The organism is Chryseobacterium sp. C3 (genome assembly GCF_014218905.1).
In the GTDB taxonomy this organism is placed as follows: Bacteria; Bacteroidota; Bacteroidia; order Flavobacteriales; family Weeksellaceae; genus Chryseobacterium; species Chryseobacterium mucoviscidosis.
Genome location: NZ_JACLCU010000005.1, coordinates 57,672 through 173,014, shown reverse-complemented (window position 1 = coordinate 173,014; position 115,343 = coordinate 57,672). Strand labels below are relative to the sequence as shown.

At 35.6% G+C, this 115,343-nt stretch carries 112 protein-coding genes (2 of these 112 cut by a window edge); 35 read left to right on the top strand and 77 right to left on the bottom strand.

Annotation, left to right across the window (positions count from 1 at the left end):
• Together H6W53_RS12685 and H6W53_RS12680 are read left to right on the top strand one after the other, a co-directional pair.
• Window positions 1-34, top strand: the final stretch of a protein-coding gene (locus tag H6W53_RS12685; RefSeq protein WP_185207300.1) for a pseudouridine synthase. It extends 662 nt beyond the left edge of the window; the window shows 34 of its 696 coding nt (coding positions 663-696); its start codon lies beyond the left edge, outside the window; the stop codon is at window positions 32-34.
• 334 nt (window positions 35-368) lie between these two features.
• Window positions 369-1,406 (top strand): quinone-dependent dihydroorotate dehydrogenase, encoded by a 1,038-nt coding sequence (locus tag H6W53_RS12680; protein ID WP_185207298.1) that lies wholly within the window; start codon window positions 369-371, stop codon window positions 1,404-1,406.
• Window positions 1,407-1,493: 87 nt separating this feature from the next.
• Here H6W53_RS12680 and H6W53_RS12675 read toward each other — a convergent pair whose 3' ends face one another.
• The 3 genes from H6W53_RS12675 to H6W53_RS12665 form a co-directional block, all read right to left on the bottom strand.
• Entirely contained in the window at window positions 1,494-1,760 is a 267-nt protein-coding gene (locus H6W53_RS12675) for a hypothetical protein (RefSeq protein WP_123956575.1), read from the bottom strand.
• A gap of 151 nt (window positions 1,761-1,911) precedes the next feature.
• Window positions 1,912-2,196: a hypothetical protein gene (locus H6W53_RS12670; RefSeq protein WP_185207296.1), complete on the bottom strand. Its 285-nt coding sequence runs from the start codon at window positions 2,194-2,196 to the stop codon at window positions 1,912-1,914.
• Between the two features lie 28 nt (window positions 2,197-2,224).
• A complete protein-coding gene (locus H6W53_RS12665) occupies window positions 2,225-3,469 on the bottom strand; it encodes a DUF445 domain-containing protein (protein WP_116099443.1) in 1,245 nt (414 codons plus the stop codon).
• Between the two features lie 143 nt (window positions 3,470-3,612).
• On the opposite strand from H6W53_RS12665, the gene msrB reads away from it, so the two are divergent.
• The 3 genes from msrB to H6W53_RS12650 all read left to right on the top strand — a co-directional run bounded on the left by msrB (window position 3,613) and on the right by H6W53_RS12650 (window position 5,337).
• Window positions 3,613-4,056: a peptide-methionine (R)-S-oxide reductase MsrB gene (msrB, locus tag H6W53_RS12660; protein ID WP_185207294.1), complete on the top strand. Its 444-nt coding sequence runs from the start codon at window positions 3,613-3,615 to the stop codon at window positions 4,054-4,056.
• 18 nt (window positions 4,057-4,074) lie between these two features.
• Window positions 4,075-4,473 carry a hypothetical protein gene (locus H6W53_RS12655; RefSeq protein ID WP_185207291.1) on the top strand — a complete coding sequence of 133 codons (399 nt, stop codon included), beginning with the start codon at window positions 4,075-4,077 and terminating at the stop codon, window positions 4,471-4,473.
• A 105-nt stretch (window positions 4,474-4,578) separates the two neighbouring features.
• A complete protein-coding gene (locus tag H6W53_RS12650) occupies window positions 4,579-5,337 on the top strand; it encodes a murein L,D-transpeptidase catalytic domain family protein (protein ID WP_185207289.1) in 759 nt (252 codons plus the stop codon).
• Between the two features lie 175 nt (window positions 5,338-5,512).
• Here the strand turns inward: H6W53_RS12650 and fabF are convergent, their stop codons facing one another.
• The 14 genes from fabF to H6W53_RS12580 form a co-directional block, all read right to left on the bottom strand.
• Window positions 5,513-6,754, bottom strand: a complete 1,242-nt coding sequence (gene fabF / locus H6W53_RS12645) for a beta-ketoacyl-ACP synthase II (RefSeq protein ID WP_185207287.1) — start codon at window positions 6,752-6,754, stop codon at window positions 5,513-5,515.
• Entirely contained in the window at window positions 6,755-7,180 is a 426-nt protein-coding gene (locus tag H6W53_RS12640; protein WP_185207285.1) for a PaaI family thioesterase, read from the bottom strand.
• A 5-nt stretch (window positions 7,181-7,185) separates the two neighbouring features.
• Window positions 7,186-7,791, bottom strand: a complete 606-nt coding sequence (locus tag H6W53_RS12635; protein WP_185207282.1) for a TetR/AcrR family transcriptional regulator — start codon at window positions 7,789-7,791, stop codon at window positions 7,186-7,188.
• Window positions 7,792-8,340: 549 nt separating this feature from the next.
• Complete coding sequence (locus tag H6W53_RS12630; RefSeq protein ID WP_076391534.1) at window positions 8,341-8,760, bottom strand: OsmC family protein; 420 nt, start codon at window positions 8,758-8,760, stop codon at window positions 8,341-8,343.
• Between the two features lie 78 nt (window positions 8,761-8,838).
• A complete protein-coding gene (locus H6W53_RS12625) occupies window positions 8,839-9,705 on the bottom strand; it encodes a helix-turn-helix domain-containing protein (RefSeq protein WP_185207280.1) in 867 nt (288 codons plus the stop codon).
• 308 nt (window positions 9,706-10,013) lie between these two features.
• Window positions 10,014-12,701 carry a TonB-dependent receptor domain-containing protein gene (locus H6W53_RS12620; protein WP_185207278.1) on the bottom strand — a complete coding sequence of 896 codons (2,688 nt, stop codon included), beginning with the start codon at window positions 12,699-12,701 and terminating at the stop codon, window positions 10,014-10,016.
• Between the two features lie 110 nt (window positions 12,702-12,811).
• Window positions 12,812-13,144: a hypothetical protein gene (locus H6W53_RS12615; RefSeq protein WP_228457796.1), complete on the bottom strand. Its 333-nt coding sequence runs from the start codon at window positions 13,142-13,144 to the stop codon at window positions 12,812-12,814.
• 58 nt (window positions 13,145-13,202) lie between these two features.
• Entirely contained in the window at window positions 13,203-13,844 is a 642-nt protein-coding gene (locus tag H6W53_RS12610) for a hypothetical protein (RefSeq protein WP_185207273.1), read from the bottom strand.
• A 68-nt stretch (window positions 13,845-13,912) separates the two neighbouring features.
• Complete coding sequence (locus H6W53_RS12605; RefSeq protein WP_027380477.1) at window positions 13,913-14,599, bottom strand: response regulator transcription factor; 687 nt, start codon at window positions 14,597-14,599, stop codon at window positions 13,913-13,915.
• An 85-nt stretch (window positions 14,600-14,684) separates the two neighbouring features.
• Complete coding sequence (locus H6W53_RS12600) at window positions 14,685-16,232, bottom strand: sensor histidine kinase (protein WP_116099430.1); 1,548 nt, start codon at window positions 16,230-16,232, stop codon at window positions 14,685-14,687.
• 211 nt (window positions 16,233-16,443) lie between these two features.
• Window positions 16,444-16,785, bottom strand: a complete 342-nt coding sequence (locus tag H6W53_RS12595) for a hypothetical protein (protein WP_185207270.1) — start codon at window positions 16,783-16,785, stop codon at window positions 16,444-16,446.
• Window positions 16,786-16,842: 57 nt separating this feature from the next.
• On the bottom strand, window positions 16,843-18,888 hold the full coding sequence (locus H6W53_RS12590; RefSeq protein WP_185207268.1) for a S9 family peptidase: 2,046 nt from the start codon (window positions 18,886-18,888) through the stop codon (window positions 16,843-16,845).
• Window positions 18,889-18,976: 88 nt separating this feature from the next.
• Window positions 18,977-19,717: a uroporphyrinogen-III synthase gene (locus H6W53_RS12585; RefSeq protein WP_076391975.1), complete on the bottom strand. Its 741-nt coding sequence runs from the start codon at window positions 19,715-19,717 to the stop codon at window positions 18,977-18,979.
• Window positions 19,718-19,729: 12 nt separating this feature from the next.
• On the bottom strand, window positions 19,730-20,398 hold the full coding sequence (locus tag H6W53_RS12580; RefSeq protein ID WP_185207266.1) for a DUF4271 domain-containing protein: 669 nt from the start codon (window positions 20,396-20,398) through the stop codon (window positions 19,730-19,732).
• 75 nt (window positions 20,399-20,473) lie between these two features.
• On the opposite strand from H6W53_RS12580, the gene H6W53_RS12575 reads away from it, so the two are divergent.
• The 4 genes from H6W53_RS12575 to H6W53_RS12560 are packed head-to-tail and all read left to right on the top strand — an operon-like array spanning window position 20,474 to window position 23,839.
• Window positions 20,474-21,190: a polyprenol monophosphomannose synthase gene (locus tag H6W53_RS12575; RefSeq protein WP_087708623.1), complete on the top strand. Its 717-nt coding sequence runs from the start codon at window positions 20,474-20,476 to the stop codon at window positions 21,188-21,190.
• Window positions 21,187-21,564, top strand: coding sequence for a DUF4296 domain-containing protein (locus H6W53_RS12570; RefSeq protein WP_087708625.1), 378 nt, complete (start codon window positions 21,187-21,189; stop codon window positions 21,562-21,564). Before H6W53_RS12575 ends, H6W53_RS12570 begins: the two co-directional genes overlap by 4 nt.
• A 6-nt stretch (window positions 21,565-21,570) precedes the next feature.
• The gene (tgt, locus tag H6W53_RS12565) at window positions 21,571-22,704 is read left to right on the top strand and encodes a tRNA guanosine(34) transglycosylase Tgt (protein ID WP_076391557.1); all 1,134 of its coding nucleotides are present in this window, start codon (window positions 21,571-21,573) and stop codon (window positions 22,702-22,704) included.
• A 22-nt stretch (window positions 22,705-22,726) separates the two neighbouring features.
• Window positions 22,727-23,839, top strand: a complete 1,113-nt coding sequence (locus tag H6W53_RS12560; protein ID WP_185207264.1) for an LptF/LptG family permease — start codon at window positions 22,727-22,729, stop codon at window positions 23,837-23,839.
• Here the strand turns inward: H6W53_RS12560 and H6W53_RS12555 are convergent.
• Entirely contained in the window at window positions 23,833-24,546 is a 714-nt protein-coding gene (locus H6W53_RS12555) for a biotin--[acetyl-CoA-carboxylase] ligase (protein WP_185207261.1), read from the bottom strand. The two genes, H6W53_RS12560 and H6W53_RS12555, sit on opposite strands and share 7 nt — an antisense overlap.
• 86 nt (window positions 24,547-24,632) lie before the next feature.
• On the opposite strand from H6W53_RS12555, the gene rsfS reads away from it, so the two are divergent.
• From rsfS to H6W53_RS12520, 7 genes are all read left to right on the top strand, one after another.
• Entirely contained in the window at window positions 24,633-24,995 is a 363-nt protein-coding gene (gene rsfS / locus H6W53_RS12550) for a ribosome silencing factor (RefSeq protein ID WP_087708630.1), read from the top strand.
• A gap of 23 nt (window positions 24,996-25,018) precedes the next feature.
• Complete coding sequence (gene ftsH, locus H6W53_RS12545; RefSeq protein WP_185207259.1) at window positions 25,019-27,031, top strand: ATP-dependent zinc metalloprotease FtsH; 2,013 nt, start codon at window positions 25,019-25,021, stop codon at window positions 27,029-27,031.
• A 136-nt stretch (window positions 27,032-27,167) separates the two neighbouring features.
• Entirely contained in the window at window positions 27,168-27,749 is a 582-nt protein-coding gene (locus tag H6W53_RS12540) for an LUD domain-containing protein (protein WP_076391567.1), read from the top strand.
• Window positions 27,750-27,774: 25 nt separating this feature from the next.
• Complete coding sequence (locus H6W53_RS12535; RefSeq protein ID WP_185207257.1) at window positions 27,775-28,647, top strand: phosphatidate cytidylyltransferase; 873 nt, start codon at window positions 27,775-27,777, stop codon at window positions 28,645-28,647.
• 4 nt (window positions 28,648-28,651) lie between these two features.
• Window positions 28,652-29,308 carry a phosphatidylserine decarboxylase family protein gene (locus tag H6W53_RS12530; protein WP_108409246.1) on the top strand — a complete coding sequence of 219 codons (657 nt, stop codon included), beginning with the start codon at window positions 28,652-28,654 and terminating at the stop codon, window positions 29,306-29,308.
• A gap of 349 nt (window positions 29,309-29,657) precedes the next feature.
• Complete coding sequence (locus H6W53_RS12525) at window positions 29,658-30,635, top strand: helix-turn-helix transcriptional regulator (protein ID WP_116099421.1); 978 nt, start codon at window positions 29,658-29,660, stop codon at window positions 30,633-30,635.
• Between the two features lie 184 nt (window positions 30,636-30,819).
• Complete coding sequence (locus H6W53_RS12520; RefSeq protein WP_123956579.1) at window positions 30,820-32,610, top strand: hypothetical protein; 1,791 nt, start codon at window positions 30,820-30,822, stop codon at window positions 32,608-32,610.
• Window positions 32,611-33,032: 422 nt separating this feature from the next.
• On the opposite strand, the gene H6W53_RS12515 is transcribed toward H6W53_RS12520, so the two are convergent.
• The 3 genes from H6W53_RS12515 to H6W53_RS12505 all read right to left on the bottom strand — a co-directional run bounded on the left by H6W53_RS12515 (window position 33,033) and on the right by H6W53_RS12505 (window position 36,528).
• Window positions 33,033-34,871 carry an ABC transporter ATP-binding protein gene (locus H6W53_RS12515; RefSeq protein WP_185207255.1) on the bottom strand — a complete coding sequence of 613 codons (1,839 nt, stop codon included), beginning with the start codon at window positions 34,869-34,871 and terminating at the stop codon, window positions 33,033-33,035.
• Between the two features lie 172 nt (window positions 34,872-35,043).
• A complete protein-coding gene (locus H6W53_RS12510) occupies window positions 35,044-35,964 on the bottom strand; it encodes a M28 family peptidase (RefSeq protein WP_185207253.1) in 921 nt (306 codons plus the stop codon).
• Window positions 35,965-36,138: 174 nt separating this feature from the next.
• Window positions 36,139-36,528 carry a DUF4293 family protein gene (locus H6W53_RS12505; protein ID WP_108410436.1) on the bottom strand — a complete coding sequence of 130 codons (390 nt, stop codon included), beginning with the start codon at window positions 36,526-36,528 and terminating at the stop codon, window positions 36,139-36,141.
• Window positions 36,529-36,674: 146 nt separating this feature from the next.
• Between H6W53_RS12505 and rho the strand changes: the two genes are divergently transcribed.
• The gene (gene rho, locus H6W53_RS12500; protein WP_185207251.1) at window positions 36,675-38,525 is read left to right on the top strand and encodes a transcription termination factor Rho; all 1,851 of its coding nucleotides are present in this window, start codon (window positions 36,675-36,677) and stop codon (window positions 38,523-38,525) included.
• A gap of 495 nt (window positions 38,526-39,020) precedes the next feature.
• A complete protein-coding gene (locus H6W53_RS12495) occupies window positions 39,021-39,617 on the top strand; it encodes a superoxide dismutase (RefSeq protein WP_194304471.1) in 597 nt (198 codons plus the stop codon).
• Window positions 39,618-39,665: 48 nt separating this feature from the next.
• On the opposite strand, the gene H6W53_RS12490 is transcribed toward H6W53_RS12495, so the two are convergent.
• Both H6W53_RS12490 and H6W53_RS12485 read right to left on the bottom strand, forming a co-directional pair.
• Complete coding sequence (locus H6W53_RS12490) at window positions 39,666-40,088, bottom strand: DUF6146 family protein (RefSeq protein ID WP_185207249.1); 423 nt, start codon at window positions 40,086-40,088, stop codon at window positions 39,666-39,668.
• 48 nt (window positions 40,089-40,136) lie between these two features.
• Window positions 40,137-41,327 carry an endonuclease gene (locus H6W53_RS12485; protein ID WP_116097241.1) on the bottom strand — a complete coding sequence of 397 codons (1,191 nt, stop codon included), beginning with the start codon at window positions 41,325-41,327 and terminating at the stop codon, window positions 40,137-40,139.
• A gap of 252 nt (window positions 41,328-41,579) precedes the next feature.
• On the opposite strand from H6W53_RS12485, the gene H6W53_RS12480 reads away from it, so the two are divergent.
• The 3 genes from H6W53_RS12480 (at window position 41,580) to H6W53_RS12470 (ending at window position 46,464) form a co-directional block, all read left to right on the top strand.
• A complete protein-coding gene (locus tag H6W53_RS12480; RefSeq protein WP_185207247.1) occupies window positions 41,580-44,453 on the top strand; it encodes a carboxypeptidase regulatory-like domain-containing protein in 2,874 nt (957 codons plus the stop codon).
• A 36-nt stretch (window positions 44,454-44,489) separates the two neighbouring features.
• Window positions 44,490-45,881, top strand: a complete 1,392-nt coding sequence (locus tag H6W53_RS12475) for a DUF5689 domain-containing protein (protein WP_185207245.1) — start codon at window positions 44,490-44,492, stop codon at window positions 45,879-45,881.
• A 73-nt stretch (window positions 45,882-45,954) separates the two neighbouring features.
• The gene (locus H6W53_RS12470) at window positions 45,955-46,464 is read left to right on the top strand and encodes a hypothetical protein (RefSeq protein ID WP_185207243.1); all 510 of its coding nucleotides are present in this window, start codon (window positions 45,955-45,957) and stop codon (window positions 46,462-46,464) included.
• A 66-nt stretch (window positions 46,465-46,530) separates the two neighbouring features.
• Here H6W53_RS12470 and H6W53_RS12465 read toward each other — a convergent pair whose 3' ends face one another.
• The 6 genes from H6W53_RS12465 to H6W53_RS12440 form a co-directional block, all read right to left on the bottom strand.
• Window positions 46,531-47,025, bottom strand: coding sequence for a DUF6702 family protein (locus H6W53_RS12465; protein WP_185207241.1), 495 nt, complete (start codon window positions 47,023-47,025; stop codon window positions 46,531-46,533).
• Between the two features lie 34 nt (window positions 47,026-47,059).
• Window positions 47,060-47,812: a TIGR00730 family Rossman fold protein gene (locus H6W53_RS12460; RefSeq protein ID WP_185207239.1), complete on the bottom strand. Its 753-nt coding sequence runs from the start codon at window positions 47,810-47,812 to the stop codon at window positions 47,060-47,062.
• 7 nt (window positions 47,813-47,819) lie between these two features.
• Entirely contained in the window at window positions 47,820-48,533 is a 714-nt protein-coding gene (locus H6W53_RS12455; protein WP_116097248.1) for an NDP-sugar synthase, read from the bottom strand.
• A gap of 116 nt (window positions 48,534-48,649) precedes the next feature.
• A complete protein-coding gene (locus H6W53_RS12450) occupies window positions 48,650-49,060 on the bottom strand; it encodes an RNase adapter RapZ (protein ID WP_185207237.1) in 411 nt (136 codons plus the stop codon).
• A 93-nt stretch (window positions 49,061-49,153) separates the two neighbouring features.
• Window positions 49,154-49,558 (bottom strand): GxxExxY protein, encoded by a 405-nt coding sequence (locus tag H6W53_RS12445; RefSeq protein WP_108409021.1) that lies wholly within the window; start codon window positions 49,556-49,558, stop codon window positions 49,154-49,156.
• A 36-nt stretch (window positions 49,559-49,594) separates the two neighbouring features.
• Window positions 49,595-50,611 carry an aminoglycoside phosphotransferase family protein gene (locus H6W53_RS12440; RefSeq protein WP_185207235.1) on the bottom strand — a complete coding sequence of 339 codons (1,017 nt, stop codon included), beginning with the start codon at window positions 50,609-50,611 and terminating at the stop codon, window positions 49,595-49,597.
• 48 nt (window positions 50,612-50,659) lie between these two features.
• On the opposite strand from H6W53_RS12440, the gene xrtF reads away from it, so the two are divergent.
• Both xrtF and H6W53_RS12430 read left to right on the top strand, forming a co-directional pair.
• On the top strand, window positions 50,660-51,190 hold the full coding sequence (xrtF, locus tag H6W53_RS12435) for an exosortase family protein XrtF (RefSeq protein ID WP_185207233.1): 531 nt from the start codon (window positions 50,660-50,662) through the stop codon (window positions 51,188-51,190).
• Window positions 51,177-51,605, top strand: a complete 429-nt coding sequence (locus H6W53_RS12430) for an exosortase F system-associated membrane protein (protein WP_185207231.1) — start codon at window positions 51,177-51,179, stop codon at window positions 51,603-51,605. Before xrtF ends, H6W53_RS12430 begins: the two co-directional genes overlap by 14 nt.
• A 19-nt stretch (window positions 51,606-51,624) precedes the next feature.
• Here the strand turns inward: H6W53_RS12430 and H6W53_RS12425 are convergent, their stop codons facing one another.
• The 18 genes from H6W53_RS12425 to H6W53_RS12340 all read right to left on the bottom strand — a co-directional run bounded on the left by H6W53_RS12425 (window position 51,625) and on the right by H6W53_RS12340 (window position 75,066).
• Window positions 51,625-52,629 carry a cation diffusion facilitator family transporter gene (locus H6W53_RS12425; protein ID WP_185207228.1) on the bottom strand — a complete coding sequence of 335 codons (1,005 nt, stop codon included), beginning with the start codon at window positions 52,627-52,629 and terminating at the stop codon, window positions 51,625-51,627.
• A gap of 54 nt (window positions 52,630-52,683) precedes the next feature.
• Window positions 52,684-53,676, bottom strand: a complete 993-nt coding sequence (locus H6W53_RS12420; RefSeq protein ID WP_185207226.1) for an aspartate-semialdehyde dehydrogenase — start codon at window positions 53,674-53,676, stop codon at window positions 52,684-52,686.
• 32 nt (window positions 53,677-53,708) lie between these two features.
• The gene (locus tag H6W53_RS12415) at window positions 53,709-54,140 is read right to left on the bottom strand and encodes a hypothetical protein (RefSeq protein WP_087708792.1); all 432 of its coding nucleotides are present in this window, start codon (window positions 54,138-54,140) and stop codon (window positions 53,709-53,711) included.
• Window positions 54,141-54,232: 92 nt separating this feature from the next.
• Window positions 54,233-56,962 carry a TonB-dependent receptor gene (locus H6W53_RS12410; RefSeq protein ID WP_185207224.1) on the bottom strand — a complete coding sequence of 910 codons (2,730 nt, stop codon included), beginning with the start codon at window positions 56,960-56,962 and terminating at the stop codon, window positions 54,233-54,235.
• Window positions 56,963-57,171: 209 nt separating this feature from the next.
• A complete protein-coding gene (nadC, locus tag H6W53_RS12405; RefSeq protein ID WP_185207222.1) occupies window positions 57,172-58,032 on the bottom strand; it encodes a carboxylating nicotinate-nucleotide diphosphorylase in 861 nt (286 codons plus the stop codon).
• The gene (locus H6W53_RS12400) at window positions 58,029-59,075 is read right to left on the bottom strand and encodes a YhcG family protein (RefSeq protein ID WP_185207220.1); all 1,047 of its coding nucleotides are present in this window, start codon (window positions 59,073-59,075) and stop codon (window positions 58,029-58,031) included. Before H6W53_RS12400 ends, nadC begins: the two co-directional genes overlap by 4 nt.
• A gap of 16 nt (window positions 59,076-59,091) precedes the next feature.
• Window positions 59,092-60,669 carry an L-aspartate oxidase gene (gene nadB, locus H6W53_RS12395; RefSeq protein ID WP_185207218.1) on the bottom strand — a complete coding sequence of 526 codons (1,578 nt, stop codon included), beginning with the start codon at window positions 60,667-60,669 and terminating at the stop codon, window positions 59,092-59,094.
• 30 nt (window positions 60,670-60,699) lie between these two features.
• Window positions 60,700-61,326 (bottom strand): NAD(P)H-dependent oxidoreductase, encoded by a 627-nt coding sequence (locus tag H6W53_RS12390; protein WP_116097280.1) that lies wholly within the window; start codon window positions 61,324-61,326, stop codon window positions 60,700-60,702.
• Between the two features lie 111 nt (window positions 61,327-61,437).
• Window positions 61,438-63,690, bottom strand: coding sequence for a T9SS type B sorting domain-containing protein (locus tag H6W53_RS12385; RefSeq protein ID WP_185207216.1), 2,253 nt, complete (start codon window positions 63,688-63,690; stop codon window positions 61,438-61,440).
• A 161-nt stretch (window positions 63,691-63,851) separates the two neighbouring features.
• A complete protein-coding gene (gene rnhA, locus H6W53_RS12380; protein ID WP_185207214.1) occupies window positions 63,852-64,328 on the bottom strand; it encodes a ribonuclease HI in 477 nt (158 codons plus the stop codon).
• Between the two features lie 20 nt (window positions 64,329-64,348).
• Entirely contained in the window at window positions 64,349-65,944 is a 1,596-nt protein-coding gene (gene dnaB / locus H6W53_RS12375) for a replicative DNA helicase (protein WP_185207212.1), read from the bottom strand.
• Window positions 65,945-66,107: 163 nt separating this feature from the next.
• A complete protein-coding gene (locus tag H6W53_RS12370) occupies window positions 66,108-68,453 on the bottom strand; it encodes a T9SS type B sorting domain-containing protein (RefSeq protein ID WP_228457795.1) in 2,346 nt (781 codons plus the stop codon).
• Between the two features lie 84 nt (window positions 68,454-68,537).
• Entirely contained in the window at window positions 68,538-70,628 is a 2,091-nt protein-coding gene (locus tag H6W53_RS12365; RefSeq protein ID WP_185207209.1) for a T9SS type B sorting domain-containing protein, read from the bottom strand.
• A gap of 30 nt (window positions 70,629-70,658) precedes the next feature.
• On the bottom strand, window positions 70,659-71,303 hold the full coding sequence (locus tag H6W53_RS12360; RefSeq protein ID WP_116097290.1) for a hypothetical protein: 645 nt from the start codon (window positions 71,301-71,303) through the stop codon (window positions 70,659-70,661).
• Between the two features lie 90 nt (window positions 71,304-71,393).
• Window positions 71,394-72,629 carry an MFS transporter gene (locus tag H6W53_RS12355; protein ID WP_185207207.1) on the bottom strand — a complete coding sequence of 412 codons (1,236 nt, stop codon included), beginning with the start codon at window positions 72,627-72,629 and terminating at the stop codon, window positions 71,394-71,396.
• Window positions 72,630-72,724: 95 nt separating this feature from the next.
• The gene (locus H6W53_RS12350) at window positions 72,725-73,087 is read right to left on the bottom strand and encodes a hypothetical protein (protein ID WP_087708697.1); all 363 of its coding nucleotides are present in this window, start codon (window positions 73,085-73,087) and stop codon (window positions 72,725-72,727) included.
• A 69-nt stretch (window positions 73,088-73,156) separates the two neighbouring features.
• On the bottom strand, window positions 73,157-74,671 hold the full coding sequence (locus tag H6W53_RS12345) for a GH3 auxin-responsive promoter family protein (RefSeq protein WP_185207205.1): 1,515 nt from the start codon (window positions 74,669-74,671) through the stop codon (window positions 73,157-73,159).
• A 131-nt stretch (window positions 74,672-74,802) separates the two neighbouring features.
• Window positions 74,803-75,066 carry a hypothetical protein gene (locus H6W53_RS12340; RefSeq protein WP_087708701.1) on the bottom strand — a complete coding sequence of 88 codons (264 nt, stop codon included), beginning with the start codon at window positions 75,064-75,066 and terminating at the stop codon, window positions 74,803-74,805.
• Window positions 75,067-75,188: 122 nt separating this feature from the next.
• Between H6W53_RS12340 and H6W53_RS12335 the strand changes: the two genes are divergently transcribed.
• Window positions 75,189-75,527, top strand: coding sequence for a hypothetical protein (locus H6W53_RS12335; RefSeq protein WP_185207203.1), 339 nt, complete (start codon window positions 75,189-75,191; stop codon window positions 75,525-75,527).
• Window positions 75,528-75,584: 57 nt separating this feature from the next.
• Here H6W53_RS12335 and H6W53_RS12330 read toward each other — a convergent pair whose 3' ends face one another.
• Window positions 75,585-75,974: a hypothetical protein gene (locus H6W53_RS12330; protein ID WP_185207201.1), complete on the bottom strand. Its 390-nt coding sequence runs from the start codon at window positions 75,972-75,974 to the stop codon at window positions 75,585-75,587.
• 231 nt (window positions 75,975-76,205) lie between these two features.
• On the opposite strand from H6W53_RS12330, the gene mfd reads away from it, so the two are divergent.
• The 7 genes from mfd to pth all read left to right on the top strand — a co-directional run bounded on the left by mfd (window position 76,206) and on the right by pth (window position 85,223).
• The gene (gene mfd, locus H6W53_RS12325) at window positions 76,206-79,577 is read left to right on the top strand and encodes a transcription-repair coupling factor (protein ID WP_185207199.1); all 3,372 of its coding nucleotides are present in this window, start codon (window positions 76,206-76,208) and stop codon (window positions 79,575-79,577) included.
• A 562-nt stretch (window positions 79,578-80,139) separates the two neighbouring features.
• On the top strand, window positions 80,140-80,964 hold the full coding sequence (locus H6W53_RS12320) for a hypothetical protein (RefSeq protein WP_087708709.1): 825 nt from the start codon (window positions 80,140-80,142) through the stop codon (window positions 80,962-80,964).
• An 8-nt stretch (window positions 80,965-80,972) separates the two neighbouring features.
• The gene (locus H6W53_RS12315) at window positions 80,973-81,785 is read left to right on the top strand and encodes a hypothetical protein (protein WP_185207197.1); all 813 of its coding nucleotides are present in this window, start codon (window positions 80,973-80,975) and stop codon (window positions 81,783-81,785) included.
• A 3-nt stretch (window positions 81,786-81,788) separates the two neighbouring features.
• Window positions 81,789-82,532 (top strand): hypothetical protein, encoded by a 744-nt coding sequence (locus tag H6W53_RS12310; RefSeq protein ID WP_185207195.1) that lies wholly within the window; start codon window positions 81,789-81,791, stop codon window positions 82,530-82,532.
• A 140-nt stretch (window positions 82,533-82,672) separates the two neighbouring features.
• Complete coding sequence (locus tag H6W53_RS12305; RefSeq protein WP_087708715.1) at window positions 82,673-83,524, top strand: hypothetical protein; 852 nt, start codon at window positions 82,673-82,675, stop codon at window positions 83,522-83,524.
• 103 nt (window positions 83,525-83,627) lie between these two features.
• The gene (locus H6W53_RS12300; RefSeq protein ID WP_185207193.1) at window positions 83,628-84,569 is read left to right on the top strand and encodes a hypothetical protein; all 942 of its coding nucleotides are present in this window, start codon (window positions 83,628-83,630) and stop codon (window positions 84,567-84,569) included.
• Window positions 84,570-84,659: 90 nt separating this feature from the next.
• The gene (pth, locus tag H6W53_RS12295) at window positions 84,660-85,223 is read left to right on the top strand and encodes an aminoacyl-tRNA hydrolase (RefSeq protein WP_087708796.1); all 564 of its coding nucleotides are present in this window, start codon (window positions 84,660-84,662) and stop codon (window positions 85,221-85,223) included.
• 47 nt (window positions 85,224-85,270) lie between these two features.
• Here pth and H6W53_RS12290 read toward each other — a convergent pair whose 3' ends face one another.
• From H6W53_RS12290 to H6W53_RS12245, 10 genes are all read right to left on the bottom strand, one after another.
• Window positions 85,271-85,693: a hypothetical protein gene (locus H6W53_RS12290; RefSeq protein WP_185207191.1), complete on the bottom strand. Its 423-nt coding sequence runs from the start codon at window positions 85,691-85,693 to the stop codon at window positions 85,271-85,273.
• Between the two features lie 166 nt (window positions 85,694-85,859).
• Window positions 85,860-86,498, bottom strand: coding sequence for a carbonic anhydrase family protein (locus H6W53_RS12285; RefSeq protein ID WP_076391687.1), 639 nt, complete (start codon window positions 86,496-86,498; stop codon window positions 85,860-85,862).
• Between the two features lie 53 nt (window positions 86,499-86,551).
• The gene (locus H6W53_RS12280; protein WP_185207189.1) at window positions 86,552-88,144 is read right to left on the bottom strand and encodes a SulP family inorganic anion transporter; all 1,593 of its coding nucleotides are present in this window, start codon (window positions 88,142-88,144) and stop codon (window positions 86,552-86,554) included.
• A gap of 140 nt (window positions 88,145-88,284) precedes the next feature.
• Entirely contained in the window at window positions 88,285-88,584 is a 300-nt protein-coding gene (locus H6W53_RS12275) for a hypothetical protein (protein ID WP_185207187.1), read from the bottom strand.
• A gap of 21 nt (window positions 88,585-88,605) precedes the next feature.
• Window positions 88,606-89,274, bottom strand: a complete 669-nt coding sequence (locus H6W53_RS12270) for a carbonic anhydrase (protein WP_185207185.1) — start codon at window positions 89,272-89,274, stop codon at window positions 88,606-88,608.
• A gap of 246 nt (window positions 89,275-89,520) precedes the next feature.
• Complete coding sequence (locus H6W53_RS12265; protein ID WP_185207183.1) at window positions 89,521-90,078, bottom strand: serine acetyltransferase; 558 nt, start codon at window positions 90,076-90,078, stop codon at window positions 89,521-89,523.
• Between the two features lie 42 nt (window positions 90,079-90,120).
• Window positions 90,121-91,272, bottom strand: a complete 1,152-nt coding sequence (locus H6W53_RS12260; protein WP_185207181.1) for a glycosyltransferase — start codon at window positions 91,270-91,272, stop codon at window positions 90,121-90,123.
• Window positions 91,273-91,836, bottom strand: a complete 564-nt coding sequence (locus tag H6W53_RS12255; protein WP_087708728.1) for an acyltransferase — start codon at window positions 91,834-91,836, stop codon at window positions 91,273-91,275.
• On the bottom strand, window positions 91,833-92,996 hold the full coding sequence (locus tag H6W53_RS12250) for a glycosyltransferase (protein WP_185207179.1): 1,164 nt from the start codon (window positions 92,994-92,996) through the stop codon (window positions 91,833-91,835). Before H6W53_RS12250 ends, H6W53_RS12255 begins: the two co-directional genes overlap by 4 nt.
• Entirely contained in the window at window positions 92,996-93,835 is an 840-nt protein-coding gene (locus tag H6W53_RS12245; protein ID WP_087708731.1) for a glycosyltransferase family 2 protein, read from the bottom strand. Before H6W53_RS12245 ends, H6W53_RS12250 begins: the two co-directional genes overlap by 1 nt.
• Before the next feature lie 87 nt (window positions 93,836-93,922).
• On the opposite strand from H6W53_RS12245, the gene H6W53_RS12240 reads away from it, so the two are divergent.
• The 4 genes from H6W53_RS12240 (at window position 93,923) to H6W53_RS12225 (ending at window position 98,254) form a co-directional block, all read left to right on the top strand.
• Window positions 93,923-94,693, top strand: coding sequence for a class I SAM-dependent methyltransferase (locus H6W53_RS12240; protein WP_185207177.1), 771 nt, complete (start codon window positions 93,923-93,925; stop codon window positions 94,691-94,693).
• Window positions 94,694-94,718: 25 nt separating this feature from the next.
• Entirely contained in the window at window positions 94,719-95,747 is a 1,029-nt protein-coding gene (locus H6W53_RS12235; protein ID WP_185207174.1) for an acyltransferase family protein, read from the top strand.
• A gap of 142 nt (window positions 95,748-95,889) precedes the next feature.
• Window positions 95,890-97,323: an MBOAT family O-acyltransferase gene (locus H6W53_RS12230; RefSeq protein WP_185207172.1), complete on the top strand. Its 1,434-nt coding sequence runs from the start codon at window positions 95,890-95,892 to the stop codon at window positions 97,321-97,323.
• Between the two features lies 1 nt (window position 97,324).
• The gene (locus H6W53_RS12225) at window positions 97,325-98,254 is read left to right on the top strand and encodes a hypothetical protein (RefSeq protein WP_228457794.1); all 930 of its coding nucleotides are present in this window, start codon (window positions 97,325-97,327) and stop codon (window positions 98,252-98,254) included.
• On the opposite strand, the gene H6W53_RS12220 is transcribed toward H6W53_RS12225, so the two are convergent.
• The 19 genes in view from H6W53_RS12220 to H6W53_RS12130 are tightly spaced (at most 30 nt apart) and all read right to left on the bottom strand, a layout consistent with a single transcriptional unit that may run on beyond the window.
• Window positions 98,246-99,187 carry a glycosyltransferase gene (locus tag H6W53_RS12220; RefSeq protein ID WP_185207168.1) on the bottom strand — a complete coding sequence of 314 codons (942 nt, stop codon included), beginning with the start codon at window positions 99,185-99,187 and terminating at the stop codon, window positions 98,246-98,248. The genes H6W53_RS12225 and H6W53_RS12220 overlap by 9 nt on opposite strands.
• Window positions 99,184-100,014 carry an FkbM family methyltransferase gene (locus H6W53_RS12215; RefSeq protein WP_185207166.1) on the bottom strand — a complete coding sequence of 277 codons (831 nt, stop codon included), beginning with the start codon at window positions 100,012-100,014 and terminating at the stop codon, window positions 99,184-99,186. Before H6W53_RS12215 ends, H6W53_RS12220 begins: the two co-directional genes overlap by 4 nt.
• A gap of 10 nt (window positions 100,015-100,024) precedes the next feature.
• On the bottom strand, window positions 100,025-101,098 hold the full coding sequence (locus H6W53_RS12210; protein ID WP_185207164.1) for a hypothetical protein: 1,074 nt from the start codon (window positions 101,096-101,098) through the stop codon (window positions 100,025-100,027).
• Window positions 101,088-102,041, bottom strand: coding sequence for a glycosyltransferase family 2 protein (locus tag H6W53_RS12205; protein WP_185207161.1), 954 nt, complete (start codon window positions 102,039-102,041; stop codon window positions 101,088-101,090). The genes H6W53_RS12210 and H6W53_RS12205 overlap by 11 nt, the downstream gene beginning before the upstream one ends.
• The gene (locus tag H6W53_RS12200; protein WP_185207159.1) at window positions 102,038-102,943 is read right to left on the bottom strand and encodes a GT-D fold domain-containing glycosyltransferase; all 906 of its coding nucleotides are present in this window, start codon (window positions 102,941-102,943) and stop codon (window positions 102,038-102,040) included. The genes H6W53_RS12205 and H6W53_RS12200 overlap by 4 nt, the downstream gene beginning before the upstream one ends.
• Window positions 102,944-102,945: 2 nt before the next feature.
• Entirely contained in the window at window positions 102,946-104,742 is a 1,797-nt protein-coding gene (asnB, locus tag H6W53_RS12195) for an asparagine synthase (glutamine-hydrolyzing) (protein WP_185207157.1), read from the bottom strand.
• 25 nt (window positions 104,743-104,767) lie between these two features.
• Entirely contained in the window at window positions 104,768-105,514 is a 747-nt protein-coding gene (locus H6W53_RS12190) for a class I SAM-dependent methyltransferase (protein WP_116547441.1), read from the bottom strand.
• A 30-nt stretch (window positions 105,515-105,544) separates the two neighbouring features.
• Window positions 105,545-106,462, bottom strand: coding sequence for a glycosyltransferase family 2 protein (locus H6W53_RS12185; RefSeq protein ID WP_185207155.1), 918 nt, complete (start codon window positions 106,460-106,462; stop codon window positions 105,545-105,547).
• Between the two features lie 12 nt (window positions 106,463-106,474).
• A complete protein-coding gene (locus H6W53_RS12180) occupies window positions 106,475-107,143 on the bottom strand; it encodes a hypothetical protein (RefSeq protein WP_185207153.1) in 669 nt (222 codons plus the stop codon).
• Between the two features lie 14 nt (window positions 107,144-107,157).
• Window positions 107,158-107,994, bottom strand: coding sequence for a 2OG-Fe(II) oxygenase (locus tag H6W53_RS12175; RefSeq protein ID WP_185207150.1), 837 nt, complete (start codon window positions 107,992-107,994; stop codon window positions 107,158-107,160).
• A gap of 19 nt (window positions 107,995-108,013) precedes the next feature.
• Window positions 108,014-108,949, bottom strand: coding sequence for a glycosyltransferase family 2 protein (locus tag H6W53_RS12170; RefSeq protein WP_185207148.1), 936 nt, complete (start codon window positions 108,947-108,949; stop codon window positions 108,014-108,016).
• A 9-nt stretch (window positions 108,950-108,958) separates the two neighbouring features.
• Window positions 108,959-109,891: a glycosyltransferase gene (locus H6W53_RS12165; protein ID WP_185207146.1), complete on the bottom strand. Its 933-nt coding sequence runs from the start codon at window positions 109,889-109,891 to the stop codon at window positions 108,959-108,961.
• The gene (locus tag H6W53_RS12160) at window positions 109,888-110,715 is read right to left on the bottom strand and encodes a glycosyltransferase family 2 protein (protein WP_185207144.1); all 828 of its coding nucleotides are present in this window, start codon (window positions 110,713-110,715) and stop codon (window positions 109,888-109,890) included. The genes H6W53_RS12165 and H6W53_RS12160 overlap by 4 nt, the downstream gene beginning before the upstream one ends.
• Before the next feature lie 4 nt (window positions 110,716-110,719).
• Window positions 110,720-111,619, bottom strand: a complete 900-nt coding sequence (locus H6W53_RS12155) for a glycosyltransferase family 2 protein (RefSeq protein WP_185207142.1) — start codon at window positions 111,617-111,619, stop codon at window positions 110,720-110,722.
• 26 nt (window positions 111,620-111,645) lie between these two features.
• Window positions 111,646-112,560: a glycosyltransferase family 2 protein gene (locus H6W53_RS12150; protein ID WP_185207139.1), complete on the bottom strand. Its 915-nt coding sequence runs from the start codon at window positions 112,558-112,560 to the stop codon at window positions 111,646-111,648.
• A gap of 18 nt (window positions 112,561-112,578) precedes the next feature.
• Window positions 112,579-113,553 carry a hypothetical protein gene (locus H6W53_RS12145; RefSeq protein WP_185207137.1) on the bottom strand — a complete coding sequence of 325 codons (975 nt, stop codon included), beginning with the start codon at window positions 113,551-113,553 and terminating at the stop codon, window positions 112,579-112,581.
• Window positions 113,550-114,656 (bottom strand): DegT/DnrJ/EryC1/StrS family aminotransferase, encoded by a 1,107-nt coding sequence (locus tag H6W53_RS12140; RefSeq protein WP_185207135.1) that lies wholly within the window; start codon window positions 114,654-114,656, stop codon window positions 113,550-113,552. The genes H6W53_RS12145 and H6W53_RS12140 overlap by 4 nt, the downstream gene beginning before the upstream one ends.
• Window positions 114,649-115,110 carry an acyltransferase gene (locus H6W53_RS12135; RefSeq protein ID WP_185207133.1) on the bottom strand — a complete coding sequence of 154 codons (462 nt, stop codon included), beginning with the start codon at window positions 115,108-115,110 and terminating at the stop codon, window positions 114,649-114,651. The genes H6W53_RS12140 and H6W53_RS12135 overlap by 8 nt, the downstream gene beginning before the upstream one ends.
• Window positions 115,107-115,343: the 3' portion of a sugar 3,4-ketoisomerase gene (locus H6W53_RS12130; RefSeq protein WP_185207131.1), read on the bottom strand. Its footprint extends 165 nt past the window's final position; only the last 237 of its 402 coding nucleotides appear in the window; the start codon falls outside the window, past its right edge; it ends in the stop codon at window positions 115,107-115,109. Before H6W53_RS12130 ends, H6W53_RS12135 begins: the two co-directional genes overlap by 4 nt.

Sequence of the window (115,343 nt, the reverse complement as noted above, 5' to 3'; positions counted from 1 at the left end):
TATTTTGAAACTGGATTTGAGCGCATATTCTTAACTTTTACAGCTATTATTCTGGCTCTTTCTTGTTGTTGTAAATCTATTAGACTAATTCAAACCTCATAGGTTTTTAAAAACCTATGAGGTTTATATTTTACCGAATAACTATCAAGCTCTTTAAATTGGCTTCTTCAAATCAACTCGTTGATTCCTCATTGCTCACTTTATACAAGAACATAGAAATTGAATCTTTACGTCAAAAATTATCCATTGAGTTGCCAATTACATATTTAAATTTTATAGATACCATTGATAATATCTTTTTCCATAAAATATCATACATTAACCGAACATTAATTTTAAAATGAGTACTTTTGTAAAACTTTTTTTCAATGTACAAATCGCTCATTCGCCCGATTCTTTTTAAATTTGATCCTGAAGAAGTACACCATTTTACTTTTTCGATGCTTAAAAATTTCGGATTTCTTACCAAATTATTTTTTCCAAAACCTATTGAAGACAAACGTCTGGAAAGAGAAGTTTTTGGCTTGAAATTTAAAAATCCTGTTGGTTTAGCGGCAGGTTTCGATAAAAATGCGGTTTTATTTAATGAACTGGGAGATTTAGGCTTTGGATTTGTAGAAATCGGAACCGTAACGCCGAAAGCTCAGGCGGGAAATCCTAAAAAAAGACTGTTCCGTTTAATTGAAGATGGCGGAATTATCAACCGAATGGGCTTCAATAACGACGGTTTAGAAGCAGCGATTGAAAAACTGAAAGGCAACAAGGGAAAAATTATCATCGGTGGAAACATCGGAAAAAATACGAATACTTCTCCCGAAAATTACACGCAGGATTATCTGGAATGTTTTGAAGGGCTTCATCCTTACGTAGATTATTTTGTGCTGAATGTAAGCTGTCCGAATGTAGGAAGCCACGCCAAACTGGAAGATGTAGAATATCTTCGTGAACTGATTACGGAAGTGAAAAAAATCAACCAGTCGAAATCTGTACAGAAACCAATTCTCCTGAAAATTGCTCCGGATCTGAACAATAATCAATTAGATGAAATTATTGAACTGATTGCTGAAACAAAAATTGACGGAATTGTAGTTTCAAATACTTCCGTGAACCGTGAAGGTCTGAAAACGTCACCTGAAGTTTTAGCGGAAATCGGAAACGGCGGTCTTAGCGGAAAACCGATTCGTGAAAGAAGTACAAAAATGATCAAATATCTGTCTGATAAAAGCAACAGAGCATTCCCGATCATCGGAGTTGGCGGAATTCATTCTGCAAAAGATGCGCTTGAAAAGCTAGATGCAGGAGCAACGTTGGTTCAGTTGTACACAGGTTTTATCTACGAAGGTCCGGAATTGATTCAAGATATTAATAAGGAAATTTTGACGAGAGCAGGTCGTTTACCAAGATAAGTTGAAACGATAAAAATATAGAAGTATAATAAACTTTTTTACTAAACAGTAATTCAAAAACTACTGTTTAGTAGTTGAAAGTTTTACTTAAGGATTCACAGAACCTGCACAAACACCATTAATGCATGCGCCCGCTAATGTAGCTGGTCCTGAATTATTTCCTATAGCACCTGGTCCGAATCTTTGTGGGCAAATACTTTTAGAATTACAAGGACATCCTACAGGAACAATTTCAAGTGCACTTTGACAATAATTGTTGTCAGGATCATATACTACTAAATTTGTTAATCCACCTGTTATTTCTTTTAGAGCTTTTCTTGATAATGGAGTTGCTCCATTTAATAATTTTTTCATATTAATGAGATATTTATCAATCTCGAAAATACTCTTTTCTTTCAATAAGAAAAACAAAAAAAAATTATAAAATATGTTAATTTTTCATCTTGACTTTGTAATTGAAGCATTTTTCACGTCTACAGTCAATTGAAAATGAGTCCGATGTTTTTTAATGTTGACTTCCAAAATTATAAAGATGTAAATTAGCCAAATCATAAACTCCCGTCAAGGGAATTTTCTTTTTGTATTTATCATAATAATACCAACCTTTCACAAAATGCTGATACTGATGATAATCGATAATTCCATCATAGCTCAACTGCATTGTGACAGGATTTCCGGCAATCTTTCCTTTGAAAATTTGAGAACAATCTATTACTTTTTTTAATTCAATTTTTTGGCAAAGTAAAAATGTTAGGCTTAAAGAAAATAACAGTGAGAGTGTTTTTTTCATGGTTTGATTGTAACTTAATTTAAAATGGTCACAAGAAAAAATGCGCAATCGTATAAATAATCAGCCCCACCAAACCACCGACGATCGTTCCGTTCACACGGATGAACTGAAGATCTTTCCCTACTTCCAGCTCCAGCTTTTCGCTTAATTCTTTTCCCTGCCAGTTTCCGACGGTCGAGCTGATGAGATTTCCGAATTGATGGGTATTTTTTAGAATATATTTGTAAGCGGTAACACGAACCCAGTCGTCGATTTTTTTCTGAAAATTTTCGTCGTTTTTTAAATTCTGTGAAAATTCATTCAGATTTTTAGACAGATATTTTTTTAATGAAGATTCATCGTCCTGAAGTTCTTTCGTTAACGTATTTTTAATGGAAATCCAGATGTCGTTGGAATATTCATTCAGCTTGTCGTTTTTGAGGAGATCATTTTTAATGTTTTTGAATTCCTCTTCCCATTTCGGATCCTGTTTGAGTTCATTGGAGAAATCATAGATTTTCTGGGTGATCAGATTTCGTATTTCGTGGTTCGGATCTTGTTCAATCTCTTTGAAAAAGTCAGAAAGTCCGGAGGTAATTTTATCAGCAATTTTATTATCCACAAAAGCAGGGATAAAAGTATAGCTTCCTTTTTTCACGCGGTCTTTAATCATTTCATCATTTTCAGCGATGTAATTTTTAATCTGAGAAGAAAGATTGGTAATAATCCTCTGATGATCGTTTTTGTCTAAAAGATAGTTGATTCCGTTGCCTAAAATGGCGTTCAGTTTGATGGTATCTGTCATTTCAGACACTTTGTTGCTGATAAAACGGCTTACTTCCGAGTCATCGAGCTTATTTAAAATATCTAGTACAATATCCGAAAGGTTTTTAAGCAAAACATCCTGATTCTTTTCTTTTCCGAGCCATTCTCCCACAAAATTCGAGATTTTTAATTTCTGGATATAAGGTCTGATGTTTTCCGGAGAAAGAAAATTAGTTACGACAAAACTTCCCAAATTGTCTCCCAGTTTCTGTTTGCTGTTTTCAATAAGATTGGTGTGCGGAATCGGTAATCCGAGCGGATGGCGGAAAAGGGCTGTTACGGCAAACCAGTCTGCCAAAGCTCCCACCATTGCCGCCTCGGAAAAGGCACGAACGTAACCTATCCAGTGCGAGTCTATGGTTTTTTGCAATAGGGTTGTTCCGATAAACAGAACTGCCATCAACACAAATAATCCTGTGGCAAATGCTTTGTATTTTCTGAGCTGTTTTCTTTTGGCTTCATCATTCATATCCTCAAATTTAGTAAATTTGGTTGTGAATTTTCAAGGACAAATTTTGCTGTAAAAAAATAGTAATTTATATGTCTGATTTCTCAGAATCATTGTTTTTACGGCTTAAATTTTGTCTCACTTATAAAAATATTTAAAATTCTATGGAAAACCAAGCAAAAAACAATCCATACTACTCCAGAACAGATACTTCAAAACTCGATATTTCCAATGAAGAATGGAGAAAAATCCTGTCTCCGGATTTATATGCCATTGCCAGAGAAGCCTCAACGGAAAGACCATTCACCGGAAAATACAATGAATTTGATGAATTGGGAGAATATTACTGTGCGGTGTGCGGAAACCATTTATTCCGTTCCACTTCGAAATTTTCTAGCAGTTGCGGCTGGCCAAGTTTTTTTGAAGCAGATAAAGAAGGAGTGTATTACAAAAGAGATACTACCTATGGAATGGAAAGGGTAGAAGTACTCTGTAAAAGATGCGATTCCCACTTAGGACATGTTTTCGATGATGGTCCTCAACCAACAGGATTACGCTACTGTATGAATTCCATAAGTCTGGAATTTGTTGCAGATCCTGAAAAATAATATTAATTATGATGAGCTATGAAAGAAGTTATTAATTTTGATGAACGGAAACCTATTTGGATTGCATTATCTGATCTGTATTTGGATACGGAATTAAAACAGGATTTTCATTTAAAATATATAGCTACCACAATATCCCAAAGCTCGTATACTTTTGATGAGGTGAAAAAAATTAATAAGTATGAAGTTTTTCCTGTACTTTTTTCAAATTTGCTGCATCCTGCAGGCGAATGGTTTGCGTTTGATGAAAGGATAACTATAAATAGTATTATAGAGTGGATAGAATCAAAAAAACCTTTAGATTTACTGGCTGTTGAATGGGTTTATATGGTATATAAAGACATCAATGAAGAATATTGGGATGAGATTGAATATCTATATAATAAAATAAGAAGTAGCTCATTATCTGGTAGTTAAAATTTCTTAAATTGCGTTAAACTTTGTGGAGTTATTGCGCTTACCCTAATTATGTTTTATACATTTGCTGACTCAATTGGATTTAACATAATAGTGAAATAGTGAATGAAAGCATTGTATAGCTTATTAGGTGCAGCTTACATCGTTACTACTTCATTCTATTTGTCTCCAAAAAAGGCAGTCGAAAAGAATGAAATCAGTACAAAAAAAATTGTAAGATTAGCCGACACGAAATCTGAGAAACCTGCGGCAACAGCAGTAAGTTCATCAGAAGAATTATACAAATCTATTGTTTTCGAGCAGGGACACGAACTTAATGAGGAGGTTTTTTTCAAAGCAGTAACAGGTTTTGAAAATATGAAGAAAGCAGGTTTGCTTAACGAAGATTCGCATTTACTTACGGTATGCGATTTTTCTATGTCTTCGAACACGAAAAGACTTTGGGTAATTGACATGAATGAGAAAAAAGTATTGTTTAATTCATTAGTAGCTCACGGAAAAAATACAGGTGAAGAATTTGCTACGAATTTTTCTAACACGGAAAGTTCGTTGCAGAGCAGCTTAGGATTTTATATCACGGATGCAACGTACGACGGCGACAACGGCTATTCTCTTAGACTACTTGGAATGGACAAAGGATTTAATGATGCAGCCTACAGAAGAGCCATCGTTATGCACGGCGCAGATTATGTAAGCGAAGAATTTGCCGCCATGCACAAAAGAATCGGCAGAAGTTGGGGTTGTCCCGCCGTTCCGAGAGATTTAACAAAACCGATCATTAATACCATTAAAGGAAGAAATCTTCTTTTTATTTATTATCCTGATCAGAATTACCTATCCAAATCGGAGTGGTTGAAAGCATAACAGAAAAGCAGTCGAATTTGACTGCTTTTTTTATTTCTATTAAATTAAACATTTCCTGCACGTTTGTCATTCTGACGAGGGAAGAATCTATTAAATTACTATTTTTCGTTGATTAAGAGCGGATGATACAGAATTGTTTTATCTGCTCAATCTTCCAGAGATTTATTCAAAAAGCTTAAGAAAACTTCTTAAAAATCAACGTGGCATTGTGTCCTCCGAAACCAAAAGCATTACTTAAAGCATAATTGATGTTCTTTTCTTTCGCTCCTCCAAAAACAATATTCAGGTCTTTCGGGATGTTTTCATCAATATTGTGAAGATTAATGGTTGGCGGAATAATTCCGTTTTCTATTGCTTTGATTGAAAGAATGGCTTCCGCAGCTCCGGCAGCTCCCAGCAAATGTCCCGTCATGGATTTTGTAGCACTGATGTCAAGATTTTTACTTCCTTTAAATAATTTATTGATTCCGTTTAATTCTACCAAATCTCCCATTGGAGTAGAAGTGGCATGAGGATTAACATAATCAATATCTTCTGTGTTGATTCCTGCTTCATGTAAAGCCAGTTGCATCGCTTTAATGGCTCCGACTCCATCGGGATGAGGTGCTGTCATGTGATACGCATCGGCTGTCATTGCTGCTCCCACCAATTCTGCGTAAATTTTTGCGCCTCTTGCTTTAGCGTGCTCGTATTCCTCAAGAATTAAGGCTCCTGCGCCTTCTCCCATCACAAAGCCGTCTCGTTCTGCATCATAAGGGCGGCTTGCGGTGGAAAAATCATCATTTCTTGTAGACATGGCTTTCATAATAGAGAAACCACCGACTGAGGCTGGAGTAATTGCGGCTTCAGAACCACCACTCACAATCACTTTGGCTTTTCCTAATCTGATGTAGTTAAAAGCATCCATCAAAGCAGTATTTCCGGTTGCACACGCTGAAATGGTTGTATAATTGATTCCCTGAAGTCCGAATTTCATTGAAATCATTCCCGAAGCCATGTTGGCAATAAATTTAGGTACGAAGAAAGGATTGAATCTTGGCGTTCCGTCTCCTTTGGTAAACTCCATCACTTCACTTTCGAACGTCCACATTCCGCCCTGTCCGGTTCCCCAAATTACGCCGGTGTCGAAAGGATCCATTTTTTCAAGCTCTAATCCGGAATCTTTTAAAGCTTCTGCTGTGGAATACATTGCGTATTGTGAAAAAAGATCGCTTCTTTTGATTTCATTATGTGTTAAATGGACTTTCGGATCAAAATTTTTAACTTCACAGGCAAAATGAACTTTAAATTTTTCTGTATCGAAGTGGGTAATTTTGTTGGCTCCGCTTATGCCGTTGATGCTGTTGTTCCAGAATTCTTCAACATTATTTCCTAAAGGCGTTACTGCGCCAAGTCCTGTAATGACAACTCTTTTCATTTAGTTACTGATTTTGAATAGATTAGAGGTTCCTCTTGCAATTAAGCGCGTTTTATCTACATTCCAGATTTCGCACTCTGCGTTTACAAACTGCTTTCCTCTTTTGAGGATTTTCGTTTCAGCTACAATATTATCATTTTCTTTTGCTGTTGAAAAATAATCGATGCTGTTATTTATGGTTACGATAAAGTTTTTTTCGTTTAAAGAGAACATAGTGGCTCCGATAACATCGTCAAAAATAGCTGCGGTAACTCCGCCGTGGAGATTTCCCATCGGATTCAGCCATTCCTGCCTTACTTTGTACTGGAACTCCAATTGTCCTTCTTCTGCCGAAAGAACAACGGGATTCAGCCATTTCATAAATGGGGAAGGAGATGCTGTAAACTCTTTTCCGATGAATGATTTTATGATTTGTAATTTATCCATATGAATTATGAGATATTTTGTTTAATTTCTTTGTCGATAACCTCTAAAATCCTGTCTAAAGCGAGATTGAGATATTTTTCGTCTTCTGTGGTTTTGGATAAAAGAATTCCGCCTTCAATCATCATCACCAATAAAGAGGCAAATTCTTCAGCGTTAATTTCAGGCTTGAATTCTCCGCTTTTTTGCCCTTCAACGATAATGTTTGAGATGGTTTTTATCCAGTCCTCAAAAGAATGCCGTACTTTCTTTCTAAGTTCCGGAAAGGAGTCAATACATTCTGTCGCTGCATTCATTAGCGGACAGCCGCCGTTTTGGAAGACTATTTTCCAGTTTTTTCTGTAAAATGCGATAAAAGCATATAATTTTGAAGTCATGGTAGGATATTCTTCACCAAAAGACCTTTGCAGATTTTTTTTCAGAACACCTGCGTTGAACTGATATACTTTTAGAGCTACTTCATCCCTGTTTTCGAAATTTCCGTAAATACTTCCTTTGGTTAAACCAGTTGCCTGTGTAATGTCGGAAAGTGATGTAGAATTATACCCTTTGGTATTGAACAAAGCTGCGGTTTTCTCGATGATGAATTGTTTTGTCTTTTCTGCTTTTGACATTTTCTGTTGAATTGATGCAAATATATAAAAAATATACCGATTGGTATATTTTGTAATGAGATTAAATATATCCATCTATATCAAACCATTAAATTTCCTATAAAAAGGTTAGATTAACCTGAGTTCGGGATAAGTCTTCTTAACCGCAAGGTTAAACAAAGAGATTCAATTATCAGGAATTCACCTTTTAAGATATACAAAGGCGTAAAATTGATCAAAGTAATACCATTTTCGTCTTTTTTAAATAAACGAAGTGCCTTTGTTTAGCTTACAAACTTTCAATAAGTAAAAAAAATATTTTGTTTTTCTTTGCGATAAATTAATATAATTCTATAAATCAATTGTTTAAATTTATTTCTTATCCTGAACTGAGGTTAATTAAGTTGAATCTTCAGTTTTTTAAGTTTTGGCTAAAGCCTTTTGATTTGTTCTTTTAATGAAAAAACGGGCTGAAGCCCGTTCCTATTCATGATATTAAGATTTTAAATAATTTACGTGAAGAGCTTAATAGTCTTAACTTCTTAACTAAAATCTTAATCGTTCAAACTCTTAGTTAGCCAAAGTCGCTTCCAAAGTAATTTCGAAGTTGAATGCTGCACTTACCGGACAGCCTTCTTCCGCAATTTTTGCATATTTCTGGAATTCTTCTTCTGAAATTCCGGGAACTTTAGCTGTTAATGTCAATTCAGATTTTGTAATTTTTCCTGCGCTCGGGTCCAAAGTAATAACAGATTTTGTCGTTAATTCTTCCGGAGTATAGCCTGCCTGAGAAAGTTCTGCGCTTAATTTCATGGTGAAACATCCTGCGTGGGCCGCTGCTAATAATTCTTCAGGATTTGTTCCCACTCCGTCTTCAAATCGGCTGTTAAATGAATACTGAGTCTGGTTTAAAGTGGTGCTTTGTGTGGTAAGATGTCCTTTTCCTTCTTTAATGGTTCCGTTCCAAACGGCTGTTGCGTTACGTCTCATAATGTTTTGTTTTAATATTGTTATTTTGATGTGACAAAGGTATTGCAGATTTCGTTCCAGATAAATACACAAAAAGAACTAACTATTGTACTTTTTTCCCGAGATATAATTTTTTTTGAAATTTGCAGGGGTACTTCCGATTTTTTGCGTGAAAAGACGGTTGAAATAAGCAGGATCTTCGTAGCCCAGATCGTAGGCAATTTCTTTCACCGGTTTATCGGTATAAAATAAAAGTCTTTTGGCTTCCAGTAAAATTCTGCCGATGATAAACTGGTTAGGAGATTCCAGATTTAAATTCTTGAATTTATGCGTGAGTGTCTTTGGAGAAATATGAAGCAGTTCTGCATAATCAGCCACATTATGTTTTTCCCGAAAATAAACTTCAAGCAAACGGCTGAAATCTCTGAAAATATCCAGTTCGTGCGCCGGAATTTTTATTTCATCATTATTCAGATTCTGCTTTTTCCATTTTCTGGTGGCGCGGATGATAATTTGTTTAATGTAGGTTCGGATCATTTCCTCTGCGGAAGAATCTTTCCATTCCAGTTCGTTTCTGATGCTTTGAAGTAAATGTTGAATTGCAGAATTTTCTTCTGCATCCAGTTCAACAAAAGGAATTTCAAACACATTATGAAAAAGCAGTCCGTCGCAGGCGACTTCCTTATCATGAATCTGAATGCAGTAAAAATCACGGTTGTAATAGATCAGATGCGATTCGCCGCTTCCTTTTTCAATTTGCAGATGCTGATTCGTCAGAAAGAATAAGGCAGGACTTTCTGTTTTATAATTACTGAAATCTACAGACAGGTTATATCCTGCAGGAAGATAGAAAATTTTAATTTCAGATTTGTACTTGTTGTCTTTAAAATCGTGCAGATTGTTTTTGGAAAAAGTTTCGAATCCCAGTTTCTTGTACTGGTCTTCAAAGATAAGTGTTTGCGACATCCTTTTGCTTTCCTATAAATGTACAAAAAAGCATGATTCCAACACTATTAAATTGTTGAAACCATGCTTAATAATATAAACTTGATTGCTGAATTTTCTGAACCATTAAGAGGATTTAAGTAGTTAAGTTTAGTTTAGAAAATCAAATTGATTTTAATAAGGATAAAACTAAAAAGCGAAGCTTATCTTAATATTCTAAACTCCTTAACAGAAATCTTAATGGTTTAAACTAATTGCAAATAATTTTAATTCTGGTTTTTGGCTCACGACTCCAACTCACTAACGCTAGAACCCTCCAACTCTAAAACTTAAAAAGTAACATCCAGTCCCACATAAAAATTAGCTTTCATGATTGGAGCATACACCATTCCGCCGTCAAAATAATTTCCGAAAGGATTTTTAACATCAACAATGGCATTTTTCTGATAATAGGAAGTTAAATTTTCTCCTCCTAAATACGCCCTGATTTTCTTATTGAAATTCCTTGAAATCTGTGCATTTAAAACCGCATAGGATTCGGAATAGGAAGGAAGCTGAAATTCCGCAGGATTCGATGAAGTATTGGGAAGCCTCTGTTTTCCGACTGCATTCAGTGTGGTGTCGAAACTCCAGAATCCACCTTTGGTGTTTTTGTTGGTAGAGTAGGCAAGATTTACAAAACCTCTGTGTTTCGCCATGAAAGGAACTTCACGTCTTCCATCCAGATAATCTGCCTGAACATCGTAATATTTGTAAGCCAGTCTCACCTCAAAATTTTTGAAAGGAATGAAATCCCACTGAGTCTGGAAAGAATTGGCGAAAGACTTTCCGTCAAGATTATAGAAAGTCAATTGTTGAGGAGACCGATCCAGATCCACCATCACCTGATTCTGAAAATCTGTTCTGAAAAAATCAGCAACAACAGTAGATTTTCTCCCGAAAAGTTTGAATTCCTGCTGTAAACTGGCTCCGTAATTCCAGGCAATTTCAGGTCTTAAACCGTAAATATTCCCTCCGTTCTGCAATACCTGAATGGATCGGCCAGATGCAAAATACTGCTGACTTTCGGCAAAAATATTGGCTGTTCTGAACCCTCTTCCTGCGGAAAGCCTCAAAATCGTCTGCGGTGTAAAATCATATTTAAAATTCAGTCTCGGCGTGAACTGCGTTCCGGCAAGATTATGAAAATCTACTCTCGCTCCTGCAACTAAGGTGTATTTTAAACCCGTTAAAGTATATTCCGCAAAAGCTCCCGGAACAATTTCGTTTCTTTTAATGGTTGAGGTTAAGTATGTTTCGTCATATCCATCATACATGAAGCTCGCTCCGGCTTTGTATTTATGATTGGTGTTTCCCAAAATGCTTTCAAAAATTAAATTGGAATAATACGTCTGCTGCTTTCCGGAATAATTTCTCAGTCCGAAAAAGCTGTCCTGCTGATGAAAAGTGTACTGGTTCATCCAGCCCAGACTTTGGTAGGGTTTTCCTTTAAAAACATATCCTGTTTTATTCCAAACCTGAAATCTGGAGATATCAATTCCAACTCCGTACAGCGATTGCTTTTCCTGTGGCACTTTTTTGTCAAACCCGATCTGTCCCGAAGTTCTTTCGTCTTTGATGAAATTAATTCCAAAATGCGAACCCAATCCTGAGTTCTCCAAATCGTTGTAATTCAATAAATAAGCTGCGTTTAACTGTGTTCCTTTCGGTCTGTCCAGAAATCCGTCATCATTCATATCGGTATCTCCAAAAGTTCCGTTTCCGTGCAGCAAAAATGTCTGCGACCATTTTTCATTAATGGGCGAAACACTGGTGATATTGGCTTCTGCTCTTCCGTTAAAATCTGAAAATAAATTCAGTGAAGTTTCCGGCTTTTCAGCATTTTTCAGAAGTTCTGTATTTATTTGTCCTGTAATGCTTTCATAACCGTTCGTTACGGTACTTCCGCCTTTGGTAAGCTGAATACTTTCAATCCATCGTCCGGGAATGAAACTCAGTCCGTAAGCGGAAGCCAATCCGCGGATTTCGGGAAGTAATTCTTTTGTTAAGCTTGTATATTTTTGGTCTAAACCTAACATTTTCAGTTGCTTTGTTCCTGTAACCGCATTGCTGAAAGAAACATCAACCGTTGCGTTAGTTTCAAAACTTTCAGAAAGGTTACAGCAGGCTGCTTTCAGGAGTTCTTTTTTATCAATATTAAAAATAAGTCCTGCTTCTTTTTTGTTTAAAGACGTTGCTGCTTTTGATCCGTTTACCGTAACGCCTTCAATATTTTTTTCATGACTGCCGTGATTTTCACCCGCTGTGTTATGATCATTGTGGTCTGTGTGTTCCGAAGGATTTCCTTCTTCAGCATGAACTTTCGGATTTGCTTCTCCAAAAGGAATTTCTCTATCGTAAAGGCAGCATGAAGGCAGATTTTTATACGTGCTGTCGCTGGATTTATACTTCTCGTTATCATGACCAACTTCCGCTATTTTCTTTAAAATTTTGTCTGAAGATGTTTTATTCGAATCAAAATTCAGCGTTACAATTTGTCTTTCGGCATTCCATTCTGCGGAATCTGCTCCTGCATCTTTTGCCGCTTTTTCAATTCTTGCTTTGCAGGATTCGCAATTGCCTTTCACATAAAACTCAGTCTCTTTTTTAGTATGAATTTTATGATTATCACTAGTTTGTGGCTGTAAGTCTCGGTTGTAATGACAACATCCCGGAAGAGCTTCATACGTTTCAGCAGAGGCTTTGAATTTTTCATTGTCATGACCTGCTTCGGCGACTTTTTTTAAGATTTCATCAGAAGAAGCATTGTTGTCTGTTTCAATAGTTAATGTCTGTAAATCAATTGAATAGGTTGCTGTTTTTGCGCCTGCTTTTTTAGCAGTATTTTCGATTCTTTCTTTGCACATCTCACAGTTTCCTTTTACTTTGAACTGGTTTTTAGAAAGATTCTGGGCAAAAATACATTGTATGGATAGTAAGAATACACCAAGAATAATCCTGGAAATATATAATTTCATTTTGTTTAAAATTTAGATTAATTAAAGCTTGAATGCAGCAATGTAAACATCAGGTCGATAACCAGTCATTGTGATGCCGGTCAACCGATGTTTAGTAACATTATTTTTAATTAAGCTATTTTTGGCGGCTGCCAGATTTCTTTTAAACGGCTTGAAAGAAAAGGATCAGAATATTCGAACTGTGAATTTTTATTCGATTTGTAATACGAATATTCTAACTGTAAACTCTTTGAAAAAGGAGTTTCTATAAAAGTATAACAGGCTAAACACGTTGAACAGCAATCGTCGTTACAATTTGATTTCTGTTCTTTTTTGTGATGATTGTTTTCGGAACTTTGAGAATGATCTTTTTTACAGCAGCTCATTTCAGCATCTTTTTTGCAACAGTTTTCCTGCATATTCTGTGCATAGAAGCTGTCTTTAGGAACTAAAAAAATTCCCAAGCAGAAAATGATTAAGATGATCTGAAAAAGTTTCATTACTACAAAAATACAAAATTTCTTACAATGGCTCTCCAACTTTTTTCGCACAATCATGCCAAGGCTCTCCATGCGGAGGATTTACCGCCGGTTTCGGACCTGTTGGAGCCGGTGTCGGAGCCGGAGCGTTTTGTGCCATATTCTGCTGTACAGGCTGCTGAACCGGAGCCGGTTTGCTGTTTAAAGGTTGTCCTACCGGAATATCACATCGGTGTCCCGGTTCTCCGTGAGGTGGATTCATTCCTTTCGGAGTTTTAACGGTTTTTGCTTTTCCGCTTTGGTCTACGGCAAATTTTCCGGGTTGTAAAGAATTCGGATCTATCTGAATGGTCTGTCCCTGCGGAGCATTTACCGCAACATTCTGAGTTCCCTGTTGATGTTGTGCAGGAGCAGAATTTAATGGCTGTCCGACCGGGATATCGCATCTGTGGCCGGGTTGACCGTGTGGCGGATTCATTCCGGGAGAAGTAACGGTGGAAGTTCCCGATCCTGTTGTTGTTTTAATTCCCGCCTGATCCAGAATAGAAGCTTTAGGAGCCTGATTAACCGCTACAGGAGCCTGCTGAACTCCGGTTTCTTCTTTAAGATAAGTAGCTCTCTCATCCTTCTTACACGATACAGTAAATATAGAAATGGCAAGTATGCCTAACAATGTATTTTTCATATAAAACAAAATTAGCAAAACATTTTTAAATGCTTTGCCAATTTTATAATAATAGTGATATTTTAGAATTAATTCTTAACCAAAAGCCTGAATCCTTCTCCGTGTACGTTGATGATTTCCAGTCCTTCGTCGTCTTTCAAAAGCTTACGAAGCTTAGCAATATAAACGTCCATACTTCTTGCCGTAAAATAGTTTTCTTTTTTCCAGATCTTTCTCAACGCTAAGTCTCTCGGCATGAAATCGTTTCTGTGGATGCAAAGAAGCTTCAACAGTTCGTTTTCTTTTGGAGAAAGCTTGTATTCGTTGTCGCCAACTCTCAGTTGTCTCAGCATAGAATCAAAGAAAATATTGCTAATCTTGAACTGTTCCTGCTCTTCATTTTCCAACGTGGAACTTCTCTGAAGAATTGCTTTAATTTTATATAAAAGAAGCTCGGTATCAAATGGTTTTGTGATGTAATCATCTGCTCCCAACTGATACCCTTTTAAGATATCCTCTCTCATATTTCTTGCAGTTAAGAAAATGATCGGTGTATTTTTATCTATTTTTTTTACGTCTTCTGCTAATGAAAAACCGTCTTTTTTAGGCATCATCACGTCGAAAATACAGATATCGAATTCGTTTTCTGTAAATTCTTTCAATCCCTGTTCTCCGTCTGTAGCAAGAGTAACTTCGAAGTTATTTATCGTTAAATAATCCTTCAGCACTGCCCCAAAACTCTGGTCGTCTTCTACTAATAATATTCTGTTGCTCATAGTTTTAACTATTAATCGTTAATAATTTTGAATGAACAAGTCATTCTCCTCTTTTCTAATATTTGTTTATTGGTTAAATTTTTATCTACGCCATCGGAAGCTTAATCGTAAATGTACTTCCTTTTCCTTTTTGTGAATCCACAATAATCTGTCCTTTATGCAGTTCCACGATTTTTTTAACATAGGAAAGTCCTAAACCCTGTCCTTTTACATTATGAATATTTCCGGTTTCTTCCCTGAAGAATTTTTCGAAAATTTTTGTTTTATTCTGGGTTTCCATTCCCATTCCTTTATCTGAAACTTCAATTACATAAAAATGCCCTTCATTTCTTGTTTTAATAGAGATTTCAGGCGTTTCCGGCGAATATTTATTGGCGTTGTCCAAAAGGTTTACCAGCATATTCGAGATGTGGAATTCATCAATTTTAAAATTATAATTCGTTGCATTAAATTCCTCTCTCAGCGTGCCATTTCTTTGTTTTACAATAAGGCTGAAAGATTCTGCCGTTCTTCTGATGAGTTCTCTTACATTGGTTTCTTTCAGGAATAATTTCACTTCATTACGCTCAAGTTTAGACATATTAAGAACGTTTTCCACCTGCTTTTTCATCCTCAGATTTTCCTGCTTAATCAGTTCTGAATAGTATTTTACCTTTTCCGGATTGGTTGCAATCTTATCATTCGCCAAAGAATCTGTTGCCACGGAAATCGTCGCCAAAGGAGTTTTAAACTCATGAGACATATTGTTGATAAAATCCGTTTTCACTTCCGCCAGTTTTTTCTGCCTCATCATATAATTAATGGAAATAATATAAATTCCCAAAATGGTAAGAAGTGAAAGAAAAGTTCCCAAAAGCATCGGCCAGTTGTTCATGGCTAAAGAATAATCTTTCTTTGGAAATACCAGAGCGAGACTGTAAAGCGTTCTTTCTTTCTGATCTGTAAAAAGCGGATAACTATACGTATTGTTGTCTTTTTTCTCCTTATAATCTTTATTAAAAACTTTGGTAAGATTATTATTCTTATCAATAATTCCATAGCCAAATTTCGCGCTGATTCCTCTGATTTTTAATTCTTTGGTAATAACAGAATCTAAAATTTTTGCATCAACTCTTTTGCTGATCGGTAAATTATTTCCTATGATCTTCGCATATTCCTTCATCGCATAATCTCCGTTCTCCAGATCCTGATTAATGTCTGCGGTAAGGATTTCACGATTAGTCGTATCTCTTTTTATTTTATAAGCAGCTTCGTCAGAATATAATTTTGTAAGCTTGATGGAATCTCCCTGTTTGGAAATCGGAAGCTGACTTTTTTCAATAATATTTTTAGAGTAAATGATCTGTCTCTGCGTTCCGGAATCTTCTACCTGCTGAATCGTCGTTAACGTAGGCTGATCGCTGTTTGCTAAAATATTGTTTCTGAAATCTTTATTGTCAATATTTAAATATTTATCTACTTCAATTTCTTCCATGTTTTTGGAAGTACTTTCCAATGCGGAATACACTTTATTGGAAAACTCCTGTTCCAGTGCACCGTAATAATTTTTCAGCCAATAAAACTGGAGCGTAACAAAGACAATCAGTGAAATTGTCATAAACACCGAAATTATTGGGATGAACTTATTATTCATTTACTTTATTTTAATCGTTTTTGAAATAATGAGTGTTAAAATTAATTATTTTATGACTTGATAAACAAAAAACGCGCCATAAAATTGTGTAATTTTTCTTAAAAACACGTTATTTAACATTTTTTTATAAATTTTTAATTTTTTATTATAACAACCGCTGTGCATTAAAATAAAAAAGGAAAGTAAAATGTACTTTCCTTTTTTTTTATTGCTAAAGTATTTCCTCGTCCTGAAAATACTGAATAATTGCTTTCTTCATCAAAAGCTGCTGCTCATTCGGTTTCAGTTCCGGAAGATCTTCCAGTTTATCAAAGTGTGGATATCCGTCCTCATCGTAATGCGAAAATTTATAATATCCGAAAGGCTCCAGTAATCTGCACACTGCAATGTGGATTAGGTTTACCTTGTCGTCTTTTGTATATTTTTGCTGTCCACTTCCCAGTTCCTGAAGTCCGATCAGAAAAAGGTAGGTTTCTATCGGAGCATTTTTTTCCGTATCGAAATTTTCAATAAAGAATTGCTCTATTTTTTGCCATAGTTCCGCTTCGTTCATTATATATCAATTCTTTTTATTGTTTATTCTGTTTTTTTGGGAAAATAAACATAATCCCTATATTTTACCTTCCAGTTTCATCAGGAAAGCATATTCCAGAGCATCTTCTTTCAAAGATTCAAATCTTCCGCTCGCTCCGCCGTGTCCTGCACTCATATCTGTTTTGAAAATCAGGATATTGTTATCCGTTTTCAGTTCTCTCAGTTTTGCCGTCCATTTTGCAGGCTCCCAATATTGTACCTGCGAATCGTGCAATCCGGTGGTAATCAAAAGATTTGGGTAATCTTTAGCTTCCACATTATCGTACGGCGAATATTCTTTCATATAATGATAATATTCTTCGTCATTCGGATTTCCCCATTCGTCGTATTCTCCGGTTGTTAAAGGGATGGTTTCGTCCAGCATGGTCGTTACAACGTCCACAAAAGGAACCTGTGCTACAATTCCGTTAAACAGTGAAGGTTCATAATTCATTACCGCTCCCACCAATAGTCCTCCTGCGCTTCCGCCCATGGCGTACAAGTGCTTTGAAGAAGTATAATTTTCTTTAATTAAGAATTTTCCGGCATCAATAAAATCGAAAAATGTATTTTTCTTAAACAGCATTTTTCCGTCTTCATACCATTCTCTTCCCAGATATTCTCCGCCTCGGATGTGGGCAATTGCGTAAATAAAACCTCTGTCTAATATAGAAAGTCTCACGTTCGAAAAACTTGCATCAACAGTGTGTCCGTAACTTCCATAACCATATAAAAGTAAAGGCGTATCCGCAGATTTTGGGGTGTCTTTATGGTAAACCAGAGAAATAGGAACTTTGGCTTCTCCGTCTCTGGAATCTGCCCAGATTCTTTCGGAAATATAATTTTCGGCAAAGAATTTTCCGCCCAAAACTTCCTGTTGTTTCAGAAGCTTTGTGGTTTTTTCTTTCATATTATATTCGTAGGTGGAACTTGGCTGTGTAAGAGAAGTGTAGCCGTAACGTAGAACTTCCGTATCAAATTCCAGATTTACTCCGATGTAAGCGGTATAAGTAGGATCTGAAAAAGGCAGATAATGCGATTCCTGCGTTTTTTCGTCAATAATTTTAATCTGTAACAGACCTTGTTCTCTTTCCTCAAGAACCAGATAGTTTTTAAAGATCTCAAAACCCTCCAGCAGAACTTCCGGACGGTGCGGAATGACATCCACCCAGTTTTCCATTCCGCAGTTATCGATCTTTGTCTTTACAATTTTAAAATTGAAGGCATCGTCTGCGTTGGTAATAATGTAGAATTCGTCTTCATAATGTTCAACCGAATATTCCAGATCATCTATTCTTGGCTGAATAATCGTCCAGTCTGCGAAAACGTTATCCGAAGGAATAAATCTGTGCTCATCCGAAATGGTACTCGAACTGGCAATGAAAATATATTCCAGAGATTTGGTTTTGAAAACATTAACGTCGAATGTATCATCTTTTTCATGGAAAATCAGCACATCATCTGAAGAATCTGTCCCCAGTTTGTGTCTGTACACCTGAAAAGCTCTTAAACTTTCATCTTTTCTGATGTAGAAAATATGCTCGTTATCATTTGCCCAGACTGCTTTTCCTGTAGTGTTTTCAATTTTATCAGGAAGAATTTCTCCGTTCTGTAAATTTTTAAATTTAATGGTGTAGATTCTTCGGCTCACATTGTCCGTTGAAAATGAAGCCAATTGGTTGTTTGGAGAAACAGCAACATTTCCGACTTCAAAATAACTTTCACCTTCTGCCAAAATATTAACGTCCAGAATAATTTCTTCTTCGTTTTCGAGACTTTGATATTTTCTGCAGAAAATAGGATATTCTTTTCCCTCTTCATAACGAACGATATACCAGTATTCGTTAAAGAAATAAGGTAAAGATTCATCGTCTTTTTTATAGCGGGCTTTCATTTCCTCAAAAAGTTCCTCCTGAAAAGGTTCTGTATCTTTCATGATGAAATCTGCATACGCATTTTCTTCTTCAAGATATTGTATCACTTCCGGATTTTCTCTTTCGTTGAGCCAGAAATAGGGGTCAATCCTTTTATCACCGTGTGTTTCAAGTATTTTTTCTATTTTTTTTGCCTTTGGAGCTTCCATTCAATATTAATTCTTGTTCAAATTTAGTTAAAAAAAAACCATCTTTCCGGTAAGAAAAGACGGTTCCTGTATATTTTTGTATTAAAACTTACTTGTGTAGTGCTTTAATATACTTTTCCAAAGCCATCGTCATGGACGGAGTTTCCTTTGTAGGAGCCATTAAATCTACTTTCAGCCCTGCTTCTTCTGCTGCTGCTGAAGTGGTTGCGCCAAAAACGCCGATTTTTGTTTCTTCCTGTTTGAAATCCGGAAAATTCTGCTGTAAAGACTTTATTCCCTGCGGACTGAAGAAGATCAGCATATCATAATCTTTTACATTGATGTCTGTAAGATCGCTGCAAACCGTTCTGTACATGATCGCTCTTTTCCAGTCTACATTAGAAGCCTCCATTGTTTTGGTAATATCCGGACTTAAAACATCTGATGAGGGCAAAAGATATTTTTCGCTCGGGAATTTTTTAAACAGTGGAAGAAGGTCCGAGAAATTCTTTTCCCCGAAGCTGATCTTTCTTTTTCTGTATACAATATGCTTTTGAAGATAATTCGCAATGGCTTCCGACTGACAGATGTATCTCATCGTATCAGGAACCGAAAAACGAAGCTCTTCAGCTAATCTGAAGTAATGGTCGATCGCATTTTTACTCGTGAAAATAATTCCGGTATATTGTGTAAGATCGATCTTTTGTGTTCTAAGCTCTTTATTGTCAACTCCTTCGACGTGGATGAAAGGGCGGAAATCAATCTTTATCTTTTCCTTCTTTGCAATTTCCAGGTACGGAGACGACTCACTTGGCGCTGGTTGAGAAACCAATATAGACTTTATTCTCATCATTGACAGTTATTAAAAAAACAATAGTTTCCAAAGCAACAAAACGGGTGCGATTTGGAGCGTGCAAATATACAAAAATTTATAATACCATTTCTCGGGTAAAATGTTGTTCTTATGAAATAAATAGAAAAACACCTTGAAAATGAATACAAAAGAGAAAAAGAAAATGTAATATAAAAACATTTTATTTCTGTCGATCGGGAAATAATAGTGGCTTACACATAAAATTATTAACAAAAAAGACAGGATAAAATAAAATTTTGTAGAGGTAAAATAAAAAACAGTCCATTTTTTTCCGTCACCAATGCTTTGGAAAAATAAAAATCCTAAAGTTGATTTTACTGCATAAAAAAGAATAACTGCAATTAAACAGAACCCGAATTTATTAAGCTGATATCCCAAAACCTGAAGATCAGCAACAAATTTAGGAACAACAGGAATATACTGTGAGATCAGAACCGAAAGCGTAAGTGTAATAACGCAGGAGGTGATTACCCAGCTCGGAAGGTTGTTACTGGCATCAAAATATTTTTGAAGCAGAAAGTCTTTCAGGTTGGCTTCTCTTTCTACAACGTTCATCATAAAAAGGTATAAAAAGATACAGCCCAGCAATATAAAGATTACCCAATCGTTATTTTCAGGTATTCTTACATGATTTATAAATGTTTGTGATAACGGCAACGGAATTTTTTTGCAAAATTATAGATTATTTTGTATAAAATAAAAAGGTTAAATAAACTATCTTTGCAAACTGAAATGAAAAAACTGGTCATAATTCCGACTTACAACGAAAAGGAAAATATTGAAAATATTATTTCCGCAGTTTTTGCATTGGAAGATGACTTTCATATTTTGGTAGTGGATGACTCGTCTCCTGATGGAACGGCGGATCTGGTGAAGGATTTGCAGAAAAAATTCCCGCACTATCTTCATCTTTCGGTACGAAAAGTGAAAGATGGTTTGGGAAAAGCATACATTCATGGTTTTAAATGGGCAATCGAAAACAAGTATGACTATATTTTCGAAATGGATGCCGATTTTTCTCACAACCCGAATGATCTTCCTAAACTGTATGAAGCCTGTTTAAACGCAGATATGGCAATCGGTTCCCGGTATTCCAAAGGAGTAAATGTGGTAAACTGGCCAATGGGACGTGTTTTGCTGTCTTATTTCGCTTCAAAATATGTACGGTTTGTTTTAGGACTTCCGATTCATGATACCACGGCAGGTTTTGTCTGCTTTTCAAGAAAGGTGCTGGAAGAAATTGGTTTGGACAACGTAAAATTAAAAGGATACGGATTTCAGATCGAAATGAAATTCAGGGCTTTTAAAAAAGGATTCAGAATTGTAGAAGTTCCTATTATTTTTACAAACAGAATTCTGGGAGAAAGCAAAATGAATGGCGGTATCATTCATGAAGCGGTTTTTGGAGTTTTAAATTTAAAATGGAAATCCATCATCAACAGATTATGAAAAAGCTGATCTTCATTTTCGTTCTGATGTGTCTGTTTTCATGCGGAGACTACATCGATAAGCCTAAAAATCTGATCCCGAAAGATCAGATGGCAGAAATTATGGCTGATCTTTCAATCAACGATCAGGCGACTTTCATGTATCCCAACACGAATCTGGAGGCAGGAACAAGATATATCCTGAAAACGCACAACGTAAAATCTCAGGATTTTGTGGAAAGCTTCAAATATTATGTAGTAAAGGAACAGATGAGCGGTATCGCAGATGATGCCCAGAAAATAATATTAGAGAAAGATCCGAAAGCGGATCAGTATGTAAAGGATAAAAAAAATAAAACAGGAAATCTTCAGAATCCTCCTGCTTTATCGAGATAATTTAAGATGCAAAAGTTTTTTAATATAGAAAAAACCTCTGAGGGGAAGGCGAGGGCCGGAGAACTTACCACAGATCACGGGACAATTCAGACGCCTATTTTTATGCCTGTAGGAACCGTTGCAAGTGTAAAAACAGTTCATCAGAGAGAATTAAAAGAAGATATCAAAGCCCAGATTATTCTGGGGAACACCTATCATTTATACCTTCGTCCGGGAATGGAAGTCATGCAGGAAGCAGGAGGTTTGCATAAATTCATGAACTGGGATCTGCCGATTCTTACGGATTCGGGAGGCTTTCAGGTATTTTCACTGGCAAGCAGCAGAAAAATGTCTGAAGAAGGAGCCCGATTCAAATCTCACATCGACGGAAGTTACCATATGTTTTCTCCCGAAAAATCGATGGAGATCCAGAGACAGATCGGAGCCGATATTTTTATGGCTTTTGATGAATGTGTGGCGTATCCGTGCGAATACAATCAGGCAAAAACATCAATGGAACTTACACACCGTTGGTTAAAAAGATGTATTGAATGGACGGAAAACAATCCTGAGTTGTACGGTCACAAGCAAAGACTTTTCCCCATTGTTCAGGGATCTACTTTTTCAGATTTAAGAAAAATTTCCGCAGAAGTTATTGCTGAAGCCGGAGCTGAAGGAAATGCAATCGGCGGTCTTTCCGTAGGCGAACCTGAAGAGGAGATGTACAGAATTACGGATGAGGTTACCGATATTCTGCCAAAAGAAAAACCGAGATATTTAATGGGAGTGGGAACTCCGTGGAATATTCTGGAATCCATCGGTTTGGGAATCGATATGATGGATTGTGTGATGCCGACAAGAAATGCCAGAAACGCAATGCTTTTCACATGGAAAGGGGTGATGAATATGAAAAACGAAAAGTGGAAGAAAGATTTTTCGCCTCTGGACGAATTTGGAACAAGTTTCGTAGACAGAGAATATTCTAAAGCGTATGTAAGACATTTGTTTGTTTCTAAAGAATATCTGGCAAAACAGATTGCTTCCATTCATAATTTAGCCTTTTATCTGGATCTGGTAAAAGTGGCAAGAGAACATATTATGGCAGGAGATTTTTACCAGTGGAAAAATTCGGTGGTTCCAATTCTTCGTCAGAGATTATAATTAAAAATAAAAACGCAGTAAAATGCTTAAAATAATAGACCGATATATCGTTAGAAAATACCTTGGAACATTCAGTTTCATGCTGATATTGCTGTCTATTGTTGTTTTGGTGATAGATGTTCAGCAGAAAATTCCAAGAATTGAAAATGCAACGGCATTAGACCCGAAACTTAACGTTACCTATTTCCTGATTCACTTTTATCCTTTCTGGATCGTGAATCTGGTGATGACGTTCCTCTCGATTCTCGTCTTTATTTCGGTGATTTATTTCACCTCAAGAATGGCAAACAATACCGAGATTGTTGCCGTCATCAGCAGTGGAGCGAGTTTTCACAGGTTTGCAAGACCTTATTTGCTTACGTCATTGTTTATCGCTGTTTTATCGTTGGGAATCAATCATTTTCTGCTTCCGTGGGCGAATATTCAGAAAAACCAGCTTGAAGCCTATACCTACAATGCAACCAATAAAGAGAAAGTTTTAGGGACAGCTCCGGTTTCTGCGCAATTAAGCAAAACCGAATATATCTTTATCAATTCATGGAATAAAAAAGACAAAAGAGGTTCGGGATTCGTCTATCAGAAGTTCGATAAGGACAGAAGAATGAAGTACGAGCTAAAGGCTTCTGATGTTTCGTGGGATAAAGACAAAAAAGAATTTGTACTGAATTCCTATACGGAAAAAACCATCAACAAAGATGATACAGAGAAATTATCCAGCGGTTTCGATCTGAAGAAAAAATACGGTCATGATCCGGAAGAACTTTTCCCTAATGAACTTTTAGGGCAGAATAAAACAACACCGGAACTGATAAAATTTATTAAAAGAGAAACCGAAAAGGGAAACAGTAACTTAAATGCGCACTTAAACGAGCTTCATCAGAGAACCTCAATGCCTTTTTCTATCGTTATTCTTACCTTTCTGGCGCTCTCACTTTCTTCGCAGAAAAAACGAGGCGGATTGGGGATTAACTTAGCTCTGGGTATTTCTTTAGCCTTTGTTTTCGTATTTTCCTTTGAAGCTTTAAAAGTGGTTTCGGAAAATAAAAGTATTTCGCCGGCTTTGGCGATGTGGCTTCCCAATATGATCTTTTTACCGCTTGCTGCTTTTCTTTACATTAAAAGAGCCAATCAGTAAAGTAATTTTACCTCTTTGTGATAGAAAGACTGTAGTCCGTCATTTTCAAGATCAATCCAGAGTTCACCTTTTTCGTCAGCCTTTTTGATGATGCCATTTTGGCGTGTTTTTTCAATTTCGAAAACAGATATTTCGTCTTTGCGGAACAGGTTTGTGTTGAAAAGCTTGAGAATTTCCTCTTCCGAAGGAATATTTTTCAGTTTTTCGATTAAAAAATCATGAAGTTGTAAAGTAAAATCATTCAGGTTAAAATTTCTTCCGGTCTGTGTTAAAAGCGATCCTGCATTGGAAATTTCAAATTTTTCCTGCAAAATATTGAATCCGGCTCCGATGAGGAAATAATTATTTTGGTTGATTTTTTTCTTTTCAATCAGAATTCCGACGATTTTTTTATTTTTAAGAATCATATCATTCGGCCATTTTATTTTCACGTCACAGTCAGTCAAATTGGCAAGGAAATCCCGTATTGCAATTGCGGTATAATAATTGAACATAAAATCCGAGACTGTAAAGTGTTCAGTCTTTACAGCAAGAGTATACGCCAAATTTTTTTCAGCCGTTGAAGACCATGTATTTCCGTACTGTCCGCGACCTTTCGTCTGATTGAAAGTATGAACTGCAATAAAATCTGAATCTCCGTAAAGTAAAAACTTAGATATTTCGTCATTAGTAGAAGAACATTCTTTCAGATAAAACAGTGCACTCATTTAAGAAAACTTTAAGACTTTAAAAGGCTAAAAATAAGGCTAAAGTAAAAGAAAAACAATAAATTTGCAGATTATAGTATTTTTTAATGAATAAAACAGTAGAAAAACAAGCGCTAATAGATAAAATTGTAGAGGCTATCCAGGATGTAAAAGGTGAAGATATCATGATCTTTGATCTTTCCAATATCGAAAATTCAGTAGCAGAAACGTTCATCATTTGTAGCGGAAACTCAAATACGCAGGTTTCGGCGTTGGCGGGAAGTGTAGAGAAAAAAGTAAGAAACGACCTTAAAGACAGACCTTGGCACGTAGAAGGTACCGAAAACTCCATGTGGGTTTTGGTAGATTACGTTTCCGTGGTAGTCCACATTTTCCAGAAAGAAGTAAGAGAGTATTATGATATTGAAGAACTTTGGGGAGATGCTGTGATTACGAGAATCGAAAATTAATTATTAAATTTTAAAAAGTATAAATGAACAATAAAGGATTTAACTGGTTTTTTCCTATCATGATTGTAGCACTTGTGCTGTTCTTTGTTGCCAATTCTATGGGCGACAGCACAGGTAAGACAATTGATGAAGACGGTTTCTTCAGAGAAATGCAGGCAGGAAAAATCCAGAGAGTTTTAATTGACAAACAGGCTCAGAAAGCTGATGTATTTTTAACACAGGCTGCCAAAACAGCAACAGTAAAGAAAGACGATAAATCCAATCCTTTTTCGGGGCTTATGATGACTCCAAAGGCAGATTATTCGCTTAAATATGGAGATCTCAGACTTTTCCTTGAAAAATTTGATGCCATAAAACTGCAAAATCCGGCGATAAAAACGTCTAAAGATTATGCGGAAGGCGAAAGCCCGTTAACGAGCTTTTTAATTCAGGCATTAATCTGGATTGCGATTTTAGGAATTTTCTATTTCCTTCTTTTCAGAAAAATGGGAAGCGGAGGCGGACCTGGCGGACAAATTTTCTCCATCGGAAAGTCTAAAGCAAAACTTTTTGACGAAAAAGAAAGAATTCAGGTAACATTTAAAGATGTTGCAGGTCTTGAAGGTGCTAAAGAAGAGGTTCAGGAAGTTGTAGATTTCCTTAAGAACTCAGAAAAATATACCAAACTGGGAGGTAAAATTCCGAAAGGAGTTCTTTTGGTGGGTCCTCCGGGAACCGGTAAAACATTACTGGCAAAAGCAGTAGCTGGAGAGGCGAAAGTTCCTTTCTTCTCGCTTTCAGGTTCAGATTTTGTGGAAATGTTTGTCGGGGTAGGAGCTTCAAGAGTAAGAGACCTTTTTGCTCAGGCAAAAGCAAAATCTCCAGCGATTATCTTTATTGATGAGATCGATGCCATCGGACGTGCAAGAGGAAAAAATAATTTCTCTGGCGGAAACGACGAAAGAGAGAACACGCTGAACCAGCTTTTAACTGAAATGGATGGTTTCGGAACGGATACAAACGTTATTGTAATGGCTGCAACCAACAGAGCGGATATTCTGGATAAAGCTTTAATGAGAGCCGGACGTTTTGACCGTTCCATTTATGTAGACCTTCCGGAATTGCACGAAAGAAGACAGATTTTTGATGTTCATTTAAAGAAAATCAAACTTGATGATAATGTAGACCGCGAATTCTTGGCAAAACAAACACCGGGATTCAGTGGAGCAGATATTGCTAATGTTTGTAATGAGGCTGCCCTGATTGCTGCAAGAAATAACCATACTTCGGTAACGAAACAGGATTTTCTTGATGCAGTTGACAGAATTATCGGGGGTCTTGAAAAGAAAAATAAAGCCATTAAACCTTCTGAAAAAAGAAGAGTTGCTTATCATGAAGCAGGGCACGCCACGATTTCATGGTTGGTAGAACACGCTTCACCGCTATTGAAAGTAACTATTGTTCCGAGAGGACGTTCTTTGGGAGCAGCTTGGTATCTTCCGGAAGAAAGACAGTTAACAACTACAGAACAAATGTTGGACGAAATGTGTGCAACATTGGGAGGTAGAGCTGCAGAGCAGGTGATATTCAATAATATTTCTACAGGAGCGCTTTCTGATCTTGAAAGTGTAACGAAAAGAGCTCAGGCAATGGTAACCATCTACGGTTTGAGTCCGAATATCGGGAATATCTCTTACTATGACAGTTCAGGGCAGTCTGAATATTCTTTCGGAAAACCTTATTCTGAAGAAACAGCGAAGAAAATTGATATTGAGATCAAAGGAATTATCGAAAATCAGTATGACAGAGCAGTTCAGATTTTAACTGAGAATAAAGACAAGCTTGATGCTTTGGCAAGTAAGCTGTTAGAAAAAGAAGTAATCTTCCGTGAAGATCTTGAAGAAATTTTCGGAAAAAGAGCATGGGATCCCGAATTAACAGAGAAACCTGTTACCAATACGATTCCGGATGGTAAAGAACCACAAGAACAGATTCTTGTTGAAGAGAAAGAAGGAGACAGCGAAATTCAGGCTCCTGAAAGCCCTACACAGCTTTAAAATTTCTTAGAATTTAAATAACACAAAACCTGACAGTTCCAAAATTGTCGGGTTTTTTTATATTTCTCGGTATGTTTTTGGATTTCTATATGATTAATTTATATTTTTGTATAAAGTTGACTAAAAATAGATTAAATTGAATTTATTTAAGAAGATTGTAAGCAAACTTACCAACCAGCCTGAGCAGGAAGAAAAGCAGAGTCTGGAAAAGTTAGGAGATTCCCTGAAAAATGCGGATCTCGACTATAAGTTTGCCCAACTGTTTACGCATTCCGGAGGTTTTTTTAATTACTGTGCTGATGAAGCGGAGGCGTTACAGACTTTGAACCAGATTATTAAAATTGAAGGAATTCATAATATATTCTGTTGGGATAAAGATCTTCAGAATTTCCTTAATGTGGTAAAAACACCGTATACTTCTGAACTTCAGAGCAATAATGATGCAAGTTTCATTACCTGCGAATATCTTATTGCGTACGACGGAAGAATTATGCTTTCTCACAATAATATCCTTCATTATCATTCTTCCAGACTGCCGGATAAAATTATCATTATGGCGAATATTTCACAGATTGTGAACAACCTGAATGATGCGATGGGAAAGATCAAAAGAAACGGAAATATCAAAAATCTGACTTCCATCAGCGGCGGACAGTCGAAAATGGATACTTCTTCCCATACCAACACAAAACTGTTTTTATTGTTGCTTGAAGATTAAGCATCAGATTTAAAATTTTAACATCTTGGACAAAAATCTCATTCAAAGAACCTTATCAGGAATTGTTTACGTAGCAGTTATTATTCTTTGTACCACTCCGCTTGGAGCCAATTTAATCAACAGTATTTCGCCGGATCTCGTGAAGCAGCAGTATCTGTATTACGGATTAATCACTCTTTTAATGGGAGTCGGTTCTTGGGAATGTTTTAAAATCATGAAATTCGGGAAAGGCTATGAACGGTTTGTTGTTTTTCCTTTGGTAATTTTTATTTTTTATGTCTTCTCGAAAAGGTATTTCAATTTTGATTTCTTTTTTGATTTCAGGCTCAGTGAAATCCTTGCGATGGTTCTTATCGTGATTGCTGCTGTTACATTATTTAAATTCCCGAACGAATTATATTTTGACAGCGGAAAGCTTATTTTCACCGTAATTTATGTGGCGCTGCCTTTCAGCTTTGCTTTGGGACTTCCTAAATTTACAAGCTATGACGACAGTTTTTCTTTAGAAGTTCTGTTTCTGTTCATCCTGATCTGGAGCAGCGATACCTTTGCTTATTTAACCGGAAAATTCTTCGGAAAACATAAAATGGCGCCTAAAATTTCTCCTAAAAAAACATGGGAAGGTTATATTGGCGGTGTTGTTCTTACTTTAATCCTGTCTTACTTTGTAGAATATTATCATCCGGATCTTCGCGGAAACTGGATGGTAGTAGGTTTTCTGGTTGCTACCTTCGCGCCGATCGGGGATTTGGTAGAAAGCCAACTGAAAAGAAATTTCGCCGTGAAAGACAGCGGAAACATCATTCCGGGACATGGAGGTGTATTAGACAGGCTGGATAGTTTCATTATTTGTGTTCCTGTCGTATATTTGTACTTTATTTTAGAAAAATTTATTTAATCTCATGAAATTACACAGAGAATCAAAAGGAACCATTACCGTTGCCACCATTCTGTTCATCATTTTGGGCGCATTGGCGATTTATTTTCTTGAAATGTGGTCGTTGGTGATCATTCTGCCATTACTGGTAATCTACAGTTTAGTATTTTGGTTCTTCAGAGTTCCGAATCGTGAAATTCTCGATCACAAAGAGAATGTAATTGCTCCGGTAGACGGAAAAGTGGTAATGATAAAAGAAGTAGAAGAGGATGAGTTTATCAAAGGAAAAGCCATTCAGGTTTCTATCTTTATGTCTCCGCTGAATGTTCATATCTGCCGATATCCGGTTTCAGGAAACGTAATTTATAAGAAATATCATCCGGGAAAATATCTTGTAGCGTGGCATGAAAAGTCTTCTACGGAAAACGAAAGAACAACCGTTGCAGTGGAAAGTTTAACCAATCATAAAGTGGTTTTCAGACAGATTGCAGGATATGTTGCGAGAAGAATCGTTTTCTACTGTAATGAGGGCGATACGGCAAAAGCGGGACACGAGTTCGGTTTCATTAAGTTCGGTTCCAGAATGGACGTATTTCTTCCGTTAGATACAGAAATTGTATGTAAAATTGGTGACATTACGAAAGGAGGTCTTGATGTGATCGCCAGAATGAAGGAAGAATAGAATCTGATACAAAATTATTATAATACAGGAGAGGTTTTTTTAGCCTCTCTTTTTGTTTTTTTAAGAGTTTGCACAGTCTTTTATTACGCTTTACTACGCATACGTATAATTGAGTGGAGGCATAGTGTGTAAAAGATCCTCTGATCTGCTAACTTTACCTTTAATTGACACCAGACAATTTACCGATAATTTCGATGTATTACTTTATTGGAATTTATTCTTCAATGTAAAAATCGGGGTTTTAAGATGTTTGGGTTGAAGGTAAAAATAGTTTATCAGGTTTTAGTATATTTGCAATATTGAATTTAAAGTACTAAACGATAAATTCAGTTCTAAAAAAACACACTCAATGATTTACAAATTTTTCTTCCATAAAGGAGAAAAAGTGGATAATTCTGAAAATGGTTATGATCAGTTAATTAATCGCTATTTACTTTTTCTTTTTTTTATATTTTTATTTTACTCTCTTTTTATAATTACTTTTTACAGGGATATTATTGCTTCTGTTTTCCTGATCATCATTACCCTATTCTGGATATTGATGATCTCAATTGAAGATAAGGTAAAAAAGTCTCATAAGAATATCAAGATAACAGTTACCAGCATTCTTGTATTCCTTACTCTTATTGTAAGCTTTTTTAATATCTATACATCAAAAATGGCTGGGATAGAATATTTCTATTTCAGTATTCTGTTTGCCATACCTCTTTTCTTCAATTACCGTAAAGACAAGATTGAAATTTATTTTTTAGCTCTGTTCATCAGCTTTAATTTTATTATCTGTCTTTATTATGATTTTAGCTTTTTACCGAGAAGCAAATTTTTACAAAACAAAGATTACATTACCATAAAACTCATTAATATTTTATTTTCTATCGTTTCTTTTTTAATAGATATGGTATTTATAAGCCAGAAAGATGAACTTATCAACGGATTAATGAAAAACACAAAAATTAAGGATTCAACAATTGAAGATCTTATAAAAACCAATACTCAGCTCATGAAAAACCAGATGTTGGTAAATCATCTTACGGACGAAAATATTGAGGAAATATTCAGACTGGCAGAGAAAAATTCAGTTTTGTTTTTTGAGAGATTTCAAATCTTTTTTCCGGGTTTCATCCCCGCTATTTTAGAGATTAATCCTAACCTCATTCATTCAGAACTCTATTTTTGTGCATTAATGAAACTGGATTTCGATACGAAAAAAATTGCCCAGTGTACCAATAACAGCATAAGAGCCGTAGAAAGTAAAAAGTACAGAATACGAAAAAAACTGAATATTCCTTCCGATATTAATATCAACAGCTTTCTTCTTAAAATATAAGACCATGCAGTTTTCAGATTTTTATCATCCGGAATTCTGAATTTGTGTTAAAATGTTAATAATGTGTGAGTTTTACTACGCGTGAGTAACATTGCGTATCAAAAATTTTGTTACATCATTTTTACAGAGACTAATTTTGCAGAGATTATAATCTTTATTTAAAATTTTAATCTAAAAATAAAAAATGATGAATACAAAAATTACCAGATGTTTAGCAAGAACATTACTGATTGTTCTGTTCTTTGCTTTTGAAAATTTTTTTTCGCAGTACAACGGAGCAGTAGGGATCAATACTTCTTCGCCCAATACTAATTCTGTTCTGGACATTGTTTCAGGAAATAGCAATAAGGGAATTCTCATTCCGCGTCTTACAGAAACTCAGCGAAATGCGATAGTCATCAACTCGGCAAATGATGATGGTCTTACGGTTTACAATACCACAGAAGACTGCCTGAACTATTGGAGCCTTGCAGATAATGAATGGAAAAGCGTCTGCGGACAGATAGGAAAATCGGTTTTTACAATCGATTGTTCTAACACAAAAGCTGTGGGAAGTTACGTAAAAGGAAAAGAATTAACAACATCCAATTACCTTAGTGTGACGGTAAATGTTACTAAAATAGGAAATTATACGATTATGGGCACCACAACTAACGGTTATAATTTTTATGGAACAGGAGTTTTTTTGAACACAGGTATACAAACAATACAAATTCCGGGACAGGGAACTCCTGCCGCGATACAAACAGACACAATACAGCTTTCTGCCAATGGGGTTGATGTTACGTGTACACCACCAGTTACGATTACTGTTCTAAGCCCTGCAGCAACCTATACAATGAGTTGTGGAAAAGCAATAGTAAATGGTGTATATAAAGTAGGAACGCCTCTCACGGCTTCAAATACAATAACATTGCCTGTAAATGTTACTTCTCTGGGAAGTTACACGATTACCACTAATACAGTTGATGGAATTTCTTTTAGTGGTTCCGGAACTTTTACAGCAACTGGAAATCAAAACATTACTTTACAAGGAACGGGCACGCCTACTTCTACTTCGGTTAAAACAATTACCATAACTTCTGATAGCCAAGGTGGTGTATCTACAACATGTACGGTAAGTGTAGTTGTAGTTATACCAATTAAAAGATTACTCGCAGTAGGGACTTCAGAAAATGTATATGGGTATAATTTTTCAGGAATAGCAGCATCTGGACGAATGATTAGTACAGCCTCAAATTTTGGGACTACAGCAACAAGTGTAGTAAAAGCAGAAGGGTTTACAAGAATTAATGGTGGAAATAGTCCTAGTATTGCTCAGTTGCAAGGTTGGCTTTCTGGTTCAAGTCCTGTTGATATTATGGTTATAGGATATTCATGGGCACCTTCTGATGCTGAAGCAGATATTATTGCAGATTATTTGGTGAAAGGAGGAGTTGTTTTGGCATTCAGTGAATCCAATGCAGGTATGCAAAGACTTTTTAGGTATGTATTTAATGATAATACCATTACAACAGGTGGTGTAAATGCAGCGGGTGCTTTGTACAGACTTCCTGTAATTAATGATGAAATTATAAACGGACCTTTTGGTGATGCAAGAGGCAAGACTTGGGGAGAAGATGCTTCAGCAACTACTTATGCATCAGGTATTCCTTCCAGCGAAATAGATATATATTCTACAGATTCTGATTTATCACAGGCTTCACCTGGAGGTACAGCAGGAAGAGTCACTGCATTTAAGCATAAAACACTGAATTTCATATGGATTGGTGATGGTGGTTTTAATTCAAATTGTGGTGCTTCTGATACTATTTGTCCTTTTGAAGTAAACGGAAGTAATTTGCCGGTTGTTAAAACTTCTTATGGAAGAGGAGGAGATGCATTAGATCAGGATGTTTATAATTCAATTATCTCTGCGAATGCTTTTGCATGGGCAATAAAACAAGCTGAATTTAATGGAATAAATACACAATAAAGAATATAATAGTCACAATTATATAGTTTTTAAAGGTCGCTTCTGCATCGTTCATGTTGCAGAAGCTTTTGTTTTGTAGAAATAATAAGCTTAAATGAAGCCATAATTGGAAATTTGAAAACCTGACTCATAAAGATATTGGTTTTTAATCTTGCATTGAAACTGAATCCGTTTAATAAAAAAAATTGATTGTCCGTTTATTAATCTAAAGCTTCGACAGGCTCAGCTTGACATCGTTAGAAATCAAGTGTTTAGTATTAGAGGTGTCACACTGAGCTTGTCGAAGTGCCTGTTATAAATAATTGATTTTCATATCAGTGCATAGTAATAGGTTGTTTAAAGGATATTCAAATAAAAAAAAGAGTATTCCTCAGGTTTTAACCCTTTCGAAATACTCTTTCTTAATTTTATTGTAAACAGAATTAATCGAAATTCTGCAATTCTACAAGTTTGTGATAAACACCTTTTTTCGCGATAAGATCGTGATGGGTTCCCTGTTCTACAATATCCCCTTTTTCCATTACCACAATCCAGTCCGCTTTCTGAATGGTAGAAAGTCTGTGGGCAATAACCAAAGACGTTCTGTTTTCCATCATTTTTTCCAGTGCATCCTGAACAAATCTTTCCGATTCGGTGTCCAAAGCAGAAGTCGCTTCATCCAGAATCATAATCGGTGGATTTTTCAGTACGGCTCTTGCGATGGAAACCCTCTGTTTCTGTCCTCCTGAAAGCTTTCCTCCGTCATCTCCGATGTTAGAATCATATCCATCCGGAAGATTTGTGATAAAGTTATCTGCATTGGCAATTTTGGCTGCTGCAATTACCTCTTCTCTGGTGGCTTCAGGTTTCCCCATCAGAATATTATTGTACACCGTATCATTAAATAATACAGATTCCTGGGTAACCATCCCGAGAAGCTTACGGTATTCTTTTAACCTTAAATTTTTAATATTTACCCCATCAATCAGAATTTCCCCTTCGGAAACATCATAAAATCTTGCCAGAAGATTCGCGATCGTTGTTTTTCCGCTTCCGCTTTGTCCGACAAGAGCTACCGTTTTTCCTTTTGGAATACTCAAAGAGAAATTTTTAAGAATGGCGTGTTCTTTATCATAATAAAAACCGATATTTTTAAACTCAATAGCTGTATTAAGCGTCGAAATACTTACAGGATTAGCAACTTCTTCAATTTTTACATCAGCTTCAAGAATTTCCAAAACCCTATGCAAAGAAGCTTCTCCTTTCTGCACGTTTGAAATCGACTGCGATAAACTTTTTACCGGAGGTAAAATCTGGAAAAACATTCCTAAAAAAACTAAAAAATCCTGTGGCGCAATGCTGTGTTCCACAACAATCTGCTTTCCGCCATACCATGCAATGATTAAGAAGGTAACAGAGCCCAGAAATTCGCTGATTGGTGACGCGAGTTCTTTCTTTCTTCCCAATCGTATCGAACTGTCGATCCATCTCTGCATAGAACCCATAAAACGGTTATCCATGATCTTTTCTGCGCTGAAAATCTTAATTACTTTTGAAGACTTTAAAGTTTCATCAACAATAGAAAATATCGTTCCCATTTCATTCTGGGCTTCGTGAGAATCTTTTTTAAGACTTTTCCCGATTAACGCGATTAAAGTTCCCATCACCGGTAAAACCAGAAGGGAAAAAAGTGTTAATTCAGAACTTAGCAGGAACAAACTTATTAAGGTACTCACAAGCATAAACGGAGCATTAATCAGCTCTACCAAACTTCCTAAAATACTGCCTTCAACTTCGCCTACGTCATTAGACATACGCGACATCATATCTCCTTTTCTGCTCTCTGTAAAAAATGAAACCGGCAAAGCTAAAACCTTACGGTACATTTCTCCGCGCAGATCTTTTGTAACGCCTACACGATAATTAATCAACAGGAAAGATCCTAAATACCTGAAAAGGTTCCTCAATAAAAACATAAATGCTGTGATGACGCAGAGCCATGCTAAAACATTCAGCGTACCATAATCATCCACTAAAGTCTGGATGTAGTAATTGGAGTAGTTTTTCAGATAAGGAAATAAATCTGTAAGGTTTCCGGAATAAACAGGCGGAGATTCAAAATCTTCTCTTTTAATAGTTCCGAAAAGCATTCCCAAAACAGGAAGAATGGTTCCTAAAGAAGCAATCTGAAATACAGAATATAATAAGTTGAAAAATAAACTTCCGAAAATGTATTTCTGGTGTGGTTTGGCGAATTTTAATATTTTTTTATATTCGTTCATTCAATGAAAAAATTGGATAGCAAAATTACGTAATTAAAATGATAAGACGTTTTTAATCGACTTTTACTTTATAATAAGTTGATGTACCACATATTTTGTTACAGATTTTCGTGCAGATATTTCTCAGAAAAAACAAAGCCACCCGAAGAAAGGTGGCTTTAGATATCGAATTTTAAAATTTCACTTTATCGTTATACTTCGGTTCAAAATTCTTTGGCGAAAGTTTGTCTAAAGTCTTCCCGAAATTATTGATGATGGTGGTTAAATTCTCGAAATCCACCACATTTACATCATCGTTTTCATGATGATAATGCGTCGCTTTCGTCATATCAACCGTAGAAAAAGAATGCGCGATAATTTTTTTCTTAACGAAACTCACATTGTCTGATCGGTAGAAAAGCTGTTCTGAAGCATAAGGATCAGGATTTATTTTTAACCCGTTTGCCGCATTTTTATTAAACAATTCATCAAGATCCGAAAATTCATCGCCCGTCATAAACAAAGCGTTTTTTCCGAATGCAGATTCTGTTGCCACCATTTCAAAATTAAACAGCGCAGTCATTTTATCATAAATCGGATTTAAATTCTCGTCCTTTGAAATGGCTCTGGAACCCAACATTCCTTTTTCCTCTCCGTTAAATGCCATGAAGACCAAAGAAAACTCAGGTTTTTTATTTTTGAAATAATCTGCAATTCCTACCAGAGTGGTAATTCCGCTTGCATCATCATCGGCTCCGTTGTAAATATTGTCTTTAGGATTATTGCTGGTTCCGATATGATCAAAATGTCCGGAAAATCCTAAGAATTTTTCTGTTTTACCTTTTTTAACGCCGCATACATTATACACGGTTTTTCCCTTGTATTCAAAAGGAACGAGATAAGAATTTCCGGTACAGAAATCTAAATTGTTTTCTTTAAAAAGCTTTGCGATATAATTGGCGGCGTTATCATTTTCAGCAGTTCCGATTTCTCTGCCTTTCATTTCATCGGAAGCCAGAGTTGCAAGCACAGTTTGCACTCTTTCCGTCGAAACTTCCTGTGCAAAAGAAAATATTGAAAAGAGCGAAAAAGTAAGATAAGTGAGTTTTTTCATTTTTAATAATTTATAAACAATCTGTCGCAATATAAACGGAAATGTTGCACGGAAAATATATTCAGTTGAAAAATAATAGGAATACATCTCCTAAAGACGAATAATTCTGAAAATACACAAATAAAAAAACAGCTCCTAAAAGAAGCTGTTCTCACTCAAAAAATCGTTGTAAGGTTATCGAAGTCTGTCTACAGATTTTACGAGCCTCTCATCTTTTTTGATGTAAATGTTTGCTATAAGCAGACAGATCACCGCAATTAATGAGAAAACCGGCTCAATACCCTTCTCAGGAAAATCTATTCCTCCGGATAATTTTAGTAACCAGTACATCAATACACCAATCAACAAAGCGTTTATAATAATGCTGATGTTATTCAGCAGAATTTGTCTTTTTCTGTTTTTAAAGCTGAAAATACTGAGTACTCCCACCAAAACAAGGATAATACATCCGATATTAATCACAGGAAAGCTGTCTGAAATAACAACATCTTCTCCTGTAATGAACAGAAATACAGCAGCCAACACTGCTAAAAAAGTCCATATAGTCTGTATTCTTTGTAGCATTGAATATTTAATTCTACGCAAAAGTAATATAAATTTTGCACAATTCAAAAATAAGTGTAGATTTGCATTATACGAATGTACTTGAAAACAACAGTCACCTGACTTACTTTTCTTATTCACAATTAATTACATTTTTTACACTAAATATGTTTAACATTGAAACGTTAAGGTCAAAATCCGTAACGGAACTGACTAAAATCTTAAAGGATTTGGGCGTTAAAGTGGCAAGAAACAGCACTGAAAATGACAAAATCTTTGCAATTCTTGACTTTCAGGCCTCCAATCCAAAAGTAGCAAAAGAATATTTCAACGCTACTGAAATCAGTACGAATACTGAAGAAAAACCGGCAGAAAAACCTGCGAAGGCTCCTGCCAGAAAAGCGGCTCCGAAAAAAACGGCAGCAAAGACAAAAGCTGAAGCGAAACCTGTGGAAGAAACAAAACCTAAAGCAGAAGAAAAAGCAGAAGCCAAAGTAAAAGAACCCGTTTCTGAAGAACAAAAATCTGAAGAAACCAAAGCGGAACCTGCAGCAGCAACAGAAGAACAGACTGCAGCAGCACAAGCTAAGAAAAAGAGGAAAAGAGTTTCTCCTGCCAATACAACCAATGCAGAAGCGCCTCAGGAAAAAACAGAAGCTCCAAAAAACACAGAATCTCAGGAAGCTGCTCCAGCAGAAGAAAAGCCGAATAATACTCCTCAACATCAGGCTAGATCCCCAAAAGGACAAAACACCAATCCGAACAACAACGGAAACCAGCATAGAAACCAAAACCATAACCAAAATCCGAATCAAAACCAAAACCAGCATCAGAATAAGCAGCAACAGCAGCATTCTGAAAGAGCGGAGGAACAGCACGAAGCTCCTAAAAAGGAATTCAGTTTCGACGGAATGGTAAGTATTGAAGGGGTTTTGGAAATTTTACCGGACAATTACGGATTCTTACGTTCTTCAGACTTCAGTTATATCTCTTCACCGGACGACGTATACGTTTCTACGGCACAGATCAGAAATTACAGTCTTAAAACCGGAGATACCGTAAAAGGGATTGTAAGATTACCGAAAGAAGGAGAAAAGTATTTTTCCTTATTAAGACCCACAGAAGTTAACGGACGTGATCTTGCTTTCATTAAAGACCGTGTGGCTTTTGAATATTTAACGCCGCTTTTCCCACAGGAAAAATTCAATCTTGCCGGAAAAGGCTCTACTATTTCTACAAGAGTGGTGGATCTTTTCGCTCCCATCGGGAAAGGACAGAGAGCAATGATCGTAGCACAGCCGAAAACCGGTAAAACCATGTTGCTGAAAGATATTGCCAACTCTATCGCTGCCAATCATCCTGAAGTTTATATGATGGTTCTTCTGATCGACGAACGTCCGGAAGAAGTTACCGACATGGAAAGAAGCGTGAATGCAGAAGTTATTGCATCTACTTTTGATGAAGCGGCGGAAAAGCACGTAAAAGTGGCTAACCTTGTTCTGGCGAAAGCACAAAGAATGGTAGAATGTGGTCATGACGTAGTTATTTTATTAGACTCCATCACAAGACTGGCAAGAGCTTACAATACCGTAACGCCTGCTTCAGGTAAAGTTTTATCGGGAGGTGTTGATGCAAATGCACTCCATAAACCGAAAAGATTCTTCGGAGCGGCAAGAAAGATTGAAGGAGGAGGTTCTCTAACGATCATCGCAACAGCTCTTATCGATACCGGTTCTAAAATGGATGAGGTAATCTTTGAAGAATTTAAAGGAACAGGAAACATGGAACTTCAACTGGACAGAAAAATTGCCAACAGAAGAATTTATCCTGCAATTGATTTGGTGGCTTCAAGTACCCGTAGAGACGATCTGCTTCTGGATGAAGTTACTTCCCAGAGAATGTGGATTCTTAGAAAATACCTTTCTGAAATGAATCCAATCGAAGCAATGGAATTTGTAGACAAAAACATCAAAGGAACTTTGAATAACGAAGAATTCCTGATGTCAATGAATAAATAAATTGAATTTAATTTGTTAAGAGAAAGCACGGACGTTTAATGTTCGTGCTTTTTCGTTTTTAGTTTGAAATTAAATTATTTTTTTGAAGCTTTATCTCGCTTTCCGCACTCGCTATTTAATGATTTCGGCGGCGGCGGAGCCGCCGCCGAAATCATTAAATGAGCTCAGACAATTGCTGCAATCGAGGCTAGGGTTTTTGTATGATATTTCAATATTTCATTGGCTTCACAAAATTTGTGATCCTGAAAGAGTTTAATGAAAGATTAGAATAGAATCTGGAAAAATTCTTGTTAACTCTTTGGTTTGTTGTCAACTTTAAATCAAAAATAAATTTTTTAAAATTGATAAGCTTCCGTCATTAAACTTTCTTACCATAAAAATTTAATTCATTCTAAATCAATATATCAATGTTAAAGATTTATTAAAGTAATCCCCATTTTTTGAATATAGATTAAATAATGGCTAAATTTGGGTAATAACATTAAAAATAAAATTATGTCATTTGAATTACCAAAACTAGGATATGCTTACGATGCATTGGAGCCGACAATTGATGCAAGAACAATGGAAATCCACCATACAAAACATCATCAAGCATACGTAGACAATTTAAATAATGCGATTAAAGGAACTGATCTTGAAGGAAAAACTATTGAAGAAATCTGCCAGACAGGAATTGATAAACCAGCGGTAAGAAACAATGGAGGAGGACACTTTAATCACACTTTATTCTGGGAAATTTTAACTCCGGGCGGAAGCAAAGAACCGGTAGGAAACGTAAAAGCTGCTATTGAAGCTTACGGAGGTTTCGAAAAATTCAAAACAGATTTTTCTGATGCTGCTAAAACAAGATTCGGTTCAGGATGGGCTTGGCTGGTAAAAAATGCTGACGGTTCCGTTACTGTTTCTTCAACTCCGAATCAGGATAATCCGTTAATGCCGGTTGCAGACGTAAAAGGAATACCTATTTTGGGACTTGACGTTTGGGAGCACGCTTATTATTTAAACTACCAAAACAGAAGACCTGATTATGTTTCAGCATTCTTCGAAGTGGTAAACTGGGATAAAGTAGAAGAATTATTCAACAAATAATTTTCAACGGTTTATAAAAAAAAGGTTCAGAATTGCTCTGAACCTTTTTTAATATCTTGTGGTGTCACTTCCCGAAAGTCCGTTCATTTTCAGACCGTATTTCCAGTTTACATAAGCAAAAACCTGATACAGTTTGTATTCGAATTTAATACCGTATTTTTCCTTCGGATCATAATCAATCGAGGATTCAATGATGTTTCTGTATCGTCCGGAATTGTAATACGAATTCCATTCTGTGACCAGAAAAGTATTTCTGTTTTTCAGATAAGATTCAGAATACTGGCTGATTGGCTTTGCAATCGCATTCAGAAAATAATCAAACTGAGTATCGATTACCGTAAGATCCCATTCGCCATCATCATTTTTTGATGGTTTCATTTCCGACTTTTCTTTTTCATTCTTAGGATTGCTCTGTGCAGAACAATTGAATGAAAATAAAGAAAGTGTTAACAGTAAAACTAAATTTTTCATCTTATAAATTTACAAAAAAAAGACACTCAATCTGAGTGCCTTATATTTTTATGGTTCTTTCTGGAGGACTACAAATGCCGGGAAGTGGTCACTGTAACCGCCGGTAAACTGGTCGCCGTTCCATGATCGGAAAGGGTAGCCTTTGTAATTTCCTTCTTTATTCACTAAGTAAGCCGGAGCGAAAATTTCAGCCTTATAAACCGAATAATCTTTTGTTACCTGATCTGAAACTAAATTTTTAGAAACAATAATCTGGTCAAATAAGTTGGGTGCATCCTGATACGCTAATGAAGCAACTCCTTTTTTGTATAAAGGGTACATTAAGTTAAGATAAGGATTGGCGTCACTTAAATCTTTCGGGCTTGGCTGTGCTTTAAGATGATTCTTCAAACTTGCACTTACAGGATCATCATTGAAATCTCCCATTGCAAATAATTTTGTTGATGGATCTGCTGCTCTTACACTGTCCATTTGCTGTTTCAGTAAAGCTGCTGCTGCATTTCTTTTAGGAAGAGAAACGGCTTCCCCCCCTCTTCTTGAAGGCCAGTGATTCATGAAGAATGCTACCTTTTCATTATCAAGGAAACCTGTAACCACCAAAATATCTCTGGTATATTCTCTTTTTCCTTCGTCACCGAAAACTTTCAGTTCTTTTTTCAGAGAATTGGTAGGGGTAAATCTTCTTTTCTGATAAATCAAAGCCACATCAATTCCTCTGTAATCATAAGAATTGTAATGAATAATTCCGTAATCATATTTTTTCAGTGCCGGTTCATTAATAAGATCCTGAATAACCTGTCTGTTTTCCACCTCAATTAAACCTACGACTGCAGGAGCCGTTTTGGTATATTGCGCTCCCATTTCAGAAATTACTTTGGCTTCGTTGGCAAGTTTCGCCTTATACACTTTCGTATTGTAGTTTTTAGCACTTTTTGGAGTGAATTCTTCCGAGCCGCCTTGGTATCTTACTACTTTTTTACCGATTAAAGCGCCATCGCTCCATGGTCCGTCGTATTTTTCAGCTTCCAAAAACTTAACGGAATCCAATGGAATGCTTCTGTGGAAAGCCGGATTTTTAATATCTTTAGTCCCGTCGATATAATCTGCTGACTGAATGGTGTCCCAAAGGTTTTCCACATTCAAAAAACCTACAGTAGCCACCTTTCTCAGTTTTCCCTGCTGTTGTGAAAATGCCATTATCGAAAAAATGATGGCAAAAAAACTCAAAAATTTCTTCATTCTCTTAGAGTTATTATTAATATTATTTAATCTGCAAATTTACTTTTTTTTAACTTCCCGCTATTTTAAATATTTGTAAATTTAAAATGTGGTATTTACGTTTTTATTTATAATGATTCTTAAAAGCTTGCAATGTTAAGAAAAAATAACGTAAAAAAAGTTGTAAATTCTAAATTTTGACTAAATTTGCGTCCCCAACTTTTAAACTGTTGAGAATTAACAAGAAAAGTATTTAAAAAAATAAATATACTCATGATTAAAAAACTATCATTAGTCTCTTTATTTACTTTACTTCCAGCATCATACTATTTTGCACAGACTACGGTTTCTGCCTATTTAAAAGATGCTGAAGGAAAGCCCGTTGAAAGGGCAGAAGTAGATCTTAAAGGGAATGACAATGATGTAACGGCTGACAAAATCGGATACTTCCAGTTTGTAGACCTGAAGCCGGGGCATTACCAAATTGTGATTACAAAACCGAATTACGAAACCAAAGTAATGGAGTTTGATGTAATGGACAGTGAGAAGAAAAAGGATTTAGGGACAATCACCCTATATTCTGCACTTACAAGCGCGGATCAAGGTTTAGCAATCATTGACAGTGATGGAGACGATGAGGACAGCAACAGCGGACAGGCTTCTACAGTAGGTCTACTACAGTCATCTCAGGATATTTTCAGCAGAATCGCAGCGTTTGATTTAGGATTTTATTGGTTCCGTCCAAGAGGAATCGATGGAAGATTTGGAGAAACCATGTTAAATGGTGTTTCCATGATCAAGTCTGATAATGGTAATGTAGATTTTGGAAACTGGGGAGGACTTAACGAAATTACAAGATACCCTGAAATTTCTGCAAACCATTCACCTTCGGAATATGCTTTTGGTGGAAACAGCTCAGTAGTTTATAAAAATACTAAAGCGAGTGAATACAGAAAAGGATTTCAGTTTACTCAGTCTTTAACCAACAGAAATTACAGAAACAGAACATCTCTACGTTACAGCTCAGGAATGAGCAAAAGCGGATGGGCGTTTACTGCAATGGGAGCAAGAAGATGGGCGGAAGAAGGTATTCAGGAAGGAACCTTCTATGATGCTTACGGAGCTTATTTGGGAATTGAAAAGAAATTTAACGATAAGCACACGATGACTTTCAACTTTATCGGTGCGCCTTACAGAAGATCTACCGCGAGTCCGAGTACTCAGGAAGTGTACAACTACAGAGGAGTTCATTACAATTCTTATTGGGGATATCAGGACGGAGAGCAGAGAAGTGAAAGAGTAAGAAAAGGTTTCCAGCCGATCTTCCAGATTCAGGATTTCTGGAAAATTAATAAGAATAATACTCTTTGGACATCTGTATCTTACCAGTTCGGAAAAGATAAAGGATCCCGTTTAGACTGGCAGAATGTACAGAATCCATCTCCTACATACTACAGAAATTTACCAAGCTACTACGACTCATTAGATCCGAATGCTTCTGTAACACTTCCAACGGGAGTAACAGGAACTACGGCACAACAGGCTTTTCAGGCAGCTATGAACGGATGGACTTCCAATGATCCGAACTTTACACAGCTTAACTGGGACAGATTGTACCAAAGAAATATGCAGCAGCCTGCAGGAACTTACTACGGACAGACCGGGAAAAGAGCATTATACTATTTGGTAAATGATGTAAGCGATGATAAAATCTGGAATGCATCTACTCACTTTGTTCACAACTTCAACGATAATACGAAATTCTTATTAAACGTATCTTATCAGAACTACCGTTCTGAGCAGTACAGAGAAGTAAACGATCTTTTAGGTGCTGATTTTGTACTGAACAGAGATCCGTTTGCGGCAACAAACCAACCTGGAAAATCTGGATTATTTAATCAGGGTGAAGAAAATGTAACAAAAAAAGTAGGTGATAAAATGACTTACGATTATATTTTCAGAAGACAGGAAGTAAAAGTAAATCCAGGGGTAAGATTTACAGCAGGAGCTTTTGATGTATTTGTATCTGCATTGGCGGGATATTCTTCTTCCAACAGAGAAGGTTTATTTAACCATTATTTATACAAAGATTCTTACGGAAAAGGAATGGATTATAACTACTGGAACTACGGTCTGAAAGGACAGGTTGTTTACAGACTGAATGGTAGAAACTTCTTTGTATACAACGGGGCATACTACAATCAGGCACCTTATCTGGAAGATCTATTTGTAAATCCTAGAGTAAACGGATCTGTAGCACCTAATGTGAAGAGCATGACGGTAAATGCAAATGACCTTAGTTATGTTATTTCTTCTCCTTTCTTAAAATTAAGATTAACAGGATATTTAGTAGATACAGACAACGAAACTACGGTTCAGAGATTCTTTGCAGATGGTATTCCATTAAACAGTGTGGATGCAGACGGTAACCAGACCAATGTTCAGAGTGCTTTCGTATCTCAGGTAATGACGGATGTTAAGAAAAGAAATATGGGAGTTGAATTAGGGGTTGATGTTAAGGTTTTACCTACATTATCATTGCAAGGTTTAGCGAGCATTGGACAGTATACTTATAAGAATGATCCGAGAACTTATTTTGCATCAGATGCAGTAGGAGTTTTTGCAAACGGTCTTCCTTATATAGATCTTGGAAAAGCATATATTAACAATTATCGTCAGGGAGGAACTCCTCAACAGGCGTATTCCTTAGGTTTCCGTTACAACAGCCCGAAATACTGGTGGTTTGGTGCGAACTGGAACTATTTTGATGAAAATTATCTGGATCCTGCTGCGTTGGTAAGAACAGAATCTTTCGTTCAGAATAATGTTTCCGGAACACCATATTACGGACTTACGGAAAGTGACCTGAGAAAAGTGCTTGAGCCTAACAGATTACCTTCATCATTCTTCCTGAATGCAAATGCAGGAAAATCTTGGGTGATTGGTAAGTATTATGTTTTAATTTCCGCAACAGTTAATAATATTTTAAATAACAGAAAATACATTACCGGAGGATTTGAACAGACCAGAAATGCGGTTTATCCAAGTTTCTCAGAAGATTTAAGCAGAGAATATACTTTGTTTGCACCAAAATACTGGTACACTCAGGGAAGATCATATTTTGTAAATTTACAGTTTAGATTCTAATAATTAATTCACTAATTATTCTAAAAAATTAATAAAATGACAATAAAGAAATACTTAAGTTTAGTAACAGGAGTTGCATTCGCAGCAATTTCTATTACATCTTGTGTTCAGAAAGACGAGTGGGATACTCCGCCAATTAAGTGTGAGAACAAATTCCCTGCTCCTACTATGACTCTGGCTGCTTTCAAAGCTCAGGCTCCTTCTACAGGATATGTTTTAATTTCATCTGATCAGATTTTTGATGGTTATGTAGTTTCTTCAGACGAAAACGGAAACTTCTATAAAACAATTTCTTTCCAGGATAAGCCGGAAAACCCAACTGCAGGTTTACAAATTGAAGTAGACAGATCCAGCAACTACGCAGATTTCCCTGTAGGTGCACACATCAGAATTAATGCAAAAGGATTAAGATTAGGTTTAGACAGAGGTACTGTAAAAATCGGTTCTGTAGATCCTACATATTCAATCGGAAGAGTTCCAGCTTCTTTGTTAAGCAGATATATTTCAGGAGTATGTAACGGAAATGGTCTTGAAGTGGTTACCATCAAGCCATTGGAATTACCAAATCTTGCTGCTGCAAAAAGCGATCAGTACATCAATACTTTGGTAAAAGTTCCTAATACACAGTTTACCATTGCTGATATTTACCCGACTGCTAAAACATTTATTGATTATGTTGCAGGTGCAGGAGTAGATACAGACAGAACTTTGGAAGATGCTTCAGGAAACAGCGTAACTTTAAGAAACTCAGGATTCTTCTCTGAAGGTTCTAAAACATTGCCTACTGGAAACGGTGACGTTACTTTCGTAGTAAGCCGTTATAATTCCACTTGGCAGATGCTGATCAGAAATACCAATGATATTAACTTCAAAGGGACAAGAGTAGATGCAACTCCGCCAAAAGGAGGAACTGCGATTACGTATTCAGGATCTTTCCTTGAAAACTTTGAAAGTTATGCTACCAGTCCGGCTAACCTTGAAGTATATCCTAAATATGTAAACGATCCGCTTCTAGGAAACAGATACTGGCAATTGAAGACTTTCAGTGGAAACAAATACATCCAGTTGGGAGCGAACTCTGGTACAGGACCTTATGTAACGTATTTCGCAGTACCTGTTGATTTTACAGCAGCAAACACACTGAAATTTGACGTAAACGTAGGATTTTTTAACGGTAATGCTTTAAAAGTGTATTATACTACCAATTATACTCCGCTTGGAGATATTACTCAGGCTACAAAGACAGATATTACTTCTGCGTTTACAATTCCGGTAACACCTACAAGTGGATACGGAACAATTGTACCTGCGGGAAGTTATAGCTTCCCTGCTTCTTTAACGGGTAACGGATTTGTATTATTCGAATACACCGGAAACGGAAGTGGTGTTACTACAACAATCCAGTTGGATAACATTCAGGTTCAGTAAGAATTTTGAAAATTTAAATAATAAAGACTGTCTTTTTAGGCAGTCTTTTTATTTTTGCCCAAACCCATAAATCATGCAGTACTTCATTTACACTTTAGACCACATCTATACAGATCAAACCCACACAGATTCTAAAAGATTAGGATATTTTAGCGATTTAAAAGAACTTGAAGAAGTGAAAGCCAAGGCTGTACGATTATCTGGTTTTAAAATGTTTCCGGAAAGTTTTATGATTCGGAAATATTTTTTAGATAAAGTTAACTGGAAGGATGGATTTACCGAAGTTATAGGAGAGATCGGGCGAGATTATCCTGAATCTGGAGATGAGGTTGATGCAACAATAGTATCGGTAAAAGAGATGGAATTAGAATCGGTTTTTTATCTGAGTCATATTTATACAATTCATACTCGTCTGGATGATGAAAGAAGTGTCGGGATATTTTCAAGCTATGAAAATGCTCATAATGTGATGAATGAATTAAAGGATAAATCGGGTTTTAAAGATTTTCCAGATAATTTTATTCTGGATGAGGTAGTATTAAATGCAATACATTGGACAACCGGATTTTATTGGAAAGATTAAAATCAAATGCATCTCCAACAAAAAACCACCGCAAAAGCAGTGGTTTCGTTGTTAATTTCATTGTCTTTAAAAAGATACTTCGTTTACCTCTTTTCCGCGCTGGAAATTCATCGTTTTCTGGCTTCCTTTATAAGCAATATTCACAAGGTTGATCTGCTTAGGAAAGGCGCTTAAAAGGATCGTATTTTTTATTCTTAAGGTACTGATGTCGGAAACGCCTCCCGTCTCAAAATATACCCATACTGTTTCTCCGCTTACCTGACTTCCCGTAAATGTAATTGTTTTGGGTGAGCCATTGACATACACATCAAAATTATTGTTTACATACTTTTTAACTTCTGCCTCAAATCCTGCCGTATTCGGGTTAATTTTTATAGCATCGGAAATATGATTTGTATTCATTTTTGTAGTGAACTTCAACGTTTTGCTTCCATCAATATAATCCACCTTGGTCATTGAAGAGAAAAAGTCTACATACGTGAAACTCATTAACACAAAAAGTGTTAAAATTCCTGATATAGATAAAATTTTTTTCATCTTGGATAATAGATTTACAATCATGATTGTTAGTTTTAAGTCACAAATAATGTGCCAATTAAAAGTTAACGTTTACAGAGTATTTATCATAAAAAGCTTTAATGTGCGCTACCGCTTCGTCTGCGGTGTCTACCACACGGTAAAGTTCCAGATCTTCTTCGTGGATCATCTTTTCTTGAAGTAAGGTAGTTTTAAACCAGTCTAATAATCCGCTCCAGAATTCCGACCCTACCAAAACAATAGGGAATCTTCCTATTTTGTTGGTTTGAATCAGCGTTAAAGCTTCCGTAAGTTCATCTAATGTACCAAATCCTCCCGGCATAACCACAAATCCCTGCGAATATTTTACAAACATTACTTTTCTTACAAAAAAGTAATCAAAATTCATCGAATACGATTTATTGATGTAAGGATTGAAATGCTGCTCAAAAGGCAGATCAATATTCAAACCGATGGATTTTCCCTGTGCATTAAAAGCACCTTTATTTCCGGCTTCCATAATTCCGGGACCACCTCCGGTAATAATTCCGAAGCCTAATTTTGTAATTTTCTCAGCAATTTCCACCGCCATTTTGTAGTATTTGCTTTGTGGCTTCAGTCTTGCAGATCCGAAAATAGAAACACACGGACCAATTTTAGCCAGTTTTTCATAGCCGTCTACAAATTCCGCCATTACCTTAAAAACCATCCAACTGTCTTTTGTAATGGTTTCGTCCCATGTTTTTTGTCGCAGACTGTTTTGTAATCTTGTTTCGTTACTATCAAATTCAGGATTTACCAAGCTTTCATCCCTCGTTCCTTCAATTCCCATTGTACAATTATTTAAAGTGTTTTTCGGCTTCCGTTACAGATTCCGGTCTTCCGACATCGATTAGAATACTGTCGTGAAGGAAGCCATGAATATGCTCGGTCTGCATAAGATCCAGATATTCTTCCATAACAGAAAATTTGCCTGTTCTTTTTATTTTTTCAAAGATAAGCGGATTGATGCAGTGTACACCGCTGAAAGCCAGAGCTTTGAATCCTTTGTTGAATTCTGCCAGTCTCTGCTCTCCCGTCTGTACATTCAGCCATCCTCTTAATACCATATCATCGTTAAAAAGCAGTTTTCTGGAGCTTTCTCTGTCCGATACGGCTAAAGTAGCAAAATCTTTTATCTTTTTATGATATTCTACTAATTCCGTAATATTAATGTTGGTAAGAATATCGGCATTCATGATCAGGAAATCTTCTCCATGATCGAGAAATTTTCTAGCAAAAACCAAGCCGCCTCCGGTTTCCAGAAGCTCTTCGCTCTCGTCTGAGATTTCTATTTTACATCCGAAATTATCGTTCTGCTTTAAAAAATCAACTATTTGATTTCCAAAATGATGAATGTTTATGACAAAATCGTTTATTCCGAAATTTTTTAAATATTTAATATTTCTTTCCAGAAGCGGAACTTCATTCACCTTTGCCAAAGCTTTCGGATGATGGTCGGTGAATGGTTTCAGTCGGGTTCCTTTTCCGGCTGCGAAAATAAGTGCCTTCATTTTTTATGGGTAATAAGTAATTGGTAATGAGTAATAAAATAATCTTGGTTAAATTAAAAACAATAAATAATAGAATATTAACGAAATTAAAAATATTACTTATTGCACATTACTCATTACTTATGATTAAGTTGATGCTGTTCGTCATGATGAAGGTTGATTTCCACTTTTTCACCATACTTTTCTTCAATAAAACGAGCGATTTTTATCGCAGAATATACCGATCTGTGCTGTCCTCCTGTACAGCCGAAGTTGATCTGGAGATTTTCAAATCCCCTTTCCAGATAATTATCTATATTAATGGAAACAAGATTCTTGATTAATTCCAGAAATTTAGGCATTTCGGTTTGGGTTTCAAGATATTCCTGAACACCGATGTCGTTTCCGGTCTGGGTTTTATATTCTTCCACTCTTCCAGGGTTTAAAATTCCGCGGCAGTCAAACGTAAAACCTCCTCCGTTTCCTGTTTCATCTTTCGGAATTCCTCCTTTTTTGTACGAAAAACTGTGTATGTCGATGTGTAGCATTTTTTTAATTTTATAATTATTTATTTATTCTTAAACCGTTAAGATTTATATTTAAGAAGTTAAGTTTATTTAAGATTTTTGATAAATCAAAATTTAGTTTGGAAGCTCTTTAAAATACTCATTAATAAAAGGTTTTAAAGATTTGGTTATGTTATCGGTGAAGAAATTGATTAACAGACCTTGAGGCTTTTTCAAAACTTTCATGTAAGTTAATAATTGAGCTTCATGGATAGGCAAAATTTCTTCGATCGCTTTTAATTCTACTATAACAGCATCATTTACAAGCAAATCAACAACCAGTTTCGTTTTGATATCAACTCCTTCATAATTAATGGTTGTAAAAAGTTGTTGTTTTACATCATATCCATTGTTAATGAGTTCAATTTTTAAACATTCTTCATAAATACTTTCAAGCAAACCGGGGCCAAGTGTTTTGTGAACTTTTATGGCAAAACCGGTAATTTCATAAGATAATTGTGTAATTTCTTTTTTCGTCATAAAACTTAACTATGCTTAACTTCTTAAATATAAATCTTAATGTTTTAATATTTCTTCAATTTTCAATTTTGTTTTATCTGAATTTAATTGATTAATCACTTTTTCAAGTTCAGGGTAATCGTTCATATTTTCCCAGTTTTGCGCAAACGCTGTAATATTTTCTATTCCTTTTTCGATGCTTGAAATAAAATGCTGTTTTCTCTGGATCAAACCTCTGAAACCGTAAGCTCCTAAAACCTGAAGAAACCGCATCAGTTGAATTGGTTTTACCGAAAAATTTAGTTTGTCTTTAATTTCCTGACTTTCAAACTGATTTATATACAAATGCAACATCTCATTTTTGAAATCTTCCGGAAAGTTTGCTTTTGCCTGAAACAGAAAAGAAATCACGTCATACATTAACGGACCTTTCATTGCCGATTGATAGTCGATGAAGGATACTTCTTTCTGATCATTCACCATAATATTTCTTGCCTGAAAATCGCGGATCATCAATCCTTTGGGTTCCAGACTTTCGATCAGGGCAACAATTTTTTTAAATTCTTTGAGAATGGTAGATTTGTGATATTCCAGTTCCAGAATATCCGCCACAAAATTTTTAAAATAATACAGATCGTGCATTACCGGAAGTTCATCATATCTTTCATATTCGAACGTTTTGGTGAAATCTATTTTATTCTGCGTTGAAATCTGTAACTGATACAGTTTTTGCAGGGTTTGCTTTACCAAAGATTTTACATGTTCAGATAAACCTTCTTTTGAGATGATTTCAGAAAGAGTATTGTCTCCTAAAAACTCCTGAATATAGATTTTACGGTCATCCGAAACGGCAAAAATTTTAGGCGTATTAAGCTTTAAATCTGAAAATAGGTCTGAGTAATACAAAAAACTTTCATTTTCCGCGATGTTTTCGTTGTAGGTAATAATATACTTTTTATCAGTTTTCGCAATAAAATTTACTCTCGCGGAACCACTTTGAGCTAAAGTGATCAACTCAGAAGGTTGTTTTCCAGTATAATTTTCAAAAAAATTTTGGGCGTATTCGGAAATCATAGATGTCACAAATATAATAATTTACAGGCTAATTTCTATATTTGCATTATGCTAAAGGATTTTAAACCTGTTTTGGGCATTCTGCTGCGCTTCATCATCATTTATCTGGTGCTGCTTTTTGCGTATCAGTTTTTTCTGAACAGTTTTCAGAAAGAAGGTCTTGATCCCTTTTCGAGGATGATTGCAGAGCAGGTGAGGGATATCCAAAACTTTATGGGTTTTTCAACACAACTGTATGATGATGTTAAAGGCGAACAGGTGTATTTTTATGTCCGGAACAAATATCCTACAAGAATGGTGGAAGGCTGCAATGCCGTTTCTGTGATGATTCTTTTTGTGGCATTTGTTTTTGCCTTTTACAAAGGAAAAAAGACCTTTGTTTTTGTAATTCTGGGACTGGCTTTGCTATACATTATTAATGTTTTAAGAATAATTGGGTTGAACATTGTGATTCTCAATTACGAGGAATACGGCAAAATAGCACATGATTATATTTTTCCGGCGGTTATATATGGGACAGTCGTGTTACTTTGGCTAATCTGGATTAAATTTTTTGCTTTAAAACATGAAAAATCTTAATTGGGTTTTAGTCATATTGGGAGTTTTAGGTCTTGTAAGTGTAAGAATACTTGAAGACAGAATTTTTTATGATCCTTTTCTCAATTACTTCCATGAAGCCAATAAGAATATCCCTTTTCCCTCTTTTGAATGGGGGAAATTAATTCCCGGATATCTTTTCCGGTTTATTCTGAATCTGTTATTTTCATGTGTAGTGATTCATTTCTGGTTCAAAAACAGACAATGGACAATTCAGGGTGCTATTTTAATTACGATTATTTTTGCGATCACTTTTCCGATTTATTTATACTGTATTTATGACAGATTTGAAATCGGGTATCTTTTTTCTTTTTATATGAGAAGGTTTGTCATTCAGCCATTGATTTTACTTCTGATTATCCCGATGTTTTATTATAGGAAGCAAATCAGTCAATAAAATTTTTAGAAGTTATGTTTTAATTGTCTTCAATGGTATGCTTATCCACAGAAGTCACATTTTCCGGAGTCCAAACCACCCTTTTTACAAAATCTTTTTCGCGGACAGGGCAATTTGATATTTGACAAACGGAACATGAAATTGGTTTACAGTCATCCATATGGAAATTAAATTCCACCGTTCTTTTTGTATTTTTTGCCAGAAGGATGATTACTTTTTCCATTTCGTTATGCGCATCACGAAGGCTGTAATACCAAGGTAGCGTAATATGTGCATCAATATGAAGATGCGCTCCGAATTGCTGGATTTTCATGTTATGAACATCAATCCATTCTTTTTTTCGGTTTTCTTCTAAAATCTGTATGATTTGTTCCAGAAGGTCGGGATCCTGTTCGTCCATAATTCCACTTAACGATTTGCGGACTATTTTGTATCCCACTACGATAATATATATACCGAAACCTAAGGCAACAACGGAATCCAGCCAATAAATTCTGGTAAAGTATACCACAATTAAACTCACAACAACGCCAAGTGTTGTTAAGGTGTCGGATTGCAGATGTTTTCCGGATGAAATAAGAACGATAGAATTTCCGGCTTTTCCTTTTTTAATGGAAATATAGCCTAATAAATAGTTGATAGCGGCAGTGGCGGCAATAATCCAGATTCCAATATCTAATTTACTTAAAACCTTTCCTACAATTAAGCTGTTAATGCCTTCGTAGATAATCATAATTCCCGCAATGGCAATTAAAGCACCTTCGATTCCTGAGGTTACGAATTCTACTTTTCCGTGTCCGTATGGATGATCGTCGTCTCTTGGTTTTGCCGCAAGATACAGTGAATAAAGCCCCATAAAGGCACTGATGACATTTACAATACTTTCCATGGCATCAGAAAAAACAGCGTCGGAATTGGTAAGTTTCCAGGCGATAATTTTTCCGATAAAGAGAATAACTCCGAAAGCGGCTATAAGTTTCTGAAAGGCTAATTTATCTTTACTTTTATTCTTCTGAACGTTCATAGGTTTGATAAAAAAAAGAATCTCAATTCTGAGACTCTTTTTATGTTTGTTAGTTTATACTAAGTTATTTTCTACAAGGTATTCTGCAATCTGTACCGCGTTCGTTGCGGCTCCTTTTCGCAGATTGTCTGCCACGATCCAGAGATTCAGAGTTTGGGGCTGCGAAAGGTCTCTTCTTATCCTTCCTACGAAGACTTCGTCTTTTCCTTCCGAGTACAGCGGCATCGGATATTCGTTGTTTTTCACGTTATCTACCACCACAACTCCCGGAGTTTCTGATAAGATTTTTCTTACTTCGTCAAGATCAAATTCATTTTCAAATTCAATATTTACACTTTCAGAATGCCCTCCCTGAACCGGAACTCTTACTGCGGTTGCGGTTAAATTAAAGGTATCGTCCCCTAAGATTTTCTTAGGTTCTTTCATTAATTTAATCTCTTCTTTCGTGTAATCGTCGTCTGCAAAAACATCACAGTGCGGCAATGCATTTTTGAAGATCTGATAAGGATATACTTTTGCAATAGAATCGTCTCCGCTGATTTCTCCGTTTAACTGATCTACAGCAGCTTTACCGGTTCCTGTTACGGATTGGTAGGTAGAAACAATTACTCTTTTTAAATCGTATTTTTTGTTCAGAGGTCCTAAAACCATTACTAACTGAATAGTGGAACAGTTCGGATTTGCAATAATTTTGTCTTCTTTCGTCAATACATCTGCATTGATTTCCGGAACCACCAGTTTTTTATCAGGATCCATTCTCCATGCTGAAGAATTGTCGATTACTGTTGTTCCAGCTTCTGCAAAAAGGGGAGCGAATTCCAGAGAAGTTCCGCCACCGGCAGAAAAAATAGCAATATCCGGTTTGGCAGCTATAGCGTCTTTCATGCTTACAATCGTAAATTCTTCCTGTTTATACTTCACCTTATTACCTACAGATTTTTCGGATGCTACCGGAATTAGTTCGGTGATAGGGAAGTTTCTCTCTTCGAGAACTTTAAGCATAACTTGTCCAACCATTCCTGTTGAACCTACTACAGCTACTTTCATTGATTTAATTAAAAATTATTTTGTTAATATATTTATGCCCCGAAGACTCTCGCCCATGGGAACGCGAATGCAAATAAACCTACGGCAATTAATCCCATAATTACGACTCCTAAAGAAATCGTAGGGTTTGTTTTTACTTTTTTGTTAACGATCGTCATTAAAACAGCGGCGATCAGCATAGAAAACGGATGTTCTACGTATTGAAATCTTAATGCTGAGTTTTTCATCACTTCACCCATATTTAAACCATTAGAGAAATTGATAATCAGCATTACCAATCCCAATAAGAATTGAACATGGAAAAAGATCATCGTGAAAAGAGTGGTCTTCTTAAGGAAGTTATTTACTTTTCCACTGAATCCGAACATGGTTGCTAAAAGTGCAATAACAAACAGCGTCACCAAAAGAATTTCCAGATATCCGAATCCTTTGTGAGCATTAAGTAAAATGTTGTAAAAGTCCATATTTATTTTTTTCTGTTTTTCAGACACAAATATAGCAAAAATCCCGGCGAAAAGCCGGGATTGATATTTATAAAATCTAATTTATGTATTTATTAGAAGTTGAAAGACAGGGTTGCAGACCATGTTCTTCCGTATCCGAAATAAACCTGGTTTTGCTGGCTTACTCCATTCCATGTTCCTGCTGCCTGATACGCCTGATAGTTAGACGTTAATGTTGCAATCTGAGCAGTGGTTAATGGTGTTGACTGTAGAGGTTTATTTACTGCAATATACTGATCTAAAGTTAATCCGGTTTTGATGTTTGTATTAGATTCAGCAATGTAAGTCTTATCCAGCAAGTTATAAACATTACCTCTAATCGTAAAGAATTGTTTAGGATTGTTTAATTTGATTTTAAAAGATATTCCTAAATCAACTAAACCATAAGAAGGTAATTCTAAAGCACCTTGGTTTCCTGCATCCGGATTGGAGAAGTTAAGAAGGTTTAAGTTAGCATATAAATTTTTAATTCCTCTATAGGTTCCGTCGAACGAGAACCAGTCTGTTGGTTTGAAAGTAAATCCAACTGCTGCTGAAGTTTGTGCTGCTCCACCAACTTTAACTTTATCTATGTAAAGAGTCTGAGTATCTGCACTGATCAGTTCATTTGTTTCGCTAAAGATATTTCCTTGTGCATTTCCTTTATAGTACCAGTCTCCCACAGAAAGCATACCATACAGGCTTAACATTTTGTGAACATTAGCATTTGCTTCAATTTCAAATCCCTGGTGAATTTCTGTAATTCCCTGAAGGTTTGAATAAGCAGTCGTTGTTGAAATTGTTGAACTTGGATTAGCCGGATCAGGATAAGTATAAGATAGATTACCTCTTCTTAAGAATCTGTCTCTCCACTCAGTTCTGTAAAGGTTCAAATTAGCTGTGAAGATACCAGAACGGAATCCATATCCTGCCTCAACACCGAAGATTTTTTCATTCGTTAAGTTCGGATTTAAGTAGTTTTTGTTATTTGGGTAAACAGCATTAAGGAAAGGCTGCTTAGAATAATATCCGATATTTACAAAAACGTTGTGCTGATCATTAATGTTATAATTAGCACCTGCCTTTACATTATATCCTACAATATCTTTAAAGCCTGTTTTTTCATACAATAATGGATTTGTAGCGGTTGGCTGAGCAATAGCGGTAGATGTTGCTGAGTTTCTGAAACCTGCTTGCTGACCATTTAAAAGGGTAACTCCATCGATGATAAAGTGATCGATTCTCTGGAATGACTGGTTAGATAATGCCCCTGAAACAAATGCAGATAATTTATCGTTAGAGTACTCTAATTGACCAAATCCTCCATACCATAGAACTTCACCATCATTGTTATATCCTACCATATCATCCATGCTGTTTCTTTTTCCTCCGAAAGGATTGAAAGTAGGTTCAGCTTTAAATGTATTTGAAACTACTCTTGGAGTCACAGTATATAAATTTCCTGGAGCAGTATAAAAGTTTTTATTCGTATTATCTTTATATCCTGCTGCTCCATAGAGATCAGAAAGTACCTGATAATGATATCCGTAATAATATCTGTCGTCTGTACCAATTGTGAAGTTTAAGTTATCATTAATTTTATGATTAAAACTAATAATTGCTCCAAACCAGTTATGAGAGTTGATAGATGATCTTCTTACTAAAGTGCTACTTGCTGCAGCAGTGTTTAGATTAACATTTGCGTTTGTAGCAAAAATTCTGTCATACGCAATTTGTCCGTTTGCATCAACAAAAGAATTTACTCCTCCTGTTGTACTACCTACACCTGTTGGAATTCTACCCAAATCTCCAGTTCCTCCACCTCTACCGAAAGAAGCATAGAATACTGAATTTAATTTAGATTTTGAACTGATATTCCAATCCCAGTTTAATGACATTACTGGTTTGTGATAGTAGTTTACTCTGTTTGATAAAACTTCACCGTTTCTCCATCCCCAGTCTGCGTTGTATCTTCTGTTAGGAGTTCCGTCATTATCAGAATTATATTTAATGTAATTTTGAATAGTAGAATAGGTTGTTCTCTGATTGTGCCATTGAGGAGCTCCCGTAATGGTAAACTGGAAATCATGTTTTTTATTTGGCTGATATCCTAAGGCAAAATAATAGTTGTATCCTTCAAATTCTGTTCCGTCTGCATACATCGATCCTGCAGTTCTGCTCATTAAGAATGAAGAAGACCATCCTTTTGCAGATTTACCTGTATTGTATGCAAATAAAGTTTTTAAATAATCATTATTACCAAGACCCAAAGAAACAGTTCCTCCCTGTTTTTTATCAGCAGCTCTTGTTAATACGTTAATTGTACCTCCAACAGAAGCAATGGCTAATTTTGAAGATCCAAGACCTCTTTGTACCTGCATTGCAGAAGTTACGTCAGAAAGTCCAGACCAGTTAGACCAATAAACAGCTCCGTTTTCCATATCATTCACGGGAACACCATTTACCATTACAGCAATGTTTTCCTGTGCGAATCCTCTAATGTTAATTTTGGAGTCTCCAAAACCTCCACCGGCTTTTGTAGCATATACAGATGGGGTTGTATTTAAGATTTCAGGGAATTCCTGATTTCCTAATCTTTCAACGATTTGCGCTTCTTTGATTGTTGAAACTGCTACAGGAGTTTTTCTATCTTTTGCGATATCAGCAACTCCAATTAACACTACCTCGTCAATGTCTTTAGACCTTGTATCTTTTACAGTGTCCTTAACCTGTTGAGCATAATAAACGCTAGCTGTGGATAATGTAATTATCGCAGTTAGCATTGATTTGTTGATTAATTTCATAATCGTTAGTAATAGTTAGATTTAATTTTCTGCAAAATTGAGGAAATTTATTTTAACTAATATTAACTGTATGTTAATTTTTAAAGGTTCTTAATAAGGTTTAAAATACTGATTTACAATGTATTGAATAATAATTGATATTTCGCATGAAAAAAATCACATTATTGAATTTTTAACAAATTGGCATCATTTTTAATAAAAATTCAATGCTATTTCACGGCTTTGAGGCTTAAATCCATATTTTCTGCTGAGTGGGTAAGTGCCCCTGCAGAAATGTAGGTAACGCCTGTAGACGCGATTTCTTTAAGCTGGTCACGGGTAATTCCGCCTGAAGCTTCACTTTCACAGGAACCGTTAATTAGCTTTACTGCTTTCTTCATAGTTTTTACATCCATGTTGTCGAGCATGATTCTGTCTACCTTTGCATCAATAGCTTCCTGAACTTCATCCAGATTTCTGGTTTCAACTTCTATTTTGAGCTTTTTCTTGTTCTTTTTGATGTAATCTTTTGCCATTTTTACGGCATTCGTAATGCTTCCGTTATAATCAATATGATTGTCTTTCAGCATAATCATGTCATAAAGTCCGTATCGGTGATTGGTTCCGCCGCCAATAGCAACTGCCCATTTTTCGCATACCCTGAAATTTGGGGTTGTTTTTCTGGTATCCAGAAGTTTTGTTTTTGTGCCGATGAGCCTGGAATCCCAGTCATGCGTTAATGTTGCAATTCCGCTCATTCGCTGCATGCAGTTTAAAACCAGTCTTTCCGTTGAAAGGATTGATCTTGCGCTTCCGGTTACGATAAAAGCAATATCCCCAAATTTTACTGCATCGCCATCTTTTACGAAAGTTTCAACTTTTAAGTTTTTATCAAAAGTTTTAAAAATAATTTCAGCGAGTTCTACTCCGGCAAGAATGCAATCCTGTTTTACCAGTAGTTTTGCACTTTGCTCCAGATCTTTAGGGATAGTGGAAAGCGTAGAATGGTCGCCATCCTGAATGTCTTCTTCAAGAGCGCTTTTAATAAACTGTTTTAAAACTTTATCTGTAACGTATGCTGGTCTTTTCATGAGTCTAATTTTTTTAATTCATTTTCCACTTCTTCAATTGACGGAAGGTGAGATTTGAAATTTTCGGGTAATATTTTTTTGAGTTCATAAGACGAAATTCCTAACGGTTTATGAAGATCTGTAAGAGAATATTCTGCAATAATTTCGTTTTTGTCTTTGCAGATAATCATTCCTACAGTTGCATTGTCGTTTTCATCTCTTAGTTTTTTGTCGACAGCAGTTACATAAAAATTTAACTTGCCGGCAAACTCCGGTTCAAAATGTCCTGTTTTCAATTCGATTACAATATACCTTTTTAATTTAATATGATAAAAAAGTAAATCTATAAAGAAGGATTGGTTGCCAACAGAAATTTCAACTTGTTTTCCTACAAAAGCAAATCCACTTCCTAATTCTATTAAAAATTTTGAAATATTTTCGGTTAATGCCTTTTCCAGTTCTCTCTCTTTATGATTTTCTGTAATGTTTATAAAATCAAAAATATAAGGATCTTTGAATGTTTCACGGACCAGTTCACTGTCGTAATCAGGAAGTGTTTTTGAAAAATTATTAATTGTTTTTCCTTGGCTTTCAAATAGTTTCCCAGAAATCATGTTAATTAAAATAGCACGACTCCAGCCATTTTCTATTGTCTTCCCGATATAAAAATGAGCTTCTGCCTGAGTTTTACATTTTGTGATTAAGACAATATGATGTCCCCAGGGAATGAGGAAAATATGATGCATCAAATCGTCAACAACTTGTTGACGATTTTTATCTGTTTGATTATAAAATTGATAGAATCTTTTACAATATTTCAAATTGCTTTCGGAAAGTCCTTTGATTTCAGGGAATTCTGTGCGTAAATCCTTACTTAATTGTAAAAAAAAGCCGGAGCCATAAGTATTTTCAAAATTTCGCTCAGAGATTTCTTTTCCCAAATCCCAATACATTTCTATTAAAGCCGAATTCACCTGAATGGCTGCTTTGATCTGGCTTTGCTGAATTTTTTGTTTTAAATTTAAAATCCAGCCAATATATTGTTCATTGTTCTTATTTAGCATATCAGAAAAATATAGCTTATGCCTGAACTAAATCTTTATTATAAAACGCACCTTTATTCTCCGTCATTTCCATAGACTGCGTAATGATGAGGTGGGCAACGGTTGTTAAGTTTCTTAGTTCCGACAACTGTGGCGAAAGAATAGAGTAGTGGTAAATTTCGTTCACTGCGGCAGCGATTTCCTGATGTTTTTGCAAAGCCATATTCAGACGGCGGTTGCTGCGTACAATTCCTACAAGATCGCTCATCATTTCCTGAAGCTGCTTTCTAAGGTAAGAAACGATCACCATTTCGTCCATTATTTTCATGCCTTCTTCATTCCACTCCGGAACAGCTTTCAGATCATCGAAGTTGAAATTATTTTCATTTAAAAGTTCAACGGTTTTCATTGCAGCATTGTGCCCGAAAACCAGTCCTTCCAATAATGAGTTGGAAGCCAGTCTGTTCGCTCCGTGAAGTCCGGAATTGGTACATTCTCCCACCGCAAAAAGATTTCGGATAGAAGACTGTCCGTCGCGGTCAACCTCAATTCCTCCCATCAGATAATGACAAGCCGGAACAACGGGAATAAGCTGGCTGAAAGGATCAATACCTTCGTCTTTACATTTTTTATAAATATTCGGGAAATGTTCAAGAAATTTTTCATGATCCATTTCACGGCAATCCAGTCCTACAAATTCGTCTCCGGTGATTTTCATTTCCGCATCGATGGCTCTGGCAACAATGTCTCTGGAAGCAAGCTCTTCACGCTCATCATATTTGTACATGAATTTTTCGCCTCTTTTGGTTCTTAATTTGGCTCCGTCACCACGAACGGCTTCCGAAATTAAAAACAACATTCCATCGAGTTTGCTGTACAAAGCGGTCGGGTGAAACTGATAGTACTGCATATTGGAAACTTTTCCTTTTGCTCTTGCCACAAAAGCGATTCCGTCTCCTGTTGCAATCGTCGGATTGGTGGTGTTTTTGTAAACGTGTCCAGCTCCTCCGGTTGCAACAAGGGTTATTTTTGAGGTAATTTTTTTAATGGTTTTGGATTTTTCATCCAGAATATAGGCTCCGTAGCAGTGGATGTCGCCTTCATTTAATTCTTTTCCCGGAACATGATGCTGCGTAATGATATCAATTACATAATGATGATCGAGAATCTCAATATTCGGACTGCTTTTTGCGGTTTGCAAAAGTGCCCTTTCGATTTCAAAACCTGTAATATCTTTATGGTGTACAATTCGGTTTTCCGTATGTCCTCCCTCTCTTCCTAAAGCAAATTCGCCGTTTTTTTTGTCAAAATTTGCCCCCCATTCTACAATTTCGTTGAATCTTGCAGGCGCTTCCGTAACCACCATTTCTACGACATCGCGTTTGTTTTCGCCGTCTCCGGCACGCATCGTATCAGCAATATGTTTTTCGAAGTTATCATTTTTAGAATCTGTAACCACCGCAAGACCGCCTTGTGCATATTTGGTATTGCTTTCATCTTCGTCCGATTTTGTTACGATGATTATTTTGGCATCAGGAAGCTGCTCAGAAATTTTTATGGCATAGGAAAGTCCCGAAATTCCGGAACCGATTACCAGTACATCCGCTTTTATCATATCCTTAGTTTAAGACAATTGTCTAAATAGTTAAATAAATTTAAACAATTTTTCGTTTGGTTTTCTTACTTTTTTCATGTGCTGGAAATGATCTTCCTCCGAACGGTATCCCAAAGCGAGGGTTACACTTACTTTTTCGGTATCAGGATTTATCTCCAGAATTTCTTCTATAAGTTCCTGTCGGAAGCCTTCCATGGGGCAGGTGTCTATATTTTCTATCGCTGCTGCATACATGAGATTTGCCAGAACGATGTAAGACTGCTTTTCTGCCCAGTTGAAAATTTCATCCTGTGTTTTTTGATTAATATGCTGATTGATGCTGTTTTTAAAAAGATCCAGTGTTTCCAGCGGTGTTTCCCGTACTTTTGAAATGTGCCGGAAATAACCATTGATGTAATTATCGTCCACAATTTTTTTGGAAACAATAACAATGAGATGAGAACAGGTGGAAATCTGTGACGGATTGTAGAACGCCGGAATTAATTTCTGCTTCATTTCCTCACTTTCCACAATAAGGATTTCGTAAGGCTGAAGACCGAGAGAGCTTGCCGATAATTTTCCTGATTCAAGAATATTATGCAAAATTTCCTGAGGAATAATTTCTTGATTAAATTTTTTTACAGAGTATCTTCTGCTTAAAGCCTCTAAATAATTCATAATTCAAATTTAAGAATTGAATGTGAATTAAATTAGTTTAAAATAAAATATTTCTTCTAAATAAAGCATAAAAAAAGATCATCCGAAAACGGATGATCTTTAAGAGAAGTGTTATTCCATATTTTTTACGAGTACCCAGCCATTGTAAGAGGTCTGAGTATTGTTTTTGTCATTTTCATTCCAGGTGATGGTGTACCAATAAGTTCCTGTCATTACTTTTTTGCCTCCCGTAGTTCCGTCCCATTTGTAGTTTCGGATTTTGTCTGCTTCGTACATTTTATTTCCGTATCTGTCATATACCGTGAATACTAAATTCTTTTTATACGCCAATGCAGAATAATCAATGTAATCATTTTTATTATCTCCATTCGGAGTAATGGCATTCAGGAGATTCGGAACTGTAATCTGAACTTGAATTGGAGTACAATTGTAGGCATCTTTTACATACACTACAACTTCACCTCTTGCAAGACCTGTAAAGACATTAGAATCTTGCCAGTTTATCCCGTCTAAAGAGTATTGATATGGTGTTTTTCCACCTTTCACATTCACAGTTATCGTGTTGTTCTTAATATCAATCGTTGCAATTACGGGTTGTTGCGAAGGATTTACCCTTACGGTCTGCTGTGTTGTACATCTTCCTGATTTAAGCTGTACCCAATAAATTCCAGGCGTTACATTTGTAATAGACTGCGTTGTTGCTCCGGTGCTCCATAAGTAACTGTCGAATCCGGTTCCTGCATCTAAAGTTGTTTTGGCATCAATACAGATGATTTTATCTTTTAATACAGAAGAATAAATCGGTGCTAAAACTTTTAATGTAATTTTTGCAAGCGTCCAGCAATTCGTTACATTCGTAATTCTTACATACACTACGGATGATGTGCTTACGTAAGCTGCAGGATTCAGAATTTCATTGGTTCCGGCTAATGCATCTGCCTGTGTTTTAAAATATCTTTTGGTAACGCCTGTAGCGGAAGTTACGTTTGCCTGTGTAAGGTTAAATAAACCTGTTGTCGGTGCATTATCAATAAAGCAAGATTCTAAAGTGACGTCTGTAGTGGCAATCTGTGGATAAAACGCCAAAGTAATTGCAGCGGAACCCTGACAACCAAGCGGGGTTGTTACTTTTACATATACGGTTCCTGCGGCAGAAGTATAAGTGGTAGGATTCGTAATTTCATTGGTTCCGGCGTTCAGATCTGCCATATTTTTATAATACTTCTTGGTAGAACCTGTAGGTTCATTTACATTGGCAAGCGTAAGATTGTAGGTTGCTGTTCCTGTATTGTTGTTATTGCATTCCGTAAGCGTTGCAGGGGTTGCTGTGAATGGGGAAAGATTTAACTGAATTTTTCCGTCCGGATTATCACAAAGCAGTCCTGTATTGTCTTTAATTAAAACAGAAACTGAAGTATTTGCACTGAACTGATAGTTGGTAGGATTCGTAATCGGAGTTCCGCCTACACTGTACGAGAACGTATAATTGGCAGGATTGTTTACAAACTGTCCCTGATAAGATGTTAAATTTACCGTTCCTTGTCCTGTTGTAGGATTCGGACAGAAAGTATCTGTTACCAACGTCTGGTTAAGCGCAACTTTGTCTATATAAACTTTTACGTTTTTAATTGATTGTCTTGCACTTGCTCCTCCTGTAGAAGCAGAAAAGCCAAAATAGCCGGTCGTCATGGTGGCAGCCGCTCCGGAAGGAGCAAAAGACTGGCTTACAATCGTAGTTCCGTCGATTTTCAGGGTGATGATCCAGCTTGCAGGAGCCGCAGGATTTACCTGTCCGTTTACTTCAACGTGTCTGAAAGTAGTTCCTACAAAAGGCTGGGTGGGATTAAGATCCGGAGAGTGAAATGTACTTCCTGCAGTGTTGTTGTATTCGATGTTTGATCCTGTTGTGTTATTGGTTCCATATAAAATATGAACCTTGCTCATCTGTGCTTCTGTGGTATTATTAAAGATGTCAAATCCTACCATTAATCCGGTAGAGTTTGCAGGAATTCCCAATCCTCCGCCAGAGGTGTAAGAAGCGGGTGGATTTGCCAGATACCAAAAAGCAATACCGTCTCCTCTTCCGTAAGCCGTTGTTCCGTTTCCGTCGATTCTGAAATCAAATTCCACTCTCCATTTATCGCAGTATTTTAGATTGATGGGAGAGTCTAATTTAATGCCTCCTACCTGACTGATCTGGTCTGCGGTAAGCTGGATGAAGTCTGTATTTACAACAGCGGCAGGAACGATATTCCAGCCTGTTGTGTTTACGGGATTTCCGGTAAGCTGATAGGTTTGCGACGAAATTTTTCCGAAGCAGCAAAATAAGAAGAGGGATAAATACAGGAGTAAATTTTTATTCATTTATTAGTATACTTAAAATTAGACGTGTAAATATATTAAATCCTGATTAAATAATATGTATTTAATATTAAATTTACCTTATTTAGTATTTATTTTGTAATAAATGATAATAAAAATGAAAGAATACTGAAAAGTGTTTTTCCGAATCTTGTAATTTTAGATTAAAACAAAGTGTTATTTTCGAGATTTTCGAAGAAGGAATCGACCTCTAAATTTGCAGATGCAGCAGCGGTTACGGCAAGTTTGTCGCACAATTCGTTTTCAAAGTGTCCTGCATGACCTTTAATCCAGTGCATTTTGGGCTTATGCACATTATAAAGTACTGCAAATTTCTGCCATAGATCAGGATTTTTTACATTTTTCCACCCTCTTTTGATCCATCCGGCTAACCAGTTTTGGTTAATGGCATCCGCAACATATTTACTGTCTGTATAAATATGAATTTCGTTATCAGGAGATTTCAGTTTTTCCAAAGCTGTAATTACAGCTAGAAGTTCCATCCTGTTGTTGGTGGTTTTCCGGAAGCCTTTGGAAAATGTTTTCTGATAATTTTTTTCAGGGACACGCATGAGAATTCCATATCCGCCTTTTCCGGGATTTCCGCTGCACGCTCCGTCGGTGTATATTTCAATTTTCATTTTTAAATCTTGCCCTGAATTTAAAAAGGAAAATCGTCATCATCATCAAAATCATTCATTGAAGATCCTGAAAGTTTTGAACTGTCGGGAAGATCAAAAGCCGCGCCCGGCTGAATGGTTGTTTTAATTTTATCAAAACCGCTCGGTTCAGGCTTTCCGAAGCTCGATGGATATCCTCCTCCGCTCATTCCTCCGTCAAAAGCAGCCTCAATATCACCGAATTTTGCAAAATGTTTTAAGAAAGATAAACGCACATCGGCAGTTGCACCGTTTCTGTGTTTTGCAATAATCAATTCCGCCTGATTTTCTGTTGAGGTTTCCTGTCCTTCTTCATCGTTATCCCAAACTGTAATTTTATAATATTCCGGTCGGAAAATGAACGATACAATATCGGCATCCTGCTCAATTGCTCCGGATTCCCTTAGATCGGAAAGCTGAGGTCTTTTTCCCGGACGTGTCTCCACACTACGCGAAAGCTGCGAAAGTGCAATAACCGGAACGTTCAGTTCTTTAGCGATCGCTTTTAAGGATCGTGAAATCATGGAAATTTCCTGTTCACGGTTTCCACCTCCTTTTCCTCCGCTTCCGGCAGTCATCAACTGAAGATAATCGACCATGATGAGCCTTACGCCATGTTGCATGACAAGTCTTCGGCATTTTGCACGGAAATCGAAAATGGAAAGTGATGGTGTTTCGTCAATATATAATGGTGCGTTTTCCAGTTCAGAAACATTGGAGAACAGTCTTTCCCACTCTTCATCATCAAGCGTTCCTTTTCGGAGTTTTTCTGATGAAATTCTTGTTTCGGAAGCAATCATCCTTGTGATAAGCTGTACCGATGCCATCTCAAGCGAAAACAAAGCCATAGGAATTTTGTGTCCCACTGCAATATTTCTTGCCATTGATAGAAGAAAAGCTGTTTTCCCCATCGCCGGACGTGCTGCAATAATAATAAGGTCGGAGTTTTGCCATCCTCCCGTTTCTTTATCCACATCGCGAAAACCGGAAGGAACTCCGGAAAGTCCTTCTTTGTCTTTTAAAGATTTAATGGTATCGATTGCCTGTTTTACCAATGAATTGGCGGTATCGAATCCTTTTTTAATGGTTCCGTTTGTGATCTCGAAAAAAGACTGTTCGGCTTTATCCAGAAGTTCAAAAACGTCGGTAGATTCTTTATAGGAAGCATCAATTACGTTTGCCGAAACATTAATTAGGCTTCGAAGAATATATTTTTCAAGAATAACACGGACGTGGTATTCAATGTGAGCAGAAGAGCTTACTCCCATTGTAAGATCGATGATGTAGCTGTCTCCGCCGGCAGAGCTTAACTTTCCTTCTTTTTTAAGCTCCTGAATAATCGTCATTAAATCGACAGGCTGGTTGCCTTCGTATAATTTTAAAATGGTAGAAAATATAACCTGATGTCTCGGATCGTAGAAAACTTCAGGGGTAAGCAAATCAATGGAATGATCGAGCCCTTTTTTATCAATTAAAAAAGTACCAATCACCAATCGTTCAAAATCCAAAGCATTGGGAGGCATTTTCCCGTCTGCAATTGAGAGTTCTTTTGCAAAATTTCCGTTCGTCAAAGAAGATAATGTTTCTTTCTGCGCCATAATAGTGCAAAGATAGTTTTTTTGAAAAGCAAATGAAACGGAGTAACTAACAAAAAATTGTGGATAACTTTTGAAACCGTTATTCAGAAAGGCTTTGCAAAGAGAATAAAAAAATCACCCCAAAAATGAGGTGATTTAATGTTTTGAAAATCAGATTAAATGATTACTGGATATTTTTTACCAATATCCAACCGCTGTATTTCGTTTGTGTATTATCCTTATCATTTTCTGTCCACGTTATCGTGTACCAATAAGTTCCTGTAACGATTTTCTTACCACCGGAAGTTCCGTCCCATGTGTAGTTTCTGATCTTGTCTGCTTTATAAATCATGTTTCCGTATCGGTCGAAAACCGTGAAAACTAAATCTTTTTTATATGCTAAAGCAGAATAATCGATATAATCGTTTTTGTTATCTCCGTTTGGCGTAATGGCATTCAGAAGATTTGGAACAGTTACCTGAACGCTAATTGGATTACAGTCGTAAGCATCTTTTACATATGCTTTGTTTTCACCTCTCGGAAGACCTGTGAAAACATTGGAATCCTGCCAGTTTACTCCGTCGATGGAATATTTATAAGGGGCTTTTCCTCCTGTTGCATTAATTGTAAATGAATCATTGTTGATATCTATGCTTGTAATTACAGGCTGTACTGAAGCGGTAACCTTCACCTGCTGTAATGTCCAGCATTTTCCTGTTTTCAGTTTTACCGTGTAGATTCCTGCAGAAACATTGGATATCGACTGAGTCGTTGCTCCCGTGCTCCATTCATAAGCATCAAAACCGGGTCCTGCGTCTAACGTTGTTTTATCTTCAATACAGATGATCTTATCTTTAAGAACGGATGATTGTACCGGAGGTAAAACTTTCAGGTTGATTTTTGCAATGGCATAACAGTTTTCTATGCTGATTACTTTTACATAAACTACGGCTGTTGTTGAAATATATGTTGTAGGATTTAAAATTTCATTAATTCCTGCAATAGCATCTGCCTGAGTTTTGTAATATCTCTTGGTGTGTCCTGTCTGTGTCGTTACACTTGGTACAGTTAAATTAAATGAAGCCGTTGTTACATTAGATTCAATATAGCATTCTTCAATGGAAGCATCATTTACCGTTACTACCGGATTAAACTGTAAACTAATCTGGTTGTAACCTGTACATCCCTGAGGATTTCTCACTCTTACATATACTGTTTTCGGAGCTGCAGAAGTGTAGGCTGCAGGATTGGTAATTTCATTGGTTCCTGCATTAAGATCTGCTAAAGTAGGGTAGTATTTTTTTGTAACGTTTGTAGAGGTAGGATAAACATCAGGAGCCGTTAGATCAAAAACACCAGTTCCTGCATTGTTGTTGTTACAAGCTTTTACAGTAGCCGGAACTACAGCAAGTGCAGGTAAAAACTGCAAAGTGATTTCTGCATTTGCAGTACATCCTTCATTGGTTGTAATTTTTACAAAGACAGTTTTAGGAGCTTGAGATGCATAAGAAGACGGAGTTGTAATTTCATTGGTTACTGCCGTAAGATCCGCCATTGTAGGATAATATTTTTTCACAACATTGGTCGGTCCGTATACGTTTGCGGAATTTAAATCGAAATAACCGATTCCTGTATTGTCATAATTACAAGAAGTAATCGTCGCATTATTTACAACAATATTACCAGATCTGAATTTGAATTTCCCAACCTGAAAGCATCCGTTTATCGGGTTATTCGGGTTATTCGGATCTACATATTTAAGCCTGTAATAATAAATTGTTGTAGCATTTACCATGATCGGCGTTGTAATAGGTGCTGTTCCTGTGATCGCATCATTACTTGTTAAATGATAAGTTACCGTGAAGTTTGGATTACCATTGATAATTCCTGTAGACAATGTGCTGAAATCAAACATTGAGGGTAAAGCACATTTTAAAATTTCATTAGGATCTGCCGGGTTTGCAGCAGGTGTTCCCGGTGTAATAAACGGATTTGGCGTTAACGCAGGATTGTTGAATGCAGAAGTTAAAGAAGCAGTTCCTCCCCACGTTAAAGAAAATCCATACGGATTACTCGGAATATAATTATCAATTAAAAGATAATAAGTTTCTCCGGCAGTTACATTCAGCGGAGTTTCCCATTGACTTCCTGTTATTGTTGAACTTAGACCTGTAGGACCACTGGTTCCGGAAAAGTTACATTTAATAGCGTTTCCAAAATCCCATGTCGCACAATTGATGTTGGGACCGTAAACCGCAAAATCATAGTCATAATGCGTTACTCCCGGAACGGTATTTGGGGTAATGGTGAATTCTATTGTTCCTGTGGTTGCTGCTGTAAATACATACCATACAGAATAGTGCTCATCTGCAAGACAGCTTCCTGAAGTAGCTTCCTGAACGGTTCCTGAACTACTTGGATTATAAGAAATGTCTGAATTTCCACAAACCGGAATTGCCGAAATACAATCTGATTGCGAGAAAACCATTTGCGACAAAAATAAAATAGTCAGCAGTAATAATTTCTTCATTAGAAAGATTTTAAAAATATATTAGACTTTATGATGTGAAAAAAACCGCTTTTTCCAAGCGGTTTTTTATTTAATTTATGGTGTTTATTCTCTGTTTTTAACCATCACCCATCCTGAGAATTTGAATGGTGTATTTTTCTTGTCATTCTCTTTCCATTCTACGGTATACCAATAAGTTCCGGTAGGTATTTTTTTACCATTGGTAGTTCCGTCCCATTTGTATCCGTTGGATTTATCAGCTTGGCCAACTTTTACTCCGTATCTGTCGAAAATGCTTAGAACAAGACCTTGTTTTCCTGCTAAAGCAGAGTAGTCGATCACATCATTTACACCGTCTCCGTTTGGAGTAATCACGTTGATTAGGTTTGGAACAACTACAGTTACAGTAAGAGGATCACAATCGTAACCATCTTTTACATAAACGGTATTGTCTCCTCTGGCAACATTTTCAAAAACGTTTGAATCCTGCCATTTAATTCCGTCTAAAGAATATTTGTAAGGAGCGGTTCCTCCGATTACGTTTACAGTTATTGTATTGTTTGTAATATCAATGCTGGAAATTACCGGCTGTTCAGAAGGATAAACTTTTACAGTCTGTTTTGTAACGCAGTTTCCAGTTTTAAGCTCAACCCAGTAAGTTCCTACGGTTACATTGTTAATTGCCTGTGTGGTAGCTCCTGTACTCCATTTGTACGCGGTAAATCCAGGTCCTGCATCTAAAGTTGTCTTATCTTCCATACAGATAATCTTATCTTCAAGTACGCTTGAATAAACCGGCGGAAGAACAATTAAAGTTACTTTTGCTACTGCATAACATCCATTTCCGTTGGTTACTTTAATGTATGCCACACCGTTCGGAGCAGTATAGGTACTAGGATTTAGGATCGCATTCGTTCCATTGATAGCATCTGTAAGAGACGGATAATATGTTTTTGTTCCTGCCTGAGTAGTTACAGGAGCCAAAGTAAGATCAAAAGTTGCCATTGCAGGATTGGTGTCAAGATAACAAGATCTTAACGTTGCATCTGTTACCACAACAACAGGGAAGAAGTTTAAGGTGATTTTTGCAATATCAGAACATCCTAAGTTGGTTGTAATTTTTGCATATACATCTCCTGTAGACGATGTGTAAGCTGCCGGATTCAAAATCTCATTGGTTCCGTTATTAGCGTCTGCAAGTGTTGGATAATACTTTATAACATACGTGTAATTCGGGTTTGGTGTATATAATGTTGTTGAAGTAAGATCATATACCGCAACACCGTTGTTGTTATTGTTACAAGATGTTAAACTTGCATTTGTAGCTTTAAAGGTAACATCCTTAAATTTAAATGCATTAACGTTGAAACATTTATTCGTCGGGTTATTAGGATTCGTTGGATCCAGATAACGAATTGTATAATAATAAGTACTGGTTGTATTTATAACAATTGGAGAAGTAATCGCATTTGTATCCGCTAAAGCATCATTGGATGTTCTGTAATATTTTACATAGAAGTTAGGGTTACCGTTAACAATATTGGCACTGTTTGTCTGGAAATTGTAAGGAGCCGAAATGTCGCAAATTTCGATGATTCTAGGATCTGAAGCATTTGCTCCCGGAATTCCGATAGGATTGAACGGGTTAGGTTGAATCGCAGGATCGTTGAACGGTGAAGTTAACGTTGCCGTTCCTCCCCAGGTTAATGAAAATGCCATTGCAGCATTTGCTCCGGACCAGTTATCCACAATAAGATAATAGGTTTCTCCCGGAAGAACATTCAGCGCAGGACTCCATGCTCCAGAGTTTGCAGTAAGACCTGTCTGTAATCCGGTCTGGTTAGGAAAAGCTTGTGCACCTGCGTAGTTACAACGAATCGGAGCACCTTTTGTACCACAGGTTTTATTAGGGCCATATACAGCAAAATCATAATCCGCAGTATAAGGAGCCTGAGGAGAAATCGTAAATGTTAACGTTCCGGCTGTTGCAACGGTAAACTCATACCAAACCGAATAGTGCTCGTTTGCACTTAAACAGCTTCCGTTGGCATTTACCTGATCATCCACACTTCCGGGACCCGTAGGAAAATAAGAAATATCTGAGTTTCCACATACTCTTATTGCAGAAGCACAGTCTGATTGTGCAAAGAAGAATTGTGAAAAGATTAACAGTAATATAAGGTAGATTTTTTTCATAATAGTCGAATTTATCTTGATTATGACAGATTATTTAAGGGTAGAAAGATAGTAGTTAACATCATCTCTTCCCCAATTTGGATCCAGGCTGGATTTCTTACTATACGTTTTAAATTTAGCCAATGCTGAATTGAAATACGTTTTTGCCGTTTCTTTATCAGAATTCAAGGCAATCTCACCTTTTATAATATCAATTCTGGGATTATTTTTATCATCAGAAGCTGCTTTTGCAAGATATTCATTAGCTTTTGATAAATTGGCAGCACTGTCCGCAGGATTAGTTGATGATTTAAGTAAATATATCTGAGCCAAAAGAATATTGGCTTCCGCATTATTAGGATTTTTTACAAATACGCCTGCAAGATATTTTTCTGCCAATCCTGAAGTTTCTTCAATATTTTGAGCAGTACCTTGTCTTTGAGCACTGATTTCCGCTCTTACCAATGATAAAGCAGTGTAATAATAGGCTCTCCAGTCTTCTTTTTTTGTTTCTGTTCCTCTGGAAAGGGTATTTACATATTTCATGAAATAATCCTTAGACTGCTGAAAGTCTTCAGATTTTTTGGCAGACTCCAATTTTGCAATCTGAGTCTCCATTCCTTTCTCAGCGGAGGTTTGAGCAAAGCTGTAAGAAGCCACCACCATAGAAAGGAGAATAGATAGTTTTTTTACCATAATAGAAAATATTTTATAGACAAATATAAAAAATTATTAACTTTAATTTGAAGTTTTTAAGATTTATTTAATAAAAACGTGTATATTGCCCTAATATTGCATTTTTCTCAATTTTGGATTAGTCGCCCCCACAATAAGTGCAATAAGCACCGTCATGGTTCCTCCGAAAACTACAGAACGTACAACTCCCAGTAATTTTGCAGATAATCCGCTCTCAAACTGTCCCATTTCGTTGCTCGACATAATGAAGATGGAATTTACGCTCAGTACCCTTCCTCTGATGTTGTCCGGCGTTTTTAGCTGAACAATCGTTCCTCTGATCACTACCGAAATCCCATCCAGCATTCCGCTCATTACAAGGAAAAGGAATGAAAGCCAATATAAGTTTGAAAGCCCGAAGCCGATAATACAAAGCCCAAAACCTGTAACCACACCAAGTAAAATCTTACCCTGATTTTTTCTTAACGGAATAACCGATAAAATGGTGATGATGCACATTGATCCAATATCAGATGCGGCATTCAGTAACCCGAATCCTTCCGCTCCTACCTTCAGAATATCTGTTGCATAAACCGGAATCATGGCAACAGCACCTCCGAAAAGAACGGCAAACATATCCAAACACAGCGCTCCGAGAATTTCTTTTGTTTTAAAAATATACGAAATTCCTTCCCGCATACTATCCATAACGTTAATATTCTCTTTTTTGTATTCGGAATGTTGTTTTTTTAACTGAAAAAAGAATAATGAAGCCAGAAAGATTAATGAAATGATGACAACCAGCGTCCATTTTACGCCAAAATAGCCGATCAGAAAACCGCCGACCGCGTGTCCGCAAACGGAAGAGATGAGAAATGTTGCCTGATTTAAGGTAACGGCATTCGGAAGATTTTCTTTTTTTACAATTTTAGGAATCATCACCGGAATAATCGGTCCGATAAAGGCTCTTGCAATACCTGTAAAAAAAATAACTCCATAAATGAAGTACGTGATTTCATGTCCCGAAAAATGCATTTTAACATTGAAAAAAGCAGGAATCAGCAAAAGGCTGATTAAAAAAATGTAGACGTAATTACAGATCAGGAGCAACCGTTTTTTTTCATTCATATCGATAACATGACCGGCATACAAAGCGCAGCTTACCGCGGGAATTACTTCCGAAAGTCCGATTAAACCAATTGAAAAAGGATCTTTTGTTAATTGATAAACCCACCATCCGAGTAAAGTAGCGAGCATTCTGAAAGCCAAAACGATAAAAAATCTTCCGGTAAGAAGGTTTTTGAATTCGACATTTTTCAATGTCTGAAGCGGGGTAAATGAAATCATCCGACAAAAATAGCCTCAAATATTAACTTGAGGCTATTGTTATCGTCATTTTTTTAAATGAAAAATTAAATGAGACTTAAAAGATAAAATCTATTTTAGTCTGCTCTTGAAGCACTGAACACCAAAGCGGCTACTCCCGCAGCTCCGATAATGGTGGCTCCGGTTGTAATTCTTGCTTTTCTGCTGTCTCTTACGGCAGCAACATTGGCTTTAGGAATGGTTACTACTGTACTGTCTTTCTTTCCTTTCGTTCCGATAAGATTATCTCCTTCTACGTTACGGAATAACATTTTTTGATTTTTGGAGCCATCTCTCATCATTACAGTATACACTTTTCCTGCCTCCAGATTAGAATAATCATTTTTAGCAGTATCCATACTATATTTTGTGGTTGCACAAGATGAAATTACAAATAACGACGTTAATAAAGATGATTTTAAAAGTACAGATGCTTTCATTATTATTTTTTAGTTTTCCAAATTTATAATTTTTTTCGAATATACGTTTCCGGAATCAAAAAAATGTGCTTAAAGTTTATAAATTTCTAATAAATCGGCGATTTTTCTGTCATTCGCAAGTCTTGGCGTTTTGTTTTGTCCGCCCAATTTTCCCTGAGACTTTGCATATTCGTGGAATGCATTTTTCTTCAGAGCTGTGAGGTTAAGTTTTTGCAGAATATTTCCCGAAATTAAATCATCATAATAGGTATTGCGCTTTCTGAGCTGTTCATCAAGCTCACTTTTAAACAAATCCAGATTTTCCGGTTCTTTTTCAAATTCAATAAACCACTCATGATAGGGAAGTCCTTCATTGGGATTTACCTGTGGTGCAAGATGAAATTCTGTAATCTGTGCAGGATATTTTTCCAGCGTGGCTTTCATGGCTTCCTCCACTTCAAAGGCAATCACGTGTTCTCCAAAAGCTGAGGTAAAATGTTTCGTTCTTCCACTCACGAGAATTCTGTGCGGATTTTTATCGATAAATCTCACGACATCTCCAATGGAATATGCCCAAAGTCCAGAATTTGTTGTTAAAATTAAAGCATAATCTTTATTCAGTTCAACATCCTTTAAGGTCAGTCTTTTTGTGCTATGTTGATCGGAGTCGACGCGCCCGTATTCTTCCAGAGGAATAAATTCATAGAAAATCCCATGATTCGTTAATAGCAGTAAGCCTTCCTTCGTGTAATCATCCTGAAACGCAAAAAAACCTTCGGAAGCAGGAAAAGTCTGTACAATATCCACTTTTCCTCCTAAAAGTTCTTCCATTTTGTCGCGGTAGGGTTCGTAATTAACGCCACCCGTAACAATCAACTGAAGATTAGGGAAAATCTGTTTTATTTTTTTGCCGTGTTTTTCAATCAGCTTTTCAAAATACATGATCAGCCAGGGTGGAATTCCGGAGATCAGCGTCATATTTTCTTTTTCCGTTTCCTCTACGATTTTATCCACCTTCGTTTCCCAGTCTTCGATGATGTTGGTTTCCCAGCTTGGAAGTCTGTTTTTCTGCAAATAATCGGGAATATGATGGGCTACAATTCCGGATAGTCTTCCGGTTTTTATTCCGTACACTTCTTCCAGTTCAGGACTTCCCTGTAAAAAGATCATTTTTCCCTGTACAAAATCGGCATTGTTTTTTTTAGCAATATAATGAAACAATGCACTTTGGGCTCCTTTTACCTGAAAAGGCATCCCTTCTTTTGAAATCGGGATGTATTTTGATCCTGAAGTGGTTCCTGAAGTTTTGGCAAAATATTCGGGAGTATCGGTCCAGAGAATATTTGCCTGTCCTTTTTTCACCCTTTCGATGTAAGGTTTAAGATCTTCATAATCCGAAACTTTTACACGTTCCTGAAAATCTTTTACCGTTTTGATGTTTTCAAAATCGTGTTCTCTTCCGAAAAGCGTTTTTTTCGCAGTTTCCGTTAAGGCTAAAAGAAGCTTTTCCTGATCGTTCTCCGCATTTTTTTTGAACTCTTCTGCTTTCCGGACGTGGTTTTTCGCCCAGATCAAAGCTGCATATTTCTTTAGGAAGTTTACCATGGTTCAAATTTATAAATAACTGAACAACTGGCGGTCATTTTCAGAAAATAAGACACAAAAAAAACCGATGAATGAGTGTGCATCGGTTCTTCGAAATTTGATTATGAAAATAACAACTAATAATGTTGAGTTTACTTGTTTACTTTGTACCTTTTATCAGGAGTACCGTCCTTTTTTAATTTTTTGTTTTCCTTGTATCTTTTGTCCGGAGTTCCGTCTTTTTTCATTTTTGCTGCGGTTGGCGCTGTTGCAGGTTTTACAGTAGCTGCCGGAGCGGGTTTAGCGGGCTTTACTGTTTTTACCGTTTGAGCTTTTGTTGCAGCAGGAGCCGTCTGTTGAGCGGAAGCAAGTCCAAGTCCTAAAACAATAGACATTGCGGTTAAAAATTTTTTCATAGAGAATTTGTTTGTTTTGTTGAATCAAAGGTAGAGAAAATTCCAACTGAAAAATCTATTTTTTTAAACTTAACTAAAGTTTATTACAGCTTAAAAAAAGATTAAATGATACATTTGATATAATGAAAAGGCAGGCGCAAAACACTTTGGTCGTAATTTTTGCTATTGGATTTGTAATCATTTATAAATCTCTGTACAAAGATGAAACGTATGAAGAAGAAATAGAGAAAAAAGAGATAAAATCTGTTGTTGAAAAGAAGTTTGTTAACTATGATAACCACGGCATTCATTACATTGTTTATGAAAACGACAGTATCATGATTTCTGAAAGTTGGGATCAATACATAAGTGTTGGAGATTCAATCATCAAGCCTGAACAATCAACACAACTTATCATCAAAAATAAAGATAAGTATATTGAGTTTGATTTCAATAATCTCAATTTGCTTCCATTAAAATAAAAAAGCCTGCTTTCTCCGAAGAAAAAGCAGGTTCTAACATATGTATGAAAAGTTGGTTTATCGGGTACAGTTCGCTGTCCAGGTTTTTCCATCTTTTATGTATAAGATTTTTAGATCGTTGTTGTCTATTCTAATGTACGATGTTGCGGTAGATCCTACCATTACCAAAGTGTTGTCTCCCTGTTGATTAAATTCTACTCCGTTAAGATCCGGGATTCCGTTCGAGAAGGCAAAATTGTATTTTGTGCCACTGGCAATTTTTGTTACAAATACACTTCCGTCATTGGAACTGATGTTGTTGTCGCTGTCGTTATAACTGACGCTGCCTTTGTAAGTCCCTGCAAAAAAGTCGTTGTTGGCAGGATCATCATCGTCGCTGCATGAAACGGTCGTGACTACAAAGAATAGTAATAGGAATGCTCCTAAAATTCTGATTGCTTTTTTCATAATAATATTTCTTTAGTGGTTGTAGAGGGGTTTATCCAAACAAAGTGCCATGCGGTAGGAGTAATTTTTTTTTAACTTTTAATTTAAAATTTTAGTAAAAAATTAAGAATTTTGAAGTGTTTAAAAACTTCTCAACTTCTTAAAAGAAAAATATTTATCCTTATCTTTGTATAGCCAAAACGGTTTCGGAAAACTCCCGAAATCGCTTTTTGCGTTTATACCAAATTATCTATGCAATTAAAAACCATCAGCGAAAAATTTCTTCCGGAGCTTCTTCAGAAAGAATTCGGAAAAGAGATTTTTATTCAACTGGAAAATAATCAACATATTTCTGTAAAAGGAAGCGCGGGTTCTTCGGTTTCTATTTTTGTAGCCGAGTTATTTCTTACCCAAAAGAAAACCATTCTTTATATTTTGGACGATAAAGAAGATGCTTTGTATGCCAATACGGAAATGGAAGATCTTTTAGGGAAAGAAAAAGTACTCTATTTTCCGGCGACTCATCTGGAACCGTATCAGGTAGAAAAGACGCAGAACGCCAATCTTGTTCTGAGAACGGAAGTTATCAATAAGATCACATCCGGAAAATCTCCGCGCGTTATCGTTGCGTATGCAGGAGCGCTGTCTGAAAAGGTTTTAAAAAAGGAAGATTTTAAGGCGATTTCGCATCATATAAAAGTAGGCGATCAGTTGGATTTTGATTTTGTGGATGAACTGCTCAATCATTACCATTTTCAGCAGGCGGATTTCGTTTCGGAGCCGGGAGAATTTTCAGTAAGAGGGGGAATTGTGGATGTTTTCTCGTTCTCTAATGAAAAGCCATACAGGATCACATTTTTCGGGAATGAAGTGGAAAGCATTAAAACGTTTGATATTGAAACACAGCTTTCCATTGATAAAGTAAGCGATTTTCAGTTGGTTTCCAATATGAATTTTACAGTAACAGGAAGCAGGGTTTCTTTATTGCAATTGTTGCCAAAAGAGAGTTTCGTGGTTTCTAAAAACGGAATTGTGGGAATGCAGAGACTGAAATCATTTTATGAAAAATCTCTGGAAAAATATGAAACCTTAAGCAAGGACATTGCACACAGGTCGCCGCAGGAATTGTTTATTTCCGATCAGGAATTTCTGTTTGACTATAAAAAATTTAAAACGGTTGATTTCGGAAGTGTTCCCATTGAAGGACTTATTGAATTATCGGAAATGAAGATAGACCAGACTTCACAACCTGCTTTTAATAAAAATTTCGAACTGTTAATTGAAGATATTGAAGGCAAACAGAATGAAGGCTTCGATACATGGGTTTCTTTTTCCACAGAAAAGCAGAAAGAAAGACTGGAATTGATTTTTGAAGAACTGGAACACAAACTTCCTTTTAAAAGTTTTAAATCTGAACTTCATGAAGGTTTTGTGGATAACGATCATAAAATTCTGGTCTACACCGACCACCAGATTTTCGACCGTTACCAAAGATATAAGGCGAAAAATACATTTGCCAAATCTGAACAGTTGACACTGAAGGATTTAATGTCTTTGAAAATCGGAGATTACATTGCCCATATCGATCATGGAATCGGAAAATTCATGGGACTGGTAAAGGTGAATAACGACGGGAAAATTCAGGAATGTTTTAAACTGACGTATAAAAACGGAGACTTATTATATGTGAGCATTCATTCTCTTCATAAAATTTCAAAATACAACGGTCCGGAAGGTCGCGAAATTGTTTTAAGCAAACTAGGATCGCCAACATGGAAATCTTTAAAACAGAAAACGAAAGCAAGGGTAAAACAATTGGCTTTTGATTTAATAAAATTATACGCTCAAAGAAAATCTGCGAAAGGTTTTGCCTACACTCCCGATTCTTATTTGCAGAATGAGCTTGAAGCAAGTTTCCTTTACGAAGATACTCCGGATCAGGAAAAAGCCACCATCGATGTTAAAAAGGACATGGAAGCAGATACGGTGATGGATCGTCTCGTTTGTGGAGACGTAGGTTTTGGTAAAACGGAAGTTGCGATTCGTGCCGCGTTCAAAGCGGCGACAGACGGAAAGCAGGTTGCTGTTTTGGTTCCCACCACGATTCTGGCGTTTCAGCATTACAGAAGTTTTAAAGAAAGGCTGAAAGATTTTCCGGTAAATGTTGCGTATGTGAACCGTTTCAGAACAGCAAAACAGAAATCTGAAACGCTTGCGGCTTTAAAAGAGGGAAAAGTAGACATTATTATAGGAACACATCAGTTGGCAAGCAGCTCTGTAAAGTTTAAAGATTTGGGATTGCTGATTATTGATGAAGAACACAAATTCGGAGTTTCTGTAAAAGATAAGCTTAAAACTTTAAAAGCTGATGTTGATACTTTAACATTAACAGCAACACCGATTCCGAGAACGTTACAGTTTTCTTTGATGGCAGCGAGAGATTTATCCGTTATTAAAACGCCGCCGCCCAACAGACAGCCGGTAGATACGCAATTAATTGGCTTTAACGAAGAAATTCTTAGAGATGCAGTTTCCTATGAGCTTCAGCGTGACGGACAGGTTTATTTCATCAACAACAGGATTGAAAACCTGAAAGATATTGCAGGACTGATCCAAAGACTGGTTCCTGATGCGAGAGTAATTACAGGACACGGACAGATGGAAGGAAAACAACTGGAAAAAAACGTTCTGGATTTCATGGAAGGGAAATATGATGTTCTGGTTTCTACAACCATTGTGGAAAGTGGAGTAGACGTTCCGAATGCGAACACCATATTTATTAATGATGCACAGCGTTTCGGGATGGCAGATCTTCACCAGATGAGAGGTCGTGTCGGGCGCAGTAACAGGAAAGCATTCTGTTATCTTATTACGCCGCCTTATGATATGATGACTTCCGATGCAAGAAAACGACTGGAAGCCATAGAACAGTTTTCGGATCTGGGAAGCGGTTTCCAAATTGCCATGAAAGATCTTGAAATCCGTGGAGCAGGAGATTTACTGGGAGCGGAGCAGAGTGGGTTTATTAATGAAATGGGTTTTGAAACTTACCAAAAACTGATGCAGGAGGCTTTGGAAGAGCTGAAAGACGATCAGGAATTTGAAAATCTTTTCGAAAATGAAGAAGAAAGGAACAAATTATTTAAAACCACAAAAGACGTTAATATTGATACGGATCTGGAACTGATGCTTCCGGACTGGTATATTTCCAATACGGAAGAAAGATTGTTGCTTTACCAGAAACTTGCGGAGATAGATAACGAGGCAAATCTGAATAAATTTGAATCTGAACTGATCGACCGTTTTGGGGAACTGCCGAAAGAAGCGGTAAATCTATTGAAAAGTGTAAGTTTAAAATGGCTTGCTTCAGATATCGGTTTCGAAAAGATCGTCATGAAGAACGGAGTGTTCTTAGGATATTTTCCGGGCAATCCTCAGGATAAATTTTATCAGACGGATAAATTCAGGACTATCATTAATTATTTAACGAAGAATCCTAAAGAAGCACAGCTTAAGGAAAAGACCGGAAAGGAAGGCAATCAACTGATGATGAGGAAAGATAAAGTAAGGAATGTAGATGAGGTGAATGATCTTCTGAAAACAATTCTGAAGAGTGAAATATAGTTCATTGTATTATCTGATATATTTTGCCGTGTTGTTCTACAATGCGGCATTTTTTATCCCATATTTTTAAAGATGGCTGAAGAACAATACTTTATGTTTTTTAATGTTAAGGGGATTTAACATTAAAAAAAGATTAAAAAGACGGCATGTAACATGATTTTTATCGTGTTTGTAATTTTAGCTCTGATCGAAAAAATTGGATAATAAAAACGAATTTATTTTAGTCTTGAAATGTTATAAAAAGGTTCTATTTATCACGATTTGTGGATAAATGAATAAGGTGTTAAATGCTTTTTTAAAATTTGTAAATATTTCAATATTAAAAAGATATGATTTTTATGTAAATCATAATTTGGAAGGAAAGTAAATTATTTAATTCATTAATAAGGGATATTTAACTTGAAATATCATTAAAAATTGATATGGAATAATAAGTTTTTAGTAGTAATAATTCTACTTTTTAGTCAATTGCTGCTATGGCGTAATTAGTTAATTTCTATCAGTTTACGTATTTCTACTCTACTTTCTGTATATTTTTTATTTATCTTTGCAGTCCCTTATTATGAAAAAAACTCTATATAGCTGTGTAGCCGGATTATTATTTTCTGTTCAGGCATACGCTCAGGTGGGAATTGGTATTAGTACCCCCAATGCTGTTCTCGATGTAAACGGGAAAACCACCTTAAGAAAAGAATTGAGAGTAGGAGGTACTGCTACTACGCTGGGTAATCCCGGCTTGAACGGACAGGTGCTGGTTTCTCAGGGCGAAGGTCTTCCCCCAAACTGGCGATCCATAAATGTTACTTTTATGGAAGAAGGTCAGTATAAACTCATCAATTCGTATTTATCTTCCGATCAGGTGGGTATCAGTACGCTTTCTAACGGTGTTGCTGCAGACGGAATTTATAAAAATTCTGTTGGAAACGACATTGCTGCTACTGCAAACGGTACGTGGGTAAAGATTGCCGGTCTTGAGAATAACTTCATCATTAAAAACGGAAAAAACAGGCTTACTTACCAGTTTCAGACAGGAGTTGAAATGAAAGCACCCGCTGCAACAACTTCTCAAAGTGTTACATTTGCCTGTGGTATATTCCGAAACAATAAGCTGGTTGCAGTACGTCCGGATAAGATTACTTCCAATAACAATACCGATAAAGGTGGTTTTCAGGATTATATTTTCACGTTGAATTATACGGAGCAGAATGTTCCTGTAGGTACTCAGAAAATTGAGGTTGCCTGCAGAAAAATTGAATCTTCAGATATCAATTCTCAGTTTACCATCGGAAAAAATATCTCGAATTCAAATTCAGTTTCCAATGCATTTAATCTTGAATCTGATTTTAAGGTGGATATTATTGAATATGTAACGTATAAAAGCAACTAAATCCCTCCATGAAAAAAATATTATTAGCTTTCTGTATTTCCGCAGGAATTTTATCTTCTGCGCAAATAGGTATAAAAACATCCACTCCGAAATCTACTCTTGATGTAAACGGTGATGTTAATTTAAGAGATAAATTATCTGTTTTCAATCCTACGGATAACAGTATTTCACAGGGAAATAACGATCAGATACTTGTTTCGCAGGGAGCAGGAAATCCTCCGATCTGGAAGTCTCTTCGTATTCCGGAATATGAACCGAATAAATTTTATTTAATTTTTAATAACTCTTTCTCAGATAAAACAGGGATTACTTTTTCCAGTACGGAAGAATCTTCCAATGGAACAAGCAGATCTACAACCCTTGTAAAAGATACAGATTTCAGCAGTTTAAATCAGTTTAAAAAAATAGCATCTTTATCTCAGCCATTCTTTGTTTACAGTACAGAAAGTAAAACCTACTTCCAGTTTGAAACAGTGGTTCAGGCTGCGTTTCCAGCCAATGGGACGACCGATATTTCTATTGATTATGCATGCGGAATTTTTGTAGACGATAAGCTTGTGAATCTAAGACAGAGAAATATAAAGGCAAGTAGTGCTACCAATACTTTTATTACGCATAACCAGATCGGGATGGTGCAGAACCTTACCAAAGGGCAGCATACAGTGAGTGTAGCATGTTCCAGATTAAAATCGTACAATACTACGGCAAATTTAGGTATCGGTATTAATGTGTCTTCAAATATCGACAGCTTTATCACACAATCCTCGCTTAAAGTGGATGTTTACGAAATACCGCAAGTATTTAATTCAATCTTAAACTAAATCATGAAAAAAATAGCTTTAGTAATATTTTCTATATTCTCATTAGGATATTATGCCCAAGTCGGTATAAAGACTGCAACACCTGTAGGATTACTTGATATCAACGGGGATCTGAACATCAATAAAGAAATGAGAATGGGCGGAACAAATACCGTAAAAGGTTCAGCCGGAACAGCCGGAACCATTTTTCATAATAACTCGGATCTTGCAGTTAACGACTGGAAGAGTGTGAAAATTGCAGACGGACAGGGAAGTATGTCTTTATTTTCCATGAATACGGTGTCGGATCAGACAGGAGTAACCTTCAGTGGAAATAACGGTTCTACTTCTCCTTATGCAGAAAACTCTGCGCTTACTTCAGATTGGACAGTAATTACAGGAGCTCAGGATACGTATTCGGTAACCAATACCACTAATAAAGTTGTTTTTACGTTTCAGACAACTGCTCAAAAGACCAATAATTCAAACTCGTCTTCAGGTTTTGCGTGCGGAATTTTTGTGGATGATCTTTTAAAAGCAGTAAGAACCGATGTTTTAATCGGGACAGACGGTTCCTATAAAATTTATAACATGAACACAACACTTACGAATGTAACTCCGAAAAACAATTATAAAGTGAAGGTTGCCTGTACAAAAAGGAACCTGAACAGCGGAACTCTGGGAATAGGAACAGCAGTGAATACCAACTTTCTGAATTCCGATATGTCTCAGTCTGTTTTAACAACGTCTGTTTTGCAGCCTTATTAAAAACAGATTATTTTTCATAAATTAGAATCTAAAAGCGAAAGTTTTTAGATTTTTTTATTTTAAAGTGATATTTATTTAATGATTTTAAGGCTGTGATAGGAGAAAATAAATTATATTTGACGGCATTAAAAATTAATAATATGACCAAAAATTACATCCTGTCTACTTTTGCTGCAATTGCCCTTGGTTTTGTGGTTTCTTGTGACAATACAACGGAAGATCCGCCGAATCAGAACAAGAATACAACATCCGGAACTACGATTACAGGTCCCAGAATTTTATCCAAAGTAAACAATGGGACAAAAGATCTGGAAGAGTATGTTACAACAGGAGGAGCGCTTTCTCAGGTTTTTGTAAGAGATGCTGCGTCCAGCAATACGCTTACTTCTACCGTAACTTATTCGGGAACTACAATTTCTCAGATAAAAATTCAGGATAATGTAACTCCGCACGTTACAGATAATACTTACGCACTTACGTATACAAGCGGAAAATTATCCGCATTTACGATGGATCAGACTGTTATGGGAGTAGCTAACCACAGTGATTTTACAGTATATTATGATGCAAACGGAGTGCTGTACAGAATTGTTGAGAAGAAAAAAATGGCAGGAAGTACTTCCTATACTCATTATACAGAACTTAAATTTACCTTTTCGGCAAACAATATCGTAAAAGCAGATTACACCACGATGTTAATGAGCGGAGGAACTCCTACGGCTTCCACGGCATCTACCACTTCTTATCTGTATGAAAATTATGATGTTAAAGTAAACCCTTATACTACGCTTCCGAAGGAATATTTTATGGTATCTTCCACTATGACGCAGCTCAACTCTTATATGCTGTCTGCCAATAATGTAGGGAAAGTTACGATACAGAATCCTGCCGGCGCTGCCATTTCTTATCCTAAAGGGTATCTGTATGATTCACAGAATTATCCGGTTTCAGATCAGAGTCAGACAATTAAATATATCTATAAACCGTTATAAAGAAGAATTATCTTTTACTAGTTTTATGATAATATGAATAAAAACGTGATTTTTATTCAAAAAAAAATTATATTTGTGAAAAAATAAATAATCCCCTATTGGAATGAAACGACTTTTTTATTTTGTTTTACTATTGGTAGGTATTTCTACAATTCATTCTTGTAAAGATTTATTGGATGAAGACGGAAATCCTCTGGTGGATATTAATGACAATACAGGACTGAATGGTCCGAGAGCTTTATACAGAGAGATCACAGACTCAGATACTTTAGCAACCTATTATTACAATGGTCTTCAATTGTCTAAAGTGGTAACAGACAGTATGAACTCTACTACAGATTTAGCATGGAGCGGAGATAAGGTAAGCAGAATCGATTTCAGAGGATTTTTAGATCTTGACGGAAACGGAGATTTAGATAAAGACAGCGTGATCTTTACACAGCAGTTTACTTACGGAAGTACAGGAAGAATAGAAACCATCTCAGAAAACAGATCTTTCTTCAAGAGAAGTACTACAGCTCCATATACTCCTTTAGTACCGGGACCACAGACGCTTTATAAAAAGACAAAGACACTTTATACCTTAAAGTATGCTGCGGCAACGGCAAAACTGGATTCAATTATCATGAGAAACGGACCTGAAGCTTCAGGAACTCCATTTGTATATACCTCTTATTCAAAAACAAAGTATGAATATACAGGAGATAATGTTTCTAAAGTAACAAGAAATTACGGACCAATGGGATCAACTGGTTCGTTTGGTTCTCCGACAACTAAGCTAGGATATGAGTTTACAAATTATGATACGAAAATCAATCCGTTTACTTTAATTCCGAATGCGTACAAAATTTCAAGACTGTTATCAACGGAAGCGAATGATGTAAAAAGCTGGATTTTATCACCAAACAGCCCTCAGAGATATTCCGTTACGGATTTAGGAACCCCAATTCCTACACCGGTTGTATTCTCCACGAATTACAACTACGATGCACAGACTTATATGCAAAAAGGATATGGTGTAAATTACATCTACAAACCATTGTAAAAATTTACAATTAAAATAATAAAAAACTCAATCTTCATGAAGGTTGGGTTTTTTTATTTGAAATCCTTTAATTTTGCAAAAAATTTCTCAATGAAATATTTAATAGTCGGTCTTGGAAATAAAGGCGCAGAATACGAAAATACACGTCACAATATAGGTTTTAAAGTTGCAGACAAATTAGCGGAAACCATGGAAGTTTCTTTCAATACCACCAATTTCGGCTGGATGGCAGACGGAAAATACAAGGGAAGAAGAGTCTTGGTCTTAAAACCGGATACTTACATGAATCTTTCCGGAAACGCAGTTCGTTACTGGATGCAGAAAGAAAACATTCCTCTGGAAAATGTTCTTATCGTAACAGACGATCTGGCTTTGCCTTTTGGAACTTTAAGGATGAAAGGAAAAGGTTCAGATGCAGGACATAATGGACTGAAAAACATCAATGAAGTATTGCAGACACAGAATTATGCCCGTCTGCGTTTTGGAATTTCTGCCGATTTCTCGGAAGGAAGACAGGTAGATTATGTTTTGGGAACCTGGAATGAAGAAGAAAATGAAAAACTTCCGGAAAGAATTGAAAAATTCTCCAAAGCGTGTCTGTCATTTGTATTCGCAGGAATCAACAATACGATGTCTGCATTCAACGGAAAATAATTCTCAGAAATAATATGTCAAAAACCTCCGGAAATGGAGGTTTTTTGTTATTTGTACACTACAATATCTTTTATGATCTTCTTTTCGAAAAAGTTTCTTTCATTAAGTGTAAAACGATAATTATGTTCCTGCTCAAAAAATTCTATCGGAGTTACAGGAGCTGTGTCTGCTTTCCATTTAATCACAAAACTTACTTCATTCGGAGAATTTACCTCTTTATCTGAAAACCTGAAAATTGTACTTGGAATCGCATTTTCCTGATCTTCTTTAATGTCGGATTTTGCTTTCTTAAACTGAAGCTGCGTCATGTCTTTCAGCAATAAAGAAAAAGGTTTTCCAATATATTTTTGCTTATTGGTTTCGAACTTTTTTGCGTAAGCTAAAGTATCTGAAACTGGTTTTTGAGCATTTAAAGCCGTATTAATAAATAAAAAGAATGTTACCCCAAATATATTCAACAGTATTTTCATGAAGAGAAAATTAAAAATCAAAAGTAAGATTTTACAGGCTATTTTCTTTGACTATTTTTAAAAAAAAACTGTTTAAATAAAACAAAAGACCACCGAAATCCGATGGTCTTTGCGATTGTACTCTTAAAGCTAATTTCCAACCAATTTATCTAAACTATAACATTTCTTATGCTAACCAGGTTACAACGCCTGTTTCTACATCATAATTGGCTCCCACGATCTTAATTTTTCCTTCCTCTTCAAGTTTTCTAAGGGTAGAACTCTGCTTACGGATATCATCAATCGCATTAATTACGTTGTGCTGATTCAGTCTTTCCAAAAGATCTGCATTGGCAGAAGAGCGCTCTTCTCCTTCTTCGATAATATCATTGATAATCGGGTTGAAGTGGTTGATCAGGTGGTTAAGGTTATCCATTCCCAAACCTTCGATTTTTGCTGCATCAAGACCGCCTTTTAAAGCGCCGCATTTTGTGTGTCCCAATACTACTACAAGCTTTGAACCTGCAACGTTACAACCGAATTCCATAGATCCTAAAATATCCTGATTAACGAAATTTCCCGCAATTCTGATGCTGAAAATGTCTCCCAATCCCTGATCGAAGATAAGTTCTGCAGAAGTACGGCTGTCGATACAGCTTAATACTACCGCAAAAGGCCATTGTCCTTCACGGGTTGCGTTTACCTGCTCCAAAAGATCTCTGTTAGCCTTTAAGTTATTTACAAATCTCTGGTTTCCTTCCTTTAAAAAGTTTAATGCTTTTTCAGGAGTAATCGTTGATTGCGTTTCGGATGTATGTGCTTTCATATAATTTTTATTAAATTGAATTTTTTAAAGGTATAAAATTTATTGTTTTGAGCTTACATTGCTCTTTTATGCGTAACTAAAATGTGAGATTCTTCGTCTCTTTCATAATCTCTGTAAGACGTTTTAAATCCTAACAATTCAACCGTAATGTCTTCTTCTTTTGCACGGATATTGGCAAAATCCTGAATCATTTCCAGAACATCGGTTGCTATATAAGATGTTTCTCTTGCATCAATAATTACTTTAGAATTCGGTTGAATGTTTTTCAATGTTTTTTTGATAGCCGCTTTATTCAGGAAGGAAACTTCTTCCGCCAGTTTCATTTTTATTTCATCTGCATCATCCAGCTTCTCACGGCTTAAATAATAAGCTCTCTTCATATTTCCCTGAAGAATATAGAATACTGAAATAGCAAGACCTATTCCAACACCTTTTAACAAATCGGTTGCCACAACAGCCACCACCGTTGCAATGAAAGGAATGAACTGAAACTTTCCTAAATGCCAGAAATGTTTAAACGTAGCAGGTTTTGCCAGTTTATAACCTACCATAATTAATACTGCTGCCAAAGTCGCCAGTGGAATTAAATTTAAAACTACCGGAATCGACAGAACGCATATTAGCAATAAAATTCCATGAATAATGGTTGATAATTTTGAGGTTGCTCCCGAATTGGCATTTGCCGAACTTCTTACCACCACAGAAGTCATCGGAAGTCCGCCGATAAATGAACTTATTAAATTTCCGATTCCCTGAGCTTTTAGTTCCAGATTGGTATCGGTAATTCTTCTCTGTACATCAAGCCTGTCGGAAGCTTCAATACAAAGCAGAGTTTCAATAGAAGCGACAATAGCGATTGTTGCTCCTGCAATCCACACTTTCGGATTGGTGAATCCGTTAAAATCCGGCATGGTCACAAGGTTTTTAAAGTCATCAAAAGACTGTGGAACGGGCAGAGAAACCAAATGCTGGGTCTGGATTTCCAATGAGCTTCCTGTCATTTTAAAGATCTGATTCAGGATAATCCCTGTTACAACGGCAACCAAAGCTCCCGGAAGCATTTTAATTCTTTTAAGAGCCGGAACTTTGTCCCAGGTAATCAGAATCGCTACCGAAATTAAGGTAATAATGATCGCACCCGGCTGAATTGCTCCGAATAATTCTGTAAAATATCCGAAATTAAGACCATTGTCGAATATAGATTCATGTCCTTCATAATCCTTATCAAATCCCAAAGCGTGGGGAATCTGTTTCAGAATAATGATAATTCCGATGGCAGCAAGCATTCCTTCGATAACGTTATTAGGAAAATAATTGGAAATACTTCCGGCTCTTATAAATCCTAAAATCAATTGCAGCAATCCTGCAATAATTCCGGCACAAAGAAAAAGTTCGAATGCGCCAAGATCTGTAATGGCAGTTAAAACAATGGCCGTTAATCCCGCTGCAGGACCTGAAACGGAAATATTCGAATTACTGATGGATCCTACAACAAGACCTCCCACGATTCCGGCGATGATTCCGGACAAAGGCGGGGCTCCAGAAGCCAATGCGATCCCTAAACATAAAGGAAGCGCTACTAAAAATACCACGAGTCCTGAAGGGAAATTCTCCTTAATTCCTCCGATTAATGATGTTTTTTTCATGATGAAAATGCTGTGAATAGTGATCTGTTTTTATGAACAGACCGTTGTAAAGTTTGGAAAATGTAATTTTTAAAGCACGTGTTTATTCAATATCAATGGTATGACAAAGAATAGCTATCAAAAAAATCTAACGGTAAAAATTACGCTTCCGGAGGCGGAGAAAATATGGTAAGCAATGGAGACAGATGAAAAGAATCGTCTATCAGTACAAACGATCTGTCTTCCAGTGAGGGTTCATAAAACTTCAGATAATCGAAAACATCAAAAGTTTTAGGAAGTGTTTTTTCGTAAACTATAAAAGTCGAGGGGTGGGAATGTGGCTCTTCTTCATTAATTACTACATTTGTTCTTGTAAGATCCCAACCGAAAACTTCGGCAATACTCGGTAAAGCCGTAAAGTTGAGAAAAAACAGTAATGTAATAATACTCCAGAGTTTCATTTTACATTCTTTATATAAAAATTATTTGGTCTTTCTGCTCATTACCCAGTCTGAGCTGGTAAGGTTATAAATTTTCTGGATATCTTTTAATATTTTCTCAAAATCGATCTCCAGATCGATGATTTTTCCGGTTCTCAGATCGAAAACCCAACCGTGAACTACGGGATATTCCTCTAAAATATATCTTTCCTGTACACACGCCATTTTGATGACGTTAATGCACTGTTCCTGTACGTTAAGTTCTACCAGTCTGTCGTAGCGTTTGTCTTCGTCTGTAATAGAATCCAGTTCAGCCTGATGCAATCTGTATACATCGCGGATGGTTCTTAACCACGGATTCAGCAATCCTAAATCCTGAGAAGTCATCGCTGCTTTTACGCCTCCGCAGTTATAATGTCCGCAAACAATGATGTCTTTTACTTTAAGGTGTTCCACGGCATACTGAATAACGGCTGTAGAACTCATATCCAGAGTATTCACCACATTGGCAATATTTCTGTGGACAAAAACTTCTCCCGGTTTGGCTCCCATCAGTTCTTCTGCAGTCGCGCGGCTGTCTGAACATCCGATGTAAAGATAATTCGGATGCTGTGTCTTGGCAAGATCATGAAAAAACTCCGGGTTTTCCGCGATTTTAGACTCTACCCATTTTCTGTTGTTTTCAAAAATAGCTTTGTACGACTGTGACATAAGAGCTTTTTATAAGGATTAATTATTTATTTGGTTTAAATTAATTTCAAAATCAATAGACCAAATCGATAATGATGCAAAAATATAATTTTTGATGAGATTCTAAATATTTTTAACAAAGTTTAATATTAAAATATGCTTAAAATCATAAAAGAGGTCATAAAATTATGTTTTTTTATATGGTTTGATGATTCTATGCTAAAATTACAAACAATTTGATGAAGATAGCTAAAATATTTTTATTTATCAGATCTTATTATTAATATACCCTTCAGTTGCGTTTTCAGATTCATAAATTTTTGCCGGATTACCCATCACGACAGAATTTTCAGGGACATCAAAATTTACGTAGGCATTTGGCGCGATAAGAACATTGTTTCCGATGGTAATTCCTCCCACGATAACGGCATTGGTTCCAATCCATACTTCATCTCCAATAGCTGGAAATCCCTGATTTTTTCCACGATTCTGCTGTCCGATGGTTACGCCTTGTGCAATATTACAGTTTTTTCCGATTTTAGTATTGGGATTAATCACAAGACTTCCCCAATGTCCAAGATAAAAACCTTCCCCGATTTCTGTTTCGGGATAGATCTGGAAGCCGTACTTAATCTGATAATGTCTTAAAACCAGTTTCCAGAAAATATTCAGCAACGGCGTTTTTAGATATTGCTGGCTTTTTCTTAAAATATAAATAAAATGAAGGTTCGGATTGATGCATTTTGCCCAGATCTGAAATGGAGAAAGCCATTTTCCGCTTTCCCGGTAAAAATCTTTCTGAAGAATGGAATAGTTTTCTGCCATACCACAAATGTAATAATTCTACAGGTTTAAATTTTTAATCAGTTACAATTCATCCACAATAGAAACAATTTTGCTTACGGAATTTTTCAGATTAAAAGGCATTTCATAATTCATAAGTTTTTCCGGATATTTGTTGAAAAACTCAGGTTCAGATAATGCTTTCTTCATTCCGTTATAAATTCCTTCTTCAGAATTTTCCACAATGAGACCCAATTCACCATCGTTTAACATTTCATTGGCTCCCGAAACGTCAGTAGAAATAATTTTCTTTTTCAGGGTAATGGCTTCAAAAAGAACAGTTGGAAAACCTTCATACCTCGAACTTAAAATATAAAAATCAGCATTTTTAAAATAAGGATAAGGATTGTCTGTAAATCCTAACATGGTTGCTGTTTCATCAATGCCAAGCTCGGATTTTAGTTTTTTAATGTTTTCAAAATCATATCCGTCGCCAACAATTAAAACTTTGTGCTGAAAACCTTCATCCAAAAGTTTTTGATGAACTTTCAATAACCTGTCGAATCCTTTTTGTGGAAAAACAGTTCCGACTGAAATAAAGGTAGGAACATTCTGATCAAACTGATAGTTTATAACTGGAAGGTCTGCTTTGGCAAGAAACTCTTCGGTGTCTAAAGGATTGTAGATCTTTACAATTTTTTGTTTTTCAGTTTCATTTTTTGCCAGACTTTGGAAAAGCTGCTGTATCTTTTCAGAAATCACCATGATTTTGTCAAACCCAAAAAACTTACGGATCTCATCATTGGTATAGCCTTTCACCTGTGAAAGATCATTGTGAATCCAGACGATTTTTTTTGAACTTTTTAAAGGAGATCCTAAGATTTCATCCCGCATTCCGTGGATGGCTGCGAATTCGATGTCGTACTTTTTATTTTTTAGCTTTCCTTTGTAAAGAAGATTTGGGAACTTTTTCAGTATTTTTTCATGAATGACTCTTGCTGCTTTTCTCGGAATTTCGTGAGGACGATTCGTGGTTATCATTTCGCCTTGATGAAGATGCAGAATATTGATCCAGCCGGGAACTTCAGGCAGATATTTTCCTGAATTCAGATTCAGCAGCAAATCAATCTCATACTTATCGGAAGGCAGATTTTTCAAAAAAGTCACCAAAACTTTTTCCGCGCCACCGTGACGCAGAGAGCCTATACGGATGAGAATTTTCTTTTTTTCAGACATTTATTTCTTTACGGGTTTGTAAACATGAGGAATGTTTTCTTTAATGTAAGCTTCAAGTTTTGCTCTTTCAGGTTCAAGTTCTCTCGGGTACATTACATTGTTTTCCAGGGCTTTATCTCCGTATTGTTCCACTGTGCAGATAAATTTTGCCGGAGTTCCAGCATAAACAGAATTGTCGGGCATACTTGAATTGAGTACGGAACCGGCTCCCAAAATACAATTGTCTCCCATCTGTGATCCGGGAAGAAAAATACAGTTGTTTCCTACAAAACAGTTTTTCCCCAGCTTTATCCTGCCAAAATTTCTTGCATCCTGATATTTTTCCATGCTTCGGATGACGTACATTGCACCATCATGATTGATGAATTTGCAGCCTGCCGTAATTTTTGTCCTGTCTCCGATTTCAATTAAAAAAGGTTCTGAACCAAAATCCGGAGCTTCCACAAAAATTACATCTTTCCCCACCTTCAGTCCTCTCGCAACAGAAATTTTAATATAAATCTTCTGAATGATCTTTTGATAGGTGGTATGAATTTTCAGAATAAGACGGTAAAGGAAAATCATTGTTCTTTTTTTGCTAAATTAATAATGATATTTTCTACAGCATTAAAAATCTTCTGATTATCAAACTGTTCTTCAATATTGATGAGATTTTTCTTGATTTCGGCAATTAATTCGGGTTCTGTAAGAAATTTTTTCATGGATTCATACATCTCTTCCGTTTCATAATTGATGAGGTAGCCTGTCTTTCCGTGTTCTATCATTTCAGGAATTCCTCCTACGTTGGTTGAAATAATTGGTTTTTGAAGGATCAGACTGTCGGCAATAATCAGAGGCCAGCTTTCAGATTCGGATGGAAGGATGAAAAAATCTGCATTTTTTACATATGGATAAGGATTCATAGAAGATCCTAATAATTTAAAACTGTCTGTAACACCAAGATCTTCTGTCTGCTTCTTTAAATTACTCATTTCTTCACCGTCACCGATCACAATAATGTGATGATCAAAACCATCTTTCAGTAATCTTGCGTGCGCTTCCATGAGTTTATGAAAACCTTTCCGGCTGTGAAGTCTCGCAACAGAAACGAAAACAGGTTTGTTTGGTAAGTCAGGTTTAAAAGCTAAAGCTTTCTGTTTTAATTCATCAATAGGAATCGCATTTAAGATAACCTGATTTTCGGGAATTTTAAGATCAGGATAGGTTTGAATTAAAATATCTTTTGTTTGTTGGGAACCGAAAATAAAATAGTCAAATTGAGGAATCTGCTTTAAAATTTCAGGAACCAAAGGCTGAAGTTTCGGCAGAGTAATATCGGAGTGAAACCAGCCTATTTTCTTTGATTTTTTATTAACAGAATGGAGAACCGCAGAAAAAGCAGCGTAAGTAGGAGCTATTTCTACATCATATTCATCATTAAGAATTTTCTGAGCGATGGAAGGATTTCTCAAAGCATTCTGAAGTCTTAATTTTCTTTTTGCTAACTGTAGTTTTTGGATAAGCGGATTTTTTGAAAGATCTTCTCTGCCTTCAGTAAGGTAAACTTTTCTTACATGAGTGGGAATTTCGTTTCTCAGCTCTCCCTGATTCATATTTAAACAGATCGTCATGTCGAATGTATCTTTGTTAAGATGATTCAACATACTTAAAACTACTTTTTCCACACCGCCCATTTCCATAGAACGATGCCTGAAAAGCACTTTTATTTTATTATTTTTCGTCATTAACTAAAGATTTGTTGGGCAAATATGATCAGTTTCTTTTTAATTTTAAATGCAATGGAATTCTGATATTCTAAAAGTCTGTAGATTTCCTGAGAACTGTTGTACTCTTTCGGGATTGTCTTTCCGTTTATGGAAGATAATTTTCTGCGTTTCATGGTATTGAAAATGACTTTGGCAAAATATTCCCTCGATTTGGGGCGGTTGTCATTTTGAGAAATACCTCCGGAATGAAGCCTGTAAAGATAATTTACCTCGTTAATAAATTTTACCTTACCTTTTTCATACATTTTTAAATATAAATCCTGATCTTCAGCAATCTTCATTTCCGTGTTCATTTTTTCCGTCTGATTATAAATGCCCTTTCTGAAACACACGAAATGCACAATATTTACAGGGCAGTTGAAAAAAAACGGACTGTTATTAATAACCTGCTGAGCGATTTTTGGAACCTCCAGAATTTTCAGATTTTCATCACATTTTGCAAATTTGCTGTAAGTAAGAACAACATTTCGTTGCTTTTGAAAAATTTTTATGCTTGAAGAGAGCGCATTCGGTGTAATAGCGTCATCAGGATCTACAAAGCCGCAAATATCACCTTCTGCCAGTTCAATCAGTTTGCTTTTTGTGATTCCTACACCGCTGTTTTCTTCATTTCTGTAAATTTTAAAACGTTCATCACTGCCGGTTAATTTTTTAATTACCTCCACGGAATCGTCTGTAGAAGCGTCATCCAGAATAATCGCTTCCCAGTTTTTGTAATCTTGTGCTATAATAGAATCATAGCATTCTTTAAAGAATTTTCCATTGTTGTAATTGGCAATCAGAACAGAAAACTTCATCTTATTGTGTTAATAAATTTTTACAAAGATAATTATATCCTAAAGATAACAGAAAAATCTTTATTTTTGTGGCTTAAATTTAACACAGTGAGCGAAATATCCAGAGTTCTCAAAACGTTTATAGCCTATCTTAAAAGACCGGATCTTTACCCTGAATTGGGACGGAAGATTGTAAAAAATACCGTAAACCGGGGAAATGCATTCAAAGGAAAGGAAAAAACCAATTCTTGGGCAGCTTCCCGAGCAATTTCTCAAAAACAGGCGGTTTTTCAACTTTTCGGAATTGATATTGAGCCTTTTCAGGCTGAATTCGCTGAAGTTTTAAAAGATTCTCAGAAAAGACAGGACGATTGCCCTATTAAAATGGGTGGAGCAGGAGCTTTGGAACTGATTTATTATTCATGCGAATTTACCAACGCTAAAAATGCCGTTGAAACAGGTGTTGCTTATGGTTGGTCTTCTCTGGCTGCTTTACTTTCATTAACGAAGATAAACGGGACTTTGTACAGTTCAGATATGCCGTATCTTGCGCAGGACGGCGATCAGTATGTGGGATGTATTGTTCCTGAAAATCTGAAATCTCACTGGAAATTATTCCGTTTTGCAGACAAAGAATCGTTACCGAAAATCTTTGCAGACAACGCATCTTTTGACGTTGTACATTATGATTCTGATAAGAGTTATAACGGGAGATTCTGGGCTTACAACGAATTGTATAAGCATTTGAGAAAAGGCGGAGTTTTTATTAGCGATGATATTGGAGACAATTCTGCTTATCAGGATTTCTGCGAAAAAAATAGTATTGAAACTACGGTAGTAGAATACGAAGGAAAATACATTGGTGTTTTTGTTAAATAAAAACTTTTAAATGTATTTTTGATTCGTGAAAATTAGTCAGATTACATTTACAAGATTTTTAGCCGCAATAGCAATTGTAATTTTTCATTATGGTGATGGCGCTTTCGTTTATAAAATAAAATATATATCGGAGATTTTTGCTAAGGCGAATATCGGCGTAAGTTATTTTTTTATTCTTTCGGGATTTATAATGATCGTTGCTTATCATAGCAAAGAAAAAATAAATTATATTGATTTTTACCGCAACAGGGTCGCAAGAATTTATCCACTTTATGTGGTTGGATTGCTTCTCTATTTGTTGATTCGGTCTCAGGAAACTGCTTTTTTCCCGATTATTGCATATTTGTCTGGTGTTCAGAGCTGGCTTCCTGGTAAAGCTTTAATTTTGAATTTTCCGGGATGGTCGATTTCAGTAGAATTTTTCTTTTACCTGATTTTTCCTTTTTTGTATAATTATATTTACTCAAAAAATTATAAATTCATCTGGATTACTGCTGTTCTCATCTGGATTGCCACTCAGGTTTTTTGCAACTACTTCATGTTCTCCGGATTGTATGAAGGAAGGTATTCCAAAAGTCATGATTTTATTTCATACTTTCCGTTGCTGCATATTAATGAGTTTCTAATCGGAAATCTCGCAGGAATATTTTTTATTAAAAATTGTAGACAAAGAAACTATGACTGGGCAATGATACTGGTTTTCAGTTTAATATTATTGGCACTTCTTTTCGTTCCTCTATATTTTCATGATGGATTAATGGCGGTGTTTTTTGTTCCACTGATTGTTTTAATCTCCCTGAACAATGGTTTTTTAACCAAAATGATGTCTTTAAAGCCTTTGGAATATCTGGGTGAAATAAGTTATGCCATTTATATCGTTCATATTCCTGTTTTATTTATTTTAAGATCGTTTCTATATGATTATTTCAGGATATATGATAAAAGTATGATCTTCTGGATTTATATTCCTGTTTTAATAATTATTTCAGGTGTTTTTTATCAACTGATAGAAAAACCTTGCAGAGATTATTTAAAGAAGATAAAATTCGGATAAAAATATTTACTTTTGTTAAACATAAATGAATAAATTATGACAGAAATGCTGTTCCCTTTTCCTATTTTCGTTCCTGATAATAGCTGTTTATCAATATATTCTGCATAAGTTTTTCTTAAAATCTTCAATTTAAAAGAATACTATGCTATTTAATTCTATTGGTTTTCTAATTTTTCTGCCAATCGTTTTTATACTTTATTGGTTTGTTTTTAATAAAAAGTACCAACATCAGAATGTACTTGTTCTGGTAGCAAGCTTCTATTTCTATGCCTGTTGGGACTGGAGATTTCTTTTTCTGCTGATGTTTTCTATTGGGCTGGATTTTGTTTCCGGTATTATGATCGAAAAAAGCAAAAGCAAAAAAGAATCCACATTTTGGTTAGCACTCAGTATTATTATAAATCTGGGCTTTTTAGGTTTTTTCAAATATTATAATTTTTTTATAGAAAGCTTTTCAGAACTTTTTGGAAGTTTTGGTTTCCACATCAATATCTGGCTGTTAAAAATAGTCCTTCCTGTTGGAATTTCTTTTTATACGTTTCATGGTCTTTCTTATGTGATTGATATTTATAAAAAGAGAATTTCTGCGGAGCGGAATTTTATAGATTATGCTGTTTTTGTAAGTTATTTCCCTTTATTGGTAGCGGGACCTATTGAAAGAGCAACCCACCTTTTGCCACAGATTCAGAGAAAAAGGACATTTAATTATGAACAGGCTGCAGACGGAATGCGGCAAATTCTCTGGGGCTTTTTTAAGAAAATGGTTATTGCAGACAATTGTGCGCCTCTGGTAAATGAAATTTTCGCACATTATCACACCGAAAGTGCCAGTAATCTGGTTTTGGGAGCCATACTTTTTGCTTTTCAGATTTATGGTGATTTTTCGGGGTATTCTGATATTGCTCTTGGAGTTTCCAGACTTTTTGGAATAGAGCTTCTGAAGAATTTTGCTTTCCCTTACTTTTCAAGAGATATTGCAGAATTCTGGAGAAGGTGGCATATTTCTCTTTCTTCATGGTTCAGAGATTATCTTTATATTCCTTTAGGAGGGAGCAAGGGCGGACTGATAATGAAGATCCGCAATACTTTCATCATTTTTTTAGTCTCGGGTTTCTGGCATGGAGCTAACTGGACATTTATCATCTGGGGCGGATTGAATGCTTTGTATTTTATGCCTCTTTTACTGATGGATAAAAACAGGCAAAATCTTGAAGTTGTTGCCATGGATAAATTTTTACCTTCTATCAGGGAGATTTTTCAGATTTTAATTACCTTTTCTCTTACCTGTTTTGCATGGATTTTTTTCCGCGCGGCATCTGTTTCTGAGGCTGTTTCTTATATTGGGAAAATTTTTAATAAGACGATTTTTTCAGTTCCTACTCATTTTCCATATAAAGTAATGGCTCTTATTGGAGTAATGCTTATTGTTGAATGGCTCAACAGAAGCCGCTTTCACGGTTTGGAAATTGAAAGATTTCATCCGTGGCTGAGAAGAGCTATGTACGCAGTGATTATTTTTATCATTTTCCGGTATGCTAATTTCGGGAATAATGAATTTATTTATTTTCAGTTTTAGTATGAAAAAATTTTTGTTCAAATTATCATTTTATCTGGTAGGCTGTGCTGTCGTTTTGGCTGTTCTCGGCTCTTTCGCAGATGGAAATACAGACGATAATTATATGCATTTCGCAGTAGAAAAGCCTGAAAATATTATTTTGGGAGATTCCAGAGGTTCTCAGGCTGTTCAGCCGGATATTTTAGAAGGTAAGCTTCATAAAAAGTTTGATAATTTCGCCATCAATGTCGTTCAGTCACCTTACGGAAAAGTTTATCTGGAAGCTCTAAAAAGAAAAATTAAACCGAATACAAAAAATGGCGTTTTTATACTGACTGTTGATCCCTGGAATTTATCTGTCAATAAATCATTTGATGAGTCTAAAGATTTTCCGGAAAAAGAAAATTCTCCATTAGGAAATATGTACAGCTATGATATGTCGCCTAATTACGAATATCTTTTAAAGAATTATCCAAGAAGCTGGTTTAAAATTTTTAGCGAAAGAGAAGAATCGGGAAGATCCAATACTTTTTTACATAAAAATGGATGGCTTGAAGTAAATGTAAGCATGGAAAAAGATTCTGTACAAAAAAGAGCAGAAGCCAAGCTGAAATTTTACAAAGAAGATCTTGCTAAAACACAGAAAATATCTGCAAAAAGAATTCAGGCACTGGAAGATATGATTACATTTCTAAAAGATAAAGGAAGTGTATATCTTGTAAGAATCCCTGCTTCGGGTGAAATTATGAATGTTGAAAACAGATATAGTCCTGATTTCAGTCAACGTATAGAAACTATTTCAAAAAGATATCATGTAGTGTACTTTGATTTTTCTTCAAAAGCTGAAGATTATATTTACACAGACGGAAATCATATGTATAAAGAATCCGGAAAAGTTTTTACCTCACAAATTGCGGATTCTATACTTTCGAATACAAAGCAGTTAAAATAAATATTCTCTGAAATTAATATTGTAAAGCCCGGAACGAATGCTTCTGTAATCTGTAAAAAGATATTTGATGATCATTCCCCATTTTTTCAGAGTGGGAGTCAGAGCAATTTCGTAGCTTCTGTGCATTCTTTTGATGTGTAATTTTATATCTTCCGGAATGGTGTTTTCCTTCTGTGCCCATTCGTTTACTTCTTTCCACAGCAGAACCCGGGTTATGGCAGGATTTACTTTTTTAGAATCTACTGCTGTAATTCTGTTACTCTCGTGAACGCCTCTAATGGCAACAGCTTTATCCAAAATTCCCGGATAAAGATCAAGATAATAAGATAATCTGAACAAGAATTCTGTATCCTGATGAAGCCTTAAATGCGTTTTGAAAAAAGGATTGAGCTTTCTGACCATAGATTCTCTCCTGATCGTTAAACAATCGATACTGAAAAGCCCAAAGCTTCCTCTCATATTGAGCTGACCCGGAAAAACGTCTCTGGGATCGTGCTTCTTATAAACGGTAGTTAAATTATCCTTAAAAAGGCTGTAATGCTGTTCTTTTGCTTTTTCAGAATAGTAATGAACTCCTAAAGCACCATAAACACCTTCTACTTTTGGATCTTTAAATAATTCTTTTTCGGCGTCAAAACGATTGGGAAGATAATAATCATCTGCATCCAGAAAAGCAATAAAATCTCCTGTTGCTTTTTCCAGACCTAAGTTTCTTGTTTTTCCCGCTCCGTGATTTCCTTTGTCGGGATGCTGAAAAAGCTTTACCCGATCATGTTTTTCTGCTAATTTTTCACAGACTTCTAAAGCATTATCCGGAGATTGATCTTCAATTAAAATAACCTCATATACTTCCTCAAACTGAAGAGCGGATTCCACAGCTTGGGTTACATATTTTTCGGCGTTGTAAACGGGAGTTATGACGGAGATTTTCAATTTAGCTCTATGTTAATTGGTTTTATAATCCAGTTGTCCTGGAATACATTTGAAAAGTCACTTTTCTGAATGACTTTATTATGCACTCTGCTGTATATTTCAAATTTATTATCATTGAAAAAGTTGAAAAGATCATCAGGAGTGTAAGAGCCTTCTTCCGAAATCCATTGTCTGTCATATTCCAGAAAAATGACAGGTCTGTTTTTCAGAATGATTTCTTTATTTCCAAGAATTACAACAGCTTCATACCCTTCAACATCTATTTTCATGAGATCAAAATGAATTTCTCCAATTATGTTTTCCAGTGTATCTGTTTTTACGGTTATTTTATTGGTATGCTCATTAGCTCTGTCTATAAAAGAACTTGCTCCGGCATGATCCTCAATAAAATTGAATTCCTTGGTTTCCTTTCTATTACTTATTCCTAAATTAAAAGTTTTTATGTTCTTAATATTATTTTTCGCAATACTTCTGTTAAACTGTTGATATACTTTGGGAATAGGCTCGAAGGCATATATTTCTTTGCAGTACGAGCTTAATATTAAACTGTGCTGACCGATGTTCGAACCTATGTCCAGCATTATTTTGCCTTTATCCAGCTCATTGTACATATCGTCGATAATGTCTTTTTCATAAATACCATTTTTAAAGATCATCATGTCAACAAATCCGAATTGTCTGTTTAGAATTATTTTGGTTTCTTTTTCTCTATATTTTATGGTATATGTGGTAACGCTGTCCAGATAAGATATATTTAATTTTCTTTTCACAAAATTTACAATACCTTCTTTAAATAAAACATTATTAAATTTTTTAACTGTATTCATGGATATTATTTTATCGGATAAATTTTATACTTCTGTGTTCTGCCTGTAAATATATAAGTTTTTTCTCTTCAATACTTTTATTGAGATTTTTTACCAATGCCTGCGGAGTGAGATAGTCATTATAATAATCTAAAACATTTTTTCTCATTGCAGCAATTTCCCGCTCCTGAAAAGTGAAAATTTCATTCTTAAGAATTTGTTCTAAATGATGAAGATCTTCAAATACAATTGCATTTACTTTATGTTTAAGATTAGGATACATTACTTCTGCATATTCTCTTTGTATAAGAGGAATAGTGCCAACTGACATTGCTTCAATCACGTTATGACAAAGCGGCATTACGACTCCGGGACAGCATAAATAAAAGTTGAAATAGGAGAGTAGCTCTCTAATGTCCTCCATCTTTATAGGGTAGTTTTCCTTGACCGCAAAAACATATTTTTCATCTAAATTTTCGTTTGGAGAAACAATATCTTTTTTACCGTAAATTGAAATAAATTTTTCTTTTTTCTGAAAAAAATCCAAAAGACTAACTCTTGTTTCCACTGTAAAAGCAGTTCTTTTGATATCCAAATAAGCTTTAGCGTCAAAATTTCCGTAGCAGAAAATAGAATTAAATCTCTTTCTTTCTGTATCAATTTTATGATTCCAGATCTCTTGATTGTACATAAAAGGATGAAAGCTCATAGGAACATGAAAAGCATTTTCATCAGTATTATTATGTTCGAAATAAGTGGAAAAATAATCAGGACTGAACATTTTATCATTTATTTCAATACAGTTTTCAGGAAGATCTTTTTTGTGAATGCTTAAAAAGTTTTTTTCCCGGACAATAAGTCCCAAATAGCGGTCTTTATTTCTTAAATTTCTGAATCTTGCAAAATTCATGGGATACACAATATGATATCCTGAAAGCTGGTAGAATTTAACCAGTAAATAAAAAAAGCGATGATAAAGATTCGGATTTTCAAAATTGATTAGCAATGTTTTATCGTTCTTTGGCGGATTGTAAAACTTTAATTTCACATAAGCCAGAGAATCGCTCACAAGTCTTTTGATCTGGTTAATTCTTTTATTCATCATGAGGATTGTTTAAAGCGTGAAACCGATATCTTGTTTTCAGAAATTCAGGATATTGCAGTGCTGTAACCAAAAATGAAAGCCATTTTTTTAATCCCTTCTGATTCGCTATTTTAAAACTGAAATAGTCCAAAGCTATTTTTTTTGTATATTCTTTTTCTAAAGAATTCGCTTTACTCCATAAATAAACAGACTCATTGTAGAGTAAGCTGTTTTTGTAAAATTTTGAAGAATAAGGTTTTATCTTGGTAATTCTGTTATCATCATGTATTCCTCTTATAGCAACAGCCTGATCGATAATTCCGGATTTTAAATAACATAGATATGCCAGTTTAAGGTTGAAATCAGAATCCTGATGTACTCGGAGATTTACATTAAAACGAAGATGAACTTTGTCTAAAGCAGATTTTCTTACTGTTAAAGCATTCAGATGAAAAAAAGAGCCAAATGTTTTTGAAGTTAAGCCCAACAAACCTCTGAAAACATCTCTTCCTTCCGCAGGATAATTTACGGTGGTAAGATTAGATTCCTTAAATTTCTGCTGAAATTCCTGTTTGCCTTTTTCCGTTAAATATTCCACGCCAATTGCTCCAAAAACACCATCGATTTTAGAATCTTTTAAAATTTCTTTTTCTGCATCAAAACGGTTGGGAAGATAATAATCATCTGCATCCAGAAAAGCAATAAAATCGCCGGTTGATTTTTCAATTCCTAAATTTCTTGTCGCTCCTGCTCCATGATTTCCCTCATCGTAATGCCGGAATAATTTAATTCTGGAATTTTCTGAGGTTAGCTTTTTACAAATTTCTAAAGAATTGTCAGTAGAACAATCCTCTGCCAAAATAATTTCTTTTACCTCATCAAATTGCAGAGCAGATTCTACGGATTTTCTCAAAAATCCGGAAGCGTTATAAACGGGGATGATCACAGAAATATTCAGGTTCATTCTTTTATTTCTAAAATGATACTTTCTTGATAAGATTGAGCAAATTCCTCCGGAATATCGAAGGATTCCTGGCTTTCCGCTTCATTAACATGACGTCCTTCGATCGCAATTTTTTTTGTAGCTTTTCTCAAAAACCAGATGTATTCAATATCAATATGTCCGATATCGATTGCCCAATAATTGTCTTTAGCCAGATCGTAAGCCAAAATCGTTGCGGAGGGACCTAAAGCCGCCAAAATAAGTCTGTCTTTTCCAAATTCCGCTGCTGCTTCAAAAATTTTATCATAACATCTGAATGCATTCTTTTCGGGACAGATAATCCTTTTAAGAGAGGCTGCATTGTCAAACAGATCATTTCCTACTCCCAATCGGGAATACCTTCCTTCAATGATCAGTATATCTTTTCTATCCCATATTTTTTTTAAGGATTGGATGATATCTATATTTCTTTTTTCGGATTTGTCTTCATAGCCAAGATAAAATCTCGTGATGAATGAATTTCCGTAGGTTTTGTTTTGATCTAAAAAAGGAGAAATTCTGGAACCGTAATTGTTAATGAATTTTTTCCACCAATATTTGGTAATAATATCAAATGAGCGTACCGTAACAAGTGGTTCAGGAAGACAAACCAAATGGTTTTTAAGGTCTGAACCTATCACTTCACGCATTTTTTCACGAATTCTCTCACTATTTTCCTGAAATTCCAGTTCATATTGTGGCAGCATCAATCTGAATTCTCCATCTCCGAATCTGCTTACCGAACGACGGTTTTTAACAATCTCCTCAATCGTCTCTTTTATATTCAGAATACGATATAAAGGGAATTCTGCACGAAGTTTCCGGGTATTGAAAAGCCATTGATAATAGTAGAAACGGGAAGTGATTCTTTTTTGCAGACTCATGATTACAGATATTTTTCGTTGTTATGAGCCCAAAGAGCCAACTGCAAAAGACACCAGTGTTTGTAATCTTTGGTCAGTAAATTCTGTGTAGCCTTAAAATCAATATAATTAAAAATCTTTTGGTTAGGATTTTTTAACAGTTCATCGGAAAAGCGAAGAAGGCTGTCTTCTGTAAACCAGTTTTTTACATTCATTCCGAATCCCTGTTTATGTCTTTTTCTGATGGTTTCCGTCCAGTAAGAACCCATCGATTCGCGAAGGATAATTTTATCGTTATCGTTACTAAGTTTAAGATTTTCCGGAAGCTGAATGCAGAATTCGGCAAAATCCAGATCAAGAAACGGTGTTCTTACTTCTAAAGAATTTGCCATCGCCATTCTGTCGGATTTTACCATCATATTCGAAGGCACAAAATCCTCGATATCCAGTCGCATGATATCATTTAATGAATCCGGATCTGGGATAAAACTGTAAGGCTGATCATAATCCGAATGCAGTCCTAAAGACTCTCTTTCTTGCTTTGAGAAAGCTCTTCTAACATAGTTTTGGTGAAAATCGAGAATATTTTTGTTTTCAATATTCTGTTGACTGATAAAAGAGATAGGTTTTATTTTCTGATATAGTTTTAATCCAAACTGCGCAATAATATTTTTGTAACTGAAATGATTTCTCAGTTTATTTTCAATGGTGTAGAAGTTGTAGCCGCCGAATAATTCATCTCCTACATCTCCAGAAAGGACAACGGTAAGATTTTTACGCGCATTTCTGCAAATTTCAAAATGTGGAATGGAAGAATAATCTGCAAAAGGTTCATCAAAAAAAGGAGAAGTTTTTAAAAGAGCTGTTACCAGATCTTCTTTTTTTTCGTGAACTTCAATGTGGTTGGTTTGGTATTTATCGGCTATTTCTTTGGCATATTTCAGTTCGCTGTCTTCATGATCGTAGCCAAAACTTATGGTTGTCTGTTTGGGTAAAAATTCGGCAACAAGTCCTACAATGGAAGAAGAATCTAAACCTCCACTCAGAAAACTTCCTACTTCAACATCGGCCACAAGCTGTTTTTTCACAGCATTTTTCAAAAGATATGCAAATTCTTCTTTGGCATCGGATAAACTTATGGTTCTGTCTTTTTTGGGAAGACTGTAATATCTTGAAACGGATATTTTGCCGTCTTTCCAGATCAACTGATGAGCAGGAGGAAGCGCATGAATGTTTTCGTAAATACTTTGGTATGTACTTACATAGCCATGCTGAAGATAGTGGGAAAGAGCTGAATTATCTACTTTCGGACGAATTAATCCGGAAGCAAGAATGGCTTTGATTTCTGAGGCAAAAATAAATTCATTATTGTTCCCGATAGCGTAATAGAAAGGTTTTTCCCCAAAACGGTCTCTTGCGCAGAACAGTTCCTGCTTTTCGTTGTCCCAAATAGCAAAAGCAAACATTCCCGGAAGATCGTGGATGAGGTTTTCTTTTTTCCTCTGATACATGGCAAGAATGACCTCCGTATCTGAACTTCCGTGGTAAGGATATTCGGGGTAATGTGTCTTAATATCTTGATAACCATAGATTTCACCATTCAGAACAATACACTCTCGTTTTGTGGAAGAAAACATAGGCTGTTTTCCGTTTTCGGAAAGATCAATAATAGAAAGTCTGCGATGTCCTAAAGCTGCATTTTCGTAAAATTCAAAATGAGAAGAATCCGGACCGCGATGCGCAATGGCATCGGTCATTTTTTTCAGTTCTTCCTGATAATTTCTGGCGTTGTTGGTAATGATTCCCGCTATTCCGCACATACCTTTTAATTTTAATTGATCTTACTTATTTTTCGCAATAGAAAATATCTTCATCAGGATTAAGACCAAATTTTTTATATTTTTCCGAAATATTTATTCTTTTTACTTTAAAACCAACACTTTCCAGCCTTGATACATAATCCTGTCCGTAAATTCTCACATGATCGAACTGCCCGAATAATTCTTCTCTTTTATTTCGATCGGTGATGGTGAAATCTTCATGGGTCTGCTGATTATTTTTTGAAATAGGAACCTGCAAAACAGCATGACCTCCCGGTTTTAAGACTCTGTGAAGTTCCTTCATTGCTTTCGTATCTTCAGGAATATGTTCTAAAACATGATTGCAGATGGCAAGATCAAAATGATCATCTTCATAAGGAATATCCATCACATTCATATTTTTTACATGACTTGGATAATCGTATCCCTTTGTAAATAAATCTCCGCAGATGTATTCTTTTACATTTGATTTTAAAAATATATTGGAAAGCTTCGGTTCCGGAGCAATGTGAAGAATGCTGAAATTTTTGTTGTCTGTAACTTTCAGTTCTTCAATTAAAAATGCATATAAAAGTCTCTCTCTGTCTCTTGAATGGCATTTGTAGCATCCTGCTGCACGTCTTCCGCCGCCAATTACCTGTTTGTCTCTTAGTACTTTAAGATCATGTCCTACCACTTCCAGATCTTTAGAATCGTAACCGCAATAGGGACAGTGATAGGTGGAACCTGAATGGGAAAGTAGTTTTATTTTGTTTGCAATTTTATTTATCATTTTAAGTATTTTTAAATATTGAATATGGATTTACAGGTTCAGAAATGAGGGCGATTTCTTTTCCACGATATTTCTGAGTTCAGTTAATTTTTTTTCCTCGGAAACGATTTTCTTATATTTTGATGCTAACTTCTGATAGTTATTTTTCTTTCCGGTAAACATATTTTTTAGCATACTTTGTTTGAGTGCTTTTTTCTCTGCCTTAAGAGAATCCGGAATAGAGGGATTCATGATATTGGTTTCTATTCTGAGGTCTTCGTATTTTGTATAATCGACCTTAGACAGAGACTGTTTTCCGTCATGTACCACTTTGCTCTCAGGAACAAGTAACGTTTTCTTTTTGTGGAATAAAATGCGGTTTACATATTCTAAATCTTCGCCGTAATGAAAAAAATAAGGGTTGAATCCTCCTACCACGTCAATGGTTTCTTTGGGTAAAAACCAATGAGCAGCATTGATGAAGCTTATTTCGTAAAAGGGCTGTAAAGTCTGGAAATAGAGATCAGAGATCAGTCTTGTTTCAAAATTATGGGCAATGTATTTATCAAGAAAAATATCCAGTTTATTTCCGGTTCCGTCGATATGCATCGGGCTCAGTATGCCTATTTCTTTTTTGTCGGGATGGAGATGGTAAACATTCAGAAGTTTTTCCACACTGTCGTTAAAAATCCATGCATCCTGATTCATCAGATAAAAAAAATCAGCTCCCTTTTGATAAGCTTTTTCGATTCCTATGTTGTTAGCTTTTCCAAATCCTAAGTTTTTTTCGGACTGAATCAATTCAACTTCGGGAAAATTGGACGTAATAAATTTTTGTGTGCCGTCTGTAGAACCATTGTCTACCACAATACAGTGAACAGGAACAGAAGACTGCCTTAAACTGGTAAAGCATTTTTCTGCCCATTTCATGGCATTGTAGGTAACAATAATAAAATAAATTTTAGGCATTTGTGTTCTGTTCTAAATATATTTGTCAGCTAAATTTTTTAAATAATTTTCAGCATCTGTTCCTTTAAAGAAATCATTGACTGATTCATCAAAATCAACGGTATAAAAATCTCCTTCATCCGATTCCTGATAATTTGCTTCTTTTTGAAGCTTATTCTGTATAGCTCCTACAATTTCCTTTAAATCATAATAATACGGGTAGGCAAAGTTAATGGTTTGATTATTAACATTTGTACAGTTTGATTCTAAAAATTTCGTAATGTCATCAATATCCAGCAATAATCTTCTGGCTTTTTGGTGCAGCATGAAGTGATTACCCTGTATAATCTGACTTTTAAGGAAATTAAAAAGAGTATTGGGATTTCCGCCATTGCCGACAATATTACCGATTCTCAGGATGATATAGTTTTTACAATGCTGTTTTATAAAATTTTCAATCTCCAGCTTATGAAGAACATATGGGCTTTGCTGTTTGGAAAGATCATTCACGCTTAAAGTAGAAAAATAAAAAAATTTATTTTCCTTATGCAGCGTAATATTATTTTTTAAAAGTGAAAATTCTCTTTCAAACTCCGAGCTTCTTGTTTCGAGGGAATTTGAAACTCCGGAAGCAAAGTAAAGATGGTCTTTGGAATCGATATTTTTTAGTGAGTTGGCAATGAGTCCGTTTCCTATAATCATTATGCTTTTATTTGTTAGCCTCTGAAAATTTTATTAAACACCCTTTTTGCTAAAGACGTTTTTGGGGAAAGATGCTGTTTTTTTCTCTGCTCATTCTCATTCCATGCATTTGTGTCTTTGTCGGAGTCTTTTCTCTGTACAAAAAGAGTATTGTGATTTTCTTTGAAAGCAATTGCTTCAGATTCAGGTCTGCCGTTGGAATAATAATATAATGCCAATGATTTACGGCTTCTTTCTTCAGGACAGTTTAGAGGATCCGGGTGACCATGATAAGAATTTGATGTTGTTGAGAACATTGCTAATGTATTGAATTTAGGAGCAATTTTTGTTTCACATTTTGTCATATCTTGATTCCATAATTCAAAATGACCTCCGTATTCATCCTTCCATTCTTTATTAAGATATACTAAAACATTAACTCTTCTGTCCAAACCATTGGTTGGGTTTTTATTAAAATCTGCATGAACTTTTAGAAGTCCTCCTTTTTTTATTTCATGAAGTCCTCCTCCTGAAAAATAAGGATCTCCATATAGTGGCTCTTCAATACCGGTAAGTTTATTTACAAAATTTAAAAAAGGTTCCGAATTTAGAAAATACATTAATTCTCTTGTTTTTGGGCCAAAAGATTTTTCACCTTTACCTGCAAATTTTTTCTGTAATGGATCATTAAAGCTAATTGCATCTTGTTTGGAAAGATCAGGAAATTCTTTCAATACTTCTTCTAAAAATTCAGGATTAAAAAAATCATCAAAAGAAATGCTTGGGAATGGATTTGCATTTTTATATTTTAAAGAATTTTCTTCTGCAAATTTTAATAGGTCTTGGTTTTGGGAATTCAAAAAATTATTCATAGTGTTATATGTGTTTATGTTACGATTGTTTTTGGAGTGAAGTTACTTCTCTTTTATAAACATTTCTAATGGTATGTAAGCTCCATTTAAATATTAAGTATACTTTTTTGGGGTTTAATGTAAATTTAGATAAAAAGTTATAAACAAAATAAGCAAAAGCAGCTTTAAAAAAACGCAATTTCGATATCCCTCTGGAATAAGACATCAATGTGTAATAGAAATAAGCTTTTAATTTCAGGATATCATAATTGGGATTATATTTTTTGATAAATGGTATAATGACAAAATCTTTTGACATAGACTCATAAGTTGTCTTTTTTGAGATACTGTCTTTAAACTGTCTATATGAGCTTAATTGGGCTTCAAAAACTTTCATTTTTCCATAGCATCCAGCCAATAAGTATAGACATCTATCGGCTGAAATTATTTCAGTTGGAAAATCTTCTTTTAAGATATCCTTTCTGAAAAAAAGAGTAGATGTCTGAGCTATCTTTAGGTCAGTCATGTTTTCTTTTGTTAATTCTCTTCCTTTATGTTGCGAAAAAGAATGACTGGGAATGTCTAGGTCTTCATAAATAACTAAAGAATCTCCGGCTGCTGCGGAAAAATCAGAATTATTTTCTAAAAAATCAAATTGCTTCTGGAGTTTTTGTTGATCAATAAAATAATCATCACCATCCAAGACAGAAATGTATTTTCCTAACGCTTTAGAAAAAGAAAATAATGTGTTTTTTACATATCCTAAATTTGGAACATTTTTAAAGTATTTTATCTTACTTCCTTTTGGATGTGATGCAATAATTTCATTAATGATAACTTCAGTGTTATCAGGAGAATTATCATTACATACAATAATTTCATAGGTGCCACTAAACTCCTGAGCGAAAATACTCTCAAGACATTCTTTAATATATTTTTCGTGTTTATAAGTGGTGATACAAACGCTTACATCCATATTATTATTTTAAATTCTAAATAGATCGGCTATTTCAAGATACAAGTAATTATGACGAATACATCTTAAAACGTATATTTTCTTTTTTAAAAATCCTAGTGATTTTAGATAATTGTCTCTATTTTTAATAAAAACAGAATAAGTTTCTGTTTCTTTTTCATCTTCCTTAGGATTTATTTCCTTGTGTCTTTTCAGAATCTCCAGATATATCCACACATATTCTTTAAAATACTTTTGAGATCCTGTACTGTTTTCTTCTTTTTTATCAGATTTATATCTTAGACCATAGACTTGATTAGGGTGTAATCTATAGGCAGATAAAGATTTAGGTATGAAACCTAATTTATTTTTTGAGCTTAACTTTTGTACAATGTAATAATCATGGGCTATAGGAAAATTCTCCATTTCGTATTTTCTAAGAGCTTCTTTCTTTATAGATAAGGCACACCCTAAAATAAAGCTCCCTTTTTTTACTAATGCCGCAAAAAGCTCATTGTTTTTTATTTCCTGAAAAATATTTTCATGACTTATATTCTTCCAATTTAAATACGATGGAAATGTTTTATTATCATCAATTAATTTTAAATCATGAAAGACTCCATCAAATTGTGGATTTTTCTCAAAAAAATAAATAGTTTGCTCCACTTTATCTTTTTCCCAGATATCGTCCTGATCACTAATTACAATGATTTCATTTGTGCAGAGTTTGATGGCTTTTTCAAAATTTTTAATAAATCCTAAATTAGTTTCATTTTTAAAAACTTTAAAAATTTCAGGATTGTTATTCTGATATTCGGAAAGTATTTCTAACGTCTTATCGGTAGAGCCATCATCACAGATTACAATTTCGCTCACCGAAACAGTTTGAGCCAGAATGGAATCCAACTGTTCAGTCAAATACTCTTCGCCGTTGTATGTACATAAAGCTACTGAAACCTTCATAATTTGAAAAAATTAAAGAATTTATTTATAAGAACGTATCTTTTACTTGCTAATATTTTTTTCAGGTTATTATTTTCTGCGATTATTTTTTGATTATTTCTATAAAGGGTCTGAAAACTTCCAAGCTCTTTTGTGAAAAACTCAATATGCTTTTTATAAATAAGATTTTTAGAAGACATTACTTTAAAAGTACTGTCTGTAGATTTCATTTCTTGAATCATGGATACTTCCTTAATTCTGTAATAAAAACAAATTTCAGGGATTTTATAAACCTGTCCGCCATTTTTCAGAATCGAAATCCAAAATTCCCAGTCTTCCCAGCCATAGATAAGATTAGTATCATAACCATTGACTTTTACCCAGTCTTCTTTTTTGAAAAAAGCGGAGCAGAATATTACGTTTTCTACAGCAAGTGCTTTTGTGCTGAAATTTTCTAATATCCATTTCCCGGTTTCCGTTCCAAATTTTTCAGCTTCACAATAAATAATTTTATAAGTACTATCGAATTGCTTTTCGGCTAATTCTAAATATCTGTTGCTAATTTTGTCATCCGCATCCAAAGGTAAGATCCATTTTCCTTTTGCGACTTCAACTCCTGCATTTCTTGCAGAAGACAATCCTCCGTTTTTTTTATAAATATATTGAAAACGAGCATCTTTTTCTATCCATTTTCTGGCTGCTTCTTCTGTACTATCAGGCGAACCGTCGTTTACAATAATACATTCCCAATCCGGATAAGTTTGATCAAAAACAGATTGCAGACATTCGTCAAGATATTGAGCCTGCTTGTAGCAAGGAACGATTATGGATATTTTTGGACTCATCTTTTTAAATGAATTTATTTAAAAACAAATAGATTGAAGAAGGGACTTTATATTGTAAAGCCAGATTAAGCCTTTTAATATTAAAAATATAATTATTGTAGGCTTCCAGATATTCTGAAGGAAGTTTTTTTCCGCTAATGTAATATTTTTGGGTAAGACTGTTAATTTTTGACCTTATTTCTCCATCTTTATCAAACATCATCTGAAGAATAAGACCTTCCATATCAATTCTTTCTTTCTTTGAGGATGAAAGATTGGTCGTATGCATTCTGTAATAAGCTAATTTTTTTGGAATGTATGCAATGTAATATAAGTCGTTGATTTTTAGCCACCTGTAATAATCTTCAACAAGGAAATCAGACTTGTATTCTCCTGTTTTTATCACGGCTTCTGTACGCATTAAAACCGTTAATGCTGCAATTCTGTTACTTTTTATTAATTCTTTTCTAAAAAGATCCTTATCAATATTTCCTAATGCATTATAATCTGCAATATCCTTGGTAATATCTGAATTATCATTAACAGCATAAGTGTCTGTATAAACCATTCCGTAACTATCACCTAATCTATTTAATTCATTGACACACAGTTGGATTGATTCAGGATGCAGAAAATCATCTGCGGCGATAACTTTTACAAATTCACCTTCAACGAATTGAAGACACTCATTAAGTGTAGTTGCTAAACCTGTATTTGTGTGGTGAAAATTACTTTTAGCAGGATAATTATTTTCACTAAGCCAGTTCTCAAAAACTTTTACGGAATTGTCTTTTGAAGCGTCATCAGCTACAATTAATTGTATGTTCGTATAAGTCTGGGATTTAATACTGTCCAGACATTCTTTAATATAAACCTCATGATTGTAACTACAAACTATTATACTGACTAAGCCTTTTTTTTCCAAATCAAATGTTGTTTTATTAATGCTTTTTATTTTACTTTTTTGCCTAATTTTAAAAGAAGATGATATGATAATCGAGGGATATTATTCTTTAAAGCAAATGATAATCTTTTTATTCTAAAAGGATATTTTAAATATTCATCTTTTAATAACGTTGATATTTTTTCATTTTTACGATATTTAGGAGATATAAAATCAAATATGATTTTTCTGTTGATTCCTGTTTTATCGTATTTCATTCTAAGGTAGATGTCTTCTTCTGCCATTCTCTCATTTCGTGTACTTGTGACACCGCTTTGTAAAACCCTATAATAGGTCAGCTTTTTATTAATGAACAGTATTTTATTGATCGCATTGATTTTAAGCCAGCGGTCATGATCTTCAAGAAGGATCGATGGATCATATTTCCCTGTTGCTAAAAGAGTTTTCTTTTTCATAAGAACAGTAGGAGCAATAATACAATTGTATTTTACAAGCTGATCGTCTTTTAGCGAATTATCAGGATTAAAGAAGTCCTTATTTTCATAATTCAGAAAGAAATCTACGGGTTTATTATCGTCATCAACAGTCCAGAAATCCGTAAATACCATTCCAAAATCTTCGTCAGAATTTTCTAAAGCATTTACGCACAATTCGATGGATTCCGGATGAAGATAATCGTCTGCTGCAATTATTTTTATGTATTTTCCTTCTGCAAATTCAATACATTCGTTTAACATTGTTGCTAAACCAGTATTTTTTGTATGAAAATTAGTAACAGCAGTATAAATATTATCTTTCAGCCAATTGCTAAAAACTTCTACAGAATTATCTGAGGAAGAGTCGTCTCCCACAATAAGCTGTATATTTTTATACGTTTGGTTTTTTATACTGTCAAGATTTTCCTGAATGTACTTTGAATGATTATAGGAAACTACAATGACTGTTACTAAAGGATTTTCCATTGCTTTATTTAAATTCTTTTACTCTAATTGCTCTTTCGCTCCTTCAATACCTAATAAACTCTGTACTTTTTTTCCTTGATCGTCCAATGAATAGATCAATTCTTTTAAATCGCCTTTAATAAGATATATTTCGGATGGAACAATGTTAGCATTATCAATGTTTTCAGGAATAACTAATTTCAAAGTGTAACCATCCAAAAACTTTTCATTAAGAAATTCAGGTTTAATATGTATTGTCGGGTTTAATGTATCTACAGAAACCCTGTTCAATTTTGTAGCAACAAGCTGAGAATGTATCGGACTTAATCCGATACGGAAAAGTTTATGTTGTCTAATGTATTGAAAACCATTTTCTTCTAATGTAACAGGATTATGGAAAACTATCTTTCTCAGATGCTTTAAAAGGCCTTTAGAGTGATAGATTGTACCGTCAACAGAAAAAGGATAAGACCAGTGATGAATGTTAGTGTCAGCATAATAATCCCATTCATAATAACCGTCTCTTTTTTCAAGAAAATCAGGTTGGCCTTCCAGATTTTCTCCTACATATAATCTGTAAGAGGAATTTTCGGGATTATTTCTGATAATATTGAAAACTTCTTCAGGAATATTTACATCTTCATAAAATACTCCATCATCGGTATTGAACATTACAAATTCGCAACCACTTTCACGAATTATTTTTTGAAGTAATCCTTTAAAATTATCTCCGTTTTTATTGAATAAATTCCTCTCCTTAAAAAATTTCCAGTCTTTTTTTGAGTTGAGAGCCTTGATATAAGAGAAGTCAAAAAGTACATTCTTTCTTTCAACAAAAAAAATGCCTTTATTCTCATACTTTCTTTTTAATAAATCGTATCCATCTTTATGCGCTCCTGTTGTATGATAAAGAATAACAACTTTAGAATCAGCCTTAAAGTGTTCCAATACAGACTGAATAAGATAATCCAGCTGCACTGCACGATTATAGGAAAAAATTACATTAAGTATCATGGGTTAAAAGAATTTAAGGTTGTAATAACTTTTGAGACTTCATTATCTGTCATTACGGGAGAAATCGGTAAACTTAATACTTCACGATGAATTTTCTCTGTAATCGGTAACTCCGGTGCTTTAAGATGAGAATAAGCTTCCTGCTGATGAGGTGGGATTGGATAATGAATTAAAGTCTGTATTCCGTTTTCCTCAAGATAGTCCTGAAGTTGATCTCTTTTTTCTGTTCTGATCACAAAAAGATGATAGACATGGCTGTTCTCTTCGGTTTTATGATTTGGAAGTATAATTGAAGGATTGACTATTTCAGCAAGATAACGATTGGCAATCTCTTTTCTTCTGTTGTTTTCCTCATCCAGATATTTAAGTTTTACAGAAAGCACAGCCGCCTGAATTTCGTCTAATCTTGAATTATAGCCTTGATACTGATTAACATATTTTTTCTGAGAACCATAGTTGGCTAAAGCTCTGATGCATTTTGCAAGGGTTTCATCCTGACAAGAAACTGCACCTCCATCACCTAAAGCACCTAAATTTTTTCCGGGATAAAAACTGAATCCTGCTGCATCACCCAAACTTCCGGATTTTTTACCTTTCCAGACAGCTCCGATAGCCTGTGCATTATCTTCTACAATTTTCAGGCTGTATTTTTCGGCAAGGGCTTTAATTTCTTCCGAGAAAACGATACTTCCATATAAATGAACCAAAAGAATAGCTTTGGTTTTGGAAGATATTTTTTCTTCTATTTTATTAATATCAATATTATACGTTTCAATATCCGGTTCTACCAAAACCGGAACCAGTTTATTATCTGTGATCGCAAGAAGTGATGCAATGTATGTATTCGCTGGAACCAAAACTTCATCTCCTTCCTTCATTACTCCCAATTCTATATATGCACGGAAAATCAGCCTTAAAGCGTCCAGACCATTGGCAACTCCTATTGCATGAGGAACATTGCAATAGGCTGAAAGTTGTTCTTCAAAGGTTTTTACTTTCTCTCCCAGCAAATACCATCCGGAACGGAAAGTTTCTAATAAAGCTTCCTCAATTTCCTGTTGATGAGAAAGATTTATTTTTTGTAAGTCCAGAAATTTAATCATTGTTATTTTTCTTTAAAAATTTTGCGGGATTTCCCACCCATATTTCATTATCGGGAATATTTTTTGTTACTACACTTCCGGCCCCTACAAGTGCATTTTCCCCGATTGTTACTCCTGCTAATATTGTTGCGTTTGCACCAATGGAAGCGCCTTTTTTCACCAGAGTTTTTATAAGTTTAAATTCTTTATTTTTTGATTTCGGAAATAAATCGTTTGTAAAGGTTGCGTTCGGACCAATGAATACATTATCTTCAAGAGTAATTCCGTCCCATATTTGTACTCCTGGCTTTATGGTAACGTGATCACCAATTATGGCATCGTTTTCTATTAGTACCTGACAGTTTATATTACAGTTTTTACCAATAGTTGCATTTTTCAAAACCACACAAAACTGCCAGATCATGGTACCTTCACCTATATTTTTAGATTGAACGTCGGCTAATGGATGTATCATGTTTTATAATTTTTAAACTCATCAAAATCTCTGAAATAATCTTTCTCGTCATATAATTCTGAAGCCAAGCACAATAAAACTGCACTATGGCTGAATTTTATATCTCTCCAAATTAGTTTTGGAATATAAAGTCCTTTGGATGGAGTATCCAGAATAAACGTTTCATTATTCCCTTCCATATCTAATGTATTAAACTCTATAGTCCCGGAAACTGCAAAAATGATCTGCTCAAG

Bases quoted from the DNA above. Each gene is read 5' to 3' on its own strand.
- H6W53_RS12680 (WP_185207298.1), top strand. From the start codon at position 369: ATGTACAAATCGCTCATTCGCCCGATTCTTTTTAAATTTGATCCTGAA.
- H6W53_RS12675 (WP_123956575.1), bottom strand. From the start codon at position 1,760: ATGAAAAAATTATTAAATGGAGCAACTCCATTATCAAGAAAAGCTCTA.
- H6W53_RS12670 (WP_185207296.1), bottom strand. From the start codon at position 2,196: ATGAAAAAAACACTCTCACTGTTATTTTCTTTAAGCCTAACATTTTTA.
- H6W53_RS12665 (WP_116099443.1), bottom strand. From the start codon at position 3,469: ATGAATGATGAAGCCAAAAGAAAACAGCTCAGAAAATACAAAGCATTT.
- msrB (WP_185207294.1), top strand. From the start codon at position 3,613: ATGGAAAACCAAGCAAAAAACAATCCATACTACTCCAGAACAGATACT.
- H6W53_RS12655 (WP_185207291.1), top strand. From the start codon at position 4,075: ATGAAAGAAGTTATTAATTTTGATGAACGGAAACCTATTTGGATTGCA.
- H6W53_RS12650 (WP_185207289.1), top strand. From the start codon at position 4,579: ATGAAAGCATTGTATAGCTTATTAGGTGCAGCTTACATCGTTACTACT.
- fabF (WP_185207287.1), bottom strand. From the start codon at position 6,754: ATGAAAAGAGTTGTCATTACAGGACTTGGCGCAGTAACGCCTTTAGGA.
- H6W53_RS12640 (WP_185207285.1), bottom strand. From the start codon at position 7,180: ATGGATAAATTACAAATCATAAAATCATTCATCGGAAAAGAGTTTACA.
- H6W53_RS12635 (WP_185207282.1), bottom strand. From the start codon at position 7,791: ATGTCAAAAGCAGAAAAGACAAAACAATTCATCATCGAGAAAACCGCA.
- H6W53_RS12630 (WP_076391534.1), bottom strand. From the start codon at position 8,760: ATGAGACGTAACGCAACAGCCGTTTGGAACGGAACCATTAAAGAAGGA.
- H6W53_RS12625 (WP_185207280.1), bottom strand. From the start codon at position 9,705: ATGTCGCAAACACTTATCTTTGAAGACCAGTACAAGAAACTGGGATTC.
- H6W53_RS12620 (WP_185207278.1), bottom strand. From the start codon at position 12,701: ATGAAATTATATATTTCCAGGATTATTCTTGGTGTATTCTTACTATCC.
- H6W53_RS12610 (WP_185207273.1), bottom strand. From the start codon at position 13,844: ATGAAAAATACATTGTTAGGCATACTTGCCATTTCTATATTTACTGTA.
- H6W53_RS12605 (WP_027380477.1), bottom strand. From the start codon at position 14,599: ATGAGCAACAGAATATTATTAGTAGAAGACGACCAGAGTTTTGGGGCA.
- H6W53_RS12600 (WP_116099430.1), bottom strand. From the start codon at position 16,232: ATGAATAATAAGTTCATCCCAATAATTTCGGTGTTTATGACAATTTCA.
- H6W53_RS12595 (WP_185207270.1), bottom strand. From the start codon at position 16,785: ATGAACGAAGCGGAACTATGGCAAAAAATAGAGCAATTCTTTATTGAA.
- H6W53_RS12590 (WP_185207268.1), bottom strand. From the start codon at position 18,888: ATGGAAGCTCCAAAGGCAAAAAAAATAGAAAAAATACTTGAAACACAC.
- H6W53_RS12585 (WP_076391975.1), bottom strand. From the start codon at position 19,717: ATGAGAATAAAGTCTATATTGGTTTCTCAACCAGCGCCAAGTGAGTCG.
- H6W53_RS12575 (WP_087708623.1), top strand. From the start codon at position 20,474: ATGAAAAAACTGGTCATAATTCCGACTTACAACGAAAAGGAAAATATT.
- H6W53_RS12570 (WP_087708625.1), top strand. From the start codon at position 21,187: ATGAAAAAGCTGATCTTCATTTTCGTTCTGATGTGTCTGTTTTCATGC.
- tgt (WP_076391557.1), top strand. From the start codon at position 21,571: ATGCAAAAGTTTTTTAATATAGAAAAAACCTCTGAGGGGAAGGCGAGG.
- H6W53_RS12560 (WP_185207264.1), top strand. From the start codon at position 22,727: ATGCTTAAAATAATAGACCGATATATCGTTAGAAAATACCTTGGAACA.
- H6W53_RS12555 (WP_185207261.1), bottom strand. From the start codon at position 24,546: ATGAGTGCACTGTTTTATCTGAAAGAATGTTCTTCTACTAATGACGAA.
- rsfS (WP_087708630.1), top strand. From the start codon at position 24,633: ATGAATAAAACAGTAGAAAAACAAGCGCTAATAGATAAAATTGTAGAG.
- ftsH (WP_185207259.1), top strand. From the start codon at position 25,019: ATGAACAATAAAGGATTTAACTGGTTTTTTCCTATCATGATTGTAGCA.
- H6W53_RS12530 (WP_108409246.1), top strand. From the start codon at position 28,652: ATGAAATTACACAGAGAATCAAAAGGAACCATTACCGTTGCCACCATT.
- H6W53_RS12525 (WP_116099421.1), top strand. From the start codon at position 29,658: ATGATTTACAAATTTTTCTTCCATAAAGGAGAAAAAGTGGATAATTCT.
- H6W53_RS12520 (WP_123956579.1), top strand. From the start codon at position 30,820: ATGATGAATACAAAAATTACCAGATGTTTAGCAAGAACATTACTGATT.
- H6W53_RS12515 (WP_185207255.1), bottom strand. From the start codon at position 34,871: ATGAACGAATATAAAAAAATATTAAAATTCGCCAAACCACACCAGAAA.
- H6W53_RS12510 (WP_185207253.1), bottom strand. From the start codon at position 35,964: ATGAAAAAACTCACTTATCTTACTTTTTCGCTCTTTTCAATATTTTCT.
- H6W53_RS12505 (WP_108410436.1), bottom strand. From the start codon at position 36,528: ATGCTACAAAGAATACAGACTATATGGACTTTTTTAGCAGTGTTGGCT.
- rho (WP_185207251.1), top strand. From the start codon at position 36,675: ATGTTTAACATTGAAACGTTAAGGTCAAAATCCGTAACGGAACTGACT.
- H6W53_RS12495 (WP_194304471.1), top strand. From the start codon at position 39,021: ATGTCATTTGAATTACCAAAACTAGGATATGCTTACGATGCATTGGAG.
- H6W53_RS12490 (WP_185207249.1), bottom strand. From the start codon at position 40,088: ATGAAAAATTTAGTTTTACTGTTAACACTTTCTTTATTTTCATTCAAT.
- H6W53_RS12485 (WP_116097241.1), bottom strand. From the start codon at position 41,327: ATGAAGAAATTTTTGAGTTTTTTTGCCATCATTTTTTCGATAATGGCA.
- H6W53_RS12480 (WP_185207247.1), top strand. From the start codon at position 41,580: ATGATTAAAAAACTATCATTAGTCTCTTTATTTACTTTACTTCCAGCA.
- H6W53_RS12475 (WP_185207245.1), top strand. From the start codon at position 44,490: ATGACAATAAAGAAATACTTAAGTTTAGTAACAGGAGTTGCATTCGCA.
- H6W53_RS12470 (WP_185207243.1), top strand. From the start codon at position 45,955: ATGCAGTACTTCATTTACACTTTAGACCACATCTATACAGATCAAACC.
- H6W53_RS12465 (WP_185207241.1), bottom strand. From the start codon at position 47,025: ATGATTGTAAATCTATTATCCAAGATGAAAAAAATTTTATCTATATCA.
- H6W53_RS12460 (WP_185207239.1), bottom strand. From the start codon at position 47,812: ATGGGAATTGAAGGAACGAGGGATGAAAGCTTGGTAAATCCTGAATTT.
- H6W53_RS12455 (WP_116097248.1), bottom strand. From the start codon at position 48,533: ATGAAGGCACTTATTTTCGCAGCCGGAAAAGGAACCCGACTGAAACCA.
- H6W53_RS12450 (WP_185207237.1), bottom strand. From the start codon at position 49,060: ATGCTACACATCGACATACACAGTTTTTCGTACAAAAAAGGAGGAATT.
- H6W53_RS12445 (WP_108409021.1), bottom strand. From the start codon at position 49,558: ATGACGAAAAAAGAAATTACACAATTATCTTATGAAATTACCGGTTTT.
- H6W53_RS12440 (WP_185207235.1), bottom strand. From the start codon at position 50,611: ATGATTTCCGAATACGCCCAAAATTTTTTTGAAAATTATACTGGAAAA.
- xrtF (WP_185207233.1), top strand. From the start codon at position 50,660: ATGCTAAAGGATTTTAAACCTGTTTTGGGCATTCTGCTGCGCTTCATC.
- H6W53_RS12430 (WP_185207231.1), top strand. From the start codon at position 51,177: ATGAAAAATCTTAATTGGGTTTTAGTCATATTGGGAGTTTTAGGTCTT.
- H6W53_RS12425 (WP_185207228.1), bottom strand. From the start codon at position 52,629: ATGAACGTTCAGAAGAATAAAAGTAAAGATAAATTAGCCTTTCAGAAA.
- H6W53_RS12420 (WP_185207226.1), bottom strand. From the start codon at position 53,676: ATGAAAGTAGCTGTAGTAGGTTCAACAGGAATGGTTGGACAAGTTATG.
- H6W53_RS12415 (WP_087708792.1), bottom strand. From the start codon at position 54,140: ATGGACTTTTACAACATTTTACTTAATGCTCACAAAGGATTCGGATAT.
- H6W53_RS12410 (WP_185207224.1), bottom strand. From the start codon at position 56,962: ATGAAATTAATCAACAAATCAATGCTAACTGCGATAATTACATTATCC.
- nadC (WP_185207222.1), bottom strand. From the start codon at position 58,032: ATGAAAAGACCAGCATACGTTACAGATAAAGTTTTAAAACAGTTTATT.
- H6W53_RS12400 (WP_185207220.1), bottom strand. From the start codon at position 59,075: ATGCTAAATAAGAACAATGAACAATATATTGGCTGGATTTTAAATTTA.
- nadB (WP_185207218.1), bottom strand. From the start codon at position 60,669: ATGATAAAAGCGGATGTACTGGTAATCGGTTCCGGAATTTCGGGACTT.
- H6W53_RS12390 (WP_116097280.1), bottom strand. From the start codon at position 61,326: ATGAATTATTTAGAGGCTTTAAGCAGAAGATACTCTGTAAAAAAATTT.
- H6W53_RS12385 (WP_185207216.1), bottom strand. From the start codon at position 63,690: ATGAATAAAAATTTACTCCTGTATTTATCCCTCTTCTTATTTTGCTGC.
- rnhA (WP_185207214.1), bottom strand. From the start codon at position 64,328: ATGAAAATTGAAATATACACCGACGGAGCGTGCAGCGGAAATCCCGGA.
- dnaB (WP_185207212.1), bottom strand. From the start codon at position 65,944: ATGGCGCAGAAAGAAACATTATCTTCTTTGACGAACGGAAATTTTGCA.
- H6W53_RS12370 (WP_228457795.1), bottom strand. From the start codon at position 68,453: ATGAAGAAATTATTACTGCTGACTATTTTATTTTTGTCGCAAATGGTT.
- H6W53_RS12365 (WP_185207209.1), bottom strand. From the start codon at position 70,628: ATGAAAAAAATCTACCTTATATTACTGTTAATCTTTTCACAATTCTTC.
- H6W53_RS12360 (WP_116097290.1), bottom strand. From the start codon at position 71,303: ATGGTAAAAAAACTATCTATTCTCCTTTCTATGGTGGTGGCTTCTTAC.
- H6W53_RS12355 (WP_185207207.1), bottom strand. From the start codon at position 72,629: ATGATTTCATTTACCCCGCTTCAGACATTGAAAAATGTCGAATTCAAA.
- H6W53_RS12350 (WP_087708697.1), bottom strand. From the start codon at position 73,087: ATGAAAGCATCTGTACTTTTAAAATCATCTTTATTAACGTCGTTATTT.
- H6W53_RS12345 (WP_185207205.1), bottom strand. From the start codon at position 74,671: ATGGTAAACTTCCTAAAGAAATATGCAGCTTTGATCTGGGCGAAAAAC.
- H6W53_RS12340 (WP_087708701.1), bottom strand. From the start codon at position 75,066: ATGAAAAAATTTTTAACCGCAATGTCTATTGTTTTAGGACTTGGACTT.
- H6W53_RS12335 (WP_185207203.1), top strand. From the start codon at position 75,189: ATGAAAAGGCAGGCGCAAAACACTTTGGTCGTAATTTTTGCTATTGGA.
- H6W53_RS12330 (WP_185207201.1), bottom strand. From the start codon at position 75,974: ATGAAAAAAGCAATCAGAATTTTAGGAGCATTCCTATTACTATTCTTT.
- mfd (WP_185207199.1), top strand. From the start codon at position 76,206: ATGCAATTAAAAACCATCAGCGAAAAATTTCTTCCGGAGCTTCTTCAG.
- H6W53_RS12320 (WP_087708709.1), top strand. From the start codon at position 80,140: ATGAAAAAAACTCTATATAGCTGTGTAGCCGGATTATTATTTTCTGTT.
- H6W53_RS12315 (WP_185207197.1), top strand. From the start codon at position 80,973: ATGAAAAAAATATTATTAGCTTTCTGTATTTCCGCAGGAATTTTATCT.
- H6W53_RS12310 (WP_185207195.1), top strand. From the start codon at position 81,789: ATGAAAAAAATAGCTTTAGTAATATTTTCTATATTCTCATTAGGATAT.
- H6W53_RS12305 (WP_087708715.1), top strand. From the start codon at position 82,673: ATGACCAAAAATTACATCCTGTCTACTTTTGCTGCAATTGCCCTTGGT.
- H6W53_RS12300 (WP_185207193.1), top strand. From the start codon at position 83,628: ATGAAACGACTTTTTTATTTTGTTTTACTATTGGTAGGTATTTCTACA.
- pth (WP_087708796.1), top strand. From the start codon at position 84,660: ATGAAATATTTAATAGTCGGTCTTGGAAATAAAGGCGCAGAATACGAA.
- H6W53_RS12290 (WP_185207191.1), bottom strand. From the start codon at position 85,693: ATGAAAATACTGTTGAATATATTTGGGGTAACATTCTTTTTATTTATT.
- H6W53_RS12285 (WP_076391687.1), bottom strand. From the start codon at position 86,498: ATGAAAGCACATACATCCGAAACGCAATCAACGATTACTCCTGAAAAA.
- H6W53_RS12280 (WP_185207189.1), bottom strand. From the start codon at position 88,144: ATGAAAAAAACATCATTAATCGGAGGAATTAAGGAGAATTTCCCTTCA.
- H6W53_RS12275 (WP_185207187.1), bottom strand. From the start codon at position 88,584: ATGAAACTCTGGAGTATTATTACATTACTGTTTTTTCTCAACTTTACG.
- H6W53_RS12270 (WP_185207185.1), bottom strand. From the start codon at position 89,274: ATGTCACAGTCGTACAAAGCTATTTTTGAAAACAACAGAAAATGGGTA.
- H6W53_RS12265 (WP_185207183.1), bottom strand. From the start codon at position 90,078: ATGGCAGAAAACTATTCCATTCTTCAGAAAGATTTTTACCGGGAAAGC.
- H6W53_RS12260 (WP_185207181.1), bottom strand. From the start codon at position 91,272: ATGTCTGAAAAAAAGAAAATTCTCATCCGTATAGGCTCTCTGCGTCAC.
- H6W53_RS12255 (WP_087708728.1), bottom strand. From the start codon at position 91,836: ATGATTTTCCTTTACCGTCTTATTCTGAAAATTCATACCACCTATCAA.
- H6W53_RS12250 (WP_185207179.1), bottom strand. From the start codon at position 92,996: ATGACGAAAAATAATAAAATAAAAGTGCTTTTCAGGCATCGTTCTATG.
- H6W53_RS12245 (WP_087708731.1), bottom strand. From the start codon at position 93,835: ATGAAGTTTTCTGTTCTGATTGCCAATTACAACAATGGAAAATTCTTT.
- H6W53_RS12230 (WP_185207172.1), top strand. From the start codon at position 95,890: ATGCTATTTAATTCTATTGGTTTTCTAATTTTTCTGCCAATCGTTTTT.
- H6W53_RS12225 (WP_228457794.1), top strand. From the start codon at position 97,325: ATGAAAAAATTTTTGTTCAAATTATCATTTTATCTGGTAGGCTGTGCT.
- H6W53_RS12215 (WP_185207166.1), bottom strand. From the start codon at position 100,014: ATGAATACAGTTAAAAAATTTAATAATGTTTTATTTAAAGAAGGTATT.
- H6W53_RS12210 (WP_185207164.1), bottom strand. From the start codon at position 101,098: ATGATGAATAAAAGAATTAACCAGATCAAAAGACTTGTGAGCGATTCT.
- H6W53_RS12205 (WP_185207161.1), bottom strand. From the start codon at position 102,041: ATGAACCTGAATATTTCTGTGATCATCCCCGTTTATAACGCTTCCGGA.
- H6W53_RS12200 (WP_185207159.1), bottom strand. From the start codon at position 102,943: ATGAGTCTGCAAAAAAGAATCACTTCCCGTTTCTACTATTATCAATGG.
- asnB (WP_185207157.1), bottom strand. From the start codon at position 104,742: ATGTGCGGAATAGCGGGAATCATTACCAACAACGCCAGAAATTATCAG.
- H6W53_RS12190 (WP_116547441.1), bottom strand. From the start codon at position 105,514: ATGATAAATAAAATTGCAAACAAAATAAAACTACTTTCCCATTCAGGT.
- H6W53_RS12185 (WP_185207155.1), bottom strand. From the start codon at position 106,462: ATGCCTAAAATTTATTTTATTATTGTTACCTACAATGCCATGAAATGG.
- H6W53_RS12180 (WP_185207153.1), bottom strand. From the start codon at position 107,143: ATGATTATAGGAAACGGACTCATTGCCAACTCACTAAAAAATATCGAT.
- H6W53_RS12175 (WP_185207150.1), bottom strand. From the start codon at position 107,994: ATGAATAATTTTTTGAATTCCCAAAACCAAGACCTATTAAAATTTGCA.
- H6W53_RS12170 (WP_185207148.1), bottom strand. From the start codon at position 108,949: ATGGATGTAAGCGTTTGTATCACCACTTATAAACACGAAAAATATATT.
- H6W53_RS12165 (WP_185207146.1), bottom strand. From the start codon at position 109,891: ATGAAGGTTTCAGTAGCTTTATGTACATACAACGGCGAAGAGTATTTG.
- H6W53_RS12160 (WP_185207144.1), bottom strand. From the start codon at position 110,715: ATGAGTCCAAAAATATCCATAATCGTTCCTTGCTACAAGCAGGCTCAA.
- H6W53_RS12150 (WP_185207139.1), bottom strand. From the start codon at position 112,560: ATGGAAAATCCTTTAGTAACAGTCATTGTAGTTTCCTATAATCATTCA.
- H6W53_RS12145 (WP_185207137.1), bottom strand. From the start codon at position 113,553: ATGATACTTAATGTAATTTTTTCCTATAATCGTGCAGTGCAGCTGGAT.
- H6W53_RS12140 (WP_185207135.1), bottom strand. From the start codon at position 114,656: ATGATTAAATTTCTGGACTTACAAAAAATAAATCTTTCTCATCAACAG.
- H6W53_RS12135 (WP_185207133.1), bottom strand. From the start codon at position 115,110: ATGATACATCCATTAGCCGACGTTCAATCTAAAAATATAGGTGAAGGT.